Below are 112,958 nucleotides of genomic sequence, written 5' to 3' on the forward strand. Positions count from 1 at the left end.
GAGATCATCTCCCGCGTCTCGGAGTGGGCGCGGACCTACGACCCGGAGCTCGTCGCGGTCCTCACGACCGAGCGCGACGCCGCCCTCGCCGCCCTGCGGGTGGAGCGGGGCCCGGAGGTCGCGAACCCGCGCAAGGACCTCCGCAAGTGGTCCGACTTCCGCACGGCCTACGGCTTCTTCTTCCCGTCGCTCTTCCCGCTGGTCTCCGACCGCGCCGACGAGCGCCTCGGCGGCCTGTCCCCGGACCTGATCGCCGCTTTCGCCTCCGACTTCGCCGACGGCTACGCCGACCTCGAGGACGGCCAGGAGTGGTTCGGCCAGATCCGCGAACTCGCCACCAAGCACGGCTTCGCGCCGAACCCCAAGGAGTACAAGAAGAACCCGGACGCCTACCCGGGCTCCATCCGCGAGGCCGCACAGCTGATCCGCGTCGCCCTGACGGGCTCGAAGGCCAGCCCGGACCTGCACGCCGTGGCCCGCACCCTCGGTGCCGACGAGGTCCTGCGCCGAGTGCGCGCCCTCGCGGCCTGACCACGTCCGCGACGGCCCCCGGCTCCGCACGGAGCCGGGGGCCGTCGCTCATCCGCGCCACGTCTTCTCATCGGGCACGCATGTTTCCCGCCCTGACGGAGGAAACCCTGGACGGCGTCGCCGTTCGCATCGACGAACTGGGTGACGGGCGGAATGGTCTTCCGCCGAACCGACGAGCCGGTCTTCCCCGAGGCCGTCCGGCCACACGGCTCTGACCAGCGGCTGACCGTCCGCTGCGACAGGAACCGGCCGATGCGAGCCGATCCGCCCAGCCGCACACGTGCCCGCTCACCCCCACCCCGCACCCAGCCACCAAAACCGCACACGACCGAACAAGCCCGACAAGGGAACTTGCTCCTGAAGGGTTCCGGAACAAAGTCGTGAGAGCGTTCCCATTGACGCGGGCGTAACACGCCGTTGAGGATCGGCGGCATGCAATGGAGAAGCACTCTCGCCGCAGTGCTGGGGCTGACGCTCGCCGCCAGCGCGACCTCGGCCGCTGTCGCGCAGGAAGCGCAGCGGCACGGACCGAAGCAGACGGTCATCGGGCAGCCCAAGACCGAGCACGGGTGCGCCCGCATCGAGAAGTCCCTGCCCGCGCTGAAGGACTGGCCGAAGGTCGAGAGCCAGCTCAAGGGCGACCGCAAGGACGAGGCCCGCATCAAGGCGATCCTCAAAGACATGACGCTGGCCGAGAAGGTCGGCCAGATGACGCAGCCCGAGATCGCCGCGATCACCGCGGAGGACGTCAAGACCTACGGGTTCGGCTCCGTGCTCAACGGCGGCGGCAGCTTCCCCGGCGGCAACAAGCGCGCCACGCCGCAGGACTGGCTCGCGCTGGCCGACGCCTACTTCGAGGCCTCGAAGCAGTCGCGCACCAAGATCCCCGTCATCTGGGGCATCGACGCGGTGCACGGCAACAACAACGTCTTCGGCTCGACGGTGTTCCCGCACAACATCGGTCTCGGCGCGGCGCACGACCCGTGCCTGGTCCGCGACATCAGCGCCGCGACCGCCGAGCAGATCCGGGCCACGGGCCAGGACTGGGCGTTCGCGCCGACGCTCGCGGTCGTCGAGGACGACCGGTGGGGCCGCACCTACGAGGGCTTCTCCGAGGACCCGCGGATCACCCGCGCCTACGGCTACGAGGCCGTCAAGGGCCTGCAGGACAACGCGAAGAAGCGCATCGGCGAGGACGGCGTGATCGCCACCGCCAAGCACTTCCTCGGTGACGGCGGCACGATCGGTGGCAAGGACCAGGGCGTCAACCCGTCCAGCGAGCAGAAGATGATCAACGTGCACGGCCAGGGCTACTACGGTGCCCTCGCCGCCGGTGCGCAGACGGTGATGATCTCGTTCAACAGCTGGACGAACGACGTCATCAACGAGGGCAAGGTGCACGGCAGCAAGTACGTGCAGACCGGCATCCTCAAGGAGAAGATGGGCTTCGACGGCCTGCTCGTCTCCGACTGGAACGGCATCGGCCAGGTCACCGGCTGCACCAACTCCAGCTGTGCGCAGGCCATCAACGCCGGCATGGACATCATCATGGTGCCGAACGACTGGAAGGCGTTCATCAGCAACACGATCGCCCAGGTCGAGGCCGGCGAGATCTCGATGGCCCGCATCGACGACGCCGTCACCCGCATCCTGCGCGTCAAGCTGCGCGCCGGTGTGTTCGAGGCCCCCAAGCCCTCGCTGCGCGAGCACGCGGGTGAGCAGAAGGCGCTGCTGCACAAGGAACTCGCCCGCGAGGCCGTGCGCGAGTCCGCCGTGCTGCTGAAGAACAACAAGCGCGTGCTGCCGCTCTCCAAGCGCAGCAAGGTCCTCGTGGTCGGCAAGAGCGCCGACAACATCTCGAACCAGACGGGTGGCTGGACGCTGTCCTGGCAGGGCACCGGCAACACCAACGCCGACTTCCCGAACGCCACCAGCATCCTCAAGGGCATCCAGGACACCCTGGGCGCCGCCAACGTCACGTTCGCCGAGACCGCGGACGGCGTCGACCCGGCGCAGTTCGACGCCGTCATCGCCGTCATCGGTGAGACGCCGTACGCGGAGGGCGTGGGCGACCTCGGCAAGCGGTCGTTCGAGGCCGCCCGCCTGCAGCCGCAGGACCTCGCCGTGCTCGACAAGGTCTCGGGCAAGGGCAAGCCGGTCATCACCGTCTACGTCGGTGGCCGCGCGCTCCACATGAACAAGGAGCTCAACCGCTCCGACGCGTTCGTGGCCGCCTGGCTGCCGGGCACCGAGGGCCAGGGCATCGCGGACCTGCTGATCAAGGGCCGCCACAACGGCTTCAGCGGCAAGCTGTCCTACTCGTGGCCGGCCGAGGCCTGCCCGGCGCTGCCCGGTGAGCCCGCCAAGAAGCCGCTGTTCCAGCTCGGCTACGGCCTGCGCGACTGGCAGACCGGCAACGTCGGCACGCTCGACGAGACCAGCCCCGGTGCCCTGTGCTCCGGTGGTGGCGGCGGCACGGCGACCGACGACCTGGAGATCTTCAACCGCACCGACGTCGCGCCGTACCAGAGCATGATCGGTTCGGCGGAGAACTGGGGCGGCACCGCGGTCGGCCCCGACGGCCAGGCCTCGCACGCCGAGATCAACGTCGTGCAGTCCGACGTCAACGTCCAGCAGGACGCGCTCAAGACGACGTGGACCGGCACCGGCCCCGCCCAGGTGTACCTGCAGAGCCCCGCGCCCAGCGACCTGCGCGGCTACGGCAACGCCAACGCGGCCATCCAGTTCGACGTGATCGTGCACCAGGCACCGGCCAACCGCACGGTCATCAGCACGCACTGCGTGTACCCGTGCCTGGCGGAGATCGACGCCACGCAGGCGTTCCGCAACCTGCCGATCGGGCAGAAGGCGACCGTCAAGGTGCCGGTCTCCTGCTTCACCGACAAGGGGCTGGACCTGGAGCTCGTCAACACGCCGTTCCTCGTCTACACGGACGGCGCGTTCCAGGCCTCGTTCGCGAACGTGCGGTGGGTGCCCAAGGCGGGCGCTGATCCGGACGTCGTTCCCTGCGCGTGAGCACCACCCCGACGAGCCCCGCCGGCACCCAGCCGGCGGGGCTCGTTCTCATACGGGCTTCCAGCAGGCACTCCGGGCTTCCGGTGGCGCACGACCGGATGCGTCCGCCATCCGGTCGAGGACGGCCAGGACCCGGTTCTAGTCGGCGACGTCGAGGTCCACGGGCTCGCCCCTGATGGCGGTCACCGCACCGCCCGTCTGAGCGGCGAGCCAGACCTCGAAACCGTCCGGGTCCTTCGTGAGAACGGTGAAAGTGACGTCACGACCGTAGTCCGTGTCGGCGACGTGGTACCCGGCCGCGCGCAACGCGTTCTCCAGCTTTCCCGCCTGATCGTGCTCCACGGCCAGAAGGACGCTCTCGTGCCGTTCGCGGGTGAGCGTGCCCAACGAGTCGATGGCCTCCGACACGGCCCGTCCGTAGGCCCGGACCAGGCCACCGGCGCCCAGCTTGATCCCGCCGTAGTAGCGGGTGACGACGACCGCGGTGTCGACCAGGTCGCGCCGCGTCAGCACCTCCAGCATCGGCACACCGGCGGTCCCGGCGGGTTCGCCGTCGTCGGACGAGCGCTGCGTGTCCGCCGTCCGGAACGCCGTGCAGTTGTGCGTGGCCTGCCAGTGCTCCTTGCGCACGCGGGCGAAGAACTCCGAGGCCTCCGCGTCGGAGGTGACGCGGGCGACGTGGCACAGGAACCGCGACCGCTGGATCTCGATCTCGTGCGTGCCGTTCCGCCTGATCACCTTCACGACTCGATTGTCCGCCGCCTCTCCGCCTCGCCGAACAGGGCGTCCAGCTCAGCGGGCGGCACCTCCTCGAGCTGCTCGTACGTGCACTCGGCGGGCTCCTTGTCGGGGCGGAACCGCACCAGGCGCGCCGTGTGCCGGAACCGTCCGCCCTGCACGTGCTCGTACCGCACCTCGGCGACCCGGCTCGGTTCCAGGAGCACGACCTGGAGCTGCTTGCCGGGGTTCCACCGGCTGTTCATGCCGGGACCCTCGTACGTCGCCCACGTGCTCCACGGGTGCTCGGAGGGGTTGCGCAGCGGTGCGAGCTCCTCGACCAGCTCCCGCCGCCGGACCGCGGTGAAGCTGCTGGCCACGCCCACGTTGTGCAGCTCGCCGTCGCGGTAGAGCCCGAGCACCAGCGACCCGACCGACTCGCCGTCCTTGTGCAGCCGGTAGCCCGCGACCACGCAGTCGGCCGTCCGCTCGTGCTTCACCTTGAACATCACGCGCTTGTCGGGCTCGTAGACGCCGTCCAGGGCCTTGACCACCACCCCGTCGAACCCGGCGCCCTCGAACCGCGTGAACCAGTCCCGCGCCACGTCCGGGTCCGCCGTGGACGGTGTCAGGTAGAAGCCCGGGACCTCGGTGACGGCGTCCTCGAGCATCGTGCGGCGTTCGGCGAGCGGGAGCCCGCCGACGTCGGCGTCGCCCAGGGCCAGCAGGTCGAACGCCACGAAGCTCGCCGGCGTCTCCACGGACAGCTTCCGGACGCGCGAGGCCGCGGGGTGCAGCCGCAGCTGCAGCGTGTCGAACGACAGGCCGGACGGCGTGACCAGCACGATCTCGCCGTCGACCACGCACCGCGGCGGCAGCGCCCGCTTGAGCAGCTCGACGACCTCGGGGAAGTAGCGGGTGAGCGGCTTGTCGTTGCGCGAGCCCAGCTCGACCTCGTCACCGTCGCGGAACACGATGCAGCGGAAGCCGTCCCACTTGGGCTCGTAGGCGAGGCCGTCCCCGCGCGGCAGCTCGGGCACGGACTTCGCGAGCATCGGCTTCACCGGCGGCATCACGGGCAGGTCCACGGAGGGACCATAAGCTCAGCGCAGGGACACCGCGAGCTTTTCGAGCTCCCGCACGTCCGCGTCCATGCCGTCGTCCTCGGGGATCGCGAGCGCGATGGGCCGCCGCATGGTCACCGCACCCGTGCGGCGCGTCTCCAGCCCGGCCCGCAGCCGTTCGGACAACGGCAGCTCCTCCGGCGTCTCGGCGACGTACGGGCTGATCCGCACCAGGCCGTCGCGGCACTCGATCACGCGCCGGTAGTAGCGCCGGTGCACGCCCCGCAGCGAGAACGCGTCCCGCCGCGACGGCACGCGGTGCAGGGCGTCCTCGGGGAACGACTCGTGCAGCAGCCTCCACAGTGGAGCCAGGCGGTGATAGGCGCGCAGGTGGCGCAGCCACAGCCGCGTGGCGGCGATCCGCATCGCGACGATCGGGTAGATGACGCCGACGACGCAGAACAGCACACCCGGCAGCAGGAACCACACCGCGGTGGTCAGCAGCCAGCGGGGGAGCGGCTCGCCGAAGTAGCGGGAGACGTTCGACGCCACGAAGATCGCGTCGGCGGGCACCAGCAGCGCGAGGCCGGTCGAGGTGATCAGCAGGCCCCGGCGCAACCTCGGCTCGGCGCCGCGGGCGTAGCGCCGCGACCACACGAACATCGTGGCGAAGCCGTAGAGCAGGAACCCGTTGCCCAGCGCGTAGAACACCGTGATCGCGAGGACCCCGGTCGGTCCGCCGCCGAGCGAGTTCGGCACGCGGGCCGCCGCCACGCGCAGGTCGTCCGGGATCGCGAGCACCGCCCACGTCATCACGCTGATGCACAGCGCCAACGGCACGAGCTGCAGCAACGCCTGGCGCTTCGCCCTCGCGTCGTCGAGCGCGGAGAAGATGAAGAAGCAGATCAGGCCGTACACACCGATCTGCAGCATCGCGTGCTGGATGAGCTGGCAGACCATCGGGTCGAGCCCGAGGAACCACCGCCCGCTCGCCGCGGCTCGCCCGAACGGGTAGCCGACGGCCCACCCGGCGACCAGGCCCGTCACCGACCGCAGCCGGGGGTCGCGCGGGCGGCGGACCAGCAGGTACAGCGTCACCGCGAGCGCGGAGAACGCGACGATGCCCTGGGTCTCCTTCAGGTACTCCACGTCAGAGCCACCCCAGCCGGTCGGCGAGCGAGGACGACATGCGCCGGGCGGGGCCCTCCGAGGCCCGCGGCGCCACCTTGTCGAGCACCGACGCCCACTCCAGGATGATCGTCGCCACCGTCTCGGCTTCGCGTTCGTGCTCGGAGTCGTAGGAGGTGCGCCGCAACGCCCTGCGCACCGCGTCCGGCGCGAGGTCCGGGTAGAGGCCCGTGAGCAGGTCGTCGTCCTGCTCGTCGCTCGTGTGACCGGCCAGCAGGTGCCCCAGCTCGTGCAGGATGATGTGGTTCTGGTGCGCCTTCGACGTCTCCTGCTGGTACAGGATGTAGTCGGCCTTGGCGGTGGCGATCCACACGCCGTACGGGCCGGGCACCGGGATCGGGTGGGCGATCAGCCGGATCGGCCTGCCGCGCTGGTCACCGACCCGGCGGCAGAGCTCCGAGACGTCGAGCGGTGGCTGGATGTCGAGTTCGTTCAGCAGGCGGCGGCACCGCCTGCGCAGATCGCGTTCTGCCACGGGTCATCCCTCGCCGCGCTCGGCCTGTTCCTGTCGGTAGACGACGTCGAGCAGCTCCATGACGAGGCGGCGGCGGTCCGGTGACAGCTCGCCCGCCCGCATCGCCATGAGCTGTGCGTCGCTGCCCGAGGTGAGTTCGTTCAGACGAGACTGCTCGTCCTGCAACGACTTCAGCTGCTCGTCGACGCGGTCGGTGACCTCGTCGTCGAAGAAGTAGCTCACGGGCACACCGAAGAAGCCTGCCAGTGCCTGCAGGTGCTTGAACGTCGGGTTGTCCTTCTTGCCCTTGCGCAGCTGCCAGATGTAGCTCTGGGAGATGGTGACGCCGGTGCCGGCGATCGCGGCCGCGACCTGCTCGTTGCTGTACTCCTGGCCGGAGCGGGCGGTGTGACGTGCGAAGAGGTGGTTGAGCCTGTCCGCCAGGGACCGTTCCCCCGCCATCGCCTGGCCCTCCGTCGCGCTTGCCGTGGTCTCCACTCAAGAAAATGAAGACCTGGAATGTGGATTTTCGCCAGTTGAAACTCCGCTCCTGCCCAACATAGACTCCCATCCGTGCCCGTCTCAACCGCGGAGGGTCTCCGCGCGACCGGGCACAGTCATGGCAGTCCACCCGCTCACCAGGCCGCGGAGGGTTCGGGACATGGCACTGGCTGAACGACAGGAAGCCTTCCACCGGGCCGTGGTCGACGTCGTCTACGAGACCATGGACCAGCTCGCCCGGACGGAGTCGCCCCACGAGGTCTTCGAACTGCGCGAGCGCCTTCGTGACGCGCTGCCGTGGTGGCGGGGGCTGCTGCGGGTGCACGAGCCGAACGAGCGGCACCGCTGCAAGTCGTGCCGTGCCTGGTACGGGCGCCACCGCGCGTGGCCGTGCCCGGTGTGGCGGGACGCGGTGCAGGCGCTGCACCAGCTCAACGACATGTACGGCTTCCTGGGCGCGTCCGACCCGGCCTCCTGGACCGGGAGACCGGGCGAACGCGTGGTCGTGACCGGGCCTCAGGCCAGCCGGAACGACTGAGCCGCCGACCCGTCGCAGGTCGCCTGGACCAGCTGCACGCCGTCGGCGCCGCTCGCCGGGGCGGAGAGGCACTTGCCGGAGTGCCGTGCCGTCAGCGTCGAGTGGCCGTCGGCACCCGTGGTGACCCGCCACTGCTGGTTGGCTCCGCCGACGTAGTCCCACAGGTGGACGCCGGCACCGTCCGCGGTGGACACGTCGCTCACGTCGAGCACCTTGGCCGGGCTGTTGCGGTACTCGAGCCGGGAGTAGCCGTCGGTGGTCGCCACCGCGCGGAAGCTCTGCGCAGTGGTGCCGTTGCAGGTGTACTGCTGGACGACCGTGCCGTTGCCGGTGCCCGCCGCCCGCGCGTCGACGCACTTGCCGTTGCCGCGGTTGGTGGCGGTCTTCCACCCGTCCTGCGGCGGCGGGGTGCCGCCGCCCAGCCAGAGCAGGCTGTCGACCAGGAAGTCGTTCTGCGCGGGACTCGCGAACGTCGACGACTTCGGCACGTTGTTGACGTAGTCCATCGCGTTGTGGCCGAAGTTCGCGTAGATCATCTTGAAGTTCCGGTTGGCCCACATGATCGGGTAGTATCCGCTGCGCCACTGCTGGTCCGGGTCGGTGCCGAGCGGGAAGCTCGACGGGTCGACGCTCGCCAGGACCTGGATGTCCGGGTTCGTGCGCAGGTCACGCGACCAGCTGTACCACTCGCTGACCGACGAGGTGAAGCGCTCCGGCAGGCGCAGGGTCGAGGGGTGCGTCCGGTTCTCCACCTTCAGCACCGCGGTGGTCGGTTCCCAGGTGTTGCCGACGAAGTTCCCCTTGCCCAGCAGCGTGTTGTGGTACCAGGGCCACTCGTTCGCGTTCTGCGTGAACGCGCTCACGTGGAAGCCGAAGAACGCGCCGCCCTGCTCCACGTACCGCTGGAACCCGGCGCGTGCGGAGGCTCCGGTGGGCGCGTCGTCGAGGAAGACGACGACCTGCGCCTGGGCCGGGGTGAGGGTGCTCAGGCGGTTCCAGTCCCGTGTCGCCTCGTAGGTGAAGCCGTTCTCCTGACCGGCACGGGTGAGCCACGGGTTCGCCTCGTTCACGAACGCGACGTGCGCCGCGTCGAACGTGCCGTTGTAGAACGCCAGCACCTTGAACGGGGCCGCCTGAGCCGGTGCCGGGACGAGTGTCGCGGCGAGCATCGCCAGCGACACCAACAGTTTTCGAGCCATTCACGCACACCTTCGTCTCGCGGGTTGCGCGCCCGGAGATCAGCGTAGGCAAGGTCTGGACCTGTTGGGGACCGGGACGTTCACAGAATTCTTCTGCGCCACAACATGGTTCCGCCGAGCACCACGAGACCGCCCAGCGCGGCCACCACGGCCGAGAGACCGAGGCGCGTTGCGCTCGAGGGAGGGTGGCCGGCGCTCGACGCGACAGGAACGGGGCTCGGGATGCTCGACCGCGGTGCGGACGGCGTGGGGGACGCGCTCACCGGGGCCCGCGCCGTGGCCGGGGCACTGGTCGCCGGGGCGGGCTGGGCCACGGGAGCGGGAGCCACCTGCGCCGCCGGTGCGGCGATTTCCACGTCCGTGCACGAGTAGTAGGTGTCGGGCGTGTCCGTGTTCTGCCAGACCGTGTAGATCAGGTGGCGGCCGGTCCGGTTCTCCGGCAGCCGCACCCGGAACTCGTAGGAACCGTTCACGAGCGGGGGACCGGGCACGGTGAGGAACCGCTCCAGGTCCGCCCACCGCAGCGGCCGGGCGGGCGAGTACCCGTCGCGCGTGACGTAGAAGCGGAACGACCCCCGGTGGGGGATCGTCGCCCGGTAGGTGAAGGCGGTGCTCCCGAGCTTCGTCGCGGGCCAGGCGGCCGACGGCACGTCGAGCCCGGCGTACCTCGGCAGGCCCGCGCTGCACAGCTTGCCGTCGGGGACCATCGCCGCGTCACGCCCCCGGACGTCCGCCAGACGGATGTTGTCCCACTCCTCGGACGGCAACCCCGCCGCGACGGCGCCGCGGCAGAGCGGGGATGATGCTGTGGGCTGACCTGGCGAACACAGGAACGCCCTGCTCGCGGGATCGGTCGGCGCGCCATGAGCGTGCGCGGGCGCCCCGGAGACCAGCACGAGCAGCGTCAGCACGCCCACAAGGCGAAACACGGGCACCGCCCCCTTCCTTCCAGGAGTACGCGTGCCAGACCCGAGTCGTTCACGGAAGATGTGTTGTCATGTCCTTCGCTGATGAGGTGTCCGCGGCCGCAGCCCGGCTCGGTGGAGTCGCCCGCACCACGCCGCTCGAGGTGAACCAGCGCTTGTCCGAGCGCACCGGCGCGCGGGTGTGGTTCAAGCGCGAGGACCTCCAGGTCGGCCGCTCCTACAAGCTGCGCGGCGCGTTCAACCTGCTCTGCCAGACCGAGTTCGCGTTCGGCGGCGCCGTCTGCGCCTCCGCGGGCAACCACGGCCAGGGCATGGCCTACGCGTGCCGCCGCCTCGGCATCGAGGGCCGCGTGCACGTCCCGCGCACCACCCCGCGCCAGAAGCGCGACCGCATCGCCGCCCTCGGCCAGGGCATGGTCCAGCTGATCGTCGACGGCGACACCTACGACGACGCGGCGGCCCTCGCCAAGGAGTACGCGCAGGCCACGGGCGCGACCCTGGTCCCCGCCTTCGACGACCCGCGCACGGTCGCGGGCCAGGGCACCGTCGGCCTGGAGATCGTCCAGCAGCTCGGCGGCGCCCCCGACGTCGTCGTGGTGCCCGTCGGCGGTGGAGGCCTGCTCTCCGGCGTCGGCACCTGGTTCCGGGAGCGCTTCCCGCGCACCCGCATCATCGGCGTCGAACCGGCCGGCGCCGCGAGCATGATCGCCGCTGTCCACGCGGGCGGCCCCGTGACGCTGCCCGAGGTGGACTCGTTCGTCGACGGCGCCGCGGTCCGCCGCGCGGGCGACGTCACGTTCCCGATGGTGCGCGACAGCGGCGCCGAACTGCTCACCGTCACCGAGGGCGCCGTCTGCACCGAGATGCTCGAGCTGTACCAGATCGACGGCATCATCGCCGAGCCCGCGGGCGCCCTGGCCTCGGCCGCGCTGCTGGAGGAGATCTCCGTCGCGCCCGACTCGACCGTGGTGTGCCTGCTCTCCGGCGGCAACAACGACGTCTCCCGCTACGCCGAGATCGTCGAGCGCTCGATGATCCACCGGGGCCTCAAGCACTGGTTCCTCGTCGAGTTCCCGCAGGAGCCCGGCGCGCTGCGGCGGTTCCTCGACGACGTGCTCGGCAAGGACGACGACATCGTGCGGTTCGAGTACGTCAAGCGCGACAACCGGGAGACCGGCGCCGCGCTGGTGTGCATCGAGCTCGGCCGTCGCGAGGACTACGACCTGCTGTGGGGGCGGATGAAGGAGTCCCCGCTCAGGATCCAGCACGTGGAGCCGGGGTCGACGGCGTACCGCTTCCTGATCTAGGCGGTGTCGACGCGGTGCAGCACCGCGCCGGTCGCGACGTCGACGATCTCGACCAGATGAGCCGAGCGCTGCACCGCCACCCACGGCAGTTCGTGGTGGCGCAACACCAGGCCGCGTCCACGACGGGCTCGGAGCCGATCGTCCCAGGACGAGGGCGTGCCGGGCACCCCGTTCGCGGAATGCCCGGCACCTGGCGGGGTGACTACGGCCTCGCGGGGGGACAGACCTTCCAGGCGAAGTGGTAGGTCGTCTCGATCGACCCGTCCGTCGAGTCCATCGAGATGAAGCTGGTCAGCTTCTTGTCGGAGGTGCCGGCCATGACCCGCAGCTCCGTGTTGATGTTGAAGTTCCGCTTCTCGCCGCACGGGTGGTAGACGATGGCGGCCACGTCGGTCGTGTCCGTCGCCTGCCAGTCGTCGCTGAACGGGCCGCGGTAGTTGTGCTGCTTGTACTCGGTCTGCGACATGCCCTGGAAGTAGTAGTTCGCGCGTTCCAGGGCCGTGGCGCCGCGTTCGAGGTGCGCGAAGCCGCGGTAGTCGGTCGACGAGATGCCGTAGGTGAAGCCGGACGGCACGTTGACGCGCAGGTTCAGCTGGCAGTTCTTGCGGAAGTCGGTCGGCAGGGCCTGGGGTCCGACCTGCGCCATGAACTCGCTGTAGGTGACGGTGAACGCCTTGTTGTCCGGGCTGACGGCGACGGCGGCGGTTCCGGCCCGGCAGCCCGATCCGTTGATCGTCACGACGTCGATGGTGATGTGGTCCGGCGGCGGGGTGTCGCCGGGGGCGCCGCCGGGCGGGATGATGATCGTCGACATCGCGAGTGCGGCCGCGGCCAGTGTCGTGAGCATGGGGCACCTTTCCGTCTGGGGGTCAACGCTGAACGGGCGGCGGCGATCGGTGCCGGGGTCAGCAGCGCTTCCAGGAGAACTGGTACTTCGTGCTCACGCTGTTGTCGGTGGAATCCATCGTCATGAAGCTGTTCGCCTTCGACGCGGTTCCCGCATTCACGCGCAGTTCCGTGTTGATGTTCAGGTGGCGGACCTCACCGCACGGCGCGTAGACGATTTCCGACACCTGCGCGCGATCGGTGGCCTGCCAGTTGTCGCTCTTCGGGCCGTTGAACGTGTGGGTGCGGCTCGCGCCCTGCGACATGCCCTGGAAGTAGTAGTTGCCTCTTTCCGTCCCTGTGGCGCCCTGCTGCAGGTGGGCGAAACCGCGGTAGTCGGCCTGGGCGATGCCGAACGTGAAGCCCTGCGGGTAGCTCACCCTGATGTTGAGCTGGCAGTTCTTGCGGAAGTCGGTGGGGCCGGAGCCCTGTCCGGCCTGCGCGAGGTACTGGCTGTACGTGACCGTGAACGCCGTGCGGTCGTCCGCGGCCGCGACCGCCGCGGTGCCGGCGGGACAACCGGAACCGTTCACGGTGACGACGTCGATCGTCACGAAGTCGGGGACATCGGGTGCTGCGTGGGCGGCAGGCGCGGTCAGGACCGCGGACAGCGCGAGGGCAACAGCCGCCACCGTTTTCAGCATGGCCAGCCTTTCTTTTGTGCGGTGCGGTAGCGGCGGCGGAATGCAGACGATAGCGGAAACCCTTCGCGGTGACGGGCCGCCGAATGGGTGACCGAATTGTGTGGTGGTCACAACTCGAATGCACGGCGAAATGCGCGGCCGAAATTCTCGGACGCGCGGGAACCATGCTGGCCCGAGGCGCGCGGAATTGACCTGACGATTGCCTGACGATTGCCTGACGATCGGGGCTGGCGGGCCCCGGGAAGAACCGCGCGCGGCGGTGCGTTGACACCGGTGACACCGTCCGACCCCGACGAGGAGTGCGCCTGATGGCTCCCGACCAGCTGACCGTCTACTCGACCTCGTGGTGCGGCTACTGCCGCATCCTGAAGAGCTCGCTCGACCGGGAAGGCATCGAGTACGTCGAGATCAACATCGAGGAGACGCCGGGAGCGGCCGACTTCGTGATGAGCGTGAACGGCGGCAACCGCACGGTGCCGACCGTCCACTTCCCGAACGGCGCGGCGCTCACCAACCCGTCGCTGGCGCAGGTCAAGGAACAGCTCGCGGCCTAGGACTCGCGAAGGGACGCGGTCGTCGACTGACCGTCGAGCGTCTCCCGGATGATGTCCGCGTGGCCCGCGTGCTGCGCGGTCTCCCGGATCAGGTGCAGCACGACCATGCGGATCGACATGGGCTGCGGGTCCGCGTCCCACGGCGCGGACGGCAGCGGGACGAGCTTGTCGAGCGAGGCGGTGCGCACGGCCTCATCGGTCGCGCGCACCGCCTCGTCGTACGACGCGAGCAGTTCCTCGAAGTCCGTGCCCGTCCAGGTGTACTGGTCGGAGTCCAGCATCCCGGGCGGCGGGAGGGGCTGCTCGGTCAGGATGTGGGTCCAGCTGCGCTCACACCGGGTGAGGTGCTTGAGCAACCCACCCAGCGTGAGCTCGCTGGCCGTCGCGCGCTTCACCGCGTCGGCCGCGGTGAGCCCCCGCATCGTGATGCGGAAGGTCCGGCGCTGGTCGTTCAGTTCGTGCAGCAGGTCGTTGAGCTCCATGGTCATGCAGTGAAGCAATGACCGGACCAGGACCGCTCGAGTCCTGGTCCGGCCGACCACTAGCAGTAGAGGTTGCCGCCGGGGGTCACACCGATGATGCCCGCGATCTGCTGGTACTTCGAGACGCGGCTCTGGACCTGCGCCGGGTTGCGGCCGTCGCACTCCAGGGAACCGTTGATGCTGCGGATGGTCTGGCCGAAGCCGGCGCTGTTGACCATCGCGGCGTGTGCGGTCATCGAGCCGGGACCGTTCTGCGTGGTCCAGTACCAGAGGGCCGTCTGCCACGAGATCGAGGCGTTCTCCGCCACCCATTGCGGGTTCTCCAGCAGGTTGAGGCCGAGGGCGTTGCCCGCCGTGTAGTAGTTGAAGTTCCACGACAGCTGGATCGGGCCGCGACCGTAGTAGGCGTACGTGCCTCGGGGGCAGCCGTAGGGCTTGCTCTCGTCGCAGAGGTCGTTGTTCTTGTTGATCTCTTCGATGTGGACGAGGCCACCGGTCTCGTGGGAGGCGTTCGCGAGGAATGCGGCGGCTTCCTGCTTCTTCACCGTGTCGCTACCGGTCTTCGCGAAGGCCGGAAACTTCTTCATCGCGTCGACAAGGCCCTGGTAGGTGTAGAAGCTGTTGCGACCTGGGAACATCTGGTTGAACTGGGCTTCGCTGACGACGAAGTCGCCGCCACCGCCGCCTCCGCCACCGCCGCAGTTGTGCGGCTCCCAGAACCACGTGGAGACCGTCGGGTCGTAACCGGGGTTGTCGTGCTCGGCGATGTAGTGGGAACCGTTGTAGCGCACGATGTTGCCGGTGTAGTACTGCCGTCCGGCGACCCAGTCGGTGGCGCTGGTGCAGGTGCCGCCGCCGCCACCTCCGCCGCCGTCACAGCTCGTCGGCTCCCAGTACCAGGTCGAGACCGTCGGGCTGTAGCCCGGGTTGTCGTGCTCGGCGACGTAGTACCTGCCTTCGAACCTCACGATCGAGCCGGTGGTGTACCACTGACCCTGGACCCAGTCCGTGGAGGTGCAGGCCTGCGCGGACACTTCTGCCTGTGAGGACGCGGTCGGTGCGATGACGGCCAGGGAAGCCGCCATCACCCCTGCCGCGAGAGACGCCAAGATGCGTTTTTTCAGCAAGGTCACCCACTCCTGGAGTCTGTTGCATCCGAGGAATCAAGGATGTGAACAATGCTGAGGTTGGCAGCATTGGTTCAGACCAGTCAAGGGTCTAGACCTGTTTTGTCGCGTCGGCAGTACGGCCGCTGTGGAACCTGTTGCGGGACAGAACACGCGCTTCGCTGACGATGTACGGCGCCGTCGTCGTCGGCGGGACGAGCGTGACCACGTCGATCAACGCGCCGATCAGCGCGGCGGCGCGAGTTCCGGCCGCGGGGACCAGCTCCTCGGAGCCCCTGCATGCCACTGCGTGTTACCGCTCTCACGGTGGCAGGCAAGGGCTCCGAGCACAAGAACTGGTCCATACCTCCAGATGCGTGAACCGGTTCGTCAGGCGCCGGACCCGTACGGACGCGTGATGATCTCCAGGGCGTGACCGTCCGGGTCGTCCCAGTAGACGCCGCGGCCACCGTCGTTGCGGTTGATCTGCCCCGGCTGGCTGTGGAACGGATCGGCCCAGTAGTCGAGGCCGCGCTCCCGGATGCGTCCGAAGATCTCGTCGAACTCCTCCTCGGACACGAGGAACGCGTAGTGCTGCCCGGTGATGGGGCCGCGGCTGGTCGCGTAGTCGAGGGAGACGCCGTTCGCGACCTCGACGACGAGGAACGGGCCGTAGCGCACCGGGTCCGGCAGGCCGAGCAGTTCGGTCAGGAAGCGGGCGGAGCGGTTCTGGTCGCTGGCGTGGACGATGGTGTGGTTGAGCTGTGCGGGCATGACACCTGCTTACCGCAGGTGCCCTCGCTGCGGCCACGGTTGACAAAACAGGACAGGAACCGGCGGCACCGCGGCGAAAACACGCATCGCCGACCTCAGACGGTGTCGGCGCGGCGATGAACGGGCGATACTGCCCTTCATGCGGACACTGGTTGTAGTCGGGCTGTTACTAGGGTTGACGGTCCCCGCGCAGGCGGCTCAGGCGGACGAGGACCCCTCGTCCCTGGTGAACCCCTTCGTGGGGACGCAGAACTTCGGCAACACCTTCCCGGGCGCCTCGGTGCCGTTCGGAATGGTCCAGGTCAGTCCCGACACGGGTGGTCAGGGCGGGTACGACTACAAGGCCACCTCCCTCTACGGCTTCTCGCAGACCCACCTGTCGGGCGTGGGGTGCGGCGTCATGGGCGAGCTGCCGGTGATGCCCACTGTCGGGTCTGTTGACAACGTTGACATCAACGGCTACAAGTCCGACTTCAGCCATTCGGACGAAGCCGCGCAGCCCGGCTACTACCGCGTCGGGCTGTCCCGCTACGGCGTGAACGCCGAGCTCACGGCGACTCAGCGGACCGGCTGGCAGCGCTACACGTTCCCGGCGTCGGGGGCGGCCAACGTCCTGTTCAACACCGGCCGTTCCAACCAGACGGTGCTCGACTCGGAGATCCACGTCGTCGGCGACAGGACGATCGAGGGCCGGGTGCGCAACGGCCGGTTCTGCGCGGGCAAGGACGAGCACACCGTGTACTTCACGGCCTCGTTCGACCGCCCGTTCGCGTCCTTCGGTTCGTGGCGGGGCAACGTTCCCACTCCGGGGTCGCGGGACGCCGCCGGAACGGGCGGGAACGGTGCGTGGGTGACGTTCGACGCCACCGCAGACCGCGATGTCGTGCTGAAGCTCGGCCTGTCCTACACGGGCATCGAGGGCGCGCGGAAGAACCTCGCGGCCGAGGCGCCCTCCTACGACTTCGACGGCACGGTGGCCGCGGCGAAGGACGTCTGGAAGAAGCAGCTCGACGCCGTGCGGGTGTCCGGCGGGCCGCGGGACCGGCAGGTCGCGTTCTACACCGCGCTCTACCACTCGGTGCTGCACCCGAACCTCGCCGGTGACGTCGACGGCAGGTACACGGGCTTCGACGGCAAGGTGCGCACGGCGTCGGGCTACACGCCGTACCAGAACTTCTCGCTGTGGGACACTTACCGGCCGCAGAACCAGTTGCTGCAGATCCTCGAACCGCGTGTCGCGCGCGACGTCGCGCTGTCCGTCGTGGCCAGTGGCCGAGACGGCGGGTGGCTGCCGCGCTGGGCGCTCGCGTCGTCCGAGACGAACATCATGACCGGTGACCCGGTCACGCCGTTCCTCGTCGAGGCCTGGTCGAAGGGGCTGCTGAAGGGGTACGAGGAGGAGACCTACCAGCTCCTGCGCAGGAACGCGACGTCGTTGCCCCCCGCCGCATCCCCGTACAACGGCCGTTCCGGCGTCACCTACTACGCCGATCGCGGGTACATCCCGTCCGGTCTCGAACTGGGCGAGGACTGCGCGCACAAGGGCGGTGACAACGACTGCGTGCACCCGGCCTCCGCGACCCTCGAGTACTCGGCCGCCGACGCGTCGCTCGCGCTGATGGCCGAGGGGCTCGGCAAGAAGGCGGACGCGCGGATGTTCGCGGACCGCGGCCAGTGGTACCGCAACCTCTGGGACTCCTCGATCGGCCAGTTCCGCCCGCGCACGGCCGCCGGCACCTGGCTGGCGCCGTACAACCCGGTCGACGCCTCGCACCAGTTCCACGAGGGCGGCGCGTACCAGTACCAGTGGCTGGTGCCGCAGGACCCGGCCGGGCTGGTGTCGCTGATGGGCGGCCGAAAGGAGACCGAGAAGCGCCTCGACTCGTTCTTCGCCTACGACAAGCTGCTCGCCGACCCCGCCGGCACCGCGCGGCGTGACTGGATCACCGAGCCGTACGACTACTACGGCAAGCCGACCTACAACCCGAACAACGAACCCGACCTGCTCGCGCCGTACATGTACCTGTGGGCGGGCACGCCGTCGAAGACCGCGACGGTCGTGCGGGCGGCCATGACGCTGTTCACGACCGGCCCGGACGGCATGACCGGCAACGACGACCTGGGCACGATGTCGGCCTGGTACGTCTTCTCGTCGCTGGGGCTCTACCCGACGTTCAACGGCGCGGACTTCCTCGCCCTGTCGTCACCGCAGTTCGAGTCCGCGACCGTCCGAATCGGACAGCACGGCTCGCAGGGCGGCACGCTGAGCGTGACGGCGAAGGGCGTGTCGGACACCAACCGGTACATCAAGAGCGTGTCGTTCGGCGGCCGCGACGTCCGCAAGACCTACCTGACGTGGTCGTCGTTGCAGCGCGGCGGCAAGCTGACCCACGAGGTGTCGTCGAAGCCCTCGTCGTGGGGCACGGGACGCTCGGACGAGCCGCCGTCGCTCAACGACGGCAACCAGGACTCGCGCCGGGCCCTGTCCGCGTCGCTGCGCAACACCGAGATCGTGCTGCCGGCCTCGGACTCCCCGCAGTCGCTGACGGTGCAGCTCGACGTGCTGGCCCAGTCGCCGGGCGCCACCTCGGTGCGGCCCGCCGTGACGGCACCCGCCGGGTGGGAGGTGAACGGCGCCAAGCCGTTCGTCATCGTGTCGCGGCACCTGCCGGCGCAGAAGACGGTGCCGCTGACGTTCACGGTGCCCGCGGGCGTGGCGCCGGGGTCGTACGAGGTCTCGGTGCAGGTCGAGTCGATCGCGCTGAAGGCGGTGGTCGAGGTCAAACCGGCCGCCCTGTGCGCGCTCTCGACGTGCTCGGTGGACGTCACGCCGGAGCTCAACCACGACGGCACGGCCACGGTCGCGGACTCCGCCGCGGGCGACTTCGACGGCGGCGGCTGGAGCTACGACGCCGCCCTGCTGCCCCCGGCCGGCCCCGTGACGTGGGGCGGCATCACCTACCAGGCGCCGGACCCGACCGGTACGGCGCCGAACTTCGTGGAGGCGAGGGGCCAGGGGCTGCTGCTGCCCAGCGGACAGCACTCGTGGCTGCACGTCGTGGGCTCGTCGCACAACGGGCCGGTGTCCGCCGCGTTCACCGTCTGGTACACCGACGGCACCTCGGCCGAGGTCGCCGCGTCGGTGCCGGACTGGGCGGGCGGCGGCCCGGCGGTCCTGGAGATGCCGCACCGCATCAAGGCGGGACAGGGCGTCGACGGGCCACCGGTCCGGCTGTTCGGCCAGTCGCTGAGGCTGGACGCGTCGAAGACGGTCCGCTCGGTGACGCTGCCCGACGACCCGCGGGTGGAGCTGTACGCGCTGACGCTCGCCTGATCCGAGCCGGTCGGGGTGTCCCGCGGGTCCACCGTTCCGCGGGCACCTCGACCAGTCGGCGCAGCGCCATGCGGAGGACGACCTCGAGGGCGCGCACCGGCAGAAGAGGAAGAAGAAGCTTACCCCGGTGGTGTTGATGTGGAGCCCGAACACGACAAACGCGGCGATGAGTCTCGTGCTGGTCAGCGAAGACAATCGTCCCGCTTGCTCTCCATAGTTCTGCGTGACGGCGGATCCGCGTGGTGGACCTGTGGAATAGTTGTTCCGTGGAACGGCTTCCGAGCGGTGTGCGGTCGCGGGTGTGGGCGGACGGCGACCGGATCGTCAAGCAGGTGGTGGCGGACCAGGCCGCTTTCGAGCGCGAGCTGATCGCACTGCGACTGGCCGCGCACACGGGGGTGGTGCCGCGCGTCCTGTCCGCGGACCACGCCGAACGGACCCTGGTGCTGGAGAAGCTGCGCTCCGATCCGCCGCGCGAGGACTGGGTCGTCGACTACGCCCGCGGTCTCGCCCGGCTGCACGACGCCACCGGTCCCGAGCACGCCGGCCTGCTGCCGCGCCAGGTGGTCCCGGACCCGACGCCGTTCCTGCGGTTCGTGCGGGCGATGGAGGTCGAGATCGGCGGCGCCGAGGAGGAACTGGTCTTCGAGGACACCGGGAAGTTCGACCTCCTGCACGGCGACCCGTGCGCCGGCAACGACATGTACTCACCGCAGGGTGCGAGGTTCGTCGACCTCGAAAACGCCGCGCTGGGCGACGGCCTGACCGAGGTCGTCTACGTCCGCATCGGCTTCCCGACCTGCGCCACGGTCACCGAGACACCCCGTGAGCTGCGCGAAGCCGCCGAGCAGGCCTACTTCGAGGAGCGCGGCTTCACGGCCCCGCTCGAAGACGCGTGCCTGCGGTGGTTCGTGCAGGGCGACGCCCTGGTGCAGCGCGCCGAACGCGACGGCACCGACCACCTCGCCAGGGTCGTGGACGAGGACTGGTTCTGGTACAGCACAACGGCGCGCGGCCGGCTGATGTACCGCGCGCGGGTGGTCGCGACGTTCACCGAGACGCATCCGCGGGTGAGCGCGCTCGCGGCGCGGCTGCTCGAACGGATGGGGCAGGTCTGGGAACCGCGGCCGATCGGGACCGTGCGCACGCACGTCTCATGACCAGGCGGACAGCTCCAGCCGGGAGCGGAAGGACCGCCGCACCCCGGACACCGGGTCCACGAAGGACAGATCGCGAGCCAGCAGCTGCAACGGCGACGAGAAGTCGTCGAGCGGTCGTTCCCGCACCACCGGGTAGAAGTCGTCGTTCACGATCGGCACCCCGAGCCCGGACATGTGCAGCCGCAGCTGGTGGGTGCGTCCGGTCAACGGCTTCAACCGGTAGCGCCCCAGCCCGCCACGATGTTCCACAAGGGACACGTGCGTCTCGGCGTTCGGCTCGCCGTCGACCTCGAACGCGGTGATGATCCCGCGCTCCTTGACGATCCGCGAGCGCACCACGCGAGGCAACGACAACGCCGGGTCGTACGGCGCGATGGCCTCGTATTCCTTGTGCACCACCCGGTCGCGGAACATCGTCTGGTACTTGCCCCGCAGCTCGCGCCGCGCGACGAACAGCACGAGCCCGGCGGTGACGCGGTCCAGGCGGTGCGCGGGGGAGAGGTCCGGCAGGCCGAGCGAGTCGCGCAGCTTCACCAGTGCCGTCTGCATGATGTGCTGCCCGCGCGGGATCGTCGCGAGGAAGTGCGGTTTGTCCGCGACCACGATGTCGTCGTCCCGGTGCACGACCCCGATCTCGAACGGCACCGGCACCTCGACGGGCAGGTCGCGGTGGAACCAGATGTAGGAGTCGGGCACGAACGGCGCGTCGAGGCCGAGCGGTCCGCAGACGCCCCAGATCCGGTCCTCCGCCAGCATCTCGTCGATGCGCGAGGAGGCCACGCGCGGCAGGCGCTCCACCAGGTGGTCGCGCAACGACCGCCACGGGCCTTCCGAGGGCAGCTTCAGCCGCGCCGCGTCCAGGCCGTGGCGCTGCGGGAGGGGGGAGGAGGGTTTGCGTCTCATCGCCCGACCAGTCTAAATGGTCGGAAAAACCGAACGATACCGCTCGTTGACATTCGCTGTACTGAACAGAGGGCGGCACGAAGACTGGCGGCATGTCGGTCTTCCTCGTCCTCGGCTCGGTCATCTCACTGCAGTTCGGCGCGGCGTTCGCGAACCAGCTCTTCGGCCAGGTCGGCGCTCCGGGCGCCACGGCCCTGCGGCTCGGCATCGCGGCGCTGGTGCTGGCGGTGGTGGTGCGGCCGAAGTTCCGGCAGGAGACGCTCGTGCTCGGCATGACGATGGCCGGCATGAACGGCACGTTCTACCTCGCCCTCGACCGGATCCCGCTCGGCGTGGCCGTGACGATCGAGTTCCTCGGGCCGCTCGGGCTCGCCGCGGTGCTGAGCAGGCGGGCTCGGGACTTCGTGTGGGTCGGGCTGGCGCTCGTGGGGGTGCTGGTCCTCGGGTGGCGCGAGCACACGGGCTCGGAGCTCGACCTGGTCGGGGTGGCGCTCGCGCTGATCGCGGCCGCGTTCTGGGCCTGCTACGTGCTCGCGGGGCGCGAGGTCGCGATGGCGGGGCTCGGCACCGGCGGGCTGGCGGGCGCGAGTGTGATCGCGGCGGCGCTGACGTTGCCGTACGGGCTGTCGACGGCCGGCGCCGCGTTGTTCGAGCCGAAGGTGCTGCTGCTCGGCACGCTGGTGGCGCTGCTGGCGTCCGCGATCCCCTACACCCTGGAGATCAGGGCGCTCAAGACGTTGCAGCCCAGCACGTTCGGCGTCGTGCTCGCGCTCGAACCCGCCGCCGCCGCGCTCGCCGGGGCGTTGCTGCTCGGCCAGCACCTCGGTGTGGTCTCGTTGCTCGGCATCGCGCTCGTGGTCATGGCCGGGGTCGGAGCGGCGCTACGGAAAGCGCCAGGGTCTCGCGGAAAGCCCGCACGGCCGGATGCTGACCTCGTCCTGCACGTGCCGCAGTGAACAGCAGCCGGGACTTCGGTTCCGGCAGCTCGTGCAGGTCGACGGTGATCTCGCGGTCGTACCAGACCAGATCGGGCAGCAACGCGACCGCGAGACCCCGCTCCACGAACCGCAGCTTCACCAGCACATCGGTGGAGGAGAACCGCACGTCCGGTTCGAAACCGTTGTGGCGGCACCAGTTCACGTTGAAGATCCGCTGCGGGAAGCCCTCGGTCTCCATGATCCACGGGTGGGAGCCGATCTCGGAGACCGGGAGGCCGCGGGGGACGGCCAGCCGGATCGGGTCCCGGGTCAGTTCCCGGTACTCCAGACCGCTGAACCGCGCCTCCGGCTGGTCCGGCCACTCCTCCACGAAGACGAGGTCGAAGTCCCTGGCGTTCAAGGCGGACAGCGCTTCCGCGGGGTCGAGCACCTGGAACTCGATCCGCAACGACGGGTGCTCGTCCCGCATGCGCGCCAGCGTCGCCGGGATCAGCGCCAAGGCCGCCGTCTGGAACGTCGCGACGCGCAGCGTGCCGGTGATCTCGTGCAGCGAGGCGGCGACCTCCGACTCGGCCTGGTCCAGCCGGGTGAGCACCTCTTCGGTGTGCCGCACCAGGATTTCGGCCTGCGGGGTGAGCTTGACACGACGGCCGACGGGCTCCAGGAGCGGCACGCCGACCTCGTTCTCCAGCAACGACAGCTGCTGCGACACCGACGAGGGGCTGTAGTTCAACGCCTGCGCGACGGCCGCGAGCGTCCCCCTTCGGGAGAGCTCGCGCAGAAGTCGCAGGCGGTGGAGGTCGAACACCGGATCATTATCCGATACAGTCCGGCTACCGCCCCCTGAGAAGACGTGCTGGCCTCAGCACGTCTTGAGGAGGTATCGGTATGTCCGAACGACTCCGCACCGTCGCGGGGATCGCACTGGCAGCGGGTCTGCTCGTGCCGGTCTCCCCGGCACAGGCCCAGGTCGAAACCGGACCGTGGACGAGCTACTCACCGTCGTTCACCGTCCAGGAACGCGGCTGCGGCACGGTGAGCGACCTGACGTTCCGGCTCACGTGCTCCACCGCGAGCGGTGACCAGCGTGCCGAGCGGCGGTACGCGACCTACACCGGCGGCACCCGCCAGTTCGAGGGCAGCTTCCGGATCACGAGTCTCGGCGGCACCCGCGTCAGTCTCAAGCAGACGTTCCGGGAGGCCCCCACCGCGGGGCCGTTCTGGATGCTCGCCGTCGAACGCGGCGGCCGCTTGTACGCCGTGCACGGGGGCGCCACCATCTCCACCGGCGCGACCGTGGGCACGACCGTTCGCGTGAACACCGTGCACAACACGGCCACGGAACACCGCACGTACATCAACGGCTCGCGCGCGCACACCTATGCGAGCTCGGGTACGAGCTTCTACGACAAGTTCGGCGCCTACAGGACGTCCAGCGGCCAAGGACCTGCCACGGTCGTCTGGAGCAACGTGCGGTTCTGGCGCAAGTGATCGGGCGGGTGGCCCTGGCAGGACTGCTGCTCCTGGCCGCCTGCGGCCGGGAGCGGCAGGACCCCGTGCTGACGTCCGAGCTGACCTCGCCCGTCGACGTGACGCTGCACTGGCGTCCGGAGGCGGGGGCAGCCGGGCAGGTCGTCGAGTACGCGAACGCGGCGGACGGCGAGTACGCGGTCCTGGAGTTCAGCCCACCGGCGAAGAACTCCTACCGGCACCCGGACCTGATCCCGGAAACCCCGTTCTACTACCGGATCCGGCCGTACACGGGGACCGCTTCGGCCACCGTGGACGTGGCTCTGCCACCGGGGGACGACGTGCCGGAGATCGAGGGGCCGGACTGGACGGCGCCGCGCAGGGACGGCGGGGGCACGCACCCCGTGGCGTCACCCGAGTCGGCGGCGCGCGAGCTCGAGGCGGAGGTGAAGCACGCCAACGGGATCCTGTTCACCTGGCGGGACAGGGCGTCGGACGAGGACGGGTACCTGATCGAGGTCAGGCCCGCGGGTGCGGCGGACTACCGCGTCGCCGTGCAGCTCGACCCGGACACCACGTCGTACGGGGTGATCACGCTCCCAGACGAGAAAGCCGCGGCCTATCGGGTGCGGGCGTTCCGGTTCGGGGCGCCCTCGAACCTGACACACCAGAGGACGGGGAAGGTCTGAGGGCCTGTCTGCCACACCACGCGCTCGCGGCGAGGAGCATCGCCGCGAGCGGGTAGGGCCAGGTCGTGCTCTCGGTGACCGCGAGCAGGACGTCGACCGCGGACAGGAGTCCGAAGATGCCGCTCAGCAGCCACCAGATGAGTTGATCTTCGCGCGCGTGGGCAGTCATGGCGGCCGGGCTACCCGTTCTCGTCCTCCTTCACACCCTCTTCTTCCTCTTTTTTCTCCCCGCGGCGGCGCATGAACCCGAAACCGGGGATGCCGAGGATCGCCTGGCGCATGTCGCTCGTGACCTCGAGCAGCTGGTGCACCTCGGGGCCGACGCGGTCGAGGGTGGCGAGGATCGGCAGGATGTCGCTGGTCAGGTGCTCGGTCAGCACCGGCAGCTCGTCCACGAGCTTGATCGCCGCCTCGATCTCGTGCGGGGAGAGCTCCTCGACGAACCGCTTCGCGAGCGGCTGGGCCTGCTTGGCGATCGGTTCGTAGATGCCGATGAGCTCGTTGGCCGTGTCCGCGGTCCGGCCGGCCGCCGTGACGACCAGACCGGCGCGCTGGGCGACGTCGCCGGCGCTCGCCGTGATCGCGCGGACGTCGTCGACCGCCTTCTCCGCGTCCGCGACGACGTTCGCCGTGCGGTCGATGAGCTCGTCGGCCCTGCGCACGACGCCGTCGACGGCGTCGATCGTGCCGTTGACCTTGCGGACGAGCTGCTCGACCTCGCTGATGAGACCCAGCAGGCGGGTGGGGACGGCGGCGACGGCCGCTGTCGTGTCGAGGGCGGTGTCGAGCGCCTGCTTGGCAAGTCCCATGCCGGGGATTTCCATGCGTCCACTCTGCCTTAAGCGTTGGTCGGTTCGGGGTAACGCCATTCGGTTTTCAACACTGTCAGACCTCCGGATCACCGTTCCTGATGTCTGCCAGTCGGCTGACCGGGCGAACCGGGAACCATGCGCCGCCCGAACAGGTCAGAGCCGGGGGTTAGCATCCCGGCGGGCGAGGGAGGGCGCGTTATGTCTTGGTGGCACCGGATCAGACGCATTATCTCCGGTGGAGGGCGGGAATCGGCGAGTTTCGTCGCGGCGCTGCTGGGTGTCCTGGTGCTCGCGGGCGCCGCGCTCGGGCAGGGCATCTCCCGGACGTCGGTCGCGGTGTCGGACGGGCTCACCTGGCTGGGCGACGACCAGCGCGGTGAGGTCGTGCAGGTCAACCCCGTGTCGGGCAAGCCGCAGACGCGCCTGCAGATCAGCGGCCCCGACTCGCGGCTCGAGATCGCGCAGGAGGACGGGCGGCTCATCGTCCTCGACCGGCGCACCGGCGAGATCACCGTCATCGACCTGGCCACGCTGCTCGCCTCCGGCCGCCGGCAGGCGCCGCCCGGCGCGACGAGCAAGGTGCTCGTGTCGAACGGGATGGTGTTCGTCGTCGACCGCGCGAGCGGCACCGTGCACACCGCCGACCCGCTGACGCTGGCCGACGTCGGCCGGACGTGGGAGGCGGGTCAGCCCCTCGCCGACGCCGTGGTGGACGAGCGCGGTGTGCTGTGGCTGGTCGACCACGGCGGCACGCTGCGCTCGCTCGACTGGTCCTACGACGAGGAGCGGTTCGAGGAACGCACCCAGCGCCAGGTCGGCGGTGCCGGTCCGCGCACGGTTCTCGTGCCGCACGACCAGGGCGTCACGCTGATCGGCCTCGACGGCGGTGTCGTCGTGCGCGACGGCACGGGGGAGGACGTCGACTCGTCGACCGACCGCTCCGACGCCGAGGTGATCGCCGCCCAGTCCTCGCCGCTCGACCTGGTGCCCGCGTCGGTCCCGGCGTCCTCGGTCGTGGTGCTGGTCGTCGGCCGCGACGTCCTGCGCGTCGACGTCGGCGCGATGGGGTGCCCGAAGCCGGGCAGGCCCGCGGTGTTCCGCGACAAGGTCTACGTGCCCTGCAAGGGGTCCGGCAAGGTCGTCGTCCTCGACCGCGGGGGCCGGCGCGGCGGCGACGACGTGCGGACGTCCGGCGGGTCCGACCCCGAGCTCGTCTTCGACGACGGCCGGCTGTTCGTGAACGTGCCGGGCTCGTCCACGGGCGTGCTGGTCGACCCGGACGGCGCGACGCGCTCGCTGACGATCCGCAGCCCCGAGCTGCCGGTGAAGGACCCGGACCGCTCGCCGCCGCCGTCCGTGCCGCCGCCCCCGCCACCGAACCCGAACGAGCCGACGAAGCCGCCGCGCAACCCGGGCAACGGCAACAACGGCGACAACAACGGCACCGGGCCGACCACGGAGGTCTCCACCCCGCCGACGACGTCGTCGGTCCCGCCCTCCACGCCGGGCACGGCTCCCGCCGCGCCCGCCGGTGTGTCGGTGCGGGAGAAGTCGCGCGGCGCGTCCGCTCTCGTCGTCACGGTGAGCTGGAACGCGGTCGCGTCGGCCGATCCGGTCGTGGGCTACACGGTGTCCGGCTCCGGCTCGTTCTCCGGCGGATCGGTGTCGGCGCAGACGGCCGGGACGTCCACGGACCTGTCGGTGCCGTGCGCGGGTTCGACGTTCTGCACGAGCGGCAGGCTCGACGTGACGGTGCGGGCGTCCACGGCGTCGACCGCGGGTGCCGCGGGCATGGCGGCGTTCACGGTGACGCCGCCGAACAACCCGCCTCCTCCGCCACCACCACCGGTGACGACCACGACGACACCTCCGCCCCCGCCACCACCTCCGCCGCCCGTGACGACCACGACCACGCCCCCGCCTCCTCCGCCGCCGCCACCCCCGCCGTCGCTGCCGACCGCGGGTGCCACGGTGATCACCGGCGTCAGCAGTGGGCGGACGTTGCCCAGGCGCACGTTGACCTTGACGCCGCCCGCTGACTGGGCGAGCCACAACGGCCGCTGTGAGGTCGTGAACAGGACGTACGGCTACTCCGTCGGCATCCCGTGCAACGCGACGACGGCCGCGATCGACCTGGAGGAGGGCACCAACGCGATCGTGGTGCGCGCCTACGCGGCCACCGGCGCAGGCCAGGTCGACTCGGCGGTGAGGAACGTGCTGTTCACCTACGACGAGTGCCAGGGCAAGCCCGGCTGCATCCCCAGGATGGCGCCGGCCGGAGCGGGGACCGCGCCGATGGGCGCGGGGGGTCTCGGCCTGCTGGCGTGTGCGTTCCTGCTGCGCATCGGTGTTCGCAGAGAAGAGGAAAAGTGATCGACGCCGGTGAGGTTTCCGCCTTCCGCGACCTGCACACCCGGCTGGGTGACGCGGTCGAGGGCGCCGTGCGCGGCAAGCGCGACGTGGTCGACCTGGTCCTCGTGGCCATGTTCGCGGGCGGCCACGTGCTGCTCGAGGACGTTCCGGGCACGGGCAAGACGACGCTGGCCCGTGCCGTCGCGGGCGCGCTGGGCGGGGTGTCGCGGCGCGTGCAGTTCACGCCGGACCTGCTGCCGTCCGACGTCACGGGCACCTCGGTCTACGACCCGCAGACGGGCCAGATCCGGTTCCGGCCCGGCCCGGTGTTCGCGAACATCGTGCTGGCGGACGAGATCAACCGCGCGGCGGCCAAGACGCAGTCCGCGCTGCTCGAGGTGATGGAGGAGCGCACGGTCACGATCGACGGCGTCGGGCACGCGGTGCCCGACCCGTTCCTCGTCGTGGCCACGCAGAACCCGATCGACCTCGACGGCACGTACCGCCTGCCCGAGGCGCAGCTGGACAGGTTCATGCTGCGCACCTCGATCGGCTACCCGTCGGTCGAGGACGAGCTCGACGTGCTGCGCCCCGGCAGCGGCGCCGGCCGGATCGCCGACGTGCACACCGTGTCGTCGCCACGGGAGATCAGCGCGTTCAGCGGCCGTCTGTCGCTGCTGCACGTGGCCGACCCGATCCTGCAGTACATCTCGGGCCTGGGCACGGGCACGAGGTCCGACGAGCGCCTGCGCCTCGGCTCCTCGACCCGCGGCCTGCGGACCCTGGTCCGCTGCGCCCAGGTGTACGCGGCGTCGAAGGGCCGGCACTTCGTGGTGCCGCAGGACGTCCAGGACATCGCCGACCCGGTGCTGGCCCACCGCCTGGTGCTGACGCGGGAGAGCGTGCTGGCGGGCGTGACGACGTCCGAGGTGCTGGCCGACGTGCTGTCGCGCGTGCCGGTGCCCAAGCCCTCGGCCCAATGAGACTCACCGTGCGCGGCACCGGGACAGCGGTGCTGGGCGTGCTGATGCTGGGCGTCGGCCTGTGGTGGCGCTACCCGGGCATGGCGGCGTTCGGCCTGGCCCTGACCGCCCTGGTCGTCGCGTCCGTGATCTCGGTCCTGGTCGCGTCACCGCTGTCGGTGTCGCGCACGGTCCGTCCCCGCACCGTTCCGCGCCTGGCCCGCTGCAACGGCCGCCTGGAGCTGTCCGCGGTGGGGCGCTGGCCGGTCGCCCTGGACGCCGTCGACGTGGTGGCGGGAGTCCCGATCTCCGTGGACGTGCCGCTGCTGGAAGCGGGAGCGGTCGAGGCCGTCGACTACGCCATCCCGACCGAGCGCCGAGGCGTGTTCGACGTGGGTCCGCTGACGTTGCGCCGCAAGGGTCTGGCCGGCCTGGCGCAGGCGAGGACGGTGCTGGGCGAGGTCGTGCAGGTGCGCGTCGTCCCGCGCGTGCTCCCCGTCCGCGGCTTGCCGTCCGGCGCACGCCGTGGCCAGGTGGGCGCCGACGAACGGGTGGAACGCGGCGGCACCGACCTGGTGGGCCTGCGCGAGTACGTGCCGGGCGACGACCTCCGCCGCCTGCACTGGGCCACCTCGGCCCGCACCGGCACCCTGATGATCCGCGAGGACGCCGACCCGGCCCGCCCGCACCTGGCCGTGCTGCTCGACGACAGCACCACCTCCTACGCGGACCCCCAGCGCTTCGAGGAGGCCGTCGAGGTGGCCGCCTCCCTGATCACCTCGGCCCTGGAACAGGGCCACCCGGTCCGCCTGCTGACGTCCTCCGGCGGCACCGACCTGGAGGAGCAGCAGGACTCGGCCCGGATCCTCTCCGCCCTGGCGGACCTGGAACTGCGGGACGTCGACGGCCGCCCCACCGTGCCCGTGCGCGACCTGGACGTGGTGGCCGTGGTCAGCGGGACCTCCGTCCCGGCCCTGGTCCTGGAAGCGGGACGAGCGGCCTGCGGCGTCGTGCTCGTGGTGGACGAACAACGCCCGGTGAGCGCGGCCGGGTCGGTGCTGGTGATCAGCGGCGGCCGTGCGGAGGACCTGGTCGACTCGTGGAACGCGGTGGTGGCGCGGTGAAGCGCTGGACAGAGCGACGCGGCGCCGGCAACGGCGGTGGCCGCGTGAACAGCCCCCTCCTCAAGCACGGCTGGGTCGCCGCCCTCCTCCTGGTCGCCTCCCTCCAGCTGGCCCAGGCCTGGGACGGCGCCACCCCCTACTTCGGGCTGGCCGCGCTCGCCGGCTTCGCCGCCCTGCCGCTCAGGAAGCTCGTCCCCTCCGGCCTGGCCGCCCTCGCCGTCATGGTCGTGGCCATGACCGGCGGCTTCTTCGCCGCCAGGGGCGCCTCCCCGGACCGCGACCCCACGTGGGTCCTGCTGGACACCGTGCCGAGGCTCCTCACGGCCGCGCGTCCCGCCCCGGCGACCCCGGAGCTGCTGGTGCCGGGCCTTCTGCTGATCATCGGCGTCTCGACCGGCGCGGTGCTGTCGGTGAGCAAGCGCGGCACGGCGTTGTTCGTGCCGGCGCTCGGAGCGGCCACGCTGTACGTGTCGGCGGCGTTGCTCACCACGGGGCGTGCGGACAAGTACGGGCTCGTGGCGCTCACGTTGGTCGTGCTGCTGGCGTTGGGGTGGCTGATCATCGACCGGCGCGGGCCCGTGGTGCCGCCGGCGGTGCCGGCGACGGCGCTCGCGGCCTTGACGTTGGTGGCGTTCGTGTTGCCCGCCAACGGGTTCGAGCCGCGCAAGCTGGTCACGCCGCCGGTCACGGACATCGCCGTCTCCAACCCGCTGCCGCAGCTCGCGGCCTGGGCGGCGCAGGGGGAGGCGGAGCTGTTCCGGATGCGCGGGCCCGAGGTGCCGGTGCGGCTGGTGACGCTCAGCCGGTACACGGGGGCCTCGTGGGAGGCGGCGTCGACGTACGGGCCGTTGGGTGTCGTGGACCCGCCGGACCTGCCGGCCGGGGGCAAGTCCCAGGACGCGAGCGTCGACCTGCGGATCACCGGGTTGCAGGGGGAGTGGCTGCCCGGTGTCGGGAAGCCGCGGGCCGTGTCGCTGAGCAACGCCATGGTGGACCCGGACACGGGATCGCTGGTGGTGGCCGACGGGCTCAGGACGGGACTGAGCTACACGGTCCGGGGCGTGCTCGAGACCCCGGCCGACAGCGATCTCGCCGAGGCCCGGGTGCCTGCCGACGCGACGAAGTACACGGCGTTGCCGCGGCTGCCGTTCACGTTGGCGGACTACGCGCGGCAGGCCACGCAGAACGCGCGCACGCCGTACGAGAAGGCCGTTGCGCTGGAACAGGTCGTGCGGCTCAACCGGCGGCCGGACGCGGAGGCGCCGGTCGGGTCGTCGTACGCGCGGCTGGAGACGTTCCTGTTCGGGGCTCCCGGGGAGTCCGGTGCCGGAGCGGGGACGGCGGAGCAGTTCGCGTCGGCCTACGCGGTGCTGGCGCGGGCCGTCGGGTTGCCGACGCGGGTGGTGGTCGGGTTCCAGCCGGTGCCCGAGGAGAACGGTGAGCGGATCGTGCGGGCCGCGGACGCCACGGCGTGGCCGGAGGTGTACTTCAGCGGGTGGGGCTGGGTGGCGTTCGACCCCGTGTCCGGCAACGGGAGCGGCCCCAGCGCGGCCTCGAAGCGCGAGGTGCTGAACCGCCTCGCGTCGACGACCGCGAAGCCGACGCCGACGTCGCTGCCGTCGGTGCCACCGCTGGTGCAGCCGACGGCCGTGCAGGGCGACGAGGTGGCCGCGCCCCCGGCGGACAGCGTTTTCCCGTTCTGGGTGTTCACGCCGCTGCTGGTGCTCGTGGCGCTGTGCGCGGCACGGACTTCGCGGCGCCTGAGGCTCCGCGCGGCAGGGCCGGTGGGCGCGTGGAACGAAGTGCTCGACGCGCTGCAGCTCGCGGGCATGAGGCCGAATCCGAGTCGCACGGTGCCGGACGTCGGCCGCGAGTGGGGCGAGGCAGGTGCGCGGCTGGCGGTGATGGTCGACCAGGCCGCGTTCGCGCCACGACCGGTACCGGCGCAGGACAGCTGGCGGCTGGCGCGGCAGGTCGAGAAGGCGGTGCGGGGCAAGGCTTCCTGGTGGCGCAGGGTGCTGTGGGCGGTCGACCCGCGTCCGCTGTTCCGCCGCTGATCGACGCTTGCGGACGCTGTCGTGCCGGAACCGTCAGCGGACGACCTGCGCGGGGATGCAGTTCTTCCCGGTCACCTTGAGCAACGCCTCGCACAGCGACGGCGCGACGTCCGACTGGAACGGCCCGATCCACACGAACTGCGTGAACTTCGGGTCGTTCGGGACGATCGCGTCGCAGACGTCGTCCCGCCTGCTCAGCAACGCCGTCTGGTCGCGCAGGACGGGGTTCGCGTTCTCCCGGTACCGCACCCACAACGACTCGTAGTCCAGCAGCACCTTGACGTCCGCCGCCGGCATGGCGCCCTCCAGCGAGTGCAGGACGAGCACCGACGAGCCCGGGTCGCAGGGCATGTCGGTGTACTCCAGTTGCGGGGGCTCGTTCACCGGCGCGGTGGGGGTGGGGTTCACCGGAGCGGGGGTGAGGTCGCCCCCGATCAGCACGCCGATCCCGATGCCGACCACGAGCGGAACGGCCGCCCACGCCACGAGTGCGCGGCGCTTACTTCCACGGGCGAACATCGGTGGGCCGGCATAACGAGCGCTTTGCACCGGGGGACCGTACGCCAGCCCACGCACCCTCAACAACGCGGCCTCGGAACCGTCAGTTCCTGGTGGCGCAGACCTTCCCGGAGCTGCCGCGTTCGCCGCCGTAGCCGAAAGCCGCGATCTGGAAGCAACGCCGCGAACCGCCGCCGTCCTCGATCACGTACGTCGTGCCGCCGCCGGTCACCCTCGTCACGGCCGTCGGCTTCGCGCCCGTCACGTCGATCACCACGAACTCGGCCTGGCCGTCGCTCGGATCGCTCCACTCCAGCTCGATCGCCCCGCCCCGGTACTCGGCGCGCTTGAGGACCGGGACGAACCTGGGGTCGGCGTTCGGGGGCGGGCCCGCGTCGGCGGATTCCGACGTCGGCACGGGCAGTGCCGACGTCGTTGTTGTTGTCGTCACGAGAGGTTGTGCCTGCTGCCGGTCGTCGCCACCGCGGTTGAGCAGCATGCCCGCGACCACGCCGCCCGTCACCGCGATCACGGCCAGCAGTGCGAGCACGCCGCCGCGCCTGCTCTTGCGGACGGGCCCGGTCATCGGCTCGACCGGGGGCGGCAGGTCGACCGCGGGCAGCGCGGCGACCGGTTCCGGACGCGGAGCAGGTGGCGGGACGAAGTCGTGCCGCCGGTAGGTCAGGTCTTCGAGCCGCCCGCGCCACGAGTCGTCGCGCTCGGCTTCCGGTTCGGGTTCCGGCTCCGGTTCCGGGACGAAGCCGCGCGGACCGAAACCGGGGGCCTCGGTCGGGCCCTCCGGGAAGAACAGGGGACGTTCGCCCAGCACCGCCGTCGCATCGGCGTCCACAGTGGACAGCGCGGTGCCGAAGTTCGCCGCCATCAGCGCGTCCCGCAGCTCCAGCGCCGACCCGAACCGCTCGGCGCGGTCCTTGCGCAGGCAGCGGTTGATCACGGCGACGAGCGGCGCCGGCACGTCGAACCGGGTGAGCGACCGGGGTTCCCCGCTGCTGACGCGGCCGACGTAGGACAGCAGCGTGTCCTCGTCCGGGTTGTCCGACGCGAACGGCGGTTTGCCCTCCAGCAACGTGAACAGCGTCGAGCCGAGCGACCAGATGTCGTCGGCGAACGACGGCGTCGCGCCCTCCAGCATCTGCGGGGCGGCGTGCCGGTAGCTGACCATCTGCAGCGACGCGGAGTGGCCCGCGTCGGTCCCGCGCGCGATGCCGAAGTCGGCCAGCACGTACGAGGTCGGGAGCACCAGGACGTTCTGCGGCTTGACGTCGCGGTGCAGGATGCCCTGGCCGTGCGCGAACGCCAGCGCGTCCGCGACCGCGATGCCCGCCGCCACCACGTCGGCCACGGGCAACGGGCCCATGGCGCGCAAACGGTCGTGCAGCGAGCCGCGCTCGTAGAACTCCATGACGATGCACGGGCGGCCGTCGGGCAGCGTGCCCGTGTCGAGCACCGTGACGATGTGGGGGTGCTGGCGGCCGAGCTCGACGGTGATGGCGAGCTCGCGGCGGAAGCGGGCCACCGTCGCCGGGTCGGTCACCTGCAGCACCTTGACCGCGACGTCGCGGCCGAGACCGTCCTGGCGGGCGCGGTAGATCGTGCCTTCCCCGCCCTGCGCGATCACGCGGAAGCCGCTGTAGCCGGGCAACGCGATCTCGGGCGCCCGCGCAGCGCCCTGCGCGGGCGCCCAGGCCATCAGATCGTCGTCCACCGGCGGATCCTATCCCGGAGCGAGGGGGTCACCGCCGGAAGTTCGCACGGGAGAACCCGCTGGTCCGGATCGTCCGCGGCGCTAGTCCCCGACCACCTTCACCTGGAATCCCAACGACTGCAGCATTCCGGTGAGCATCACGCGGGTGTTGTCCTCGGCCCGCTTGAGCAGCTCCGACTGCTTCGCGGCCTCCGTCAGCTTCCCCTCGGCCGCGACGTAGAACCGCTGCTGGTCGGGAGGACCGGCCAGCGCCTGCAGGTCGTTGACGAGTCCGCGTTCCTGGCTGAAGACGTACGACCTGTCGTGGTGCAGGTTCGGCTTGTCGAGCTGGGGCTCCGGCAGCCGCAGCTCGACCGTCTTGCCGTCCGGCGACACCACCAGCCCGTCGTCCTTCAACGACCCCAGGTCCACGTACGCGTTGACCGACCCGGCCGCGACGAACAGCGTGCGCTGACCCGCCAGCGCGGCGGGCACCCACTTCACGTCGTCCTCGATGTCCAGCACGACCTGGAACTCGCCCGCCGCGGCGTGGTACTGGCTCAGGTCCCGCACCGACTTGAGCATCGCGGGCTGGCTGCGGTCGATCGACTCGCCGCCGAACGGCCGGACCAAGCCGAAGACGTACGCCGCCGCGCCGAGGAGAATGAGAACGGCCGCGACCAGAGCTCCACGCGTCACCCAGCGCTTGTACACCGCGTTCGGGTACCCGTGAGGTGATGCGGGTACACGGGCCGTATGGGCTAATCGACCCGAGCGGAATCAGTTCCGCGTCCGCGTGGTTGGCTTTGGGCGAGACGAAAGCGATTGTTCAGGAGGCGTTGCGGTGGACCCGGAGAACCTGTACGAGGTGGACTCGGAGGTGCCGGACCTCACGGGTGCGGTGCTGCTGCACCACTTCGAGGGCTTCATGGACGCCGGCGCCGCGGGCCGCCTGCTCGCCGAGCACCTGCTGGAGACCCTGGAGAGCCGCGTCGTGGCGCGGTTCGACGTCGACGGCCTGATCGACTACCGCTCGCGCCGCCCGCTGATGACCTACGCGACCGACCACTGGGAGGACTACGCCGCCCCGGAACTGGTCGTGCACCTGCTGTTCGACAGCGCGGGGCACCCGTTCCTGCTGCTCACGGGCCCGGAGCCGGACCGCGGCTGGGAGGCGTTCATCCAGGCCGTGAGGTCGTTGGTCGACCGTTGGGGCGTCCGCCTCACCATCGGCTTCCACGGCATCCCGATGGGCGTGCCGCACACCCGCCCGCTGAACGTCATCGGCCACGCCACGCGCCCCGAGCTCGTGTCGGAGTACCAGCCGTTCTTCAACCGCGTGCAGGTGCCGGGCAACGTCTCCGGCCTGCTGGAGTTCCGCCTGGGCCAGGCGGGCCACGACGCCATGGGCTTCGCCGCCCAGGTGCCGCACTACCTCGCTCAGTCGCAGTACCCGACCGCCGCCGTGACGCTGCTGGACGCCGTCGCCCGCGCCTCGGGCCTCGCCCTGCCGATCGGCTCGCTGATCGAGGCCGCCCAGACCGCCGACGCCGAGATCCACCGCCAGGTCGCGGAGTCCGAGGAGGTGGCGCAGGTGGTGGAAGCGCTTGAGCGGCAGTACGACGCGTTCGTCCAGACTGTCGGAGACACCGACATCCCCAGCGCGGACGAGCTGGGCGCCGAGTTCGAACGGTTCCTCGCCGAGCAGCAGCGTCCGCCGGACCACCTGTAGGAGCTCCGCATGGCCACCTGGGACGACGTGCGCAGGATCGCCACCTCCATGCCCGACGTGACGGAGGGGGTGCGGGAGGGCGTCGTCGACTGGAGGGTCAGGGAGAAGCTGTTCGTCTGGGAACGGCCGCTGCGGGGGACCGACCTGTCGGCCCTGGGCGCGGCGGCCCCCTCCGGGCCGATCCTGGCGGCGCGGGTGCCCGACCTCGGGGCCAAGGAGGCGCTGCTCGCGTCGGACCGGTCGGTCTACTTCACGACGCCGCACTTCCAGGGGTACCCGGCGGTCTTCGTGCGGCTGGAGCACATCGGGGTGGGGGAGCTGGAGGAGCTGATCGTGGAGGCGTGGCACGCGCGGGCGCGCAGGCGCTGATGGAATTCTTCTGATGGAATTCTTCTGCCACCACCGCGACCGGCCGGGCTCGATGCCGTTGCGCGAGAGGCTCGTCGAGCAGCACTGGTCCTACATGGACCGGTTCGAGCTGATCGCCCGCGGCCCGACGTTCACCGGCGGTCTGCTCACCGGCAGCGTGCACGTCGTCGACCTGCCGGACGCGGCCGCCGCACGGGCGTTCGCGTTCGACGAGCCGAACTACCGGGCCGGCGCGTACCGCGACGTGCTGCTGCGCAGGTGGCGCAACGTGCTCGGCCGCACGATGTGGGACTTCCCCGGTGGCCGCGAGGGCGGTGGCCACCTCGTGCTCGGGTTCGGGTCGGGTGAACCGGCCGACCTCGTCCCCGCACGCCCCGACGAGCTGATCGCGTACGGGCCGTTGCTGTCCGACGACGGCACGGCGTGGCTGGGAACGGCGGCGCTGGTCAGGTCGGCCGACCCGCGGTCCGTGCTGACCGCCGACCGGTACGACGCCGTCGAGGTGCACGAATGGGAGTTCGGCGGCCGGCGCTAGTAGCTGACGAACCGGTAGCGCAGGCCGCTGCTCGACTCCAGCCACTCCCCGACGCGCACCGGCTCGCGGTCCACGGCGGGCGCGTAGGTGTCGCCCTCGAACGTCGCCCGGATCTCGGTCACCTCGACGCGGTCCGCGAACGGCAGCGTGGCCGCGTACACCGCGGACCCGCCGATCACCCACAGGTCGCCGGTGACGTCCGCGAGCGCCTCCCGCAGCGAGGAGAACGTCTCCACCCCCTCCTGGGGCGTGCGCGACAGCACCAGGTTGCGGCGGCCTGGCAGCGGGCGGAAGCGCGGCGGCAGGGACTCCCAGGTGCGGCGTCCCATGAGGACCGCCGCTCCCGCGGTGGTCTCCCGGAAGTGCTTCATGTCCTCGGGGACGTGCCACGGGATGGCGTTGTCGCGGCCGATCACGCCGTTCGCGGCCTGCGCCCAGATCAGGCCGATCACACCGCCACCGGGGCCTTGATGCCGGGGTGCGGGTCGTAGCCCTCGATCGTGAAGTCCTCGTAGGAGTAGTCGAACAGCGACGGCGCGGGGGCCAGCCGGAGGGCGGGGAACTCGCGGGCCTCGCGGCTGAGCTGCAGTTCGACCTGTTCGACGTGGTTGTCGTAGATGTGGCAGTCGCCGCCGGTCCAGATGAAGTCGCCGACGCCGAGGCCGGTCTGCGCCGCGATCATGTGCGTGAGCAGCGCGTAGGAGGCGATGTTGAACGGCACGCCGAGGAACAGGTCCGCGCTGCGCTGGTAGAGCTGGCAGGACAGCCTGCCGTCGGCGACGTAGAACTGGAAGAACGCGTGGCAGGGCGGCAGCGCCATCTGCGGGATCTCGCCGACGTTCCAGGCGGAGACGATGATCCGGCGCGAGTCCGGGTTCTCCCGCAGGGTCTTCAGCACCTCGGCGATCTGGTCGACGTGCCCGCCGTCCGGGGTGGGCCACGAGCGCCACTGCACGCCGTAGACGGGACCGAGCTCGCCCTCCGGGGACGCCCACTCGTCCCAGATGGACACGCCGTGCTCCCGCAGCCAGCGGACGTTGCTGTCACCGCGCAGGAACCACAGCAGCTCGTACGCGATCGACTTGAAGTGGACCTTCTTCGTCGTGATCAGCGGGAAGCCCGCGGCGAGCGGGTAGCGCAGCTGGTGGCCGAAGATCGACCGCGTGCCGGTGCCGGTGCGGTCCTCCTTGCGCACGCCCTCCTTCAGGACGTGGCGGAGCAGGTCTTCGTACTGCGTGTCGGGCATGCACGCACCCTAACTCCAGGACCCCCGCCCGGCGTCAGAACCTCGACATGTCCGGCCCGAGGCCCAGCTTGAGCATCGAGTACGTCTCCAGCACCCGGCGCGACACCACGGTGTGCTGGGCGGCGACGTGCGCGTCGCGCAGGCACCGTTGCAGGGCGGACGCCTCGAACACCGAGCTGCCGCCGCCCGCCGCGAACGCCTTCTGCGTGACGTCGGTGGCCTCGCCCGAGGCGAACGAGCAGGCCAGCCGCAGGCGCGCCTTCAGGGCGTCCGGGGTCTGCGTGCCGTTCACGGCGTGCTCCCAGGCGGCGCTCAGGGCCTCGTGCAGGAACGCCGTCGCCGACGACAGCCGCGCCTCGGCCAGCGCGAGCTCGATCTGCACGCCGGTCTGCTCGGCGAGCCGGGTGGTCGCGTGCTGAGGGGTCTTCGCGACGGCCAGCGCCTCGATCTCGTCGATCGCGCGGCGGGCAACGCCCAGGCACACGGACGCGACGCCCACGGCCAGGAAGCTGAAGTACGGGAAGACGGTGATCGGACCCTCGATGCCGGGCGTGCCGCCGATCGGCCACACCGCACGACGTGACGGCAGGAAGGCGTCGTCGAGGGAGAACTCGTGCGAACCGGTGGCGCGCAGGCCGGCGGCGTTCCAGGTGTCGTGGATCGTCACGTCCGCACGGGGGTACACGGCCAGACGCGGGCCGACGGACGTGAGTGTGCCTGCGATGACCCAGTCGGAGTGGGTGACGGCGCTGCCCCAGCCCCAGCGGCCGGTGACGCGGTAGCCGCCGTCGGCCTCGACCGCCCTGCCGAGCGGTGCGGCCGTGCCCGCGATCAGCGCACGCGGGTCGCCGAAGATCTCGTCGGAGGCATCTCGGGGCAGGTGCCAGGCCAGTGACGCCGAGACCGCGGTCGTCATCGCGGTCCACCCGGTCGAGGCGTCGGCCCGCGACAGCTCCTGGACCTCCCGGCTCCACTCGGGCAGGCCGAGCTCGGCGCCGCCGTAGCGCTTCGGGGCGATCCGGCGGTGCACGCCGTGGTTGACGAGCGCGGTGAGCACCGGTTCGGTGAGGGCGCGCTGCTGCTCGGCCAACGGCGCCTCGGCGCGGATCAGAGCGTGGAGATCCATGCGCGTGATCTTGCCGAGCGGATCAGAGCTTGGCGAGCGCCTCAACGAGTGGCTTCAGCTCCGGAGTGGCCGAAGCCTCCTCCAGCGACGCGGAGAGGACGGCGTCGTGCGTGGGACGGGCCTGCGCGAGCAGCGCGTGGCCCTTGCCGGTGACCTCGGTGTAGATGCCGCGCCGGTCGGTGGGGCAGAGGTAGCGGGCCAGCAGGCCGCGGTCCTCCAGGCGCGTGACCAGGCGCGTCGTGGCCGACTGGCTGAGCACCACGGCGTTGGAGAGCTGGTTCATCCGGAGGTGGAAGCCGTCCTGGCGGTTGAGGACGTCCAGAACGGTGTACTCGCTGACGGAAAGTTCGTGGGCCTTCTGCAGCGCTCTTTCGAGACGGTCCTCGATCCGCGCGTGCAACGCCGCGAGCGTGCGCCACCCCTGAGCGCGCGCCTGGACGGCGTCGTCGTCCAGTGACATGGGTCAATCCCTCTCGAATAGACAGCGTGTGCAACTATTGCGTACGCTTGTAATCGTCTTCAGCAAGTCTACTGGGGAGAGACATGGATCTGTCGGGACGCACGGCACTTGTGACGGGCTCCACCGCCGGCATCGGGTACGCCACGGCGGAGGCGCTGCTCAGGGCGGGTGCCGCCGTCGTCGTCACCGGTCGCGGCCCCGACCGCGTCGCCGAGGCGGTCGGCGAGCTGAGCGCGAACGGTGACGTGCGCGGTGTCGCGGCGGACCTCGCGACCGCCGAGGGCGCGGCCGACCTCGTCAGCCAGGTGCCCGACGTCGACGTCCTGGTCAACAACCTCGGGATCTACGGCGCCAAGCCGGTCTTCGAGATCGACGACGCCGAGTGGCAGCGCTACTTCGACACCAACATCATGTCCGGCGTGCGCCTCGCCCGGCACTACACGCCCCGCATGGTCGAGCGCGGCTGGGGCCGGGTGATCTTCGTGAGCAGCGAGTCCTCCGTCTTCACCCCGACCGAGATGGTCCACTACGGCATGACGAAGACCGCGCAGCTCGCCCTCTCGCGCGGCATGGCCCAGGAGGTCAAGGGCACCGGCGTCACCGTCAACTCGGTGCTGCCCGGCCCGACGCTCACCCCCGGCGTCGAGGAGTTCATCCGCGACCGCGTCGGCGAGGGCGGCGAGGCGGAGTTCGTCCGCACCGAACGCCCCACGCTCCTGCTCGGCCGCCTGATCCGCCCCCACGAGGTCGCGAACCTCATCACCTACGTCGCGTCGGACCTGTCGTCCGCGACGACCGGGGCCGCGTTGCGCGTCGACGGCGGCACCGCTCCGACGCTCATCCCGTAACGAGGTAAGGATTTTCCCTTTGAACACCGTGAAGCTCAACAACGGCGTCGTCATGCCCCAGCTCGGCTTCGGCGTCTGGCAGGTGCCCGATGCGGAGGCCGCCCCGGCCGTCGCGGAAGCGCTGGAGGCCGGCTACCGCAGCATCGACACCGCGGCCGCCTACGGCAACGAGGCCGGCACCGGCCAGGCCATCGCCGAGTCCGGCCTGGCCCGCGACGACGTCTTCGTCACCACCAAGCTCTGGAACTCCGACCAGGGCTACGACTCCACGCTGCGCGCGTTCGACGACTCGATGCGCAAGCTCGGGCTCGACGTGCTCGACCTCTACCTGATCCACTGGCCGGCCCCGGGCCGCGACCTCTACGTCGACACGTGGAAGGCGTTCGCCGAGCTGCGGGAGCAGGGCCGCGTCCGCGCGATCGGCGTCTCCAACTTCCAGCCCGGGCACCTGCGCCGCCTGATCGACGAGACCGGCGTCACCCCGGCCGTGAACCAGATCGAGCTGCACCCGTACCTCCAGCAGGCCGAGCTGCGCGCGTTCCACGCCGAGCACGGCATCCAGACCGAGGCGTGGTCGCCGCTCGGCCAGGGCGGCGAGCTGCTGTCCGACCCGGTCGTGCAGAAGATCGCGCTGGCGCACGGCAAGTCCGCCGCCCAGGTCGTGCTGCGCTGGCACCTGCAGATCGGCAACGTCGTGATCCCGAAGTCCGTGACCCCGTCCCGGATCCGGGAGAACATCGACGTGTTCGACTTCGAGCTGCCGGAGGCCGAGCTGGAGGCGCTGTCCACCCTGGACCGGGGTGGCCGGATCGGGCCGCACCCGGACGAGCTCGACTAGTCCGGCAGAACACGAAACCCGCAGAACACGAAACCGGAGAACACGAAGCCCGGACCGCTCGATCGCGGTCCGGGCTTCGCCGGCAACGAGCCGCCTCAGGCTCGCATGACTGTGGCGATCGGGATCCGCGCCGCCCGGACGGCCGGGATCAACCCGCCCAGCACGCCCGCGACCAGACCCGCGACCACGCCCGCGACCCCCGCCTCCCAGGGGAAGGCGGTGCCCTGCAGCGACGGGAAGCGGCTGCCGAACATCATCAGGGCCACCTGCAGGCCCGCCGCACCCGCGCCGATCGCGAGCGCCGCGGTCAGCAGGCCCGTCAGCAGCGTCTCGGCCAGCACGATGCCGGCGAGCAGCATCCGGGACATGCCCACCGCGCGGCGCAGGGCGAACTCCTCGACCCGCTCGCCGACGGTGGCGAGGCCGACGTTCAGGATGCCTGCGACACCGATCAGCAACACCAGGAACGCCATGCCGAGGAAGATCAGGCGCATGATCTTCAGCTCGGACTCCATGCGCTCCTTGGAGTTCACGACCTGGAAGTGCATCTGGTCCTGCGGGATGCCGACGCCGGCGAGCTTCGCCTTGAGCAGCTGCTGGAGCTCGTCGGAACCCGGCTGCAGGTAGAGCTCGAGGTTGGTGCCGCCGCCGCGCATCCTGTCCACCTCGGTGGTCTCGGCGGCCGCGGGCATCCACGTGCGCAGTTCGTCGAGGCGCATGTAGATGCGCGGCTGGAAGTAGCCGTCCTGCACCACGCCCGTGATCTGCGGCGACACGTGGTGGGTGGCGCCTTCGATCATCATCTCGCCGGGGACGCGGTACTGCCGCAGGCCCTTGGCGGCCTCCTCGTTCAGCACGATCCTCGGTGCCAGGGAGGGCGCGGTGCCGAACTCGAGCCAGTTGCCGGAGACCGGGCGGAACGGCTTGAAGGGGCGGATGTCGCCGGTCAGCGCGACCATGCTGACCTCGATCGCCTGGCCGGCCGGCTTCTTCTCCTGCGCCTTCTGCTCGGTGCAGATGCCGTTCTTGTCGCAGTACACCTGCGGGCCGGAGTAGTCCCCGCCGCGGCCCGCGTACTCGAACGGCATGCCGCCCTCGTTGATCGGCCGCACGCCGGGTTCGCCGATGATCGCCTTCGAGCCGATCATCGCGACCGCGTCGGTGCGGCCCTTCATCATGCCCTCGACGATGCCCGGCGCGCCCTTCTCGCCGGGGACGTAGCCCATGACCGTGCCGTCCTTGCCGGACTGCAACTCGACGTCGACGAGCATCGCCCGTTCGGCGATCTCGGAGCCCGCCTGCACCGCCACGACCGCGAGGACGCCGAGGAACAGCGAGACCATCGAGAGGAACGTGCGCAGTTTTCGGGCGCGGATGCCCTGTCCGCCGATGACGAGGGCGGACCGCAGCTTGCCGGAGAACATCAGTTGAACCGCCCGTCGCGCAGCTCCAGCACGCGGCCCATCTTGCGCGCGTGGTCGTGGTCGTGCGTCACCAGCACGAGGCCACAGCCCTGCCTGGTCGTGTTGAGCAGCACCTCGACGACGAGGTTGCCGGTCTCGGTGTCGAGCGCGCCCGTGGGCTCGTCGGCGAGGATGATGCGCGGCTGCCGGACGAGTGCCCTGGCGATCGCGACGCGCTGCTGCTCACCGCCGGAGAGCCGGGAGGGCTTGGACTTCGCGAGGTGCCCGATGCCGACCTGCTCCAGCGCGTCCGCCACCTGCTGCCTGCGCTTGCGCCGCGCCGACCAGCCCTGGCCGTTGACGAGCGCCATCGCGACGTTCTGCGCCGCGGTGAGGTGCTTGAGCAGGAAGAAGCGCTGGAAGACGAACCCGAACTCCGCGCTGCGCAACGCCGCGGCCCTGCGTTCGGGGAGCTTGGTGATGTCGTCGCCGTGCAGGAGGTACTGGCCTTCGTCGGCACGGTCGAACAGTCCGATCAGCGACAGCAGGGTCGACTTGCCGGAGCCGGAACGGCCGAGGATCGCCACGCTCTGTCCCGGGTGGACGGTCAGGTCCACCCCCGACAGGATGGTGCGCGGTTCCTCCTGCCCCTTCAGCACTTTCGTGATCCCGTTGAGCTGCAACAGCGGTGCCTGCACCGCGGGCTGGGCGAAGGACTGCGTCATCACGGTCCCGTCGGCTTGCTCTGGTCGCCGCCCTGCTGCTGGCCCTCGGGCAGGTTCGGGCCGGGCACGGCGAGCTCCTCGTCGCCGGTGAGACCGGACTTCACCTCGATCACCTTGCCGTCGGTGAGGCCGAGCACCACGTCGGTGGTGCGGCGCCGGCCGTCGGCGCCGAGGACGTCGACCTTGCCCTTGCCCTGCTGGCCGGCGACGGCCTCGACCGGGACGACCAGCGCCTGCGTCGACTTGCCGGTGGTGACCTCGATCGACGCGGTGGCGCCGTTGATCATCTGCACGTCGGCGGGCGCGGTGCACACGATGCGCAGGCCCGTGGAGCCGCTCGGCTGCCGCGGCTGCTCCGGGGTCTTGGGCTGCTGCGGCTGCTGCTCCTTGGAGTCCTTGCCGTCGGGCGTGACCGGGGGCTTCTCCGGGATGGTGCCCTGCGGCAGCGCGGCGATCGTGCCGAGCACCGTGCACGGGAAGGGGCCGGGCCCGTTCTTGATCTGCACCGTCACGTCGGTGAGCGCGCCGCTGATCTTGTACGCCTGCTGGCCGTCGATGTCGCCGACGATCGCGTAGCCGACGTGCTTCGCGGACGCGATCGGCATGCCCGCCGTCACCGTGGCCTTGTCGTCGACCAGCCTGCCGCTGAACGTGGACCCCGCCGGGGCCTCGACGTAGTTCGGCGTCTGGCCGCTCCACACCGTCGCGACCCGGATCGGTTTCGTGGGGGTGCCGTTCGGAGCCGCGACGTCGAAGTACCGCACCTGGCCCGCGACCGGCGCGACCAGCCCGAACGTGGGGTTCATCTCGACCTTGCCCGCGATGCTGAGCTTGGTGGTCAGGTCCTGCCTCGCCGGCTTGACCTTCGTCATCGTCGTGCCCCGCGGCGCCAGCTCCGGGTCGGTCTGGTCGGGACCTGACGGACTGCACGCAGCCACGCCCACCGTGACCAGCGCGCACAGCGGCGCGAGAACAATTTTCCGCACGAACGTCCCCCATGTCGTTTCGACCAACCTATGGATAAGGACACCCCACCGGCCGTCGAGGTTGCATCGGACTTTCGGCCGATGTCGCATCGACCTGGTGGCCACGGGTATCCGGGCGTTGACCGGAAGGAGAAAGCTTGTGAATGCGCTTGCCGTGGTAACCGGCGCGTCCGGTGGGATCGGTTACGAACTCGCCAAAGTCTTCGCGGACAACGGCTTCGACGTGGTGGTCGTGGCGGAGGACGACAGGATCGAGGAGGCCGCCGCGCAGCTGAGGCTGCGCAGTGGCGGTGTGCGGGTCGAACCGGTGCTCGCCGACCTGCGCCTGTTCGAGGGCGTCGAGTCCCTCGTGACACGGGTGCGCGCGATGGGCCGCCCGGTCGACGCGCTCGCGATCAACGCGGGCGTCGGCGTCGGCGACTTCGTGCGCGACACCGCGCTCGGCGACAACCTGGAGGTCGTCGACCTCAACGTCCGCTCCGCGGTGCACCTCGCGCACCGCCTGATCGGCGACATGGTGGACCGCAAGGAGGGCAGGGTGCTCTTCACGTCGTCCATCGCCGCCACCGCGCCCGGCCCGTTCCACTCCGTCTACGCGGCCTCGAAGGCGTTCCTGGCGTCGTTCGCCCAAAGCCTGCGGGAGGAGCTGCGCGACACCGGCGTCAGCGTCACGAGCCTGATGCCCGGCCCGACCGACACCGAGTTCTTCGACCGCGCCGGCATGCAGGACACCAAGGTCGCGACGGGGGACAAGGACGACCCGGCGCAGGTCGCGCAGCAGGGGTTCGAGGCGCTGATGAAGGGCGACGACCACGTGGTCGCCGGGTCGCTCAGGAACAAGGTGCAGGCGATCGCGGGCAGGGTCGCCCCGGACCCGGTGAAGGCCAAGGTGATGCGTTCGATGACGGAGCCCGGTTCAGCCGACTCCTGACGGGTATTCGCGCCCCATGGACCAACCGAACCCCGGAGAGATCCGGAAGTACCCGTCCGGCGTCGGCCACCCCGTGGACGAGGGGCACCCGCTCGACGCCGCACAGGGGGAACGGGTCGGCGAAGACGTCCTGGCAGTGCTGGAAAAGCTGTGCGAACACGACTACAACGGCTCGAACGCCGTCAGTGCGGAGGTCTCGAACGCGTGAACCGGATCCAGCAGGCGTACGGCGAGGACAGGCCGCTTCCCGGCTACCTGCTCGCCATCGGTACGTACACCGCACTCGTCGGCGCCGTCGCGGCGGTCGGGCGCTTCACCGGCGTCCGGCTTCCCGAGAAGTTCTCACTCGGCGACACCGCGCTCGTGGCCGTGGCGACGCACAAGGCGAGCCGGCTGCTCACCAAGGAGGCGGTGACGAGCCCGCTCAGGGCGCCGTTCACCCGTTACGAGGAGCCGGCGGGGCACGCGGAGCTCAAGGAGTCGGTGCGGTCGGACCACCCGGCGCGGCACGCGATCGGCGAGCTGCTGACGTGCCCGTTCTGCGCGGGCGTGTGGATCGCGAGCGGGCTCACCGCCGGCTTGGTGTTCGCACCGCGGTTCACCCGCCTGGTGTCGACGGCCCTCACCGCCGTGGCGGCCTCGGACACCCTGAACCTCGTCTACGACAAGTTGAAGTCATGACCCGCGGCGGCCGCGCCGGCTCCCCTCGTAGGCCTGCCGGCGGACCGCGGCGAGCCAGCGCGGCGCCAGTTCCAGCTCCGGCGGCAGGTTGAGCACCGGGTCGAACGCCACCGGTCGCGCGTCCTCGCGCGGCCGCAGCGTCAGCTCGGCGACCTGGCGCCACCGCGCGTCCTTGCCCGACGCGTGCAGCGTGAACCTCCCCGGCGGCTCGCCCTCGCCGGGAACGGCCATGAACCACAGCAGCTCGCCGCGGTACCGGTAGGGCGCGAGCGTGCCGAGCCGGGCGTCCTGCCAGCGGCGCACGAACTTCGGCAGCATCCGCGTCCGCGCACCCTTGCCGGTGCTCGACAGCAGCAGGTCCCAGTCGCCGGACGGGGTGGGCACGCGCAGGGCGAGGCCGAGCACGTCGGGCTTGCCGGGACCGGTGCCCGCGCCTTTGGACAGTCGCACGACGACCTCGGCACCTCGGGGGAAGGGGTCGGATCCCGTCAGCTCCCCGGTCAGCAGCAGGCCGCGCGGGTGGAAGGCCCGGGCGTGCCGCGCCTTCGCGAGCAGCCGGAAGACAGTCGTCAGCACATCCTCGTGTACCCGCGGAAAATGCGGGAAAACGCGGTGTTTCAAGGCATTCCGGCGGGGGATTCCAGCGTGGTGAGGCTGCTCAGAGCACCAGGCGTCTACACGCCCCAGGACGACACCGCGCTTCTGGTCGAAGCGCTGCACACGGCGGCGGTTCTGCCCGGTGGCCGTGTGCTCGACATCGGAACGGGCACCGGCGCGCTCGCCATCGCGGCGATCCGCGCGGGAGCCGCCGAGGTGACCGGCGTGGACGTCTCCCGGCGGGCGGTGTGGACCGCGCGCCTCAACGCCGCGCTGAACCGGGTTCCGCTGCGCGTCCGGCTCGGCAACGCGCTGGAGGTGGTCGCCGGCGAGAGCTTCGACCTGGTGCTATCGAACCCTCCGTACGTGCCCGCGTCGAACCCGTGCGCGGCGCAGGGGCCGGCCAGGGCGTGGGACGCGGGGCTCGACGGGCGCCAGCTGCTCAACCCGTTGTGCGCCAAGATGTACGAGCTCCTGAACCCCGGCGGCGTCCTGTTGATGGTCCACTCGGCACTGTGCGGGGTGGAGGCGACGCTCGCGCAGTTGCGCGACTGCGGTCTCAAGGCGGCTGTCGTGCAGCGGCGCTGGGTGCCGTTCGGTCCCGTCATGAACGGCAGGACGAGCTTCCTGGAACGACACGGTCTGATCGAACCCGGTCAGCGGCACGAGGAACTGGTGGTGATCCGAGGTGACCGGCCAGAACGCCCGCAGGGTGACGGTGGTGCCGAACGGGCCGGTGCTCGTTGAGGGCCCCGTCGAGCTGGTGACCGACGACGGCAAGACGCACTCCAGCGACCGTTTCGTGGTCGCGGTGTGCGCCTGCCGTCGCAGCAAGCGTTTTCCGTTCTGCGACACCAGCCACCGCAAGCGTGTGCGGACCGATGTCGCGGAGCACCAGGACGACGGCGGCTGATCCTCCCGCAAGTGCGTGCGAAGAGGTCTGGCCCCGAGAACGCGGTGTTCTCGGGGCCAGACCTCTTCGTCAGGTCACTGCAGGCGCCGGTGCAGCGACGTCTCGCCCGCACGCCAGGACGACAGCAGGTGGTTCGCGAGGCGTTCCTCCAGCAGTTCCGTCGCCTGGATGCCGAACACCACGTCCGGCTTGAGCTCGGGCTCCTGCTCCAGCAACGAGTCGATGACGTCGCGGCGCATGATCTGCTCGTGCACGGCGTCGGCCTCGATGTGCTCGGTGAAGAACTCGATGCAGCGGGGGTCGGCCTCCAGGCGGGCCAGCGCCTGCGCCATCCGGTGCGCACTGGGCGCCGTGGTGATCTCGGCGGCGGCGAAGTGCCCGACCAGGGCGCCCCGCAGTGAGCGGTGCAGCCCGAACAGCGACATCATGTTCACGATCGCGATGGCCGGAGCCGGCACGTCGTCGAGGTAGGACAGGTACTCCGACGACATCCCGGCGCCCTCGAGCAGGTCCGCGTAGAGGCGGGAGTGCATCCGGTCGGCCTTGCCGCCGCCGAACTCGTCGAACTCGACCGCGACCAGTGCCGCCTTCGCCTTGCCGCGCAGCCGGGGGATCACCCACGCGTGCGGGTCGGCCTCCTTGTGGTGGTAGACCGACCTGTGCGCGAAGTACTCGCGCATCTCCTCCCAGGTGCCGTCGTCGCGCAGGTGGTGCGACACGCCGGTGCCGGGGACGTGCTCCACCAGCAACGCCTCCAGCGCCGTGTCGAGGTCGCCGCCGCCCTCCACCTCGGCCCGCAGCACGCCCAGGAACGCGTGCTCGACCTGCGCTCGCAGCCTCAGCAGGTCCGGGTCCCACTCCCAGTCCGGGTCCACGCCGTCGAAGCCGCCGTAGTGCAGCTCGTAGAGGACGTGCAGCGCGATGGTCAGGTCCTCGCCGAACGGGTCGGCGGCGGCGAAGGGGATCGGCCTGCCGCGTTCGCCGTTCAGGGCGTCGATCACGGCCTCGGACAGTTGCCCGCGGGGCGAGGGAAGTTTCACCTGGGTGTCATACCCGCCGTCCGACGAGGTCATGCACGAGCCGGAGCTCACCACGGGCCTCCAGCGCCGGCGTCACGTGCTCGACCAGCGCCTCGAGCAACGCGGTCGCGGGCACCCTGCGCTCGCGCCACGGGTCGACCGCCACGCCGTCCAGGCCGTACCGGGAAGCCGTCCAGACGGCCGCCGCGCACACGTCGTCACGCACCGGCGTCGGTTCCCCTCCCTGGGACGCCACCTGGACGAGAGCACGCGACAGGGCCGCGAGCAGCACCGCGTCCTCGACGGTCGGCGCCGCGTCCGCGACCCGGAACTCCACGGTCGGCAGCTTCGGCGACAGCCTGATGAGCCAGAACGACTGGGCCTCGTCCACCAGGGTCCCGCACGCGACCATCCGCGCGACCTGCGCGTCGTAGTCCGCCGCACCGGTGAAGACCGGCGGCACGCCCGAGCCGGGGAAGCGCGACTGCTGCACCATCCGCCAGCTCGCGTAGCCGTTGTCCGGGGAGTTCGCCGACAGCGCGAGCAGCGTGGGCAGCCAGGGGCGGACGTGGTTCAGCACCCGCACGGCCGTCTCCCGGTCGGGGACGCCGACGTGGACGTGGCACCCGCAGGCCTCGTAGTCCTCGACGACGCCCGCGTAGGTGTCCAGGACCCGGCCGAAGCGGGGGTTCTCGCGGCTCACGACCTGCTGCTCCGACGGTTCCGGCGGGGTGCCGCGGGAGAGCAGCGCGAGGCCTTCCTCGCCGGCCGCCTTCGCGAGCGCCTCGCGGGCCTGCCGCAACGCGTCACCCAGATCGGTGACAGAGGTGCACGGACCCGTCGCCGCCTCGACCTGCGTGCCGGCCAGCTCGGCGTGGAACTTGGTCAGTTCCGTGTCCTGCACACGCGCCAGCACGGCGCCGGCACGCACCGAGGTGCGTCCGGACGCCGTGTCGACGAGCAGGAACTCTTCTTCGACACCAATGGTGTCAGCGCACTGCGGCACGCTTGCCAAGCGCCACTCCCAGTCCGATCATGCCGACGCCGAGCACGAAGTGCAGCCAGTCGTCAGCGGTGTTGAGGGGGACGAAGTTGGCGTCGCTCGTCTTGTCGATCACCAGGCCGTACAGCCACAGCACGAGGTAGATCGCACCGCCGCCGATCAGGTACGCCCGCGCGCCCGCAGCCGTGCGCGCCATCAGGAAACCCGCGACACCGAACAGCAGGTGCACGATGTTGTGCAGGATCGACACCATGAAAACGCCGAGCAGCATCGCGCCGGACTCGTGACCCGCGAAGGTCATCCGGTCGTAGCCGGTCGTGACGCCGGGGATGAAGCCCAGCACACCGACCAGCGCGAACACCGCGGCCACGGCTAACGCGGCCTGTTGGACCTTCGTGCGGGTAGCGACATCGACCATCGGACTCACCTCGAGGTTTGGTCGTGAACGTGGTCGACCTGCGGCTACCCGGCGAAGGTAGGCGCAAACTCCCGCGGGGTATTCGTTCCGGCATGGACGACAAGACGATCCAGGCGCTCGGCAAGCTCAGCGAGGCGCTGGAGACCACCGAACGGGCCCGCGGCCACCTCTACTCGTTCCACCAGCTCACCGGCCACGCCGACCTGATGCTCGACGAGGTGGTCTCGTTGTTGCGCGAGGCGGGCCACCACGAGCACGCCGACCGGGTCCAGCGGGACGTGCTCGGCCGCAACGTGCTGCCGGGCAAGTGGACCTTCGAGGTCGTCGAGCAGTACGAGGACACCTACTACGAGGTGTTCCGCGAGGCCGAGCGCGCCGCGCGCACCGACCTGGCGGGCGGGAAGCGCCACGAGTTCGAGGCGCGGATGAAGCGCGAACGTCAGCGGCTCAGCGCGGCGGCGTACGCGGACAGGGACTCCCGGTCGGGCTGACCCGTCTTCGCGATGAGCGAGGCGACGTGCTTCTCCACCGTGCGCGGCGAGATGTGCAGGCGCGTGCCGATGGCCTTGTTGCCCATCCGGTCGGCCAGCAGCACGAACACCTCGAACTCGCGCACCGTCACACCGTGCCCGCGCAGCTGCCGCGGGACCTGGTCCGTGCCCGTGCGGCGTTGCTGCACGGGCGCCCCGGCCTGCCTGAGCAGGCCGCGGCACGCCGACGCCACGGCGGTGTTGCCGGCCTGGTGGAAGTACTCCTCCGCCGACCGCAGCCACGTCACCGGATCGCCCCACCCGGCCGCCTCCGGTGCCACCAGCCGCAGGCCCAGGTGCCGGGCCATCGGGTAGATCGCCGCGGCCTCCTGGGCACACCGGAACGCCTCCGCGGCCTCGGCGTGCCTGCCGTCGCGGCCGAGGAGCACGGCGCGCGCCAGCGAGGTGAACTGCCGGTTCCACCGCATCCCGGCGGCCGAGGCCGTGGTCTGCGCCTCGAAGTCGGGCCAGGAGAACCGGCCGTCCAGCACGCCGAGGAGCACGCGCATGCCGTGCGTGCCGGAGAGGTGGAACGTCGTGGGGTTCTGCGACTCCACGTCGAGCGCGCGGTCGAGCTCCGCCGCCGCCAGCGGGTGGTTCTCCTCGAGCAGCGCGCAGAACGCGCGGGCGAGCCCGAAGCAGAGCGAGTGCTCCTGCGCGCCGTTCTTCGCGACCGACTCGAACCTCCCGACGGCGTCGTCGGTCGCACCGCGGTCACCGCGGTGCGCGGCCAGCGTCGCCTTCGCCATCAGCAGGTAGCGGGTCAGCGCGTGGAAGCGCAGGCGGGTCGTGGTCCGCAGGCACCGGTCGATCTGCTCGGCCGCCACCGCGTAGTCGCCGGTCAGCACGTGCTGCAACGCGAGGATCGCGTCCACGTTGTGCGCCACCGTGATCGCGCCCGCCCGGCAGGCCTCGGCGTGCGTGCGGTCCAGGGAGGCCGTGGTGCCGTGCTGCAACCAGTCGTTGCCCGCCATGCGCACCAACGCGTAGACGTGCTGGATCGGCATCCGGTGCGCATCCGCGAGTGACAGCGCCTTGCCGAAGCACGCGTTCGCCTCGTCCAGGTCCTGTTCGCGCGCGATGATGCCGAGCAGCTGCCACGCCTCGCACGCCACCGTCGGCAGTCGCGCGCGATCCGCCGCCAGCGCCGCCTCCCTGGCGAGTCCCGCCGCGGACGAGATCCGGTCCGGGCTCGGGATGTTCAGCGTCAGGTAGGCCGAGTTCACGTCCAGCTGCGCGGTCAGCTCGTCGGGGGCGTCCGGGCCGAGCAACGTCCGCGCGATGCGCACCTGCTCGACGCCCTCGGTGAACCAGCCCGCGGTGTAGGCCACCCTGGACAGTCGCGTGTGGAGCTTCGCGCGCCGCGAGGCGTCCAGGCCCTGCAGGCCCGCGACGTCCAGCGCGAAGGCCCGTTCGAAGTCACCGGTCTCGGCCAGCGCGGGGAGCAGCGTGTCGAGCACTTCGGCGCGCGCGGTGACGTCGTGCTCCAGCAACTGCTGCGCGCGGTCCAGCAAGGTGACGGCGGATCCCGCCGCGCCACCGGCCAGCGCGCGTCTGCCCGCCTCGGCGAACAGCAGCCCCGCCTGCGTCTGCGCTCCCGCGTCGAACCGCAGCTTCGCGACGAGCGGGCACCAGTCGCCGGGCAGTCCGGGGTGCAGCTCCTCGACCGCGTCGGCCGCGCGTTCCGACAGGTCCGCGCGTTCGGCAGGGGTGAGCTGGGCGAGCAACGCGTCCGCGGTGAGCGGGTGGCGGAACGCGTACCAGTCCGGCGCGGGCTCGTCCGGCGTCACGAGCTGCGCGGCCACGCCCGCGTGCAGGTGGCTGAGCAGCTCGCGGTCGTCCGTGCGGGTGACCTTCTGCACCACCGAGAGCGGGAACCTGTGCCCGAGCACCGCCGCGATGGACAGCACCTCACGGCCCTGCGGCCCCAGCCTGTCCGTGCGGTGCGCGACGCTGCGCACGAACGCCGCCGGCACCGGCAGCTTCAACTCTCCCAGCACCTGCCAGCCGTGCGCCCCGGAGACGAGCAGGCCGCCGCTCACCATGCCGTGCAGCAGTTCCTCGACGACGAAGGGGTTTCCGGCGCTGTCCGTCCACAGTCGATCGACGAGCTCCGCCGGGACGGCGGCGCTCTCCAGGCAGGCGGCCGTCATCTGCTCGACCTCGTCCTGCGACAACCGGTGCAGCTCCACGAGGCCACCGGAGCCGCGCTGCACCATCCGGCGCACGAGCTCCAGCGCGCTGCCGGGTTCGGTGCGGATCGTGGCGAGCAGCAGTACCGGCTGGTCTTCCAGGTTGTCCGCCAGGTACTCGATGACCGCGAGCGTCTCGGCGTCCGCCTCGTGCAGGTCCTCGAGGACGAGCAGGCACGGCGTCTTGCGCGCGACGGACGCCAGAAGCCTGAGCACCGCCTCGGCCAGCACGACGACCGACTCCGTCGTGGACGACGGGTCGTGCCACTCGGGGATCAGCGCGCCCAGCACGGGTTTGTACGGGCCCAGGGCGGAGTCGTCCGGCGGATCTCCGCGGAAGAGGCCGAGAAGTGCCTCCGCGATCGGGCGGAACGGCACCATCGGCCCGATCGTCGTGCCACGGCCCTTGATCACGCGCATGCCGTCGTCGTAGGCGAGGCCCGCCGCGTACCGCGCGAGCCTGGACTTGCCGATGCCCGCCTCACCGGTGAGGAAGAGGGCACCGCCGCGGGACTCGCGCGTCCGGGAAAGTGCCCCGGTGACGGCCGCGATCTCGCGATCGCGGCCGACCACGTGGGACGCGCGGGTCTGCATGTCTGGACCCTAACGGTCCCGTGACGGTCTCCCTATCGGCTGCCCAGGCGTATTCGGGGGGAATAAGGCTGCTACACGACGCTCACGGTCGTGTCCGAGAGCGCCGGGGTGAGCGCCGTGAACGCGCCCACCGCGAGGGTCAGTCCCATCATCGCGCGCGCCCGTGCCCCCGCGGAGGTCTTCGGTTCGAGCTCCATCTCCCCGATCGCGTGCTCGGCCGCCTCGGGCTGGTCGGCCGTGCGGTGCAGGGACTCGTTCATCGGGTGGACTCCTCTTCATCGGGGGGTGCTTGCAACAGCAGGGCTGACGGCACCGCGAAACCTCGGCGCAGCAGGCCGTGGCCGATGCCGGCCAGGCCCGTGAGCAGTCCGGGCGACGGGACGCCGCCCGGGGTGGCGCACCGGGCGCCGTGCTCGTCCAGTGCCCCCAGCAGCAGCGCCGTGCGACGGGTCGCGGCGCTGGGGTGGTGCGCGGCCAGTGCCTCGACCACGCCGAGCTCGCCGTGGCAGAGACTCATGTCCCGCAACGGTTCCCTCGACGCCAGCAGACCGGCCAGGCGCTCGTCGTCGCGGGCGAGCGACACCCCGGCCAGACCCGTGCACCAGCCGGTGTCGGTCGGGTCGAGGGCGTCGCTCTCCAGGAACGTCTGTGCGGCCACATGTGCATTCTCGTCGCCGGTCGCCGCCGCGTAACGCCGAAGCGCCCATCCGATTCCCGCATGGCCCCGGGCGAACCCATTCGTCCGGCAAATAGCGCCACGCAGGAGCGATGCGTAGTGGTCCGCCAGTTCCCGCGCCTCGGGCGTGCCCACGGCGAGCATCGCGGCCAGCGAGCCCGCTACACCGTCCACGAAGGTGAGCGACGTGTCCTCACGGGGCATCAGCGACACCGCTCGCGCCAGCAGCGAGGGGTCGAGGCCGAGCAGGGGCGTGAGGCGGGCCAGGCCGTAGCAGATGCCGCCGAGTCCGTGCACCCCGCCGCCCGCGGCCGACACCAGTTCCGGCTCGGCGGCGAAGACCTCCAGCAGAGCGGGCAACGGCCGCACCGCGTCCCGGGCGAAGTCGACGTACCGCGCGGCACCCGTCAGCGCTCCCAGCTCCGCCAGGAACAGCGCCACACCCGTGTACCCGTTCGACAACCCGGCGCCGAGCGGCTGCACCGTCCAGTGCCGGTCGTCGACCAGTTCGAGCCCGAGCCAGTTGACGCGGTCCTCGCCCGTGACGGCGTGGGCGAGGATCTGGTCCGCGATCCCGCACGCCGCCACCAGCACCCGCGCCGGGTCCGGGTCGACCAGGGCGACGTGGCCTGGCACCGGGACGCCGCTGCGGTGCGACACCGGCTTCGACCGCGACGCCAGCAGCGCCCTGATCACCCACTGCTGGTCGTGCCGGTCCACCTCGTTCATCGCGAGGACCTTGCGCGTCACCGCGTGCAGCCCGGGCTCCGGCAGCATCCCCGGCAGCCGGAGCCCGGACGCGGTCCACAGGTCGGTCGAGCCGGGCCTGCAGGTGAAGAGCGGCACGTCACCGCGCCACAGGTCCGAGACCTCGAACGGTACGAGCCGGTCGAGCAGCGGGTCGTCGACCACCAGCACGGCGAACGCCAGGTCGCGGTCCAGGGCGTCGGCCAGCACGGACGGGTGCGTCGACTCGTCCAGCAACCGCGCGTACTGGCGCGTCGCGCGCGCCACGAACCGCACCTCTTCGTCGGCGCACGCCCTGAAAAGCCGCAGCAGCTCGTCGCGATGGTCGACTATCGCGTCGTAGCCCGAGCGGAACCCTGCGAGCAGCGAGTCCTGGTAGTCGGCGGGCTCGGCCGGGATGCCGCCGAGCAGCGGCCTGTTCCTCGCCCCGGTGGAGGCGCGGGGTCGCCGGACGAGCCGCATCCGGTCGGTGCCGGCGTCGGCCCAGTCGACGACGTCCAACGGCGACAGCACGCCGTGGTCACCGCCGACGCCGGACACGTCCGCGACCCCGTTGTCGCCCAGCAGCACGTGGGGGAGCAGGGCCGTGCGGTGCACCGACCGCACGAGCGCGAGGACCGCGGGGTCGGTGTCCGGGCTCAGCGTCGGGTGGAACAGCGTCTCCACGTCCACCAGCACCGGCTGGTCGCCGCACGCGATCAGGTTCTCGTAGTGCATGTCCGTGCCGTCGGCCGCGTAGAGCAGCGCCAGCAGGGCGCCGAGCCTGCGGTAGAACTCGGCGACCCCGGCGACGCCCGCGCACGGTTCGTGCTCGACGTGCTCGATCCAGCCGTAGCCGTCGCGGGCGAGCAGGCGCGGTGCCCGGAACGTGATTCCAGTCCGCTGGGAAAGCCAGGCCAGCTGCTCGGTGAACCGCACGTGCAGGCCGATCGGGCGCGGCCGGTAGACGAGCTTCCGCCCGCGGTCGAAGGTCAGGACCGCCACGGTCCGCCCCTGCTGGTGGGCGTCGCCCTGACCGGTCTCGATCGACACGAGGGCACCGGGGTCGTGACCGTCGAAGAGGGTGCGGACGATGTCCCCGCGGTCGCGCGTGTACCGCGACGACAGCTCGTGGTGGGTGGAAACGGCCTGCTCACAGGCCTGTGCGAGCAGCCGCGCCAGCACCGGGTAGCGGGTGAAGAGGCGGGAGAGGTCGAGCGTCCGGGTGAACTCGGTGAACCGCTCGGCGCTCGTCGCGGCGGTCAGGGTGCCGCGGACGGTGTGCAGCTCGAGCACGAGCGTGCGCGCCGCGATGGCCACGAGCCGCCGTCCGAGCTGCTCGGCGAACGCCGCGTCGAACGGCGGCGCCACCTCCGTGCGGGAGGCGTCTATGAGCGGGCGCAACGCGTGGGCGAAGGCCGCTGTCCAGCTCTCACTGGTGCTGGTGTCGGCCGCTGAGGTCACGAGGGCCAACCTCGCACGCGCGGGCGCGGCGGCACATGGGGACCAACCCCCCACATTTGCACCCGGACGCGAATATGGGGGAGCGCCACCCATGTCCCCCCGCCCGGTTCGTCCGAGACTCGGTGTCCAAGGGAGGGAAAGGGCATGAAGGAGTTCGGGGAACTACTGCGCACGCACCGCATCGGTGCCGGCCTCACCCAGCAGCAACTGGCCGACTTCGCGATGGTGAGCGTGCGGGCGATCCGCGACCTGGAGTGCGGCCGGACGCGCTCGCCGCGCGCGGAGACCGTGCGGCTGCTCGCGGACGGCCTGCGCCTCGACGACCGCAGCCGGGCGGAACTGCAGCAGGCGGGAGGACGCGGTGCCGGCCGGGCGGCGGTGGCACCGCCGGCACCCGCGGGACCCGCCGGCGTCCTCGTCGGACGTGAGGCGGAGGCGGCGGCCCTGACGGCGCTGCTGACCGACTCGTCCTGCCTGCCGGACGAGTCGCGCCTGGTCACCATCACCGGCGTCAGCGGCGCCGGCAAGACGAGACTCGCCCTGGAGGTCGCGGGAGACCTGCACTTCCGCCAGGGCTGGTCCGTGCTGTGGCAGCCGTCGTCGGCGACCCCGCCGATCGACGACGACCAGGACACCGTCCTCGTCACCGACCGGCGCCCGGACGAGGGCCTGCTGGACGCCCACCCGCGCCTGCGGGTCGTCGTCACGGCACTGGCCCCCACCGGAGTGCCCGGTGAACACGTCTTCCCGCTGGGACCGCTGGCCGACGACGCGGCGGTGCGGCTGCTGCTGCGGCACGTGCACCGGGTGCGCCCCGCCTTCCGGGCCGAACCGGCGAACCAGGCCGCCCTGGTCGGCCTGGTCCACGAGCTGGACGGCCTGCCGTCGGCGCTGGAGTTCGCCGCGGGGTGGTTCATGGTCTACTCGCCGCAGCACCTGCTGGAACGGCTGCGCGGCAACCCGCTCGACCCGACCTCGGCCCACCTGCGCGACTCGCTGCGCCGCTCGTTGTCCACTTTGGACGAAGAAGGCCGCGCGCTGCTGGTGCGGATGGCGGAGGGGGACGAAGACCCCGGACCGGCGAGGCTCGTGAGGGAGCTGGGCGTGCGCGGACTGGTGCGCCGCGCGGGACCCCGGCACGAGGTGCTCAACCTGGTGCGGGCCGCGGTGCTGGAACCGGTGGCCGGGCCGCACCTCGGTGCGGGGGTGGCTCTGAGCTGGCCGGTGTAGCCCGCGGGGCGGTGGCACCCCACCGGTGAGGTGCCACCTCGAGCTCGCGGCACGCGTCCGCCACGGCACTACCGGAACGCGGCCGTCAGGCACGCGAGCCGGTCACCCGCCGTGCCCGCCTTGCCGTGCTCGGTGCTGGTGTGCGCGGCGTGCACCACGACCGAGTTCGCCTCGCCCTTGCGGAACTCCCACTCCACCGTAGCCGCGCCCTTCGCGGCGCCCCGCGCGTCGGTGGTGAAGTCCAGCCAGACCTCGTTGCGCGCGTTGGCGAACGCCGGGTCGACGCTCGGCGACACCGGGTCCTTCTCGTGCTGGTAGTGCGGGCCCGAGTCGGCGGGCTTGGCGCCGCACGGCTTGGTGTGCACGTGCGAGCCGTACTTCGTGTTCGGCAGCAGGCCGGACACCTCCAACTCGACCGTCGTCCGTCCATTCGCGACGGACGAACCGGTGGAGAGCCGCGCGCCCACCGGGATCCGCGCCACGTCGTAGGTGATGCCCTTCGGCTGGTCCCCGGACGCCACCGGCGCCACCACGTCGGTCTCCGCCACCGGCTGCACGGCAGGAGCCCCGGACGACGCCGGAGCCCCCGGCGACGGGGCGGTGGAGGGGGCTTCGGACGAGCCCGAGCAGGCGGCCAGCCCTCCGGTGAGCAGTACGGCTCCCACGAGGGTCGCCACAGTCGCGCGCATGTTTCTCCTTGGGTCAACGGCGTTCCAGGTTCCCATCCCCTCCACGTCCACGATCGGGTGACTGGTTCAGATCGGCCGGGACACGAGGTCCGCGAACGCGTCTCGATAGGCGGAGCACAGGTGGTAGTCGCTGTGCGTCTCCACCCCGTCCGGTGAGCCGTCCGTCTCGCCGGCGCGGCGGTCGAGGTCGTTGGGCTGCCAGCCGTGCACGGGGAACCCGAGGTAGTCGGTGCGCCGCCACAGGTTGATCCAGTTGGCGCCCAGCAGCGAGTAGAGCCCGCGGTCCTGTGCCGCACCGGGGTCCCGGCGCCACGGGTCGCACGAGAACATCGCGCCCGCGCGCACCTCCGGCGTGCCGAGGACGGCCGGGCCGAGCAGTTCGGGGAAGATCCGGCCGAAGTACGGCCGCAGCTGCACGCCGTACGTCAGCAGCTGCACGCGCCGCAGGTACCCGTCCGGCAGCGCGTACAGCGCCGCGACGGCCAGCACCGCGCCCAGGCTGTGGGCGGACAGCACCACGCGGTGCCGCGGCGAGGCGTCCAGGAACTCGCGGGCCCGGTCGGCGATCTCCGGCACCGCGCGTTCGGCGTAGCAGGGCGGCGCGAAGGGGTGCGCCGTGCGCGGCAGGAAGCACATCAGGTCCCACAGCAGCCCGAGCGGCCTGCGGTTGGTGAGCATCCCGGCGCCGACGAACGACCCGATCACCGCGACCCCGGCGAGGCCCGTCACCCAGTCGCCCCTGCCCACCACCCACGCGACGCCGGACGACCCGGCCCAGCCCGGCGAGGCGAACGCCAGGTAGCACGTCAGCAGCACCGCGAGCACGCCCAGCGTCGACAGCGCGCCGGCCACGTTCTCGGCCCGGTGCGTCACCGCGACGACGTGCCGCACCCGCACGACGAGCACCTCGGCCTCGTCGTCGAGCACGGACGGCTTCGTCAGCCGGGACAGCAGGACGAGGGCCTGCACCAGGAGCAGCACCACCAGCGGCACCAGCGCCGCCGCGAACGCCGCGCTGAACCACGAGTAGAACGACGGCACGCGCAGGCCCGTGCCGGCCCAGCCGCGGAACGTCAGCACCAGCACCGTCGACAGCATCACCGACGCCGTCAGCGACAGGCCCAGCAGCACACCGGGCCCGGCACCGTGCCAGGCCTGCCACTCGTCACCGCGCCGCGGCCTCGCCCGCCACGCCAGCGCCCCGCCGGCCACCGCCGCACCGGTCCACGCGAGCGGGAACCAGTACGTGGCAACCATGAACGCCACGAACAGCACGAGCAGGACCAGCGGGCCCTTGGCGTCGTCGCGCCGCCACGACCACGCCGCCAGCACCGACCCGAGCAGCGCCACCGCGACCACCGGCGGCCCCCACGACGTCAGCCACAACGGCCCGTCGAAGACCGGCTCGACCGCGTGCAGCGCGAACCCGTGCGCCAGCAGCACCACGACCGCCGAAATCATCAGCAGCCACGACCACAGGCCGCCCTTCTCGGTAGACGGCACGTCCGGGCAGTCGGCCGCCGTCACCACGACCCGGCCCACCACGACGGCGAGCACACCACCCGCGGCCACGCTCAGCACCAGGAAGACCACGTTCTGCCACACCTGCGTGCTCGTCACCAGCACCACGACGCAGCACCCGGCGGCGATGTGCAGCCGGGTGAGCCGGCGGATCCGCGGGCTGCCCTCCCACATCGACGCCCGGCTGAGCATCACGCCGGGCCGCCGCACCGGCACGCGGCGCATCGTCGTCATCTCGTACCTGCTGCGCGACAACGAGGTCAGCGCCAGCAACCCGAGCAGCAGCAACACCGGTACGGCGGACGCGGCGAGCACCCGGACGTGCCGCGCGGGATCGCCGAGCACGTCCAGGAACTCCGGCAGGCGCTTGCACGTGGTGCCGGGCAACGAGCACTGGACCGCGTAGAGGTCGATCGCGACCTCGCACACCGCGAGCACCAGCAGGACCGTCAGCCCCAAGCCGAAGAGCCGCGTGCTGGCCGCGCCGCGCCCGGCGTTCCACCACACCATCCGCTTCGTCGTCGGCGCCGAGTCGTCGGGGAGCCTGCGGGCCCAGTAGGCGACGTTCGCGAGCCCGAACGGCAGCAGCAACGCCCACCCGATGCGCCCCAGCACGTTCGCGAGCACCGAGGGCACCCCGCTGCCGGGAACCCCGGGGCTGCTGCGCGCCATGCCGCCCCACGAGTACGCCTCGCGCCGCACAGCCCGCGGCACCTGCCCGGCGTGGTCGGCGGGAAGGTCGGCGAGGGTGTCCGCCCTCGGCCGCCAGAAGCTGCCGAACCGGTCGCCGCGGAACTGCTCGACGGCGTGGTCGGGGAGGGCCAGCATGGCGTTCGGAGGCGTGTTGTTGACCCCGTGGATGCGCAGCTCCAGGACGCGTGGGTTCATCGCGTGCCTCCCCTTTACTCCGTTTGTCGTCGCGGAAACTGTTCCGGTTAACGGCCGAACGGGTGAAAATGGTGTATCCGAACGCTTGCGCAAGCCTCTACTTGGCAAGGAGGCCCCACCATGACCGCAACCGCTCACCCGAACGTCGCAAACTCCGTCGGACTCGCCGAGTTCCTGGCCACCGCGGGCACGCTCACCCTGGCGCAGCGCAAGCTCATCGTCGACCAGGCGCTGATCATGCTGGAGCAGAACTACGCGCACCTGCCGCTGAAAGTCGCCATGCACGCGGTGAATCCCGTGCAAAGACTCAGTGTCCTCCGAGCCAGGCTCGAACGGCAGACCGACGCCACGGCCGAGCCCGAGTGGCAGTTCCACCGCGAGCTGTCGAGCACCTTCCACTCGGTGCGCGACCTGCACACCAACTACCTCCTGCCCGCGCCGTTCGCGGGCAAGATCGCCTTCCTGCCGTTCCAGCTGGAGCGCTGCTTCGCGCCCGACGGCACCGAGCAGTACCTCGTCGCCCGCACGGTCGAGGGCTTCACCGGCATCGAGGCCGGCACCGAGGTGACGCACTGGAACGGCACGCCGATCGCCCGCGCGGTCGCGGTGAACGGAGCGATCTTCGCGGGCAGCAACGCCGCCGCGAACCTCGCCCGCGGCCTGGAGTCGCTCACGTTGCGGCCCCTGGTGATCCAGCTCCCGCCCGACGAGGACTGGGTGGTCGTCACCTACCGCGGCGCGACCGGTCCCGAGGACCTCCGCGTCGACTGGCAGGTGACGGAGAACCTGCCGCCGATGACCGACGTCGACGCGCTCTCACCCGCCGCGGCCGCGCAGGGCGTGGACCTGGACTCCGACGAGAAGGCACGTGCCAAGAAGTTGCTGCACGCGCCCAAGGTCGTGCAGGCCGAGGCCGCCGGCGGTGCCGTCGCGATGGGCTCGCAGGACGTCGCGACGACGATGCCCGGCGTGTTCCGGGCCCGCCCGGTCACGACGCCGTCCGGCACGTTCGGGCACCTGCGGATCTTCACGTTCAGCGTCGACGACCCCGACGCGTTCCTCGCGGAGTTCGTGCGGCTCGCGGCTTTGTTGCCGCAGAACGGACTCATCGTCGACGTGCGCGACAACGGCGGCGGCCACATCTTCGCGGCGGAGTTCCTGCTGCAGACGATGACACCCCGGCGCGTCGAACCGGAACCCGTGCAGTTCCTCAGCACCCCGCTGAACCTGCGCATCTGCCGCCGCCACGCGGACGACCCGACGGGCCGGATCAACCTGGGCCCGTGGTTCCCCTCGCTCGACTCGTCGACCGAGACGGGCCAGGCGTTCTCCTGCTCGCACACCATCACGCCGGTCGAGGGCGCGAACGCCGTGGGCCAGACCTACCACGGCCCGGTCGTGCTGATCACCGACGCGCGCTGCTACTCCGCGACCGACATCTTCGCCGCGGGCTGGGCCGACCACGACCTGGGCCCGATCCTCGGTGTGGACGACAACACCGGCGCCGGCGGCGCGAACGTGTGGACGCACGGACTCCTGGCGACACTGCTGAAGATCCCCGCGCCGGCCGACGCCGAGTCGCCGTACAAGCCGTTGCCCAACAAGGCGAACATGCGCGTCTCGATCCGCCGCACCCTGCGCGTCGGCAAGCTCGCCGGCACACCCGTGGAGGACCTCGGCGTGCGCCCGACGCACCAGCACAAGGTCACGCGCGCGGACCTGCTGGAGGGCAACGTGGACCTGCTCGCCCGCGCGGGGGAGCTGCTGGCGGAACAGCCCGTGCGCAGGCTGGGAGTGGCGGTCGCGGGAACGACCGTCTCACTGGACACCGTGAACCTCGACCGGGTGGACGTTTACGTCGACGGCCGACCCGCCACCTCGCTGGACGTGACCGACGGCGCGCACACCGCGACGTTGACCGCGACCGGCGGGGAGGTGCGCGTCGAGGGCTTCGCGGACGGGCAGCTGGTGGCCGCGCGCAAGGTGGCCAGCTGATGGAGCGGGCACTTCCGGTGACTCCATGACCGGAAGCGCCCGCTCTCCACTTCTCCCTAGCGCGTGAACGTGTACGCGCGGTCCGACGCCACCACGGCCAGCTGCGCCTCGGTGCCCGGCGTCCAGCTCTGCGCCCAGACGACCTCACCGCTGCGGCGGAAGTTCCACGCGACCGTGATGCCGTGCACCTCGTCCTTGGTGAAGACCGTCACGCCACCGCGGTGGTCGCTGACCTCACCGGTGCACTTGTCGCGCTCGCAGAGCTGCTTCGGCGAGGTCTGGAAGAAGCCCGGAGCGTTGACCTGCATGAACACCGTGCTGGCCTGGTCGCGGACGTCGAACGTCGTCCAGTTGGTCATGTACTGCATGTCGTCGAACAGCCCCTCGGCCTCGCCACCCCAGTTGCCGGGCGAGACGTTCCGGGCACCGGCGAAGATCCTCGGGAAGGTCTTCTGCTGGCGGGCGGTGAACCCGGCGGCCTGCTTCTCGAGCTCCGCCTTGGTCTTGTGGACCGGCGTGACGTCCTTCGGCGGCCACACGACGTCCGTCGACGGCGAGGCCGTCGCCGTGCCCGCGAGACCGATCAGGGCGAGGCCCGTCAGGGCAGCCGCCATCACCTTGCGCATGCGCATCGTTGAATCCCCCTGGTGAGTGTTCGCTTGCTGTGGGTGAAGACGCCGCAAGATCACCGGAGGTTGCACGCGAGATCCACTTGCTAGAGCCAGCCGCGCCGCATCGCCTGCACCCCGGCCTGGAACCGCGTCTGCGCCCCGCACCGATCCATCAGCTGCCGCACCCGCCGCTGCACCGTGCGCGGTGCCAGCCCCAGCTGCCGCGCGATCGACTCGTCGGTCAGCCCGGCGGCGAGCAGCCCGAGCAGGTTCGGGTCGACGTCGGCCGCCGCCGCGTAGATCCCGCCGGGGCTGAACGGGATTCCCTTGTCCCAGTACAGCTCGAACGTCGAGCGCAGCACGTCGAGCAGTGCCGACGGGCGGATCAGCAGCACCTTGTCGACCACGTCGCCGTTCACGACGGGGAGCACGGCGGCGTGCGCGTCGATCACCGCGAGCTTGAACGGCAGCGTCGGCGTGACGCGGGCCCGTTCGCCGGCGGCGACCAGTTCGATGATCTCCACGACACGGCCGGGGATGTCCACGGCGGACCTGTCGTAGACGACCCGCCTCCGCACGTCCCGTTCGCGCGTCTCGTCCTCCAGGGCGACGTGCTGGCCGAGCGGCGTCACGTACGGCGGCTGGTCGAGGACGCAGACCTCCTCGCGGGCGCCGCGCAGCAGCGTGTGCCACAGGTCGCGGACCGGGGCCACGCCGGAGACCACCTCGACGAACGCGTTGTCCGCCAGCTCCTCGTCGCGGTTGCGCAGGTAGAGCTCCATCAGCGGGCCGACGTCCGCGCGTGCCCGGCGGTGGGCTTCTTCGCGTGCGGCGATCAGCGCCTCCACCGCGAGGTCCGGCGCGACGGCCTGCCACACGTCCCCCGGCAGGTGCCGGACCAGGCCTAGCTCGCGCATCTCCTCCAGCACCCCGGCGGTGACGCCGATCTCCTCCGTCGTGCGGCTACCCCCTGTGACCAGGAGTTCGTAGACCGCCGACAGCTCCGGCGAGACGCCCAGATGTCCGAACACGGCCACATTGTGCGCCATTCAGCCCAACACCCCTGTCGTGAACACGCCAGTGTCGTTATTCGGACTCCGCTGGACCTGTTTTCGCAGGGTGACGCGACTTACGGTCCTCCCCACCTCCGCAGCCGGTTCAGAACCCTGACGCCCTCAACGGCACGCGGAAGGTCATGCGTGGAAGGACCTCACGTGAACGGATTGCGACGCACGAGTGTGTGCGCCGCGGCAGTTTCCGCCGCTGTGCTCAGCGTTGTCGCCCCTGTCAGCGCCGCACCGTCCCAGATCCAGTCCCAGCCGGACTCGACGCAGGTCAACCGTCCTTTCGAGCGGTTGATCGTCGGTTACCGGCCGGGCACCGCCGAGGCCTCGTCCGACTCCGCTGCCGCGGATGACGCCCGCAGCAAGGGCAAGTCCGTGCACCGCCGCATGGCGAGTGGCGCGGTCGTCGTGGACCTGGGGTCGAAGACCTCGAACGCCGACTCGGTCATCCAGGCGTTCGAGAACGACCCCGATGTCGCCTACGTCGAGCCGGACCTGCTGATGCAGCCGTTCGCCGACCCGAACGACACCGAGTACTCCCGGCAGTGGGACCTCTTCGAGGCGACCGCCGGCATGAACGTCCCCGGCGCGTGGTCCAGCACGACCGGCGCGGGCGTGACCGTCGCGGTCATCGACACCGGCTACGTCGCGCACAGCGACCTGGCGAGCAAGGTCGTCGCGGGCTACGACTTCGTCTCGGACGCGGCGCGCGCCCGGGACAACAGCGGCCGCGACTCCAACCCGGCCGACGAGGGCGACTGGGTCGCCCGCGGCGAGTGCGGCACCGACGCGAACGGCAACCCGGTGCCCGCCGCCGACCAGAGCTCGTCCTGGCACGGCACCCACGTGGCCGGCACGATCGCCGCGTCCACGAACAACACCAGGGGCATCGCCGGCATCGCCTACGACGCCAAGATCCAGCCCCTGCGCGTCCTCGCGAAGTGCGGTGGCGCCACCTCGGACATCGCCGACGCGATCACCTGGGCGTCGGGCGGCACGGTGAGCGGCGTCCCCGCCAACGCCACGCCCGCCAAGGTCATCAACATGTCGCTGGGCGGCCAGTCCTCCTGCTCGACGACCTACCAGAACGCGATCAACGGCGCCATCAACCGCGGCACCACGGTCGTCGTCGCGGCCGGCAACTCGAACATGAACGTCTCGAACTTCACCCCGGCGAACTGCGCCGGCGTCATCACCGTCGCGGCCTCCTCGCGCGAGGGCAACAAGGCGTACTACTCGAACTACGGCACCCGCATCGACATCGCGGCCCCCGGTGGCGAGACCCGCCGCGGCACCGACACCCCCGGCACCACCACCACGCCGGAGAACGGCATCTGGTCGACGCTGAACGCGGGCACCACCGTCCCCGGCGCCGAGAACTACAAGCCGTACCAGGGCACCTCGATGGCGGCCCCGCACATCGCGGGTCTCGCGGCACTGCTCGTGGCGAAGAAGCCGTCCCTGACCCCGGCCCAGGTCAAGGACCTCGTCAAGACGAACTCCCGCGCCCTGCCCGGCACCTGCTCGGGCGGCTGCGGCGCCGGCCTCGCCGACGCCACCAAGACCGTGAACGCCCTGGACACCACGCCGCCCAGCGGCGGCCTGGAGAACACCGCGGACGTCGCCATCCCGGACCGCGGCACCGCGGTCACCTCGTCCATCACCTCCACGGTGACGGGCAACGCCGGCAGCACCACCAAGGTCGGCGTGGACATCGTCCACACCTACCGCGGCGACCTGGTGATCGACCTGGTCGCGCCGGACGGCACCGCCTACCGGCTGAAGAACTCGTCCTCTTCGGACAGCGCCGACAACGTGGTGGCGACCTACACGGTCAACGCCTCGTCCGAGGTCGCGGCGGGCACGTGGAAGCTGCGGGTCCAGGACCTGTACTCCGGTGACACCGGGTACATCAACGCCTGGAACCTGACCCTGCGATAGCTCCACGAGTTCGCCGAGGGGCGGCGCCTCCCAGCCTGCACCGGGGGAGCGCCGCCCTTTCACATGTCCGCCCGGGAGCGGGCGGCAGGTGCAGGTCGGTGTGGCAGGGCTCGCAGCCGCCGGCCACCCCGAGCCGAACCCCGCCACCGGGTAGCGTCGCGGCCATGGCAACCCTGGTGACGTTCCACGCCCACCCCGACGACGAGTGCATCGTGACCGGCGGCGTCATGCGCAAAGCGTTCGAAGAGGGGCACCGCGTGGTGCTGGTGGTGGCCACCAGGGGCGAGGCGGGCGAGGTCCCCGACTTCCTCGAGGAGAACGAGGAACTGTGGCAACGCCGTGTCCAGGAAACCCATGCGGCAGCGGACGTCCTCGGCGTGGCGCGAGTGGAGTTCCTGGGTTACCGGGACTCCGGCATGATGGGTGACGCCCTCAACGCCGAACCGGGCTCCTTCTGGACCGCGGACGTGGAGGAGGCAGCCCGGAAACTGGCGAAGATCCTCGAGGAGGAGGACGCGAAGGTCTTCACCACGTACGACAGCTTCGGCGGCTACGGCCACCCCGACCACATCCAGGTCCACCGCGTCGGCATGCGCGCGGCCGAGATCGCCGGCACCCCGAACGTCTACCAGGCGATGGTGCGGGAGTCGGAGTTCCGCGAGGCCTTCCGCCGCTCCGGCATCGCGGAGCCGTCGCCCCTGGGGGAGGGCGCCGTCCCGGAGTCGGAGATCAACGTGGGCGTCGACGTCACCGAGTACCTGGATTTCAAGCGCAAGGCCATGCGCGCGCACGCCTCGCAGATCACCGAGGACTCGTTCTTCCTGGCGCTGGACGAACCGACGTTCGCCCACGCGTTCGGCACGGAGTGGTTCATCCGCGAGGGCCACGGCCCGGCCACGGCACTGGATCTCTAGAAGAGCAGAAAAGCGGCGGTGGCCGGATGGTGGCCGCCGCCGCTCCTCGTTCAGCTACTTCACGCGCTGCGGCGGCGGCGCAGGAACAGCAGGGTGCCGGCACCGGCGCCCACCAGGCCCAGACCCGAGAGCAGCAGCCACATCGGGGACGCACCGGTCGCGGCGAGCGGCGGTTCCGGAGCGCTGCCGCCGGGGGCGGCCGGGGTGGTCGACGGCGGGGCCTCGGCGGAGGTCGAGGGCACCTCCGGAGCCGTGGTGGCCGGCGTCGCGGTCGTCGTGGTCGTCGTCACGGGCTTGGTCGTCGTGGTGGGCGGCGTCTTCTTCGCGCACGGCTCGACCGTCTTGGTGTCGGTCTTGTTGAAGCCGTCCCAGGCCGTCACGACGATCTTGAACTCGTGCTTGACGCCGGCGTCGAGGTCGTTCTTCTTCCAGTGGAACGACTCCGGGAACTCGGTCGTCTTGAGGAGTTCCTTGCCGTTGTCCGTGAGCGTGACGGTGTTCTTGCCCTTGCTCGCGTACTGGGTGAGGTCGATCGACACCTTGGTGACCTTGGCGTCCTCGTCGCAACGCGCAGACCAGTTGGGGTTGTGCGCGCTTGCGGGGGTGGCCATCACGATCGTGGCCAGCGCGGCGGTGGCGGTCACCGCAACCGCGCCGAGAACTCTCCGTGCCAACGAATCTCTCCTGCTCTGCATTGATGCGTGGCGGATCGAGCGAACGTTCATGGTCTGAACCACCCGATCGGGTGAACCGCGTCACGCTAACAACCCGGAGCAGTCGAAAGGTCACCGTATGACAACGCTACGGTGTCACCACGGAAAGATTCTCATGTTTTCTGTTAGCCCGATCGTGCCTGCTACCAGCCGCATCTGCTCCACTCCGCGCACGTCGGCGTCCAGCAGCCGGGGCGAGCAGATCATCACGGCCAGCACTTGAGCCCGCGACAGCGCCACGTTCAACCGGTTGCGTGACAGGAGGAAGTCCAGGCCACGGGGCAGGTCCACGGTGGACGAGGACGTCATGGACATGATGACGGCCGGCGCCTCCTGTCCCTGGAACCGGTCCACGGTGCCCACTCGCGTGCCCTCGAACCCCGCCTCGGCCAGCCGTCGGCGGATCACCCGCACCTGCAGGTTGTATGGCGCCACGACCAGGATGTCCGCATCGGTCAGTTCGCGCGTTTTGCCGTTGTCCGTCCATTCCCGACCGACGATCGCGCGGACCGTGCCGACCACGGCATCGGCCTCCTCGACCGACGACGTGATGTTGTGCCGGTGGTCGACCTCGCGCAGGTAGATCCCGGGTTCGATGCCGGAGATCGACCGCAGGGCAGCGGTTTCGTGCGAATGGAGCAGTCCGGCGTAGGACAGTTCGGACACGGGACGGCACACCGCAGGGTGCATCCGCCGCGTCTCGGCGAGGAAGTAGCCCAGGTGCGGGGGGATCACGTCCGAGTCGCCGAGCAGGTGGCCGAGCGCCGAGGCGTCCGAGCCGGGCGGGTGCACGCCCTGCACGACCTGCGGCAGCTGCTGCGGATCGCCGAGCAGCACGAGGTTGCGCGCCGCCGTCGCCACGGCCACCGCGTCGGCCAGCGCGAACTGGCCGGCCTCGTCGATGATCATCACGTCGAACGGGTTCGCCTTGATCACGGCGTTCGAGAACGTCCAGGCGGTGCCGCCGACCAGGTGGCCCTGCGGGTGCTCCTCACGCCACTGGGCCAGCGCGCCGTTGGTCTTCGGCTGGTCCCACGGCAGGCCCTCCTCGGGCTTCTTCTCCTTGGGGCGCTTGGCCATCGGGATGTCCGGGTCGACGCTCGACAGCACGTTCTCCACGGCCTTGTGCGACGTCGAGGTGACCGCGACGGTCTTGCCCTGGTCGATCAGGTGCCGCACCAGCTTGGTCGCGAGGTACGTCTTGCCGGCGCCGGGCGGTCCCTGCACGGCCAGCGTCCCGCCGTCGAGCTGGTCGACGGCCTTGATCACGGCCTGCACCACGTCGTCGTGCTGCGGCAACGGTTGCGCGGGCGGCGTGCGCAGCAGCAGGTCGATGCCGGGGCTTCTCGGGAGCAGCGGCAGCAGGCCCACCGCCTGCTCGGCCAGCTCCGCGACGGCCTCGTCCTTCGGCGACGCCGGCACCGGACTGCCCGGCAGCACCGCGATCGGCATCTCGCCGTGCACGACGGCGTTGCTCTCGGTCAGCACCAGCTCGTACGGGTTGTCGTCGGCCACCACGGCGTTGCGCGTCACAGTGCCGGGGTAGAGGAGCCGGACCTGCTCGCCGGAGCCGAACGGGTGCGGGCGCTCCGGGTCGATCCGCGCGTGCACCTGCCGCTTGTGCGTCCGGACCCGCCCGCTCGGCGGCACCCAGTCCTCGGCCCGCAGCGTGATCGGCACCGCGCAGTTCGAGTCCGTCTCCAGGTCGGAGATCGGCGCGGTGGCCTGCCGGAAGAAGTCGCCCCACGCCGGACTCGCCTCGCGCCGGTGGTAGCCGACCGTCGCCGCGAAGAGGTCGTGCCCTTCCGCCACCAGCGGTTCGGTCAGCGCCGCCATCCGGCGCGCCCGCTCGGCCGCCTTCTCCAGCGCCGCCTCGTCGCGTTCCGGCGGGGCGGCGGTCTCGATCTCGTGCTCCACCTTGATGCGGTGCAACAGGTCCCGCAGACCACGCGTCGGGACCTCGTCGTCCAGCAACGGCTTCAACGCGGGCAGCGTGTACTCCCTTGTGGACACCCGCAACACCCGCCGCGTCAACGCGCCCAGGTCGACGCACCGCCGCACCAGATCGTCCACTTCGGACTCCAGCGTCGCCGACCGCGCGGCCCGGCCGGCGAGGTCGTGCGGCGTGAAGTGGTAGACCGTCCCGGACGGCGTGCGCTCGACGAACTCCGCGAACGTCCCCTGCCAGCCCGGCGTTCGGAACGTGTCGCCGTCGACCTCCAGGAACACGTCGTCCTCGGCGGGCTCCGGCAGGTGTGCCAGCGCCTCGGGCGCCACGACCTCGTAGGTGGTCTCGCCGGTGCGTTCCTGCCGCACCTGCAGCCGCGCCTGGGCGGCCAGCGCCGTGAAGCTGGCGGGCGACAACGTGGCCGGCCGTTCCTCGGTCTGCGCAAGCGCGTCGATCGTGTCAATGCCGGCTGAAACCAGCTTCCGCCGCTGGTCCGCGCGCAACCCGGCCACCAGCGAGAGGTCACGCGCCTCCTCGCGGCCGGAAGCGCAGTGACGGGCGAACCGGCACCCGGTGCACGCCGCCCGCACCTCACCCCACGACCGAACAGGCGCGGGACCGGGTTTCGCGAGCCGCGTCCGCAGCCGCCCGAGCAGGGGCGTGAAGTCGGCAACGCGGAACGCCGTCCGCCGCCCGTCCACGACCAGGTGCGCCCGCTCGGCCCCCACCGCCTGCGCGGCGGCGACCAGCGACAACACGGCCAGCGGCGTGGCTTCGGGGACTTCGTCGCACGGCTCGTAGCCGTCGGCCGTGCGCAGGAGGGTCTGCGCCGAGCAGTGGAACACCCCGTCGAAGAAGACCGCGTTCTCGACCACATCCGTGCCGGACCGCATGTCCCGCGCCGTTCGGGCGGCGAGCCGGTGCAGCTCGGCGGGGTCGCCGCGCCGTTCGTCACGAGCCAGGTGGCTGCGGTGCTCGCACTCGAGCAGGTCGACGAGATCGGACGGGCTGGCGAGCATGGGCAGTGATGCTAGTGAGCCGCACCGACAGCGGTGGGACCTCACCCCGGCGTGGCAGCCCTGGAAGTGCTCCAAACGGCGCAGGCGCGCTCCCCGCGTTCATCCCCGATACGCGGGGAGCGCGCCCGGTCCCACCTGGAGCGGTGGCCTAGACGTTCGCCTCCACGAGGTGCAGCAGCGCCTCGTGGTGCGTGTTCGGGTAGTCGTGCGGCTTGAACGGACGGGTCTGCGCGCGGACCAGCGCCGCCGCGGCGGCCAGTTCGCCGGTCCGCACCTCGGTGTCGCGGTGCAGGAACGCGAAGTGCGGCTCCCGCACCTCGTCCGGCCACAGCAGCGTGTGCAGGACGAGGACGCCGTGCTGCGGCCGGATCGCGGCCAGTGCCTCCTTGCCCCGCAGGGCGAACTTCACGATGGCCGCGGCCTTGGTGCGCTCCAGCGTCTCGCGCAGCAGCACGTAGGACCGCACGGCCAGGTCGTCGGGCTCCAGGTAGTAGCTGCGGTGCAACGCCACCGGGTCGAGGTCGACCTGCGGTGCGAACTGCTGCACGTCGATCACGCCGTCCTCGGGCGCCGGCAGGTCCGCCGGGTCGATCTGCACGATGCGCCCGTCGTCGAGCTCGTAGCCCCGCCCGATGTCGTCCGGTGTCAGCCTCAGCGAGCATTCCCCGCACACCTGCTGGTGCCGCACGCGGCCGCTGTCCTCGCGGTGCACGAGGTGCACCTTGCTGCGGTGCTCGGTCGCCGCCGACACCAGCCGCACCGTCATGGTCGTCATCCCGAACCGGAGTGCTCCCCGCCACACAGTTCTCATGACAAAGGAGTACTCGAACAGGTGTTCAAATAGGCGTTCGACGTGACGAAAGGGCTCGTTCGGGTGCGTCCGACCGGTACCTCGGACGCGTGTTTCCCGACGGAAGTCGTTCGCCGGTCACCAGGGGGAGGGCGCGTAGTCCTTCAGGAAGCAGCCGTACAGGTCCTCGCCGGCCTCGCCGCGCACGATCGGGTCGTACACCCGCGCCGCGCCGTCGACCAGGTCCAGCGGGGCGTGGAAGCCCTCCTCGGCCAGCCGCAGCTTCATCGGGTGCGGCCGTTCGTCGGTGATCCAGCCGGTGTCGACGGCCGTCATCAGGATCCCGTCGGACTGCAGCATCTCCTCGGCGCTGGTGCGCGTCAACATGTTGAGCGCGGCCTTGGCCATGTTGGTGTGCGGGTGCCCGGAACCCTTGTAGGCGCGGGAGAACTGGCCCTCCATCGCCGACACGTTCACCACGTACTTGCGGCGGTGCGACGACTTCGCCATCGAGGCGCGCAGCCGCGAGATCAGCAGGAACGGCGCCGTCGAGTTGCAGAGCTGCACCTCCAGCAGCTCCACCGGGTCGACCTCGTCGACGTTCTGGATCCACGAGTTCGTCGCCGCCGTGTCCGGCACCAGGCCGCCCGCGTCGATGTCCTTGGACCCCGCCATCAACGCCAGCGTCGTCACCGAGTGCGCCTCGGGAACCGCGGTGCCCGGCAGCGCGAGCTGGCCGTGGCCGCCGAACGAGATCAGCTCCGGACGGCGGGCGTCCCCGGTCAGCGCCTCGTGCTCGGCGTGGGCCAGCGGCGCGTACGCGCCGGGGGAGCGGCGCACGGTCTGGGCGGCGTTGTTGATCAGGACGTCCAGCGGGCCGTGCGAGGCGACCTCGTCCGCCAGCGCCAGCACCTGGGCCGGGTCGCGCAGGTCGATGCCCACGATCTTGAGGCGGTCGATCCAGTCGGCCGCGTCGGGCATCGAGGCGAACCGGCGGGCCGCGTCCTTGGGGAAGCGGGTGGTGATCGTGGTGTGCGCGCCGTCGCGCAGCAGCCGCAGAGCGATGTACATGCCGATCTTCGCCCTGCCGCCGGTCAGCAGCGCGTTGCGGCCGGTCAGGTCGGTGCGGGCGTCGCGCTTGCCGTGGTTGAACGCGGCGCAGGCGGGGCAGAGGTTGTGGTAGAAGGCGTCGACCTCGACGAACCTCGAACGGCACGTGTAGCAGGACCTGGCGCGCAGCAGCGTCCCGGCGGTGGCGCCGGCGGCGTTCGACACCAGGGGGAGGCCCTGCGTCTCGTCGTCGATGCGGTCCGGCGACCCGGTGGCCGTGAGCGCGGTCACAGCGCGGTCGTTGGCCACGATGGCGGCCTTGCGCTCGGACTTCCGGAACTTCTTCGCGGCCTTGAAGATCTTCGCGGTGGCCCGGCGGACGCGCACGGCGTCGTCGTGTTCGGCCGGCAGGTCCTCGACCTGGGCGAGCACGCGCAGGCAGACTTCCAGCTCTGCGGGGTCGATCGAGGTCATGATCAGGCATTTTACGGGGAGTGGGAGGTGGTCCGGTGACCGGGGCCGAGCTGCTGGTGCTGTGGGACGTCGACAACACGCTGATCTCGGCGCGCGGGTTCGGCGGGCTGATGTACAGCCAGGCGTTCCACGCGGCGTTCGGCCGGGAGCTCACCGGTCCCGTCGACCTCGGCGGGCGCACCGAGGTCGACGTCATCGGCGAGGTGCTGCGGCAGCACGACATCGAGGGCACCGAGGAGGCCGCGCGCCTGCTGTCCGACGCGCTGGCGCACTCCTTCGAGACGCGCCGCGCCGAGCTCTCCGGCCACGGCGAGGTCCTTCCGGGTGCGCTCCAGGCGCTCGAACACTTCGCGAACGATCCGCGCGTGCACCAGGGCGTGCTGACCGCCAACCTCAGGAGCGTGGCGCTCATCAAGCTGGAGGAGTTCGGCCTCGCGCACCTCGTCGACTGGGACGTGAGCGCGTTCGGCGACGAGCACGCGGACCGCGCCGAACTGGTGACCTTCGCCCGCGAACGCGCACAGCGCATCCGGCCCTTCACCTCTGACCAGGTCGTCGTCATCGGCGACACCCCGCACGACGTGCACGCGGCCATGAAGGCGGGCGTGCGCCTGGTCGCGGTGGCCACGGGGCGCAGCTCGCGGCAGGACCTCCACCGGGCAGGAGCCCAGATCGTGATCGACGACCTGAGCGACCTGGAAGAGCTGATCAGGAGCGTGTGGGCGAGGTGAGACGGGTCTGAACGGCTCTGGCCTCCGGACGATCACGACGTTATCGTGCGCGGCATGCCCACAGCAGGCGGCCCGACAGTCAAACGGCTGTCCCAGCCGGACGCCGAGATCAAACCGAAGGCCCTCGGCCTGCCCCGAGGACGCACGGTCATCTCGGTCTTCGGCTCCACGCAGGACATCGAGACGGATCTCGCCGCGAAGTTGTTGCCGGTGCTCAGATCCGTGGTCGTGACCGCGGCGCGCCACGGCGCCGTGTTCGTCACCGAAGGCACCGACAGAGGCGTTGTCCACTTGCTGGGCCTGGCTTTGCGGGCGTGCGAGCAGCAGTGGCCCGTCGTCGTCGGTGTCGCACCGAGCAGCAAGGTGCACGACCTCACCGAGACCTCCACCAACGGTCAGGTCCCGCTGGAACCCCACCACAGCGTCACCGTGATCGTCCCCGGTTCGGAGTGGACGGACGCGACACCTGTGCTGTTCCGCACGGTCGACGCGGTGCGCCACAAGAAGCCCGTGGTCGCTCTCGTCGTCGGAGGCGAGAACGACGAGGAGGTCGTCGACCACCTCGGCGGGAACAACCCGTTGCTGGTGCTCGCCGGCACCGGCGGTCTCGCGGACCGCATCGCGACCGGTGACCTCAGCGGCGACCTCGCGGTGCTCGTGCGCAGCGGCAGGATCTCCATCCTCCACGTGGACGAGGGACCGGCGAAGGCCGTGGCCGCTCTGGAACGGTTGCTGGGCAAGGAGAAGCCCGTCAAGCCGCCGAAGCTGCTGCCCCAGGTCCGCTACCGGGCGCCGCAACCGCGCCCGCTCGTCGACCCCGGCTTCGTCGTGGCGTACCCGGCGCTCGCCGACGCGATCCACGACGCCAACCGAGTCGTCGCGCCCGCCTTCCAGGAGCTCGACGCGCAGGCGGAGGTGGAGCAGAACCGCTACCGCCTCACCGCGGTGCTCGCGATCGCCGGTGGTCTCACGACGACGGTGTTCGCCGCGCTGCAGACGTGGCTCAGGGACACGCCGTGGCCCGGCGTCCTGGTCGTGGCGGGCGGGGCGTTCGCCGCGGCCATCACGATCGTGGCGCGCAAGAGGGAGTCGCTCGACAAGTACCTCACCGCGCGGTCGAGGGCGGAACGCCTGCGGGCGCTGTACTTCGCGCACCTCGCCGCACCCGCGCCGGCGACGGAGGAGGAACGGCAGGACCGGGTGGCGGACCTGGAGGCCGCGGTCAGCGACCGCAAGCACGAGGTGGTCAGGACATGAGCGACAAGCAGCGGCAGGCCCAGTTCGTCGAAGCCTATCTGCGGCACCGGTTCTCCGACCGCCTCGACCACTTCGAACGCAGCCGCAAGCGGTACTCCGCCGCCCGCACGTGGACGGTCGCGCTCGCGGCGGCGCTGTTCATCGCCGCCGCGGCGGCCGCGGCGATCGGCATGGCAGACGGGCCACGCCGGGCCATGTGGGGTTTCGTGGCGACGACTCTCGCCGCGCTCGGCACGGCGATGTCGCTCTACGAGGCGACGTTCGGTTTCCGCCGTCTCGCCCGGGAAAGCGCCACCACTTCCGTCGCACTGCAACGGCTCGCTGTGGACGGTCCTACTCCGGACGATGTGGACGACGAACGCCTGGTTGCATTTGTGACCGAAGTGGAGTCGGTCCTGAGGTACGGCAGGTAAAGCCGAAACGCGGCTGGAGAATCGTTTGGAGCGTTTGTAAGAAAGCGCTCCCACGGTTGGCACGCAGCGTGGGTGGTCGATTACGGTCAGCTCAGGTCCTGGTGTTTCCGTCACTTACTTGTCATGATGGCCACATCCCCCGATGCGGAAGCAGGCACGACATGACTTGGGCGCGTCCCGCGATCGCCGAGCCCGAAACAGGCACCTTTGCCGAGGCCAAGGCCTTGGAAAAGGAGCACAGCACGATCCAGAACAGCAAGGCGGCCCGCACCGTGGCCGGTCACGCCACGGACGCGCTCGACTGCGCCGACCTGCTCGAGATGCTGGGCCTCAGTGCCACGGAGGGCAAGGTCCGGGTGTAACCCCGCGACTGGACCCACCACTCGGCTACCAGCAGGTTCACCACGAACGACAGCCAGTTCGCGGTGGCGAAGACCAGCAGCCCGTCCGCTTCTGGCATCAGCGAGCCGAGCAGCAGTGCCCACAGCCGGCCGGTCACGGCGGCGGCGGTCAGCGCGAACCCGCGGATCATCCAGATGCGGTGCGCGCCGAACTGCCGCCGCCGTGCCGTTCGCAGGCCTTGCACGGCGGTGACGAACCACAGCACCGACAGCACGGTCAGCGGCCCGGAGGACGGCAGCCCGACGACGGCGAGCTGGGCACACACCAAGCCGAGCAGGGATGACGGCAGGACCGCAGCGAAGTAGACGCGGCCCATCACCCGGTGCATCTGCGGGTGCCTGCCACGCAGCCCCGGCCAGAACTGCGACACACCCGCCAGGACCGCGACCGATCCGGTGAATATGTGCGCGACGAGCAGCCCGTAGTGGACCGCTCCGCGCAGCGGCGGTCTGGCCTCGCCCATGTCCAGCGTCACGTACGCGCTCGCCGCGAAGATCGTTATCGCGACGCAGACGATTCCCGACACCGCCAACCAGGCGACGTACCCTCTCGAACTCTTCATGGCCCAAGCCTGTCAACGCCTTCACTCGAACGCGCTGGGGTCGGCCCCCGAGCGAGCGGTGGGGTGCGCCCTACTGGGATGATGGGACTCATGCGGACGGTGGAGATCTCCGAAGAGCCGATCAGGCTAGGGCAGTTCCTCAAGCTGGCTCAGCTGGCGGAGGACGGTGGGCACGCGAAGGAGCTCATCGAGGACGGAGAAGTCCACGTCAACGGCTCTGTGGAGCTGCGGCGGGGAGCACAGCTGCGTCACGGTGACGTAGTGGTGGTCGAGGGTGACGAAGTACGCGTTTCCATTCGGCCGTAACGCATTGCTCCGTTCAGCGGTAAGAGCATGCACAATCGCAGTCGATCGGACAAGGGTCTGAAGACCTGATCTGAACGATTACCTCGCGGCATACGTAACCTCTATGTCCCTTTTGGACATCCGGAAACGTCTTGCGTCTCCACGGTTTCCAAGTGGTGAGACGCGCGTCACGTCCGATATTCGGTCGCCGGGATAATTTTTTCCAGGGTCTGTAACGCGGATGCCAGAACGTGCGAATCACCGGTTGCGAGCTCCGGCAGCCGAGCCCGAATGTGGCATGGCCGGAGAACGCGTGAGATCCGTGAATCAAGGTCCTCGGGGTGACCTGCGCACGTGCACGTCCGAATCGCCGCTGAGCCGGGGAGACCAGAACGATGAGTGAGCAGGTCCGCGCTGCCCGTGACGTCGACGGGCAGCGCTCCACGCTCAATCCGCTGTCGGAACGCAGACAGACCCACCCACCTGTTGCCCGTTGGGAAAGTCGCTACCGCTACGCCGTGATCACCGCCGACGTGCTGACCGTTGCCCTCGTCGTCATCGCCGTCGGTGCGGTCATGAGCATGCGTCACACGGCCTTCGGCCCGCTTTCCCTTGCCCTGCTGGACATGCTCACAGTAGTCCTCGTCGTCGGCTCCCTCGCGATCAACCGCGTGTGGCAGCCGGCCGTCCTCGGCCAGGGTGCCGAGGAGTTCCGAAGACTCGGCCGGGGGTTGTTCGGTGCCGTCGTGGCGCTCGGTCTCGGAGCGCTCGCCGTCGACATCCCCGGCGCCCGCCTGTGGATCTTCGTCGTCGTACCCGCGATCGCCCTGGTCGCGTTTCCCTTGCGCTACCTCCTGCGCCGCCCCCTGCACCGCGGCCGCGGTGAGGGGCGGTTCCTGCTCCCGGTCCTCGCCGCCGGCAACCTCGACACCGTCGAGGACCTGATCCACCGCACCAAGCGCGTCGCCCACCTGGGCTGGCGCGTCGACGCCATCTGCACCATCGACGGCCGCGGCCGCGCCGGTACCGACGTCGACGGCGTGCCCGTCGTCGGCCAGTTGCGCGAGCTCGCCGAGCACGTCCGCCGCGGCGGGTACCGCATCGTCGCCGTGACACCCGACGCCTACTGGACACCTCGCCGTCTCCAGCAGCTCGCGTGGGCCCTCGAAGGCACCGGTGCAGAGATGGTCGTCTCACCCGGTCTCATGGAGGTCGCCGGCCCGCGCCTGCACATGAGCGCCGTGCTCGGCATGCCGCTGCTGCGGGTGAGCGAACCGGCCCTGAGCGGGTTCCGCCGTCTGGTCAAGGAGGTCGTCGACCGCGTCGGCGCGTTCGTGCTCCTGGTCCTGTTGGCGCCGCTCATGTTCGCCGTCGCCGCGTTCGTGATGATCGACAGCCGCGGCCCCGTCTTCTACCGCCAGAAGCGGGTCGGCAAGACCGGCGTGCCGTTCACGATCATCAAGTTCCGCACGATGGTCACCAACGCGGACGTGCTGCGCGCCAGGCTCGCCGCTGTCGACGAGGGCAACGGCGTGCTGTTCAAGGTGAAGAAGGACCCGCGCATCACCAAGGTCGGCACGGTCCTGCGCCGCTACTCGATCGACGAGCTGCCCCAGCTGTTCAACGTCCTCGCGGGCAGCATGTCGCTCGTCGGTCCCCGCCCGCCGCTGCCGGAGGAGACCGCGAAGTACTCCTCGGACGTGCGGCGCCGCCTGCTGGTGAAGCCCGGCCTGACCGGCCTCTGGCAGGTGAGCGGGCGCAGCGACCTCTCGTGGGAGGAGTCGGTGCGCCTCGACCTGCGCTACGTCGAGGACTGGTCGCTCGCCCTCGACCTCGTGATCATGTGGAAGACCTTCCGCGCCGTCTTCGGCGGCCAGGGGGCTTACTGATGGGGGACCAAGACGTGATCGGCCTCGCTGTCATCGGCGCCGGGTACTGGGGGCCGAACCTCGTCCGCAACGCCCAGGCCACACCCGAGCTGCACCTGCGCCACCTCTGCGACCTCGACGTGGACAAGGCCCGGCGCGTGCTCGGCCAGTACTCGACCGTGCGCGCCACCGCTTCCCTCGACGAGGTCCTCGCCGACCCCGAGGTGCACGCCGTCGCCATCGCGACACCCGCCGCCACGCACCTGCCCGTCGCGCTCGCGGCGCTGGAGGCCGGCAAGCACGTCCTCGTGGAGAAGCCGCTCGCGGCCACCTTCGAGGACGGCCTGAAGCTCGTCGAGACCGCGGAACAGCGCGGCCTCACGCTGATGCTCGACCACACCTTCGCGTACACGTCGTCGGTGCAGCACCTGCGCGAGATCATCCGTGGCGGCGAGCTCGGCGACATCCAGTACATCGACTCGGTGCGCATCAACCTCGGTCTGGTGCAGCCGGACGTGGACGTGCTGTGGGACCTCGCCCCGCACGACCTCTCGATCTTCGAGGCGATCCTGCCCGACGACGTGGTGCCGGTGGAGGTCGCCGCACACGGGTCGGACCCGATCGGCGCGGGCGTCGTGTGCGTCGGCCACCTCACGGTCCGGTTGTCGAACGGCGCCATCACGCACGTGCACGTGAACTGGCTGTCTCCCACCAAGATCCGCACGATGGTCATCGGCGGCTCGCAGCGCACGGTCGTGTGGGACGACAACAACCCGGCGCAGCGACTGTCCATCTACGACCGCGGCGTCGAGCGCTCCGTGGAGCAGCAGAAGATCTCCTACCGCACCGGCGACATGGTCGCGCCGGCGCTGGTGGAACGCGAGGCGCTGCGCACGATGATGGCCGAGTTCGCCGCGTCCATCACCGAGAAGCGCGCGCCGCTCACCGACGGACGCGCAGGCCTGCGCGTGCTGGCGGTGCTGGAGGCGGCGTCGGAGTCGCTGCGCTCCGGCGGTCTGTTCGTTCCCGTTCACCAAGTCGAAGGCAGGGTTTCTCCATGACCGCCCAGAACGAATCGGGCCAGCCGATCACCGGACAGCGCGCCCTCGTCACCGGTGGTGCGGGCACGATCGGCTCCTCGGTGGTGGACCAGCTCGTCGAGGCCGGCGCCGCCGAGGTCGTCGTGCTGGACAACTTCGTGCGCGGCCGCCGGGAGAACCTGGCCTCCGCGCTCGAATCCGGTGTCGTCCGCATCGTCGAGGGCGACATCAACGACAAGGCCCTGGTGCGGGAGCTGACCGAGGGGATGGACCTCGTGTTCCACCTCGCCGCCATCCGCATCACCCAGTGCGCCGAGGAACCGCGCCTCGCGCTGGAATGCCTGGTCGACGGCACGTTCACGATCCTGGAGGCCGCCGCGGCCGCCGGGGTGAAGAAGGTCATCGCGTCGTCGTCGGCCTCGGTCTACGGCCTCGCGGAGTCGTTCCCCACCGACGAACGGCACCACCCGTACAACAACGACACCTTCTACGGCGCTGCGAAAGCGTTCAACGAAGGCATGCTGCGCAGCTTCAAGGCCATGTACGACCTCGACTACGTGGCGCTGCGCTACTTCAACGTGTACGGACCGCGGATGGACGTCCACGGCCTGTACACCGAGGTGCTCATCCGCTGGATGGAGCGCATCGTCGAGGGCAAGTCGCCGCTCATCTTCGGCGACGGCGCCCAGACGATGGACTTCGTGCACGTGCACGACATCGCACGCGCCAACATCCTCGCGGCCAAGGCGCCGGTCACGGACACGGTGTACAACATCGCGTCTTCGAAGGAGACCTCGCTCAAGGAGCTCGCCCTCGCGCTGCTCGCCGCGATGGACTCCGACCTGCCGCTGGAGCACGGTCCCGAGCGCAAGGTGAACGGCGTGACGCGCCGGCTGGCCGACATCAGCCTCGCGGCCCGCGAGCTCGGGTGGAAGCCCGAGGTCGAGATGGACGGCGGGCTGCGGGACCTCGTCGCGTGGTGGCGTGCCGAGAAGGCCGCCGCCGAGCAGAACGCCTGACAGACCGACCGCGGCCGCGGGCGCCTGATGCCCGTGGCCGCACCTCGCGGAGCCGTGAGCCAAGCCCCGTGGCCGCACCCCTTTCCCCACGAACGTTCGTCCGCCAGCGAAGGGCAGTACCAGTGATCCCGGTTATGCGGCCGTTGCTCGGTGAAGAAGAGGCGCTCGCCGCCGCCGAGGCCGTCCGGTCCGGCTGGGTGGCGCAGGGCCCCCGAGTCCGCGAGTTCGAGGAGGCGTTCGCCGCGTCCGTCGGCGCGAGCCACGGTGTCGCCGTGTCCTCCTGCACCACCGGCCTGCACCTCGCCGTGCACGTGCTCGGCATCGGGCCCGGCGACGAGGTCGTCGTGCCGTCGCTGTCGTTCATCGCCACCGCCAACTCGGTCCGCTACACGGGCGCGACGCCGGTGTTCGCCGACGTCGAGCCAGGTACCGGCAACCTGAGCGCGTCCACTGTGGAACCCGTGCTCACCGGGCGCACCCGTGCGGTCATGGTCGTGCACCAGGCCGGCGTGCCCGCGGACGTCGACGCGATCAAGGCGCTCTGCGCACCGCGGGGCATCGCCGTGATCGAGGACGCGGCCTGCGCGGCGGGCTCCACGTACAAGGGTGCGCCGGTCGGCACGAACGCGGTGCTCGCCGCCTGGTCGTTCCACCCGCGCAAGCTCCTCACCACCGGTGAGGGCGGCATGGTCACCACCGACGACCCGGAGTGGGCCGCGCGGCTCAGGCGCCTGCGCGAGCACGGCATGAACTTCTCGGCGGCGGACCGCCACAACGGCGGCAGCGCCGTGATCGAGCAGTACCTGGAGACGGCGTTCAACTACCGGATGACCGACATCCAGGCCGCGGTCGGCCTGGTGCAGCTGTCCAAACTGGACGCGATCATCGCTCGCCGCCGTGAGCTGGCCGCCCGCTACCACGAGGTGCTGGCGGGCCTCGGCCTCGAGACCGTGCGCGACCCGGAGCACGGGACGACGAACTACCAGTCGTTCTGGGTGTGGCTGCCCGAGGGTGCGCCCGACCGCCGGGAAGTCCTCGCCGGGCTCGCCGAGCGCGGCGTGAGCGCGCGGCGCGGGATCATGGCGTCGCACCTCGAGCCCGCCTACTCCGGCCACGGGAGCGCGGAGCTGCCGGTGACGGAGGCCTTCACGGCCAGGACGCTGATCCTCCCGCTGTTCCACGACATGACGGAGTCCGAACAGGACCAGGTCGTGTCAGCGTTGTCGGCAACTCTGCACACATCCCGTCTGACCGTGCGTGGTTGAAAGACGGGGATTCAGGCCCTGCCTGACCATTTTTGTGTTGACACGTAACAGTTATGACGAGATCGCCGACGTTCGGAGTAGCAGCCCTGTGCTGTCCAGCGTAGTGCGCGGATCACACACGGTAACTCCGTTCGAGAGGTGAACCCAATGGTGGCTCAGCAGTCGCGTCTCGTGCGGATGCTCGTGATCATGGCGTTGATGGCATCGACGATGTTCGTGCTCGGCGTCTTCAACGCCCCCAACGCCCACGCTGCTCCGTGTGACTTCCCGGTCACCAACAAGGTCGCGTGCGAGAACACGCAACCCGGCGCGGACAACTGGCAGGCCCAGTACCGCGACGACACGATCCTCGGGTACACCACGGACATCAGCTACAACGTCGGCCAGACCGTCAGCTTCAAGATGCTGACGTCGGCCTCGTCGTACAAGCTCGACATCTACCGGATGGGCTGGTACGGCGGCAAAGGCGCCCGGTACATGGGCACGGTCCAGCGCAACACGCCGCAGAACCAGCCACCCTGTCTGCGGGACGCGCCGACCGCGCTCATCGACTGCGGCAACTGGGCCGTCTCGCTCACCTGGAACATCCCCGCCACCGCCACCTCGGGCATCTACTACGTGCGCATGACGCGCAACGACACCGGTGCCGAGAACGAGATGGCGTTCGTCGTCCGCGACGACAGCTCCCAGTCGAAGATCTTCTTCCAGACCTCCGACGCCACCTGGGTCGCCTACAACCGCTACGGCGGCAACAGCCTCTACTTCGGTGACGGTCCCGGCCAGGGCGGCAGCTCGTACAAGGTCAGCTACAACCGCCCCTACACCGGCGGCGACGGCGACGAGAACTTCATCTTCAACGCCGAGTACCCGATGCTCAGGTTCCTGGAGCGCAACGGGTACGACATGAGCTACACGACCGACGTCGACTCCGCGCGCCGCGGGCACCTGATCAAGAACCACAAGGTGTTCATGGCCGTCGGCCACGACGAGTACTGGTCGAACGAGCAGTGGAACAACGTGATGGCCGCCCGCGACGCCGGCGTGCACATGGCGTTCCTCACCGGCAACGAGATCTTCTGGAAGACCCGCTACGAGAAGAGCATCGACTCCTCGCAGACGGACTGGCGCACCATCGCCTGCTTCAAGGAGACCAAGGGCACCCAGAACGACGGCCTGAACGACTGGACCGGCACGTGGCGCGACCCGCGCTACAGCCCTCCGCAGGACGGCGGCAGGCCGGAGAACGCGTTGCTCGGCAACATGTTCACCGTCAACGGCCGGCGGGACGACGCGCTCCAGGTCCCGGCCGCCTACGGCAAGATGCGGCTCTGGCGCAACACCGACCTGCAGAACATGACCGCGGGCACCACGTACACCTTCGAGCCCGGCACGCTCGGCTACGAGTGGAACACCGTGTACGACAACGGCTCCCAGCCCGCCGGTGTCGCGCAGATGTCGCGCACGACCGTGCAGCTCGACGGCTACTACGCGCTGAAGAACTACGGCGACGAGTACGGCTCGGGCACCGAGACCCACGCGATCACGTATTACCGCGCGCCTTCCGGTGCGCTGGTGTTCGGCGCGGGCACGGTGCAGTGGGCATGGGGCGTGGACGACGAGCACGCGTTCCCGACCAACACCCCGACCTCGGACAAGCGGATCAAGCAGGCGACGGTCAACTTCCTCGCGGACATGGGCGTGCAGCCCTACCAGCTGTGGGCGGCCGACCAGCTCTCCGTCTCCGGCGCCATCAGCGACAACGCCGCACCGGGCGTGCAGATCACGACCCTGCCGCCGCAGGCGGCCGTCGGCCAGCCCTACACCTTCGGCGGCACCGTGATCGACGCGGCCGGCCGGGTCGCGGGCGTCGAGGTCTCCACCGAAGGCGGCACCCGCTGGCACTACGCGAACTGGCAGGCGGGCCAGACGACGTGGAGCTACACCTACACGCCGTCGCAGTCCGGCACGGCCCAGCTGCGGGTCCGCGCGGTCGACGACTCGCTGAACCTCTCCACCCCCGTCTCGGCCACGCCGAACGTGACCGCGAAGACCTGCCCCTGCGGCATGTTCTCCGGCACGGAGGTCCCGAAGGTCGCCTCCGCCGACGACGCCTCCCAGCTCGAGCTCGGCGTGAAGTGGCGGGCCGCGGGCAACGGCTACGTCCGCGGCGTCAAGTTCTACAAGGGCACCGGCAACACCGGCACGCACACCGGTTCGCTGTGGTCGTCGAACGGCGACCTGCTGGCCACCGGCACGTTCGCCAACGAGAGCCCGACGGGCTGGCAGACGCTGCTCTTCCCGCAACCCGTGGCGGTGAACGGGAACACGACCTACGTCGTGTCGTACTTCACCCCGACGGGCCACTTCGCGTACGACACGGGCGGGTTCCACCAGCAGCAGGCGTACATGGAACCCATCACCGGCCTGAAGTCCGGTGTGGACGGACCGAACGGCGTCTTCCGCTTCGGCGCCGGCTTCCCGAACCAGACGTTCGACCACACCAACTACTGGGTCGACGTGGTGTGGGCGGCGGACCCCGGTCCCGACACCCGCGCGCCGCTGCAGTCCGCGACGTCCCCGGTGGCCAACGCGGGCTCCGTCGCGCTCGGCACCACGGTGTCCGGCACGTTCGACGAGAACGTGGCGCTCAGCTCGGCGCAGGTCACGGTGACCGGCCCGGCCGGCGCCGTCACGGGCACCAAGTCGATCTCCGACGACGCCCGCACGATCACGTTCACACCCTCGGCACCCCTGGCGGCGGCCACGGCCTACACCGTCACGATGAGGGCGGCGGACGCGGCCGGAAACCTCTCTACGCAGGCGAACTGGACGTTCACGACAGGCTCGCCGCGCCCGGCGACCTGCCCGTGCACCGTCTGGGACGACTTCGCGGCACCGGCCGCGGTCGACTCCGGTGACACCACCGCGGTCGAACTCGGCACCAAGGTCCGCTTCGACGGCAAGGGCGAGGTGCTCGGCGTCCGCTTCTACAAGGGCACCGGCAACACCGGCACGCACACCGGCTCGCTGTGGACCTCCACGGGTCTGCTGCTCGCGACCGGCACGTTCAGCGGCGAGACCACGTCCGGCTGGCAGAAGCTGATGTTCACCTCCCCGGTCCAGGTGCAGGCGAACACGACCTACGTCGTGTCCTACAACGCCCCGAACGGCCGGTACTCGGTCTCCTCCGGCTACTTCAACGGCCAGGAGGCGAGCTACCAGTCGCTGCACGCGCTGCAGAACGGTGCCGACGGCGGCAACGGCGTCTACAAGTACGGCAGCGGCTTCCCGAACAGCTCCTACAACGCCACGAACTACTGGGTCGACGTCATCTACCGCAACGGGCTCAACGGTGACACCACGCCGCCGGCGATCACGAACCGCACGCCGGCCGTGAACGCGACGAACGCGGGCCTGCAGAGCACGCTGACGGCGACGTTCAGCGAGGCGGTCGACCCGGCGTCGGCGCAGATCTGGCTGGAGGACCCGAAGGGCGCCAAGCTGTCCGGCTCGGTGTCGCTGTCCGGTGACCAGAAGACGGTCACCTGGACACCGTCCGGCAAGCTCGTGTCCGGCACGCCGTACAAGGCGCACGTGGGCATCGCGGACGCCAACGGCATCGCGATGCCGAACGCCGCGGAGTGGACCTTCACCACCACGACGACGGCCACCTGCCCGTGCTCGCTGTTCAGCACGGCGACGGTTCCGGCGGTGACCTCGGCCGAGGACAACGGCGCGTACGAACTGGGTGTCAGGTTCAGTCCGACGCAGTCCGGCCAGATCACCGGTGTCCGCTTCTACAAGGGCGCGGGCAACACCGGCACGCACACGGGATCGCTGTGGAACGCCAACGGCTCGCGCCTCGCGACCGGCACGTTCACCGGTGAGACCGCGACGGGCTGGCAGACGCTCACGTTCTCGCAGCCGGTGGTCGTCAGCGCGGGTCAGACCTACACGGCCTCGTACACGACCACCACCGGCAACTACGCGGTGAACGCCGGCTACTTCGGCACCGGCCCGGTCGGTTCCGGTCCGCTGTCGGCACCGCAGGAGACGAACGGCGTGTTCGTCCCCGGCTCGGGCTTCCCGACGATGACGTACGGCTCCGGCAACTACTGGGTCGACGTCGTCTACCAGCCCAACGCCGACAACGACGCGCCCGTCCTGCAGTCCCGCACCCCGTTGCCCGGCGCGTCCGAGGTGGAGCTGGACTCGGCCGTCACCGCGTCGTTCGACGAGGCCGTCGACCTGAGCTCCGCGCAGTTCACCGTCACCGACCCCGGTGGCGCGAAGATCGCCGGCACGCTGGCGCTCTCGGCGGACTCGCGGATGGTCACGTTCACCCCGGCCGCCAGGCTCGCGGCGTCCACCGCGTACTCGGTGAGCGTCAAGATCGCCGACGCGTTCGGCAACCCGATGCCCAACGCGCAGACGTGGTCGTTCACGTCGGCGACGACGCAGACCTGCCCGTGCTCGCTGTTCAGCGCGGCCACGGTCCCGTCCGTCACCTCCGCCGACGACAACGGCGCCTACGAACTGGGCGTGAAGTTCACGTCGAGCGCCAACGGCCAGATCACCGGCGTGAAGTTCTACAAGGGCGCGGGCAACACCGGCACCCACACCGGGTCGCTCTGGTCGGCGGACGAGCAGCGCCTCGCGACCGGCACGTTCTCGAACGAGACCGGGTCGGGCTGGCAGACGCTGACGTTCTCGCAGCCGGTGCAGATCACGGCCGGAACCGAGTACACGGCCTCGTACACGACCACCACGGGTCACTACGCCGTCAACGCCGGCTACTTCGGCTCGGTGACCTCGCCGCCGCTGGGCGCCACGCCGAACGCCGGTGTGTTCACGGCCGGGTCGGGCTTCCCGGCCACGACCTACAACGGCGGCAACTACTGGGTGGACGTGGTCTTCCAGTGACGAATCCGTTGCTGCTGATCGGAGCAGGAGGACTCGCCCGCGAGGTGCTCGCGGCGGTCCGCCTCCTCCCGGACGTCTGGAACCCGATCGGGGCTCTCGACGACTCCGCCGCCCTGCACGGCACCCTGGTCGACGGGGTGCCCGTGCTGGGCGGGCTCGACAGCCTCGATGACCACCCGGACGCGGCCGTCGTGGCGTGCATCGCCAACGCGCGGCGGCCGTTGTCCCGCTTGACCCTCGTGAAGAGGCTCGGGCTGCCGGACGAGCGGTGGGCGACCGTCGTGCACCCGGCGGCCGTCACCTCCGGCGCCACCATCGGAGCCGGGACGGTGCTGCTCGCCGGTGTCGTGATCACGACACCGCTGGAGATCGGCCGGCACGTCGTGGCGATGCCCCACGTGCTGATCACCCACGACGACGAGGTGTCGGACGGCGTCACGTTCGCCGGCCGCGCCTCGCTCGGCGGGGGAGTGTTCGTGGGGGAGTCCGCGTACCTGGGGCAGGGAGCCCTGGTGCGCGAGGGTGTGAAGATCGGCGCCGGTGCCGTCGTCGGCATGGGAGCCGTTGTCCTGCGGGACGTCCCGGCAGGCCAGACGTGGGCCGGGGTGCCGGCCCGCCCGTTGCGTGGGGAGAGCGCGTGATCGAGATTCCGCTGGTGGACCTGCGTGCCCAGCACGAGCAGGTGGCCGACGAGGTGGCCGACGGCTGGGCAGAGGTGCTCAAGACGACAGCCTTCATCGGTGGCCCCCAGGTCGCCCGGTTCGAGTCGGAGTTCGCTGCCTACCAGGAAGTTCCGCACGCCATCGGCGTCGGCAACGGCACCGACGCCATCGAGCTGGCGTTGCGCGCGCTGGGCGTCGGCCACGGCGACGAGGTCGTGCTGCCCGCCAACACCTTCATCGCCACGGCCGAGGCCGTCGCCCGCTGCGGCGCGACGCCCGTGCTCGTGGACTGCGTCGACGACACGCTGCTGATCGACGTCACCCAGGTGTCCTCCGCGGTCACCTCGCGCACCAAGGCGATCGTGCCGGTGCACCTCTACGGCCAGGCCGCCCCGGTCGAGCTGCTGCCGCACGGCCTGCCGGTCGTCGAGGACGCCGCCCAGGCCCAGGGCGCCCGCCGCAACGGCGTCGCCGTCGGTGGTCTCGGCGTCGCCGCCGCCACCTCCTTCTACCCCGGCAAGAATCTCGGCGCGTACGGCGACGGAGGCGCGGTGCTGACGACGTCCGACGCGGTCGCCGAGTCGGTGAAGCTGTTGCGCGAGCACGGTTCGCCCCGCAAGTACGAGCACCCGGTGCTCGGCTTCAACAGCCGCCTCGACACGCTCCAGGCCGTGGTGCTGTCCGCGAAGCTGCGCCGCCTCGAGGGCTGGAACCAGGCCCGCCGCGCCGCCGCGCAGCGCTACACCGAGATGCTCGCCGATGTTGATGGCGTGCGGACGCCTGTGGTGCTCGACGGCAATTTGCCCGTGTGGCACCTCTACGTCGTGCGCGTCGCCGAGCGCGACCGCGTGCTCTCCGCACTGCACGCGGCCGGTGTCGGCGCGGGAATCCACTACCCGACACCGCTGCACAGGACCGGCGCCTTCGCCGAGTTGGCAGGCTCGTTCCCGGTGGCGGAGACCTCGGCTGCGGAGATCCTGTCGCTGCCGCTGTTCCCGGAGATCACCGAGGCGCAGCAGACCCGCGTGGTCGAGGCGCTCGCGGAGGCGCTGCGATGACCGGGGTCCGCGTCCACCCCCACGGCCTGTGCGAGTCCGACGACGTGGGCGACGGCACGCGCGTCTGGGCGTTCGCGCACGTGCTGCCCGGCGCCCGCATCGGCCGCGACTGCAACATCTGCGACGGCGCGTTCGTCGAGTCGCGCGCGGTGCTCGGCGACAACGTGACGGTCAAGAACGGGACTCTGGTCTTCGACGGCGTCACGTGCGAGGACGACGTGTTCCTCGGCCCGAACGTGCTCTTCACCAACGACCTCCGCCCCCGCGCGCACGTGAAGAAGACCGGTGACGCACTGGAGACGACTCTCGTGCGCCGAGGGGCGACTCTCGGTGCTGGTGCTGTGGTGGTGTGCGGCACGGAGATCGGTGAGCACGCGTTCGCCGCCGCCGGTGCGGTCGTCACGAAGTCGGTGCCCGCGCACGCGTTCGTGGCGGGCAACCCGGCGGTCGTGAAGGGCTGGGTCTGCGCGTGCGGCCTGCGGCTCTCAGCGGACCTGTCGTGCCCGGAGTGCGGCATCCGGCACGAGCAGACGCCGGACGGCTTGAAAGCCGTCTGAGAGGCGCTGAGCCGGTCGGCCGGTGTCCTCGACGGGCACCGGCCGGTACAGTGGCGGCATGATCGAGCGAATCGAGTTCCACCCCGCCCGGTGAGGCGCGAATGGCCGGACCTCCTCGAGAAGGGGGCCGAAGAACGCCGGCAGGCGTTGACCGCATTCCTGCGGGAAGTCACCACCGGCACGGCGACCTCAGCCGACATCCTGCACGACAGGTGCACGGAAATCGCGTTCTACGACTACGACGTGCGAGCCGTGCTGCGCGAACTGGCCCCAGAACCCTCGCCGCGCCTGGTGAACGCCGCCAGGCAGCTGCTCACGAGCGAGAACCGGCGCGCGGTCCTCATCGGACTCGCGCTCCTGACCGGTCAGGCCCGCGAGAGCGACATCCCGCTCCTCAGAACCGTCGGACAGCACGAGTTCGCGGCGCCCCAGGCCGTTCGAGCGCTGCTGGCGATCCCCGGCGCGCAGACCGACGCCATCTGGATCGCCGACCGGGTGCCGGGCGTCCGCGGCGAGGTGGGCGGAGCCCTGAGCGGGCACCCGGACCCGGACGTCTGCCGCTGGGCCTGCCGGAACTCGTCGGGGTACATGAGACACGTGCGTGAAAGGGCGGGCAAACACGACTTGCGCGTGCAGTTGCTCGACCGAGCGCACGTGGACGACGAGTCGTGGGACCGCATGGGCAAACGCTTGTACGACATGTGCCACAACGACCTGTCGTCCGAGTTCGGCTACTACCAGCACGACACGACGGCGTTGAGGCGGTGGGTGGCGCTCGCCTCGACCCGACCGGCCACAGTGGACCGCGCCGTGCTGCTCTGCTCCCTGGCGGAGGAGCTGGTGTCCGGACACGCGGCCGTGGTGGTGCGCGACCTGCGCGACGGTCTCCTGGGCGAGATCAGGAGGGTGCTGTCGCGCTGGAGCAGCGTGCTGGAGGACCAGGCGGCGGACGACGGCCGTGCGGCGTGGGTGCTTCGCGAGAGTCCAGGCCTGCGCGTGCCGTCGAAGCGGTTCGCGGTGCGGATCGCGACGCGCGCGCCGGAACCCACCGGTGGAGTGGAAGCCAGGATCCTCCTCGACCGCGAGCCGATCTGCGCGGCGTTGTTCGGGGGAGGCTTCTCCGGGTGGCCGGAGTGGGTCGTCGACGGCGGCCGCCTACTGGCCACCGACGAGCCGCGGGAGGTGCTCCTCGACGATCACGACGGCACCGACCTGTACGTCACGATCGTGCGAGAGGGCGCGGAGGTCGTGTGGAAGGACTGGCGGTGGACCAGGCACAGCGACCGGCTGCCGGGCGAGTTCCGCTTCGACGCCGAGGAGTACGACCGGGAGGTGGCGCTGGCGGAGGCGGACCGCTCCTGGGAGTGGCCCGCCCGCACGGTGGCCCGGCTGGTCGAGCAACGGCTGAGGGCTGATCCCTCGATCCTCGGCCGCTGGGACTGCGGACCTGGCCACTGCCACAGCTCGCGGGACGTCCACGACGCCGCCGTCCTGGACTTCCGGTACCCGGCCGGCGCGTCGTGGGACGAACCGGCGGTGACGTTCCGGCACGGCATCGACGTCGCCGGCCGCGATCCGGTCGAGGTGGCGGACGACGTCATCGCGATGTTGTGCGCCTCCGACCCGAAGAAGACGGTGGGCATGGTCGGCGTCGACAGCGCGGCCACGGCCGAGCGGCTGGGGCTGCTGCACCGCCGCTCGACCGTCACCTACCGCTGACCCGGGTACTGCTGACCCGGGCACTGCTGCCTCAGGCCGGCACCCAGGCCCCGAGCTGGTCGAGCACGTGCACGGCGCCGTCCAACTTCAACGGCTCCAACGAACCCCGCCCGTAGAACACCATCAGGAAGTCGTGGGCCGATCCCTCGGCCGAGGCGTCGGCCGCGCCGTCCCCGGGCTCGACGACGCGGGCGCCGTCCGCGGACATCGAGATCCGCCACAACCCGCCTTCGGTGACGTGGTAGTCGACGATGGCGGGTTCGTGCGGCCACGGGCTGGAAGTCGAGAAGCAGGTCATCAGGAACTCGTCCACGCCGTCAACCGCGATCTCCGCCGGGATGGGTTCAGGCGCACCTGCCGCGAGTTGTGCGTCGTAGGTGTGGGCGGCGATCTCGTGGAGCTGGCGACGGGCCGCGGTGGCGACGGTCGGGGGCGACTGCGAGTCGCCCCACCAGTTCCAGCACCCCTGGTCCGGGCCGGCCGCTTCGAGTGCCGCGATCAGCAGCCGGGTGGACTCGGCCATCCACTCCGCCAGGCCCTCTCGCGGGGCCTGCGCGGGCGTGCGGGCCGGGGGAGTGTCGGACGGTCCCGCGGCCACGATCTCCGCCCACTTGCGGCGGCCGTCGCCCAGGTGCTGCACGAGGTCGAAGACCGTCCAGCCCGGGCAGGTGGGCACCGGTGCGTCGAGGTCGCCCACCGCCGCGATGAACGCGGTGGTCCGCTCGTCGATCAGGCGCAGCAGGTCCGGGAAGCTGAGAGGGGTGTGCACGGGCGCTGTCTACCATCGTGGCTCCATTCCGGAACAGTGATTATCGGTCGGCAGTGATCATCGGTGGGCAGCAGTCATCGGCGGGTGGCGCCGGATGGTCAGGCGACGACGTTGACGCGGTTCCGGCGTGGTCTTCGGTCGGGGTCGACGAAAACCGGTGGACGGAAGACCGGTCTGCCCCCGGCCATCTCGGGTTCCCAGTCCGAGTGGTGGACCAGGTCGTGGTGCCGGCGGCAGAGCAGGGTGAGGTTGTCCAGGTTGGTCTCACCGCCGTTGGCCCAGTGCCGGACGTGGTGGGCCTCGCAGTGGCTGGGCGGGCGGGTACAGCCCGGGAAGGTGCAGCCCCTGTCCCTCGCGACGAGAACGCGGCGCAGCCCCGCGTTGATGGTCCTGGTCCTGCGACCCACGTCGTGGACCTGGGAGCGGGTTCCCAGCACCATCGGGATGACGGCGCAGTCACAAGCGATCTTGCGGACCTGGTCCATCGGGATCCGCTCGCCGTTGTCGAGCCGGGCGGCGCCGACGCCCGTGCGCAGCTTCTCGTAGTCGAGCGTGACGGTGAGCTGCACGCGCTCGCCGCCACGGATGTGGTGGCGACTCGCGCGCAGGGCCAAGCCGACGACTTCGCAGAACGCGTCGCCTTCTCGTTCCGGCGCGTGGCGGAGGTCGGAGGGTTCCGGCTTCGCGAGCGGATCGATCAGCGCGTCGAGCTTGGCGCCGGTCTCGGCGTCGACGTCGGCGAAGAGGTGGTACCGGCCGCTCTTCCACTGACGCCGCACCACGTTCCGCGGGCGCACGGGCTCGGGGCCGGCCGGTGCCGGACCGTCCTGGTCCAGGCGGTAGGCGAGTTCCTTGCAGAACGCCTTGGCCGAGCGGGGTTCGTGGTGCTGGGCGTACTGGACCAGGTGGACCTCGGCCACGGCGGGCAGTTCCGCCATCGCTTCGGCCACGACCTCGACGTGCTCCTCGGACAGCGTGCCCGCCGCCATCGCCGCGGCCGTCAGCGGCAGCACGGGATCCACCGTCGCCCCGCTCGGGGTCACGGTGGGGCACAGAGCCCTGGCCTGGGCGAGTTTGCGGCGCGAGACCTTCGGGTCCCAGTGCAGAACATGCTTGAAGACCTCGACGAGATCCTTGTACCCCAACGTTTCGGCGGCTCCCTGCTGATCGAGCACACCGACGACCTCCACCACCTGGAACTGGAGCCGCTGCAGCGCGCGGACCCTCCGCTTGAGCTCCTCCAGGAGCTCGAGCGGGGAGGCGAGGCCGAGTGCTGTCATGCGTTCATCGTGGCATGAACACGTGTTCGAAAACCATTCCACGATGGGGTGAAGGTGCAGGTCAGACCTATGGCGCCGTATGTATCGCCTCTCTCTCGCGGAGGCTGGAGCCATCGACTGTTTTCACCCGAACGAGCCGTTCATTGGAGCAATTTCACCGCATATGGTCCAAGAGCATGACCGCGATCACTTCCACCGCCTACAGCAGGGATCTGGGCGATGAATTGCGCAGGCTGCGCGAGAACTGCACCAGTTTCGGGGGCCGCGCGATGGCCGCCCAGCTGGGGTGGGACCCCAGCAAGGTCTCGAACATCGAGACGGGCAAAGCCCGCGCGTCCGAGATCGACCTGGCCCAGTACCTCGCGACGTGCGGCAAGGACCTCGACTACCTGCAGGACTTCGCCAACCGGTACCGGCACGCGTTCGACCTGTACTTCGCGCAGGTGCCGGACAACCTGCGCACCCTGGCGATGGTCGAGGCGATGGCCACGAAAATCTTCGCTTACGAGATCCTGTCGATACCCGGCCTGCTGCAAACGGAGGCCTATGCGCGAGCGCTGTTCGTCGAGACCGGCAATGTGCCCGAGGACGTGGAGAAGGGCGTCAAGCTCCGCATGGAGCGCCAATGCATCTGGCAGCGGCCTTACCGCCCGAGCTGTGAGTTCTTCGTGCACGAACTGGCCCTGCGGATGCGGATCGGGGACGCGAAGGTCATGGAGGACCAATACCTGCGGCTCCTGTTCAACGCTCACATCCTCCGCGTGGTGCCGGTGAACGTCGTCGGTCTCGCGTTCAAGTCGCCACTCACCCTGTTCGAGTTCGGCAAGGCGTCGCCTCTGGCGTACACGGAGTCCGACCTGGCCAAGGTGTTCGCGCAGGACAGCTCGGCCGTGGTGGTGAGCAGGAAGCTCTTCGAACGGCTCGATGCGGTCGCGTTGGATGAGGAACAATCTCGGAGCAAGCTGGCGGAGTACGTCAGCGGACTGCGAGAGGACCTTCATGACCAGCGAACGGAACTGGCGTAAGAGCTCTTACAGCGGCGGCTCGATCGACAGCAACTGCGTCGAGGTATCCCTGAACCGCGAAACCCTGGTGCGGGACTCGAAGAACGCGAGCGGTGACGTCCTCGCGTTCTCCGCCACCGCCTGGCGCAGCCTGCTCAGCTGGCTGGACTGATCTCGGCCGCCTTGCGTTCGGCGGCCTCCGTCCGGCCATCCGCTGGACATCGGGCAGCGGAGGCCCCGATTCGTGGGTGACGGGTGCGCGTGGCGATGTTCGAAGAGATCGCCGACGGGCTTGATCGCGTCTTGAGCAAGGCTGATGAGACGAACGCCGCCTTGCTGCGGGCGGGAGGTCTTGCCGACGAGGCGGCGAAGCTGCTGACCGAGGTCATGCGGGGGTCGGACCACCTCGAGGAAGAGTTCACCCTCGCGGTTCAGGCGTGGTCGGAGGTTGTCAACCGGGTTGCGGAACTGTCAGAGATCATCGCTAGGGGGTGTCGACGGGTCGAGTCGTACCGCGAGACTCTTCGGGGTGTCGGCTCCACGCTGCAACCGGCGCTTCCCGGACAGGCGGCGCCTCCATCAGCGACCACGGTACCGACCGTGGCGGCACGTACGCCCCTGGAGCCGACGTGGGCCGAACGGCAGAGAGAACAGCTTCCCACCTACGTCACCAGCGGGTTTTACCGCGACCCTGATGGCAACTCCGACGTGGTTCAAAGCGGTCAGGATGCATGGGGGGAGCACCACGCGATCGCTGAACACCTGCGTGCCGAGGGCTTCCCACCAACCGGGCCAGGCAGGGTCACCATCGGCGAGCACGTGGAAGGCAAGGTGGCATGGCGCCTGCGCACCAGTGGCGACACGCACGTCGACCTGGTCGTCAACTTCCCGATGTGCGCTGGTCCCTACTCCTGCAGGAACCTCCTACCCTTCATTCTGAAGCCCGGACAGTCCATGACGGTGCATGATCCGATGAAGACCCGTACGTTCCACGGCAGGAGCACAAGGTGAAGCACGCTCTCGACTTCTGGTACTTCACCGAAACGAGCGATGCGGGCGATCCCGTCGCCGTGGAGTCGAGCGCCGATCTTGAACGCGTCCTCGGCGAGGTGTTCGCGTACAAGCAGTTCCATCCGACGGTGGTCTGCGTGAAGGACCGCCCCGCTCTCGGTGGCCCCCTGAATCTGCCGGACCATCAGCTCAAGTTCGACCTCGACGTGCCTCGCCGTGTTGCCGCGATCCACGCGATGGGCGTGCCCGATTTCTTGCCGGCTGACGATCGGGCCAAGGTGAACGCCGAGGGGCACGGCACAGCCGAGGAAACACCCGGAGGCGTGATGCGGGCCTGGGTCACGAAGGGCTCGCGAGCACGGCCTGCGACTGTTCGGCAGGCAGACGATCACGAGGTTGACCTGTTCGTGGACTTCGACACCCGTACGCGATTCCCGGCTGATGCTGCCATCTCGTGGGAGGAACTGCGCGAGGCGCTGAAGGAGTTGGCCGAAACAGGCATGCGCCCCACCTGTGTGGACTGGCAGGAGTCAGACGTCTTCTGAACCGCCCCTGCTTGGCAGAACCTGCTCAGCTGGCTGGACTGACCTCGGCCGCCTTCCTGGCGGCGGCCTCCTGTCTGGCGATGCGCAGCAACGCCCCGGACACGCCGATCAGCATGAACGTCATGCCGGTGGCCACGCTGAACGCGAGCTCGTCGAACGTCGCGGCGCCCAGCGCGGACGTCAGCAGCGAGGCGACGAGGCACATGGCGATCCCGCGCACGTTCTCGTCGCGTGAGAGCGCGCGGGCCCGCAGTGCCGCGAAGATGCCGCCCAGGAACAGCAGCACGAAACCGACCAGGCCGAGGTAGCCGTTCTCGATCATCGTCAGCAGGTACTGGTTGTCGAGGATCGTGTACTTCGAGGGCAGGAACGTGCCGAACCCGCGGCCGAGCCACGGGTGCTTGGCGATCTCCAGCCAGGCGCCGTCGTAGTCCTTGGTGCGGCCCTGGAACGACGGGTCGTCCTCGATGTTGGAGAACATCGAGGTCACCGTGCCGAACAGGCCCGGGACGACGATCGAGGCGCCGCCGAGGAACACCGCGCCGACGCCGAGCAGGGGCAGGCCGCGTTCGCGGGGGAGCAGGACCGCCATCACGACGCCGGTGATGACCAGGCCGAGGATCGCGGTGCGCGAGAGCGACAGGATCGACATCAGCGCGAGCAGCGACAGGGCGAGCCACCAGCGGCCGGCGGGTTCGCCGCGGTCCTTCGCCCGGAACACGAAGTGCGCGGCGAACGGCACGCCGAGCACGCAGACCAGGCCGAACTCGATCGGGTGGTTCACCGTGCCGGCGGGGCGGAAGAAGATCGACCGCGACTCGAGCGCCGAATAGCCGTTGTCCTGCACGCGCAGGCCCGGCAGCGAGATGTACGACGCGAGGTCGAGTCCCAGGCCGAACTGGAACAGGCCGACGAACGCGCTGACCGTCAGGCACGCGACCATGACGCGCAGGGCGCGGCTCAGCCTCTCCCCGGTGCGCACCGCGTCGCACACGAAGACCGCGAGCGCCGCCAGCGACACGATCCTGATCAGCGCCGAGTCCGACACCGACAGCTCGTCGGCCGGCAGGTAGCGCCGGGTCGCGAGGGCGTACGTCATCAGGTGCAGGACCACGTAGATCGCGAGGACCGTGCGGACGGCGTTGCGGCCCTTGGCCATCGACAGGTGGTCGACGAGGTGCGCGGCGAACCACAGGACCGCGAGGCACATCGCCACGAACAGCGCGGGCGGCAGCGTGATCGGGACGAAGGCGATCGTGAACCGGGCCGGGACGACGAGCAGCGCCACCATGTAGAAGATCAGCAGAGTGGCGCCGTCGGCACGTTGGGCGGTCAGTCTTCTTTCGGCCATGCCGGGTCTGCGGGAGGCTTGGGAGCGGCGATGATGACGGTCTTCTGGTGCGCGTTCGGCACGCCCTGCGGCGCGGGGCGCTGCGGCGGGCCGCCCTTGCCGTTGCTCTGGGGCTGCGGCCGGACCGGGGGCGTCGGGTGCGGCGTGGTGTCCTTCTCGGACGGTGGCGCGGCGCCGGACTCCCTGCCGTCTTTGCCGTCCTTGCGGCGCCGGGCGCGCAGCAGGACCGAGTCGGCGGCGAACGTGGTGGCGATCGTCAGCAACAGCAGCACGACCGAGGCCGCGCCGACGTAGCGGACCTTGCCACCGATCTTGGCCGACGCGGTCGTCGGCTTCACCAGGACCTGCGCGGTGATGAACGTCTGTTCGGGCGCGCTCAACGCCTTCTGCTGCGCCGCCAGCTCGGCGACGGTCTTCTCGAGCACCTTGCCGACGAGGCCCTCGGCGTCCTGCGCCGAGTCGGCCTCGGTCGAGATGAACAGCAGGGGACCGCCGACGGGACCGGTGTTCGCGGTGTAGACGGCCGTGGAGTCCTTGCCCGCCAGCTCTTCCGCGGTCTTCGGGTCGCCGAGGATCTGCGTGAGGATCTGCGCGGTGGTCGTGAGGCTGCCGTCGAACTGCAGCAGCGGGTTGACCCGCACCACGTCCTCGGGCTTGGTCTTCTCCGAGTACCGGCCGCCGGCCGCGGGGGAGGTGAGGACCAGCACGCCGCTCGACTCGTACCGCGTGGGCACCGTGACGTAGACGTACAGCGCGAGGATGCCCGTGATCAGCACTGCGGGCACGGCGATGTACCACCGCCGCCGCAGCACTCGTACGGTTCCCCAGAAGTCCATCAAAGTCCCCGATCCGCGGCTCGGTCTTGCGATCGCACTGCTCGTAGGGTATCGCCCACCAGGAAAATCGGGGTGAGCTGCCAACTGTTACAGGCCGTAGCTGTCAGGCGATGGAGGAGGGGAACCCAGGAGGCAGCATGCGCGCAGGGCGACTGACCGTGACCGTCGCGGCCATTCTCGTGGTCATCGGCGGAACAACGGCTTACGTCGTCTCGTCGGCCGGTGAGGCGAACGACCCGGCGGGCACCGAGCAGGTGTCGCGGGCGGAGGCCGGCGACCTGTTGTTCGTCGACCTCGCCGGTGGGCAGAACCGGGTCGAGAAGCTCGCCGGCAGCGGTTCCCGCACCCCGACGGAGCTCGTCTGCCAGCGGTTCTACTCCGCCGCCGGCACCAGCGTGTGCCTCAAGCTCTCCGGTCCCGGCCCGTCCTACACCGCCGAGGTGAGCCGCGACGGCAAGCCGGTGAAGTCGATCCCGCTGCCCGGCATCCCGAGCCGCGCGAAGGTCTCGCACTCCGGCAACGTGGTGTCGTGGACCAGTTTCGTCACGGGTGACTCGTACTCGGTGCCGGGCGGCTTCTCCACCCGCACCGGTTTCCACGACCTGCGCACGGGCGAGACGGCCGAGTCGCTGGAGCACTTCGCCGCCACTGTGGAGGGTGCTCCGCTCACCGCGAGTGACGTCAACTACTGGGGCCTGACAGTGGCTTCCGACGACAGGACCTTCTACGCCACCCTGGCGAGCGGCGGGTTCACCTGGCTGGTCAAGGGTGATCTCGGCACGAAGTCCGTGACGTCGCTGCGCCGCGATGCCGAGTGCCCCTCGCTGTCCCCGGACGGCACCAAGGTCGCGTACAAGAAGCGCATCGGCCGTCTCGGCCCGTGGGACCTCGCGGTGCTCGACCTGGCCTCCGGCACGGAGAAGCGGCTGCCCGGCACCGCCGGCATCGACGACCAGACGACGTGGCTGAGCGAGACCGAGGTCGCGTTCGCCGCCGTGCCCAGGGACGCCAGGCTGCCCGCGGTTCACGTCGCCCCCGCCGACGGCTCGCAGCCCGCGCGGGTGCTGATCCCGGACGCCACCTCGCCGTCGCCGGTTACGTAGCGAGCTCGCGGCGGAGCACCTTCTCGAGCTCGTGTCCCGCCGCATCCCAGGAGCGTCCCTCCACACTGGACGCGGCCGCACGGGCGACCGCGTCGAAGTCCGGCGTTGTGACCACTTCGGACAAAGCGCGCGCCAGTGAGTGCGGGGTGGGCGTCGCGTACCGGACGTGGTCGTTGTCCAGGACCACGCGGTTGAAGTGCGCGTCGTTCACCACCGGGATGCATCCGGCGGCGAGCATCTCGTGCGGCACGAGGGAGACGTTGGTCATCGACAGCGACAACCCGGCGAAGCAGCGGTTGTAGATGGCGTTGAGCTCGTCGGGCGTGACGAGGCCGTGGTCGACGAACTGCGGCCCGAGCTGCCCGATCTTCTCGCCGTAGACGTGGATCTTCAGGTCGGGGTGCTTCTCGGCGAAGACCTCCAGCGCGAGCACGCCGAGCTCGAACGCCCTGCGCGGTGCCTTGCGCCGCGCGTAGAAGACGATGCCGTCGCGCTTCTCGCCGCCGAGCCGGTACCGGTCGGCGTCGCAGCCGAAGTCGAAGTGGTCGGCCGGCATGCCGTGGTCGTCGAGGACCTTGTCCGCGAGGAACCGCCCGGCGGTGAAGCCGTGCATGCCCATCCGGTACGTGTTCTCCGCCAGCGTGTACAGGCCGCCCTGCGGGTAGAACCACGGTTCGTAGTCCTGCACGAGGTAGAACCTCTTGCCCTTGCAGGGGTCGTTGAACGCCGGGTACGCGGTGATCCACGCCGTCGCGAACACCGCGTGCGCGTCCGCCATCCCGTCCGTCACGTCGTGGATCTGGCCCCGGAAGAACGGGAACGCGGCACGGATGCCGGGTTCGAGGTCCGCGACCGTGTTGCCGAACGTGTCGTACAGGTAGAGCTCGCACGTGTGGCCGAGCGACTCCAGGTGCCGGATGAGCCGGAACAGGGTGGTGTGGCCGCCGGAGCCCTGCGACGGGGGAGTGGTGACCCAGTTGATCGTCAGCCTGCCGTCCGCGGGGATCGGCGGGACGACCACGGGCTTGCGCACCTCGACGTCGGCCCTGCGGACGTCCTCCACGCGCACGGGCATTTCCTCGCCCTCGGCACCGAGCCGGCGGGTCGCCGCGGTCAGCAGCCGCACGCCGAGCCGCCTCGGCCCCTGCTCGCGGACGATCTTCATGACCTGCCTCAGACGTCTCACGCGCCGGCCCTCTTCCGCAGCACCGCAATGATTTCGTGTCGCATCGGGAACACCACGAGCGCATAGGCGAGGCACGACAGCACACCGCCGAGGAGGATCTGCAGCAGCTGGCTGTCGACCACGTTCCGGACCGCGATCACGACCGCGACCATCAGCACGCCGCCGAGGAACGGCCGCAGCAGCCGCGCGCCGAGCGCCCCGGCGCGGACGCCGTAGGGCTTGAAGGTGATCAGGTACGCGGGCGTGATGACCAGGACGGCGACCACGACGTGCGCCGCCGCGACCCCGCGGATGCCGTCGAGGTGCGCTCCCAGTGCCAGCAACGGCACGAGCGCGCCCAGCCACACCAGGTGGATGACGAGGATCGCTCGCGACCGCCCGGCGGACGCGAGGAAGTCGTAGCCCAGCTCCAGCGCGACCCGGACCGCGCCGAGCAGCACCAGCAACGCGAGCGCGGCCGCGGCCGGAGCCCAGCGCTCGCCGTAGACGACCCGGACGAGCGGCTCGGCCAGGGCGGCCAGCAGCACGCACGCCGGCACCGTGACGAGCGCCAGGAGGCCCAGTGCGCGCCCGAACGACCGCTGGAACAGGTCCGGGTCCTCGCGGACCTTCGAGAACGCGGCCAGCGAGACGCTGCGGACCGGCGCGGAGAAGGCCGCCACCGGCCAGCTCGCGAGGTTGAAGGCCAGCAGGTAGAAGCCGAGCGGCACGGTGCCGAGCAGCGCGCCGACGACGATGTAGTCGACGTTCATCACGCCGAAGATCAGCAGGCTCGACCCGGCGAGCGGCAGCCCGAACGCCAGCAGCTCCTTCGCCCGGGCGGAGTTCCACCCCGGCCGGAAGCGGTCGTCGGTGAGCCAGAACATGATGACCGCGGCGGAGAGGTTCTGCGCGATCCGCTGCCACGCGAGGCTCCACGCGCCGAAGCCCATGATCGCCAGTACGACCGCGACGGCCGTGCCCACGACGAAGGCGGCCGTGTCGGCGTAGAACTTGTGGTCCTGCCGGAAGTTGCGCTGCATCATCGCGCCCGGCACCGCGGTGGCGCCGGCGATGACGAGTGCGACCGACATGAGCTGGATGACGCCTGTGGCCTCCGGCGCGTCCATGGCGCCCGAGAACCACGGCGCGCCGAGGAAGCAGATCAGCGCCAGCAGCGTGCCGGACGCGAGCGACAGCGTCGTGACGGTCGGCGCCATCTCCTCGACCGGCCCGTTGTGGCGGACCAGGGCGGCGCTCACGCCGAGCTCGGACACGCTCAGCACGATGTTGAGCACGACCAGGGCGACGGCGAAGACGCCGAACTGCTCGGGGGCGATCAGGCGGGCCAGCAGGACGCTGATGCCGACGGCGGCGAGGCGTTGCAGGAGCGAGTTGACCGCGCTCCACCGGATCGCCGAGGAGACCTCGTTCTCCAGCTTGCCGGTGTCCTGCTCCGCCGTCACCACTCGCCCCGCCACTTCCACTTTTGCGTCCCGATCCACAGCTTCGCCCTCTTGCCGGCGTGCGGCGCGAGGAAGAGCTGCGTGCGGTTCAGGAAACGCGCGCTGAACCTCTTGCGCCGTCGCAGCGCCCGGTACTCCGGCAGCTCCTCGAGCGCCGGGTAGGTCTCGCGCGCGAAGCGGAGCAGCTCCTCCTCGGTGCCGTCGAGCTGGTCGCGGTCGTGCAGCCGCACCGCGCGCCAGAGCGCGTCGCCCGCGATCGCCCTGTGCGCCAGCGTCCTCAGCCGCGCCGGGAGACCGGGGTTCTGCTCCAGCACCAGTTCGAACACGTCCCGGCGCTGCTCCAGGTCGGCGAACACCGACTTGAACGTCGTGCGCATCATGGAGTTCTCGTGCACGCGGTAGTACGCGCCGGGCTTGCCGCTCACGTAGCCGATGTCCGACACGGCCGCGATGCGCAGCCACATCTCCAGGTCACCCGCGTGGGGGAGGTCCGAGCGGTAGCCGCCGACCTTCTGCTGGACCTTCGTCCGCACCACGACCTCCGGCGAGGAGATCACGTTGCGGCTGCTGCGGAACCGGTTCTCGATCCACTCCTCGCCGCGCCACACCTTCGACGTGGTCGGGAGCTGCGTCACCTTCGGCAACGCGTTGTGGTCGCTGTAGTACACGACGCGGCCGTAGACCATACCCACCTCGGGGTTCTGCTCGAAGACCTCGGCCGCGCGGTGCAACGCTCCCGGCGCCAGCAGGTCGTCCGCGGACAGCAGCACCGTGTAGTCGGCGCTCGCCCAGTCCAGCAGCCCTTCGTTGTAGGTGGCGATGTGCCCCTTGTTGACTTCGTGCCGGTACCCCTCGACGCGCTTGTCGGCGGCCATCAGCTCGGCCATCACCTCGGGCGTGTTGTCCGACGACGTGTCGTCGATCACGAGCACGCGCACGTCGACGCCAGGCTGGTCCAGGACGCTGCGGACGCAGGCCGGCAGGAAGTGCGCGTAGTTGTAGCAGGGGATCACGACGTCCACTGTGGGAAGCGTTGGCACAACCTGAGTATCGGTACCGCCGGGCATTCGTTAGCGCCGCAACGTTTCGGGCGCGCCGGGCGATGAAGGGGTGACCGGAGTAAGGGGAGTCATGGCCGACCACGTCATCCTGACGCGCTTCAACCTGCCTTCGAAGGGCGCCGAGAGCTACGTCCGGGCGAAGGAAGGGTGGCTCACCGAGCGCGTCGCCCTGTTCGAGCGCTACTGCCTGCCTTCGGTGCTGGCGCAGACGGACGAACGGACGCGGTGGCTCGTCTACTTCGACCCCGAATCACCGCAATGGCTCAAGGACAAGATCGCCTCACACGGTGACGCGTACACGCCCGTCTACCGCGCGGAGGTCTCGCGGGAGGAGTTGAGGTCGGACGTCCGGTCGCTCTTCTCCCGGACGAGCTCCGAGCTCATCACCACGAACCTCGACAACGACGACGGCCTCGCCGTCGACTTCGTCGAACGCCTCCGCGCCGCACCCCGCCCGACGACCACGGCGGCGTACTACCTGGTGAACGGCCTGATCAAGTCGCCGGGCGGCCTCTACCACCGCGTCGACCGGCACAACGCGTTCGTGTCGGTCCGCGAGTCGTGGGACGAGCCGGTGACGTGCTGGGCGCACTGGCACAACCGGATGCACCTGCACTTCCCCGTCGTCGAACTGGGCGGCGCCCCCGGCTGGCTGCAGGTCGTGCACGGCGGCAACGTCTCGAACCGCACCCGCGGCCGTCTCGTCTCGCCCGGGCCCTACCGCGCTGGCTTCGGCGCGTCGCTGGACGACGTGCCGGAGCCGGGCTCGCTGGCCGTCGCGCAGGACCGGCTCGTCGACCAGCCGCTGCGGTTCGTGCGCGACTCCGGGCGCGTGGCCGCGAAGAACGCGGCGATGAAGGTGCTGGGCAAGGGCGGCTTCGAGAAGATCAAGCAGAAGCTGGCTGCTCGCGGTTAGTCCCGCAAGCGATGATCAGCGTCACGGTGAGTGCGACGAGCGCCACCGTGACGCCGATGCCGATGCCGGAGTACTGCAGAAGTAGTCCAAAAGCGACGGACGAGACGAGACGGCCCAGCGCCTGTCCCGTCTGCACGACGGACAGGCCGCTCGCCCGCAGCGACTCCGGCGCCGTCTCGCTCACCTTGGCCGACAGCACCCCGTCGGTGGCGGCGTAGAACAGGCCGTGCAGCAGCAGCGCGGCGATCGCCACGCCCTTGCCGCCCTCGGGGATGAACAGCAGCGCGTACACGCCCAGCAGCAACCCGTGCCCGACGAGGAACATCCGCCACCGGCCGAGCTTGTCCGAAAGCTTCCCGAGGGGCGCGGCGGCCGCGAGGAAGACGACCGCCGTGCCGAGCGGGAGCAGGGGCAGGTAGCCCAGCGAGATGCCGGTGGCCTTCTGCACCAGCACGTAGACGAACGCGTCCGAGATCGTCGCGAGCCCGAGCAGCCCGGCCGAGATCGTGGTGCGGCGGAAACTCCGGTCGGTGAGCAGGTCCAGCCCCGCCTTGAACGACGGCCGCGGCCCCTTCGGCTGCTCGGTCTTCGGCTCCCGCACGAACGAGATCAGCACGATCAACCCGATGACCGCGAACGCCGCCGACACGGCGAAGATCGGCCCCGGCACCATCCCGATCTGCGCGAGCAGCAGGAAGGTGATCAGGGGTCCGAGCAGCGCGCCGAACGTGTCCATGCTCCGGTGCACCCCGAACGCCGCGCCCAGCCGGTCCTCGGGCGTGGCGAGCGAGATCATCGCGTCCCTGGGGGCGGTCCGGATGCCCTTGCCCGCGCGGTCGGCGGCCATCAGCGCGCCGATGCCGAACGCCGACGCGCCGGCCAGCGGGAAGAACAGCTTGGTGGCCGCAGACAGCCCGTACCCCGCCGCCGCGACGGCCTTGGGCTTGCGGAACTTGTCCGCGACGCCGCCGCCGACCAGCCGGAGCACCGCCGTGGCACCCGTGTAGATGCCGTCCAGCAGGCCGAACTGCGCGTAGCCCAGCTGGAGCGTGAAGAGCAGGTAGACGGGCAGGAACGCCGTGATCATCTCGGCGGAGACGTCGGTCAGCAGGCTGACCGTGCCGAGGGCGAAGACCGTGCTCGGCAACCGCTTGCGGAAGTCCGCCTTGCCGGGACGGGAGGAGGCGACGTACATGGGTGACCTACCTGCCCTGGGTGTCGGTGGTGCGCGGAGCGGGGTGCGCCGGCGCGCGGCCGGGACGTGGCTCCGCCACCGCGAAGTCCCGGTTGCCCCGGCGCGGCGGAGTGGCGTTCGCGGCCACCGTCCGCCTCGCGGCCGCCCCCACGCCGCTCACCACGCCAGCGTCTGGTGCCACACCTCGAGCGACAACAGCGTCCAGATGCGCGGCTGCTCGTTGCGGTCACCGGAGTCGTGGTCGTCGAGCAGCGCACGCACCGCCGCCCGGTCGAAGGTCTTGCCCACAAACGACGTGGGCCCGGTCAGCAGGTCGTAGGCCATGTCCCGCAGGCCGTCGCGGAACCACGCGTCGAGCGGCACCTTGAAGCCGGACTTGGGGCGGTCGACGACGTCGGCCGGCAGGTGCCGGCGCGCCACCTCCTTCACGACCCACTTGGTCGTGCCGCCGCGCACCTTGACGTTGCTCGGCAGCGAGAACGCGAGCTCGGCGACGCGGTGGTCCAGGAACGGCGGGCGCAGCTCCAGGGACGCGGCCATCGACATGCGGTCGCCGCGCTCCAGCAGGTTGTCAGCGAGCCAGGTGTGCGAGTCCGCGTAGAGCATGCGCCGCAACGCGTCCCCGCGGCCGTCGACGTACGGCGCCAGCACCGAACGCGTGGCCGGGCCGCCCAGCAGCGCTGCCCGTTCGGACACCGTGAAGGGCGCGAACCAGCCGCGCATGCGTTCGGCGTAGGAGGGCTCGGCCAGCGCGCGCAAGGCGATGCCCATGCGTGCCTTCGACGCCGGCAGCGCCTTCTCCAGGCGTCTCAGGGCGAACGAGGGCGCGGCGCCGGCCAGGCGGGTCGGCAGCGCGAAGCGGTACTTCGGGTAGCCGCCGAACAGCTCGTCGCTGCCTTCGCCGGACAGCACGACCTTCACGTCGCGGCGGGCCAGTTCGGCCAGGCGGAAGACGGCCACGTCGGCCGGTTCGGACAGGGGCGCGTCGCGGTGCCAGGAGAGCTTGGCCCAGCTGTCGCGGAAGTCGTCGGCCGTCACGACCACGTTGTGGTGCACGCTGCCGACGAGGCCGGCGACCTTCTCGGCCCAGTGCAGCTCGTCGACGCGCGGGTCGCCGAAGCCCGCGGAGAACGTGTGCAGCTCCGCGTCGCCCCGCTCGCGCGCGACCAGGGCCGTGATCAGCGACGAGTCCACGCCACCGGACAGGTACGCGCCGACCGGCACGTCCGCGACCAGCGCGTCGCGCACCGACGCCGTGAGGGCCTCCTCGACCAGGCGGACGGCCTCGGCGGGCGGCACCGAGCGGATCTCGGACTCGCGCGGCAGCTCCCAGTACGGCTCGACGCGCACGTCGCCCGAGGCCGTCACGACCAGGTGGTGGCCCTGCGGCACCTTCCGGACGCCGCGCACGAGCGTGTACGGCGCGGGCACGCTGCGGTGCGCCAGGTAGTCGTGCAGCGACTCGTGGTCGACCTCGGCGGCGCCGATCGCGGGCAGCAGCGCCTTGATCTCCGACGCGAACGCGAACATCGACGAGTCCGCGTAGTAGTAGAGCGGCAGGATGCCAAGCCGGTCCCGGAACAGGTGCGTCTCACCGGTGGCCGCGTCGTGGATCGCGTACGCGAACTGGCCGCGCAGCCGCGAGACACCGGCGGCGCCGTGCTGTTCGTACAGCGCGAGCAGCACTTCGGTGTCGCCGTTCGTGCGGAACGGGTAGCCGAGCTGGGTCCGCAGCTGCCGGTAGTTCAGGATCTCGCCGTTGAACGCGATCTGCGTCGTGCCGGACGCACCCGCCATCGGCTGCGGCGATCCGGCCAGGTCGATGATCGAGAGCCGGGTGTGCGCGAAGCCGATGGAGCCGTCGAAGAAGAAACCGCTGTCGTCGGGACCGCGGTGGTGCAGCCGCTTCGCCATCTCGGCGAGCAGCTCGCGGGAGACGGGCGCGCCGTCGAACCGCCTGATTCCTGCGATGCCGCACATGGTCAGCGGTCCTCCGCGATCTGCATGAGCTCACGGGCGCGGGAGTCCCAGGAAGCGGTCAGCACGGCCGCGCGGCGCTCGGCGGGGGTCTTGAGGCCGCCGTCCTTGAGCGTCAGGCGGACCTGGTCGATGAAGTCCGCCTCGCCGGACGCGATCCGGATGACGTCGGAGTAGCGCTCCACCTCGGGGAAGTCCGTGGACACCACGGCGAGCCCGAGGGCCAGGTACTCCTTCATCTTGATCGGGTTCGCGTGCTTGATCCAGTCGTTGTCGAGCCACGGCATGAGGGCCACGTCGAAGGCCGAGCCGTAGCCGGGGATCTGCTCGTAGGACCGGAAGTCCAGCCAGTGCACGTTCGGGTACCCGGCGTAGCGCTCCATCGAGCACGTGGCGTCACCGATCAGCACGACGGAGGCCTCGGGGAACTCCCGCGCCACCTTCTCGACCAGGTCGAAGTCGACGAGGTAGTCGTCGAGACTGCCGAAGAACCCGATGCGCGGTCCCGGGATCGAGGCGATGTCCGCCGGCAGCTCGGCGCGGCGGGTGAAGTGGTCGACGTCCACGCCGTGGTCGAGGAAGTGCGCGCGATTCCCCGTCAGCGCGGATTCCTCCTCCTGCAGGGCGCGCGAGACGTAGAGGACGGTGTCCGAATTGGACAGCAGCTGGTCCTCCAGCGCGGCGATCGTGCCCTGGTCGGCCTCGGGGAACGCCGAGTGCCGGTCGGAGCGGTTGAACACCAGGCCCTTGTGCCTCATCGGCTTCACGACGTCCCACGCCGTGGGGATCGTGGCGACTACCACAGGCGTGCCCATCCGCAGGAAGAAGCACACCGCGCGGACCTGCGTGCGCACCAGCACCGAGTTGAGCTTCCGCAGCCACGGCTTGCCGTAGAACGGCAGGGGAGCGGGGGTCATCACGTAGAAGTTCGGCGTCTCGGGGATCGGCTGCCGCACGAGCATCGCAACGCTCTTGGCCTTGCGGAGGATCCGGCGCAGGAACTGCGTGCTCCTGCCGGGCGACGGCATCCGCAGGCCGATGCTGTTGACCAGCAGCACCTTGCGGTGCCTGGCGACGCGGCGCAGCAGCTGGAAGTCCGAGTGCGCCCGGTTGTGGTACCACCAGTCCTGCGCCGAGAAGCACAGGTAGCTCGGCCCTTCGGACGCGACCTCCTCCGGCCACCGGCGCATTCCGAAAAGCCCTCTCAACGCGGCGCGGTGCTTCGGCGAACGCGCGCGAAGTCCTTCGTTCACGATCATCGCGAGCCACAGGAGGAATGCGGCGAACCGCCCGTGCAGCTCTCGGTGCAGGCGCACCTTGTTCGCGGTCAGCATCGACCACAGCCGGGCGTTCGTGGACACCTCGCCGCCGATGTGCGTGACCACCGCGCGCGGCTCGAACCAGACACCGCCCGCGCGCAGCATGTACTCGGTTTCCTCCGAATAGAGGAAATAGCGCTCGTCCAAAAGGCCGTGCTTCTCGATGGTCTCGCGCTTGACCAGCCACGCGCAGCCCGTCGCCCAGTCGGCGGCGTGCGCGCCCTGGTAGGCCTTGTCGTCGGTGACCGTCTCACCCAGACCGAGCGCGCCGGCGCGGCGACCGCCGATCACGGCCTCCGCGAAAGCGCCCAGGACGCTCGGCTTGCGGCGCAGCGAATGCGACAGCGCGCCGTTCTCGTCGACCAGGCGGGGCGCGACGATCGGCTTGTCCGCGGCGCGCAGCGATTCCACGGCTCCGGGGTGCAACCGGATGTCGGCGTTGAGCACGAGGACGTCGTGCCCTTCCGCCGCTTTGATCCCGAGGTTCACACCCGCGGCGTAGCCACCGTTCACCGGACTGCGCAGGATTTCCACGCCGGGGCGGGTGGCGGCCGCCACGGTGCCGTCGGTGGAAGCGTTGTCGACGACGATCACCCTCACACCGCCGGGCAGCGAGTCCAGGCACCCCGCGATGACCTGTTCGCTCTGGTAAGTGACGATGACCACCGCGACAGGTGACCGCTCCACAACCGCTCCTCGCTTTTCGGGCCTCTGCGCCTACATCGAGCGTTGTGCAACCTCCGTTACGAGAGTCGCGGGAGCTGTAACCGTTTCGCCCTCCGGAACGAGAACCAGAACGTGACGTCATCGCCGCACGTGTTGATCATCGTGCAGAACCTCCCCGTGCCTCTGGACCGCCGGGTGTGGCTGGAGTGCCGTGCCCTGACCGACGCCGGGTACGAGGTTTCGGTGATCTGCCCGAAGGGGCCGGGTGATCCCGCCTACCAGCTCCTCGACGGAGTGCACCTCCACAAGTACGCTCCGCCGCCCCAGGCCGAGGGCGCGCTGGGCTACGCGTGGGAGTTCCTGTACTGCTGGGTGCGCACGGCGTTGCTGAGTGTGAAGGTCCGCGCCCGCAGGCGGTTCGACGTCATGCAGGCCTGCAACCCGCCGGACACCTACTGGGCGCTGGCGCTGCTCTGGCGGCTCGGTGGCGTGAAGTTCGTCTTCGACCACCACGACCTCAACCCCGAGGTGTTCCTCTCCCGCTTCGGCGAGCCCCGGGGGATCGCGGGCAAGCTGCAGTACCGGATCTTGAAGTGGCTGGAGCGCAGGACGTTCCGCACGGCCGACAGGGTGACGTCGACCAACACCTCGTACCAGGAGATCGCGTGGACGCGCGGCTCCGTGCCGCCCGAGCACACCACCGTCGTGCGCTCCGGTCCCGACACCACCGTGATGCGGCCTGTCGAGGGCGTGGACGAACTGCGACGCGGCGGCAAACACTTGGTGGCGTATCTGGGAATCATGGGACCGCAGGACGGCGTCGACGGTGTCCTGGAGGTTGCGCGGAGGGTGGTTTTCGACCACGGCCGGACCGACGTCCGCTTCGCGCTGCTGGGCTTCGGCGACTGCCTCGAGGACCTGAAGAAGCAGGCCACGGCCTGGGAGCTCGATCCCTACGTCGAGTTCACCGGACGGGTCGGGCCCGAACAGATCACCCGCTACCTGTCCACGTCGTCGGCCGGACTGGGCCCGGATCCGTTGTCGCCTTTGAACGACGTGTCCACTATGAACAAGACCATGGAGTACATGGCCTACGCGCTGCCGGTCGTCACGTACCGGCTGCGGGAGACCGTGGTGTCCGCCGGCGAGTGCGCCGTGCTGGTCGAGCCGGGTGACGTGGAGGGGTTCACCACGGCGCTGCTCGACCTGCTCGACGACGCGGAACGGCGCGGCCGCCTCGGCTTCGAGGGGCGCCGCCGCTGCGAGGCGGTGCTCGACTGGCGTCCGCAGGCCGAGAACTACGTGGCGGTGTTCGACGGGCTCACCGGCTTCGTCTCGCGCGGCCCGTTCCCCGACGGCAGGCCCGAGCTCGGCGCGGGAACCGACCGGTGGGGCAACAAGATGATCGACGTGAGCGACGACGCCGCGCTCCGCGCGTTCGCCGTGAACCGAACGGGAGAATGATGTTCGTCAGAAGGATCGCTGTCGTCGGCACCGGCTACGTCGGTCTGACCACGGGCGCCTGCCTCGCGTCGCTCGGTCACCGCGTGGTGTGCGCAGACGTCGACGCGGGCAAGGTCGAGCGCCTGTCGCGGGGCGAGGTCGACATCCTCGAACCGCGTCTCGCCGAACTGGTCGCCGAGGGTTTGGCCTCCGGTCGCCTGTCGTTCGTCCTCGGGGCCTCTGCCGCCGTGGCCGACGCCGAGGTCGTCTTCCTCTGCGTGCCCACGCCGATGGGCGTCGGCGGCATCGCGGACCTGAAGGCCGTCGAGTCCGTTGTGGACGAGACGCGGGACCTGCTGCCGTCCGGCTGCGTGATCGTCAACAAGTCCACCGTGCCCGTCGGCACCTCGCTGCGCACCGCGGAGCTGCTGCGCCGCGACGACGTGGCCGTCGTCTCGAACCCCGAGTTCCTGCGCGAGGGCTCGGCCGTGCACGACTTCCTGAACCCGGACCGCATCGTCGTCGGCTGCGACCAGCAGGACGCCGCCGAGCGCGTCGCCGCCCTGTACGCCCGCCTCGGCGCGCCGACGGTGCTGACCGACGCCGCCTCCGCCGAGATGGTCAAGTACGCGGCCAACTGCTTCCTCGCGATGAAGCTCTCGTACGTCAACGCGGTCGCGGAGCTGTGCGAGCGGCTCGGTGCGAACATCACCGACGTCACCGAGGGCATGGGCTACGACAAGCGCATCGGTCAGGCCTTCCTCAACCCCGGTCCCGGCTGGGGCGGTTCCTGCCTGCCCAAGGACACGCACGCCATGCTCCAGGTCGCGGACGCCGCCGACTTCGAGTTCCGCCTCCTGCGCGCCACGATCGACACCAACGAGCGCCAGCGGCAGCGGATGGTCGAGAAGGTGCGCCTGGCCGTCACCGGCAAGCGCGGCGGCTCGCTGTCCCACGTCCGCCTCGGCCTGCTGGGCCTCACGTTCAAGGCGGGCACGGACGACCTGCGCGACTCGCCCGCCCTGGCCGTGGCCGCTCTGCTGAAGCAGGCCGGCGCGGAGCTCGTCGGCTACGACCCGGCCCTGACCGGCGGCACCGACCTCGGCGCGGTGTCCGTTGTGGACGATCCGTACCAGGCCGCGAAGGACGTCGACGCACTCGTCGTGCTGACCGAGTGGCCGGAGTTCCGCTCGCTGGACTGGGCGCGGCTGGCCGAGGCCGTGAAGCAGCCCGTCGTCGTCGACACCCGCAACATCCTGGACCCGGACGTCCTCGGACGCGCGGGCTTCCGGTGCACCTCGCTCGGCCGTCGAGTGTCCGTTTAGGACTGTGGCGGCCCGGCGAGCAGTTCCGCCCCGGTAGCGGGGCGTTCGTGCGGTCCAGGTCCCGGCTGCCGGACGTCCCGTTGCCGCGTGGTCGCAGGCCACGTCCTGCGGCTCGTCACCACCGCGGCAGATCCGGTCCGTGGTGCCTGATGCCGGCGAAGAGGTCCGTCTCCGGCAGGGGAGCGTTCGTCGTGTCGATCGCGCGGATGTAGGACTCGGTCGAGGACCGCTGCCGCGCCGTCAGCTTCCCGATGAGCGACTGGCTCTCGTAGCAGTACATCGCCTTGCGCTTGAGCTCCGCCACCGACGACGTGTCGATCGTCGTCGTGGCCAGGCTTTCGTGCGCCTCGAGGTACAGCTTGGCCGGAATGCCCGTTTCCTTGGCCGCGAGGTGGGCCACCCGAGCCGCGTGCACGTGGTCGCGGTGCTGGTGCGGGTTGTGGTGGTCGTGCGTGACGACCACCTGCGGCCGGTAGTGCTCGATGAGCGCGGCGACCCGCCCCGCCGCCGTCTCGACGGGGATGGAGCAGAACGCCCCCGGCGGCACCTGCCCGGTCTCCCCGGAGTCGTGGTACCCCAACAGTTCCAGATCCGTGACGCCGAGCACGTCGCACGCCGCGAACAGCTGCGCCCTGCGCCTGGTCGCCACCGCCTGCGGGTGGTGGTCGAGATCGCCCGGCTTGATCCCGCCGGGCATGTCACCCAGCTCACCGCTGGTGCACATGACGAGGACGACGCGAACGCCCTGCTGGGCGTAGAAGGCCAGGACGCCTCCCGTCGACCGCGACTCGTCGTCGGGGTGGGCGTGGACGGCCAGCAAGGTTCTCGGTCCATCGAACTGCACGCGGGAAAGCTACCCGGAAACTATTGTGCGGCGCGTGACCGACTTGCCGTCCGGCCTGAAGCCGCTGGAACTCGCCAACCACCTTCTTGGACAGATCACCCGCGGGCACGAGTACGCCCGTTCGCGCAAGCACCGGTTCCGGTGGAAGTCCGTAACTGTCCGACTGACCACTTTGGTGCTTTCGGCGGTGTCGACGATCATCCTCGGACTGCAGAACCTGGACCCGTGGACCGGGACGGCGTTCGCGCTCGTCGCGGTGGTGACCGTGGTGTCCGCCTTGGAGCCGTTCTTCGCTTGGCGGTCTTTGTGGGTGTTGATGGAGGACGCGTCCCACCGGTTCCACCGGCTCGAGGATGATCTTTCGTACTACATCGCGTCCACGCCCACAGGAGAGGTGGACGCCGAACGGGTGCGGGAGATGTTCGAGCAGTACCAGGCCATTTGGGACTCGCTCAGTTCCCGGTGGTCGAGGTCCCGGGACAACGGGTGAGACTGCGGGAGGCCGGCCGTCAGGGGGTGGCCGCCGGCTTCCCCTTGGCGTCCGGAGCGTTCGGGTCGTGCAGGTGGTTCTCCTGCCACACCGCCCACTTGTGGGCGGTGCCGTTCTGGCTCACGTAGGCCGCGCCCCAGCCCGTGCCGGTGAAGCGGTTGTTGATGGACTTCATGTTGCGGCCGTAGCTGTTGCCGAAGCCCGACTCGAGGCCCAGTTGGTAGCCGCCGCCCTCGAGCAGGTTGCCTTCCACGGTGACGTTGTCGATGTCGTTGCCGTAGGTCTGGATGAACAGCGCGCCGGTGTCGTTGCCGGTGGAGCAGTCGATGCGGTTGTTGCGGAACGCCAGGGTGCGGCCCGGGTTCTTGTCCAGCGGGAAGTCGCGGACGGTGGCGCCGTCGTTGTGGGACTCGCCCTCCGAGCGGAGGCCTCGGACGTAGTTGCCTTCGGCCAGGGCGTTCAGGGAGTGGCCGGTGTTGTAGAAGCAGATGCCGGAGCCCATGCCGCTGATGTGGTTGCGTTGCAGCGTGCCGACTCCCAGGAACGCGCAGGAGGCCGCGATGGTCTTGGCAGGGAGGGCCGAGCCGTCGATGTCCGAGTCGCGGATGGTGACCGGGGCACCGGTCACCTGGCACGAGTTGCTGCCGCAGGGGCCATTCGTG

106 protein-coding genes (2 of these 106 cut by a window edge) are annotated in these 112,958 nt (G+C 70.4%); 51 read left to right on the forward strand and 55 right to left on the reverse strand.

Annotated features, from left to right (window positions below; genetic code table 11):
• Together BLQ91_RS16980 and BLQ91_RS16985 are read left to right on the forward strand one after the other, a co-directional pair.
• On the forward strand, positions 1–531 hold the final stretch of the coding sequence (locus BLQ91_RS16980) for a glutamate--tRNA ligase (protein WP_090097844.1). It extends 1,116 nt beyond the left edge of the window; only the last 531 of its 1,647 coding nucleotides appear in the window; its start codon lies off the left edge, out of view; the stop codon is at positions 529–531.
• Between the two features lie 432 nt (positions 532–963).
• Positions 964–3,567, forward strand: coding sequence for a glycoside hydrolase family 3 protein (locus tag BLQ91_RS16985; RefSeq protein WP_090097845.1), 2,604 nt, complete (start codon positions 964–966; stop codon positions 3,565–3,567).
• Between the two features lie 138 nt (positions 3,568–3,705).
• Here the strand turns inward: BLQ91_RS16985 and BLQ91_RS16990 are convergent, their stop codons facing one another.
• The 5 genes from BLQ91_RS16990 to BLQ91_RS17010 are packed head-to-tail and all read right to left on the reverse strand — an operon-like array spanning position 3,706 to position 7,488.
• Positions 3,706–4,311, reverse strand: coding sequence for a YigZ family protein (locus BLQ91_RS16990; protein WP_090097846.1), 606 nt, complete (start codon positions 4,309–4,311; stop codon positions 3,706–3,708).
• A complete protein-coding gene (locus tag BLQ91_RS16995) occupies positions 4,308–5,372 on the reverse strand; it encodes an ATP-dependent DNA ligase (RefSeq protein ID WP_090097847.1) in 1,065 nt (354 codons plus the stop codon). The genes BLQ91_RS16990 and BLQ91_RS16995 overlap by 4 nt, the downstream gene beginning before the upstream one ends.
• 15 nt (positions 5,373–5,387) lie before the next feature.
• Entirely contained in the window at positions 5,388–6,497 is a 1,110-nt protein-coding gene (locus tag BLQ91_RS17000; RefSeq protein ID WP_090097848.1) for an MAB_1171c family putative transporter, read from the reverse strand.
• Between the two features lies 1 nt (position 6,498).
• Positions 6,499–7,011: an ImmA/IrrE family metallo-endopeptidase gene (locus tag BLQ91_RS17005; protein ID WP_090097849.1), complete on the reverse strand. Its 513-nt coding sequence runs from the start codon at positions 7,009–7,011 to the stop codon at positions 6,499–6,501.
• Between the two features lie 3 nt (positions 7,012–7,014).
• A complete protein-coding gene (locus BLQ91_RS17010; protein WP_236219790.1) occupies positions 7,015–7,488 on the reverse strand; it encodes a helix-turn-helix domain-containing protein in 474 nt (157 codons plus the stop codon).
• Positions 7,489–7,651: 163 nt separating this feature from the next.
• On the opposite strand from BLQ91_RS17010, the gene BLQ91_RS17015 reads away from it, so the two are divergent.
• A complete protein-coding gene (locus tag BLQ91_RS17015; RefSeq protein ID WP_090097850.1) occupies positions 7,652–8,029 on the forward strand; it encodes a hypothetical protein in 378 nt (125 codons plus the stop codon).
• On the opposite strand, the gene BLQ91_RS17020 is transcribed toward BLQ91_RS17015, so the two are convergent.
• Entirely contained in the window at positions 8,008–9,228 is a 1,221-nt protein-coding gene (locus tag BLQ91_RS17020; protein ID WP_090097851.1) for a ThuA domain-containing protein, read from the reverse strand. The genes BLQ91_RS17015 and BLQ91_RS17020 overlap by 22 nt on opposite strands.
• 80 nt (positions 9,229–9,308) lie before the next feature.
• Positions 9,309–10,163: a lytic polysaccharide monooxygenase auxiliary activity family 9 protein gene (locus tag BLQ91_RS17025; protein WP_090097852.1), complete on the reverse strand. Its 855-nt coding sequence runs from the start codon at positions 10,161–10,163 to the stop codon at positions 9,309–9,311.
• Between the two features lie 62 nt (positions 10,164–10,225).
• On the opposite strand from BLQ91_RS17025, the gene ilvA reads away from it, so the two are divergent.
• Positions 10,226–11,461: a threonine ammonia-lyase IlvA gene (ilvA, locus tag BLQ91_RS17030; RefSeq protein ID WP_090097853.1), complete on the forward strand. Its 1,236-nt coding sequence runs from the start codon at positions 10,226–10,228 to the stop codon at positions 11,459–11,461.
• Positions 11,462–11,663: 202 nt separating this feature from the next.
• Here the strand turns inward: ilvA and BLQ91_RS17035 are convergent, their stop codons facing one another.
• Positions 11,664–12,308, reverse strand: a complete 645-nt coding sequence (locus BLQ91_RS17035; RefSeq protein WP_090097854.1) for a DUF4360 domain-containing protein — start codon at positions 12,306–12,308, stop codon at positions 11,664–11,666.
• Positions 12,309–12,366: 58 nt separating this feature from the next.
• The gene (locus BLQ91_RS17040; RefSeq protein WP_090097855.1) at positions 12,367–12,990 is read right to left on the reverse strand and encodes a DUF4360 domain-containing protein; all 624 of its coding nucleotides are present in this window, start codon (positions 12,988–12,990) and stop codon (positions 12,367–12,369) included.
• 308 nt (positions 12,991–13,298) lie between these two features.
• On the opposite strand from BLQ91_RS17040, the gene BLQ91_RS17045 reads away from it, so the two are divergent.
• The gene (locus BLQ91_RS17045; protein ID WP_089919660.1) at positions 13,299–13,544 is read left to right on the forward strand and encodes a mycoredoxin; all 246 of its coding nucleotides are present in this window, start codon (positions 13,299–13,301) and stop codon (positions 13,542–13,544) included.
• Here BLQ91_RS17045 and BLQ91_RS17050 read toward each other — a convergent pair.
• The 4 genes from BLQ91_RS17050 to BLQ91_RS17065 form a co-directional block, all read right to left on the reverse strand.
• Complete coding sequence (locus BLQ91_RS17050) at positions 13,541–14,032, reverse strand: DinB family protein (RefSeq protein WP_090097856.1); 492 nt, start codon at positions 14,030–14,032, stop codon at positions 13,541–13,543. The two genes, BLQ91_RS17045 and BLQ91_RS17050, sit on opposite strands and share 4 nt — an antisense overlap.
• A gap of 53 nt (positions 14,033–14,085) precedes the next feature.
• Positions 14,086–15,111, reverse strand: coding sequence for a glycoside hydrolase family 19 protein (locus BLQ91_RS17055; RefSeq protein ID WP_090097857.1), 1,026 nt, complete (start codon positions 15,109–15,111; stop codon positions 14,086–14,088).
• Positions 15,112–15,244: 133 nt separating this feature from the next.
• Positions 15,245–15,439, reverse strand: a complete 195-nt coding sequence (locus BLQ91_RS17060) for a hypothetical protein (RefSeq protein ID WP_090097858.1) — start codon at positions 15,437–15,439, stop codon at positions 15,245–15,247.
• 83 nt (positions 15,440–15,522) lie between these two features.
• Positions 15,523–15,906, reverse strand: coding sequence for a VOC family protein (locus BLQ91_RS17065; protein ID WP_090097859.1), 384 nt, complete (start codon positions 15,904–15,906; stop codon positions 15,523–15,525).
• Between the two features lie 139 nt (positions 15,907–16,045).
• Between BLQ91_RS17065 and BLQ91_RS17070 the strand changes: the two genes are divergently transcribed.
• Positions 16,046–19,240, forward strand: a complete 3,195-nt coding sequence (locus BLQ91_RS17070) for a GH92 family glycosyl hydrolase (protein WP_090097860.1) — start codon at positions 16,046–16,048, stop codon at positions 19,238–19,240.
• Positions 19,241–19,506: 266 nt separating this feature from the next.
• Positions 19,507–20,400 (forward strand): aminoglycoside phosphotransferase family protein, encoded by an 894-nt coding sequence (locus BLQ91_RS17075; RefSeq protein ID WP_143022684.1) that lies wholly within the window; start codon positions 19,507–19,509, stop codon positions 20,398–20,400.
• Here the strand turns inward: BLQ91_RS17075 and BLQ91_RS17080 are convergent.
• Positions 20,395–21,303: an RluA family pseudouridine synthase gene (locus tag BLQ91_RS17080; protein ID WP_090097862.1), complete on the reverse strand. Its 909-nt coding sequence runs from the start codon at positions 21,301–21,303 to the stop codon at positions 20,395–20,397. The genes BLQ91_RS17075 and BLQ91_RS17080 overlap by 6 nt on opposite strands.
• 92 nt (positions 21,304–21,395) lie before the next feature.
• Between BLQ91_RS17080 and BLQ91_RS17085 the strand changes: the two genes are divergently transcribed.
• A complete protein-coding gene (locus BLQ91_RS17085; protein ID WP_090097863.1) occupies positions 21,396–22,259 on the forward strand; it encodes an EamA family transporter in 864 nt (287 codons plus the stop codon).
• Here the strand turns inward: BLQ91_RS17085 and BLQ91_RS17090 are convergent.
• Positions 22,162–23,049: a LysR family transcriptional regulator gene (locus BLQ91_RS17090; protein WP_090097864.1), complete on the reverse strand. Its 888-nt coding sequence runs from the start codon at positions 23,047–23,049 to the stop codon at positions 22,162–22,164. The genes BLQ91_RS17085 and BLQ91_RS17090 overlap by 98 nt on opposite strands.
• A gap of 80 nt (positions 23,050–23,129) precedes the next feature.
• Here BLQ91_RS17090 and BLQ91_RS17095 point away from each other — a divergent pair, with 80 nt between their 5' ends.
• Positions 23,130–23,732, forward strand: coding sequence for a hypothetical protein (locus BLQ91_RS17095; RefSeq protein ID WP_090097865.1), 603 nt, complete (start codon positions 23,130–23,132; stop codon positions 23,730–23,732).
• A complete protein-coding gene (locus BLQ91_RS17100; protein ID WP_245733544.1) occupies positions 23,729–24,400 on the forward strand; it encodes a fibronectin type III domain-containing protein in 672 nt (223 codons plus the stop codon). Before BLQ91_RS17095 ends, BLQ91_RS17100 begins: the two co-directional genes overlap by 4 nt.
• A gap of 179 nt (positions 24,401–24,579) precedes the next feature.
• Here BLQ91_RS17100 and BLQ91_RS17105 read toward each other — a convergent pair whose 3' ends face one another.
• The gene (locus BLQ91_RS17105) at positions 24,580–25,224 is read right to left on the reverse strand and encodes a hypothetical protein (RefSeq protein ID WP_090097866.1); all 645 of its coding nucleotides are present in this window, start codon (positions 25,222–25,224) and stop codon (positions 24,580–24,582) included.
• Between the two features lie 186 nt (positions 25,225–25,410).
• Here BLQ91_RS17105 and BLQ91_RS41365 point away from each other — a divergent pair, with 186 nt between their 5' ends.
• The 4 genes from BLQ91_RS41365 to BLQ91_RS17125 are packed head-to-tail and all read left to right on the forward strand — an operon-like array spanning position 25,411 to position 31,707.
• Complete coding sequence (locus tag BLQ91_RS41365; protein ID WP_176959794.1) at positions 25,411–27,585, forward strand: NHL repeat-containing protein; 2,175 nt, start codon at positions 25,411–25,413, stop codon at positions 27,583–27,585.
• Positions 27,582–28,547, forward strand: a complete 966-nt coding sequence (locus BLQ91_RS17115; protein ID WP_090097868.1) for an AAA family ATPase — start codon at positions 27,582–27,584, stop codon at positions 28,545–28,547. Before BLQ91_RS41365 ends, BLQ91_RS17115 begins: the two co-directional genes overlap by 4 nt.
• A complete protein-coding gene (locus BLQ91_RS17120) occupies positions 28,544–29,650 on the forward strand; it encodes a DUF58 domain-containing protein (protein ID WP_245733545.1) in 1,107 nt (368 codons plus the stop codon). Before BLQ91_RS17115 ends, BLQ91_RS17120 begins: the two co-directional genes overlap by 4 nt.
• Positions 29,647–31,707: a transglutaminase TgpA family protein gene (locus tag BLQ91_RS17125; RefSeq protein WP_143022685.1), complete on the forward strand. Its 2,061-nt coding sequence runs from the start codon at positions 29,647–29,649 to the stop codon at positions 31,705–31,707. Before BLQ91_RS17120 ends, BLQ91_RS17125 begins: the two co-directional genes overlap by 4 nt.
• A gap of 33 nt (positions 31,708–31,740) precedes the next feature.
• Here the strand turns inward: BLQ91_RS17125 and BLQ91_RS17130 are convergent, their stop codons facing one another.
• The 3 genes from BLQ91_RS17130 to BLQ91_RS17140 form a co-directional block, all read right to left on the reverse strand.
• Positions 31,741–32,256 carry a hypothetical protein gene (locus BLQ91_RS17130; protein WP_143022686.1) on the reverse strand — a complete coding sequence of 172 codons (516 nt, stop codon included), beginning with the start codon at positions 32,254–32,256 and terminating at the stop codon, positions 31,741–31,743.
• Positions 32,257–32,308: 52 nt separating this feature from the next.
• Positions 32,309–33,931: a serine/threonine-protein kinase gene (locus BLQ91_RS17135; RefSeq protein WP_090097871.1), complete on the reverse strand. Its 1,623-nt coding sequence runs from the start codon at positions 33,929–33,931 to the stop codon at positions 32,309–32,311.
• A gap of 81 nt (positions 33,932–34,012) precedes the next feature.
• Positions 34,013–34,609 carry a DUF4230 domain-containing protein gene (locus tag BLQ91_RS17140; protein WP_245733546.1) on the reverse strand — a complete coding sequence of 199 codons (597 nt, stop codon included), beginning with the start codon at positions 34,607–34,609 and terminating at the stop codon, positions 34,013–34,015.
• A gap of 145 nt (positions 34,610–34,754) precedes the next feature.
• Between BLQ91_RS17140 and BLQ91_RS17145 the strand changes: the two genes are divergently transcribed.
• Genes BLQ91_RS17145 through BLQ91_RS17155 form a run of 3 tightly spaced genes read left to right on the forward strand, consistent with a single transcriptional unit; the run spans position 34,755 to position 36,546 of the window.
• On the forward strand, positions 34,755–35,642 hold the full coding sequence (locus BLQ91_RS17145; RefSeq protein ID WP_245733547.1) for a proteasome assembly chaperone family protein: 888 nt from the start codon (positions 34,755–34,757) through the stop codon (positions 35,640–35,642).
• A gap of 9 nt (positions 35,643–35,651) precedes the next feature.
• Positions 35,652–36,011, forward strand: coding sequence for an MmcQ/YjbR family DNA-binding protein (locus BLQ91_RS17150; RefSeq protein WP_090097873.1), 360 nt, complete (start codon positions 35,652–35,654; stop codon positions 36,009–36,011).
• A 13-nt stretch (positions 36,012–36,024) separates the two neighbouring features.
• Positions 36,025–36,546: a YciI family protein gene (locus BLQ91_RS17155; protein WP_090097874.1), complete on the forward strand. Its 522-nt coding sequence runs from the start codon at positions 36,025–36,027 to the stop codon at positions 36,544–36,546.
• Here BLQ91_RS17155 and BLQ91_RS17160 read toward each other — a convergent pair.
• From BLQ91_RS17160 to BLQ91_RS17175, 4 genes are read right to left on the reverse strand one after another with little or no spacing between them, the layout of a single operon-like run.
• The gene (locus BLQ91_RS17160; protein ID WP_090097875.1) at positions 36,543–36,998 is read right to left on the reverse strand and encodes a dihydrofolate reductase; all 456 of its coding nucleotides are present in this window, start codon (positions 36,996–36,998) and stop codon (positions 36,543–36,545) included. The genes BLQ91_RS17155 and BLQ91_RS17160 overlap by 4 nt on opposite strands.
• On the reverse strand, positions 36,995–37,792 hold the full coding sequence (locus BLQ91_RS17165) for a thymidylate synthase (RefSeq protein WP_090097876.1): 798 nt from the start codon (positions 37,790–37,792) through the stop codon (positions 36,995–36,997). The genes BLQ91_RS17160 and BLQ91_RS17165 overlap by 4 nt, the downstream gene beginning before the upstream one ends.
• Before the next feature lie 34 nt (positions 37,793–37,826).
• Positions 37,827–38,918 (reverse strand): acyl-CoA dehydrogenase family protein, encoded by a 1,092-nt coding sequence (locus BLQ91_RS17170; RefSeq protein WP_090097877.1) that lies wholly within the window; start codon positions 38,916–38,918, stop codon positions 37,827–37,829.
• A gap of 22 nt (positions 38,919–38,940) precedes the next feature.
• On the reverse strand, positions 38,941–39,378 hold the full coding sequence (locus tag BLQ91_RS17175) for a MarR family winged helix-turn-helix transcriptional regulator (RefSeq protein ID WP_090097878.1): 438 nt from the start codon (positions 39,376–39,378) through the stop codon (positions 38,941–38,943).
• Between the two features lie 83 nt (positions 39,379–39,461).
• On the opposite strand from BLQ91_RS17175, the gene BLQ91_RS17180 reads away from it, so the two are divergent.
• Positions 39,462–40,226, forward strand: coding sequence for an SDR family NAD(P)-dependent oxidoreductase (locus BLQ91_RS17180; protein WP_090097879.1), 765 nt, complete (start codon positions 39,462–39,464; stop codon positions 40,224–40,226).
• 52 nt (positions 40,227–40,278) lie between these two features.
• Positions 40,279–41,064 carry an aldo/keto reductase gene (locus BLQ91_RS17185; RefSeq protein ID WP_090098206.1) on the forward strand — a complete coding sequence of 262 codons (786 nt, stop codon included), beginning with the start codon at positions 40,279–40,281 and terminating at the stop codon, positions 41,062–41,064.
• 95 nt (positions 41,065–41,159) lie between these two features.
• Here BLQ91_RS17185 and BLQ91_RS17190 read toward each other — a convergent pair whose 3' ends face one another.
• Genes BLQ91_RS17190 through BLQ91_RS17200 form a run of 3 tightly spaced genes read right to left on the reverse strand, consistent with a single transcriptional unit; the run spans position 41,160 to position 44,178 of the window.
• Positions 41,160–42,488, reverse strand: coding sequence for an ABC transporter permease (locus BLQ91_RS17190; RefSeq protein ID WP_176959795.1), 1,329 nt, complete (start codon positions 42,486–42,488; stop codon positions 41,160–41,162).
• Positions 42,488–43,192, reverse strand: a complete 705-nt coding sequence (locus tag BLQ91_RS17195) for an ABC transporter ATP-binding protein (protein WP_090098207.1) — start codon at positions 43,190–43,192, stop codon at positions 42,488–42,490. Before BLQ91_RS17195 ends, BLQ91_RS17190 begins: the two co-directional genes overlap by 1 nt.
• Positions 43,192–44,178, reverse strand: a complete 987-nt coding sequence (locus tag BLQ91_RS17200; RefSeq protein WP_090097881.1) for an efflux RND transporter periplasmic adaptor subunit — start codon at positions 44,176–44,178, stop codon at positions 43,192–43,194. The genes BLQ91_RS17195 and BLQ91_RS17200 overlap by 1 nt, the downstream gene beginning before the upstream one ends.
• 139 nt (positions 44,179–44,317) lie before the next feature.
• Here BLQ91_RS17200 and BLQ91_RS17205 point away from each other — a divergent pair, with 139 nt between their 5' ends.
• Genes BLQ91_RS17205 through BLQ91_RS17215 form a run of 3 tightly spaced genes read left to right on the forward strand, consistent with a single transcriptional unit; the run spans position 44,318 to position 45,790 of the window.
• The gene (locus tag BLQ91_RS17205) at positions 44,318–45,109 is read left to right on the forward strand and encodes an SDR family NAD(P)-dependent oxidoreductase (RefSeq protein WP_245733549.1); all 792 of its coding nucleotides are present in this window, start codon (positions 44,318–44,320) and stop codon (positions 45,107–45,109) included.
• A gap of 16 nt (positions 45,110–45,125) precedes the next feature.
• On the forward strand, positions 45,126–45,317 hold the full coding sequence (locus BLQ91_RS17210) for a hypothetical protein (protein WP_090097883.1): 192 nt from the start codon (positions 45,126–45,128) through the stop codon (positions 45,315–45,317).
• Positions 45,314–45,790, forward strand: a complete 477-nt coding sequence (locus BLQ91_RS17215) for a DUF1360 domain-containing protein (protein WP_090097884.1) — start codon at positions 45,314–45,316, stop codon at positions 45,788–45,790. The genes BLQ91_RS17210 and BLQ91_RS17215 overlap by 4 nt, the downstream gene beginning before the upstream one ends.
• Here BLQ91_RS17215 and BLQ91_RS17220 read toward each other — a convergent pair.
• Positions 45,785–46,366, reverse strand: coding sequence for a hypothetical protein (locus BLQ91_RS17220; protein ID WP_090097885.1), 582 nt, complete (start codon positions 46,364–46,366; stop codon positions 45,785–45,787). The genes BLQ91_RS17215 and BLQ91_RS17220 overlap by 6 nt on opposite strands.
• Before the next feature lie 72 nt (positions 46,367–46,438).
• On the opposite strand from BLQ91_RS17220, the gene BLQ91_RS17225 reads away from it, so the two are divergent.
• Together BLQ91_RS17225 and BLQ91_RS17230 are read left to right on the forward strand one after the other, a co-directional pair.
• Positions 46,439–47,134, forward strand: a complete 696-nt coding sequence (locus BLQ91_RS17225) for a HemK2/MTQ2 family protein methyltransferase (protein ID WP_090097886.1) — start codon at positions 46,439–46,441, stop codon at positions 47,132–47,134.
• The gene (locus BLQ91_RS17230) at positions 47,076–47,300 is read left to right on the forward strand and encodes a CDGSH iron-sulfur domain-containing protein (RefSeq protein ID WP_090097887.1); all 225 of its coding nucleotides are present in this window, start codon (positions 47,076–47,078) and stop codon (positions 47,298–47,300) included. The genes BLQ91_RS17225 and BLQ91_RS17230 overlap by 59 nt, the downstream gene beginning before the upstream one ends.
• A 74-nt stretch (positions 47,301–47,374) precedes the next feature.
• On the opposite strand, the gene BLQ91_RS17235 is transcribed toward BLQ91_RS17230, so the two are convergent.
• From BLQ91_RS17235 to BLQ91_RS17245, 3 genes are read right to left on the reverse strand one after another with little or no spacing between them, the layout of a single operon-like run.
• Positions 47,375–48,373: an iron-containing redox enzyme family protein gene (locus BLQ91_RS17235; RefSeq protein WP_090097888.1), complete on the reverse strand. Its 999-nt coding sequence runs from the start codon at positions 48,371–48,373 to the stop codon at positions 47,375–47,377.
• Positions 48,348–49,325 (reverse strand): carboxylate-amine ligase, encoded by a 978-nt coding sequence (locus BLQ91_RS17240; RefSeq protein ID WP_245733623.1) that lies wholly within the window; start codon positions 49,323–49,325, stop codon positions 48,348–48,350. Before BLQ91_RS17240 ends, BLQ91_RS17235 begins: the two co-directional genes overlap by 26 nt.
• Positions 49,309–49,740: a DUF4383 domain-containing protein gene (locus BLQ91_RS17245; RefSeq protein WP_090097890.1), complete on the reverse strand. Its 432-nt coding sequence runs from the start codon at positions 49,738–49,740 to the stop codon at positions 49,309–49,311. The genes BLQ91_RS17240 and BLQ91_RS17245 overlap by 17 nt, the downstream gene beginning before the upstream one ends.
• Positions 49,741–49,832: 92 nt before the next feature.
• Between BLQ91_RS17245 and BLQ91_RS17250 the strand changes: the two genes are divergently transcribed.
• On the forward strand, positions 49,833–50,231 hold the full coding sequence (locus tag BLQ91_RS17250) for a hypothetical protein (RefSeq protein WP_090097891.1): 399 nt from the start codon (positions 49,833–49,835) through the stop codon (positions 50,229–50,231).
• Here BLQ91_RS17250 and BLQ91_RS17255 read toward each other — a convergent pair.
• The 3 genes from BLQ91_RS17255 to BLQ91_RS17265 all read right to left on the reverse strand — a co-directional run bounded on the left by BLQ91_RS17255 (position 50,180) and on the right by BLQ91_RS17265 (position 55,922).
• Positions 50,180–53,056 (reverse strand): helix-turn-helix transcriptional regulator, encoded by a 2,877-nt coding sequence (locus BLQ91_RS17255; RefSeq protein WP_090097892.1) that lies wholly within the window; start codon positions 53,054–53,056, stop codon positions 50,180–50,182. The genes BLQ91_RS17250 and BLQ91_RS17255 overlap by 52 nt on opposite strands.
• Positions 53,057–53,127: 71 nt before the next feature.
• Positions 53,128–53,316, reverse strand: coding sequence for a hypothetical protein (locus BLQ91_RS17260; protein WP_090097893.1), 189 nt, complete (start codon positions 53,314–53,316; stop codon positions 53,128–53,130).
• The gene (locus BLQ91_RS17265; RefSeq protein WP_245733551.1) at positions 53,313–55,922 is read right to left on the reverse strand and encodes a type 2 lanthipeptide synthetase LanM family protein; all 2,610 of its coding nucleotides are present in this window, start codon (positions 55,920–55,922) and stop codon (positions 53,313–53,315) included. Before BLQ91_RS17265 ends, BLQ91_RS17260 begins: the two co-directional genes overlap by 4 nt.
• Positions 55,923–56,066: 144 nt before the next feature.
• Here BLQ91_RS17265 and BLQ91_RS43355 point away from each other — a divergent pair, with 144 nt between their 5' ends.
• Positions 56,067–57,152, forward strand: a complete 1,086-nt coding sequence (locus BLQ91_RS43355; protein ID WP_090097895.1) for a helix-turn-helix domain-containing protein — start codon at positions 56,067–56,069, stop codon at positions 57,150–57,152.
• Positions 57,153–57,220: 68 nt separating this feature from the next.
• On the opposite strand, the gene BLQ91_RS17275 is transcribed toward BLQ91_RS43355, so the two are convergent.
• Both BLQ91_RS17275 and BLQ91_RS17280 read right to left on the reverse strand, forming a co-directional pair.
• On the reverse strand, positions 57,221–57,841 hold the full coding sequence (locus tag BLQ91_RS17275; RefSeq protein WP_090097896.1) for a superoxide dismutase family protein: 621 nt from the start codon (positions 57,839–57,841) through the stop codon (positions 57,221–57,223).
• Between the two features lie 66 nt (positions 57,842–57,907).
• A complete protein-coding gene (locus BLQ91_RS17280) occupies positions 57,908–60,250 on the reverse strand; it encodes a hypothetical protein (RefSeq protein ID WP_090097897.1) in 2,343 nt (780 codons plus the stop codon).
• 120 nt (positions 60,251–60,370) lie between these two features.
• On the opposite strand from BLQ91_RS17280, the gene BLQ91_RS17285 reads away from it, so the two are divergent.
• A complete protein-coding gene (locus BLQ91_RS17285) occupies positions 60,371–62,245 on the forward strand; it encodes a S41 family peptidase (RefSeq protein WP_090097898.1) in 1,875 nt (624 codons plus the stop codon).
• A 56-nt stretch (positions 62,246–62,301) separates the two neighbouring features.
• On the opposite strand, the gene BLQ91_RS17290 is transcribed toward BLQ91_RS17285, so the two are convergent.
• Complete coding sequence (locus BLQ91_RS17290) at positions 62,302–62,877, reverse strand: hypothetical protein (protein ID WP_090097899.1); 576 nt, start codon at positions 62,875–62,877, stop codon at positions 62,302–62,304.
• Positions 62,878–62,960: 83 nt separating this feature from the next.
• Positions 62,961–63,887, reverse strand: coding sequence for a LuxR C-terminal-related transcriptional regulator (locus BLQ91_RS17295; RefSeq protein ID WP_090097900.1), 927 nt, complete (start codon positions 63,885–63,887; stop codon positions 62,961–62,963).
• A 183-nt stretch (positions 63,888–64,070) separates the two neighbouring features.
• On the opposite strand from BLQ91_RS17295, the gene BLQ91_RS17300 reads away from it, so the two are divergent.
• Entirely contained in the window at positions 64,071–65,861 is a 1,791-nt protein-coding gene (locus BLQ91_RS17300; protein WP_218130297.1) for a S8 family peptidase, read from the forward strand.
• Positions 65,862–66,025: 164 nt separating this feature from the next.
• Positions 66,026–66,775, forward strand: a complete 750-nt coding sequence (locus BLQ91_RS17305) for a PIG-L family deacetylase (protein ID WP_090097902.1) — start codon at positions 66,026–66,028, stop codon at positions 66,773–66,775.
• A gap of 59 nt (positions 66,776–66,834) precedes the next feature.
• On the opposite strand, the gene BLQ91_RS17310 is transcribed toward BLQ91_RS17305, so the two are convergent.
• From BLQ91_RS17310 to BLQ91_RS17325, 4 genes are all read right to left on the reverse strand, one after another.
• Positions 66,835–67,449: an LPXTG cell wall anchor domain-containing protein gene (locus BLQ91_RS17310; protein ID WP_143022688.1), complete on the reverse strand. Its 615-nt coding sequence runs from the start codon at positions 67,447–67,449 to the stop codon at positions 66,835–66,837.
• Positions 67,450–67,584: 135 nt separating this feature from the next.
• Positions 67,585–70,455 (reverse strand): bifunctional RecB family nuclease/DEAD/DEAH box helicase, encoded by a 2,871-nt coding sequence (locus tag BLQ91_RS17315; protein WP_090097904.1) that lies wholly within the window; start codon positions 70,453–70,455, stop codon positions 67,585–67,587.
• Positions 70,456–70,603: 148 nt separating this feature from the next.
• Complete coding sequence (gene ku / locus BLQ91_RS17320) at positions 70,604–71,266, reverse strand: non-homologous end joining protein Ku (protein ID WP_090097905.1); 663 nt, start codon at positions 71,264–71,266, stop codon at positions 70,604–70,606.
• Between the two features lie 117 nt (positions 71,267–71,383).
• A complete protein-coding gene (locus tag BLQ91_RS17325) occupies positions 71,384–72,769 on the reverse strand; it encodes an SDR family oxidoreductase (protein ID WP_090097906.1) in 1,386 nt (461 codons plus the stop codon).
• A 35-nt stretch (positions 72,770–72,804) separates the two neighbouring features.
• Here BLQ91_RS17325 and BLQ91_RS17330 point away from each other — a divergent pair, with 35 nt between their 5' ends.
• From BLQ91_RS17330 to BLQ91_RS17340, 3 genes are read left to right on the forward strand one after another with little or no spacing between them, the layout of a single operon-like run.
• Positions 72,805–73,500, forward strand: coding sequence for an HAD family hydrolase (locus tag BLQ91_RS17330; RefSeq protein ID WP_090097907.1), 696 nt, complete (start codon positions 72,805–72,807; stop codon positions 73,498–73,500).
• Positions 73,501–73,554: 54 nt separating this feature from the next.
• Positions 73,555–74,757 carry a DUF4231 domain-containing protein gene (locus BLQ91_RS17335; RefSeq protein WP_090097908.1) on the forward strand — a complete coding sequence of 401 codons (1,203 nt, stop codon included), beginning with the start codon at positions 73,555–73,557 and terminating at the stop codon, positions 74,755–74,757.
• Positions 74,754–75,170, forward strand: coding sequence for an SLATT domain-containing protein (locus BLQ91_RS17340; RefSeq protein WP_090097909.1), 417 nt, complete (start codon positions 74,754–74,756; stop codon positions 75,168–75,170). The genes BLQ91_RS17335 and BLQ91_RS17340 overlap by 4 nt, the downstream gene beginning before the upstream one ends.
• 280 nt (positions 75,171–75,450) lie before the next feature.
• Here BLQ91_RS17340 and BLQ91_RS17350 read toward each other — a convergent pair whose 3' ends face one another.
• A complete protein-coding gene (locus BLQ91_RS17350; RefSeq protein WP_090097911.1) occupies positions 75,451–76,134 on the reverse strand; it encodes a DUF2306 domain-containing protein in 684 nt (227 codons plus the stop codon).
• Positions 76,135–76,224: 90 nt separating this feature from the next.
• On the opposite strand from BLQ91_RS17350, the gene BLQ91_RS17355 reads away from it, so the two are divergent.
• From BLQ91_RS17355 to BLQ91_RS17400, 10 genes are all read left to right on the forward strand, one after another.
• Positions 76,225–76,440: an RNA-binding S4 domain-containing protein gene (locus tag BLQ91_RS17355; protein ID WP_090098208.1), complete on the forward strand. Its 216-nt coding sequence runs from the start codon at positions 76,225–76,227 to the stop codon at positions 76,438–76,440.
• Between the two features lie 374 nt (positions 76,441–76,814).
• Complete coding sequence (locus tag BLQ91_RS17360; protein ID WP_090097912.1) at positions 76,815–78,308, forward strand: sugar transferase; 1,494 nt, start codon at positions 76,815–76,817, stop codon at positions 78,306–78,308.
• Entirely contained in the window at positions 78,308–79,348 is a 1,041-nt protein-coding gene (locus tag BLQ91_RS17365) for a Gfo/Idh/MocA family protein (protein WP_090097913.1), read from the forward strand. The genes BLQ91_RS17360 and BLQ91_RS17365 overlap by 1 nt, the downstream gene beginning before the upstream one ends.
• Positions 79,345–80,346, forward strand: a complete 1,002-nt coding sequence (locus BLQ91_RS17370) for an NAD-dependent epimerase/dehydratase family protein (protein WP_090097914.1) — start codon at positions 79,345–79,347, stop codon at positions 80,344–80,346. Before BLQ91_RS17365 ends, BLQ91_RS17370 begins: the two co-directional genes overlap by 4 nt.
• Positions 80,347–80,468: 122 nt before the next feature.
• Positions 80,469–81,611, forward strand: a complete 1,143-nt coding sequence (locus BLQ91_RS17375; protein ID WP_245733553.1) for a DegT/DnrJ/EryC1/StrS family aminotransferase — start codon at positions 80,469–80,471, stop codon at positions 81,609–81,611.
• Between the two features lie 147 nt (positions 81,612–81,758).
• The gene (locus BLQ91_RS17380) at positions 81,759–86,534 is read left to right on the forward strand and encodes a DUF4082 domain-containing protein (protein ID WP_090097916.1); all 4,776 of its coding nucleotides are present in this window, start codon (positions 81,759–81,761) and stop codon (positions 86,532–86,534) included.
• The gene (locus BLQ91_RS17385) at positions 86,531–87,175 is read left to right on the forward strand and encodes an acetyltransferase (RefSeq protein ID WP_090097917.1); all 645 of its coding nucleotides are present in this window, start codon (positions 86,531–86,533) and stop codon (positions 87,173–87,175) included. Before BLQ91_RS17380 ends, BLQ91_RS17385 begins: the two co-directional genes overlap by 4 nt.
• The gene (locus BLQ91_RS17390) at positions 87,172–88,254 is read left to right on the forward strand and encodes a DegT/DnrJ/EryC1/StrS family aminotransferase (RefSeq protein ID WP_090098209.1); all 1,083 of its coding nucleotides are present in this window, start codon (positions 87,172–87,174) and stop codon (positions 88,252–88,254) included. Before BLQ91_RS17385 ends, BLQ91_RS17390 begins: the two co-directional genes overlap by 4 nt.
• A complete protein-coding gene (locus BLQ91_RS17395) occupies positions 88,251–88,811 on the forward strand; it encodes an acyltransferase (RefSeq protein WP_090097918.1) in 561 nt (186 codons plus the stop codon). Before BLQ91_RS17390 ends, BLQ91_RS17395 begins: the two co-directional genes overlap by 4 nt.
• A 90-nt stretch (positions 88,812–88,901) precedes the next feature.
• Positions 88,902–90,530, forward strand: coding sequence for a hypothetical protein (locus tag BLQ91_RS17400; protein WP_090097919.1), 1,629 nt, complete (start codon positions 88,902–88,904; stop codon positions 90,528–90,530).
• A 31-nt stretch (positions 90,531–90,561) separates the two neighbouring features.
• On the opposite strand, the gene BLQ91_RS17405 is transcribed toward BLQ91_RS17400, so the two are convergent.
• Together BLQ91_RS17405 and BLQ91_RS17410 are read right to left on the reverse strand one after the other, a co-directional pair.
• Positions 90,562–91,299 (reverse strand): maleylpyruvate isomerase family mycothiol-dependent enzyme, encoded by a 738-nt coding sequence (locus BLQ91_RS17405; RefSeq protein ID WP_090097920.1) that lies wholly within the window; start codon positions 91,297–91,299, stop codon positions 90,562–90,564.
• 98 nt (positions 91,300–91,397) lie between these two features.
• On the reverse strand, positions 91,398–92,579 hold the full coding sequence (locus tag BLQ91_RS17410) for an HNH endonuclease signature motif containing protein (protein ID WP_176959797.1): 1,182 nt from the start codon (positions 92,577–92,579) through the stop codon (positions 91,398–91,400).
• Between the two features lie 176 nt (positions 92,580–92,755).
• Here BLQ91_RS17410 and BLQ91_RS17415 point away from each other — a divergent pair, with 176 nt between their 5' ends.
• From BLQ91_RS17415 to BLQ91_RS17430, 4 genes are all read left to right on the forward strand, one after another.
• Positions 92,756–93,604, forward strand: coding sequence for a helix-turn-helix domain-containing protein (locus BLQ91_RS17415; RefSeq protein ID WP_176959798.1), 849 nt, complete (start codon positions 92,756–92,758; stop codon positions 93,602–93,604).
• Positions 93,579–93,755: a DUF397 domain-containing protein gene (locus BLQ91_RS17420; RefSeq protein WP_090097922.1), complete on the forward strand. Its 177-nt coding sequence runs from the start codon at positions 93,579–93,581 to the stop codon at positions 93,753–93,755. Before BLQ91_RS17415 ends, BLQ91_RS17420 begins: the two co-directional genes overlap by 26 nt.
• A 95-nt stretch (positions 93,756–93,850) precedes the next feature.
• Positions 93,851–94,594: a DddA-like double-stranded DNA deaminase toxin gene (locus tag BLQ91_RS17425; protein WP_143022689.1), complete on the forward strand. Its 744-nt coding sequence runs from the start codon at positions 93,851–93,853 to the stop codon at positions 94,592–94,594.
• Complete coding sequence (locus tag BLQ91_RS17430) at positions 94,591–95,139, forward strand: Imm1 family immunity protein (RefSeq protein ID WP_090097924.1); 549 nt, start codon at positions 94,591–94,593, stop codon at positions 95,137–95,139. The genes BLQ91_RS17425 and BLQ91_RS17430 overlap by 4 nt, the downstream gene beginning before the upstream one ends.
• Before the next feature lie 25 nt (positions 95,140–95,164).
• Here BLQ91_RS17430 and BLQ91_RS17435 read toward each other — a convergent pair whose 3' ends face one another.
• Both BLQ91_RS17435 and BLQ91_RS17440 read right to left on the reverse strand, forming a co-directional pair.
• Positions 95,165–96,490 carry an O-antigen ligase family protein gene (locus BLQ91_RS17435; protein ID WP_090097925.1) on the reverse strand — a complete coding sequence of 442 codons (1,326 nt, stop codon included), beginning with the start codon at positions 96,488–96,490 and terminating at the stop codon, positions 95,165–95,167.
• Positions 96,472–97,326: a YveK family protein gene (locus BLQ91_RS17440; protein ID WP_143022690.1), complete on the reverse strand. Its 855-nt coding sequence runs from the start codon at positions 97,324–97,326 to the stop codon at positions 96,472–96,474. The genes BLQ91_RS17435 and BLQ91_RS17440 overlap by 19 nt, the downstream gene beginning before the upstream one ends.
• A gap of 137 nt (positions 97,327–97,463) precedes the next feature.
• Between BLQ91_RS17440 and BLQ91_RS17445 the strand changes: the two genes are divergently transcribed.
• Positions 97,464–98,429 (forward strand): TolB-like translocation protein, encoded by a 966-nt coding sequence (locus BLQ91_RS17445; protein ID WP_090097927.1) that lies wholly within the window; start codon positions 97,464–97,466, stop codon positions 98,427–98,429.
• Here BLQ91_RS17445 and BLQ91_RS17450 read toward each other — a convergent pair.
• From BLQ91_RS17450 to BLQ91_RS17460, 3 genes are read right to left on the reverse strand one after another with little or no spacing between them, the layout of a single operon-like run.
• Positions 98,422–99,615, reverse strand: coding sequence for a rhamnosyltransferase WsaF family glycosyltransferase (locus tag BLQ91_RS17450; RefSeq protein WP_245733558.1), 1,194 nt, complete (start codon positions 99,613–99,615; stop codon positions 98,422–98,424). The two genes, BLQ91_RS17445 and BLQ91_RS17450, sit on opposite strands and share 8 nt — an antisense overlap.
• Complete coding sequence (locus BLQ91_RS17455) at positions 99,612–101,075, reverse strand: lipopolysaccharide biosynthesis protein (protein WP_245733560.1); 1,464 nt, start codon at positions 101,073–101,075, stop codon at positions 99,612–99,614. The genes BLQ91_RS17450 and BLQ91_RS17455 overlap by 4 nt, the downstream gene beginning before the upstream one ends.
• The gene (locus tag BLQ91_RS17460; RefSeq protein ID WP_245733561.1) at positions 101,057–102,082 is read right to left on the reverse strand and encodes a glycosyltransferase; all 1,026 of its coding nucleotides are present in this window, start codon (positions 102,080–102,082) and stop codon (positions 101,057–101,059) included. Before BLQ91_RS17460 ends, BLQ91_RS17455 begins: the two co-directional genes overlap by 19 nt.
• Positions 102,083–102,191: 109 nt before the next feature.
• On the opposite strand from BLQ91_RS17460, the gene BLQ91_RS17465 reads away from it, so the two are divergent.
• Positions 102,192–103,037 (forward strand): glycosyltransferase, encoded by an 846-nt coding sequence (locus BLQ91_RS17465; protein ID WP_090097930.1) that lies wholly within the window; start codon positions 102,192–102,194, stop codon positions 103,035–103,037.
• On the opposite strand, the gene BLQ91_RS17470 is transcribed toward BLQ91_RS17465, so the two are convergent.
• From BLQ91_RS17470 to BLQ91_RS17480, 4 genes are read right to left on the reverse strand one after another with little or no spacing between them, the layout of a single operon-like run.
• Positions 103,009–104,232 (reverse strand): MFS transporter, encoded by a 1,224-nt coding sequence (locus tag BLQ91_RS17470; protein WP_090097931.1) that lies wholly within the window; start codon positions 104,230–104,232, stop codon positions 103,009–103,011. The genes BLQ91_RS17465 and BLQ91_RS17470 overlap by 29 nt on opposite strands.
• A 7-nt stretch (positions 104,233–104,239) precedes the next feature.
• A complete protein-coding gene (locus BLQ91_RS41370; RefSeq protein ID WP_176959799.1) occupies positions 104,240–104,392 on the reverse strand; it encodes a hypothetical protein in 153 nt (50 codons plus the stop codon).
• A complete protein-coding gene (gene asnB / locus BLQ91_RS17475; RefSeq protein ID WP_090097932.1) occupies positions 104,389–106,212 on the reverse strand; it encodes an asparagine synthase (glutamine-hydrolyzing) in 1,824 nt (607 codons plus the stop codon). Before asnB ends, BLQ91_RS41370 begins: the two co-directional genes overlap by 4 nt.
• A gap of 2 nt (positions 106,213–106,214) precedes the next feature.
• Positions 106,215–108,215 (reverse strand): glycosyltransferase, encoded by a 2,001-nt coding sequence (locus BLQ91_RS17480; RefSeq protein WP_090097933.1) that lies wholly within the window; start codon positions 108,213–108,215, stop codon positions 106,215–106,217.
• 111 nt (positions 108,216–108,326) lie between these two features.
• On the opposite strand from BLQ91_RS17480, the gene BLQ91_RS17485 reads away from it, so the two are divergent.
• Positions 108,327–109,658, forward strand: a complete 1,332-nt coding sequence (locus BLQ91_RS17485) for a glycosyltransferase family 4 protein (protein WP_090097934.1) — start codon at positions 108,327–108,329, stop codon at positions 109,656–109,658.
• Positions 109,658–110,962 (forward strand): UDP-glucose dehydrogenase family protein, encoded by a 1,305-nt coding sequence (locus tag BLQ91_RS17490; protein ID WP_090097935.1) that lies wholly within the window; start codon positions 109,658–109,660, stop codon positions 110,960–110,962. Before BLQ91_RS17485 ends, BLQ91_RS17490 begins: the two co-directional genes overlap by 1 nt.
• Before the next feature lie 115 nt (positions 110,963–111,077).
• Here BLQ91_RS17490 and BLQ91_RS17495 read toward each other — a convergent pair whose 3' ends face one another.
• Positions 111,078–111,806, reverse strand: a complete 729-nt coding sequence (locus BLQ91_RS17495; protein ID WP_090097936.1) for a PIG-L deacetylase family protein — start codon at positions 111,804–111,806, stop codon at positions 111,078–111,080.
• Between the two features lie 34 nt (positions 111,807–111,840).
• Between BLQ91_RS17495 and BLQ91_RS17500 the strand changes: the two genes are divergently transcribed.
• Positions 111,841–112,296, forward strand: coding sequence for a DUF4231 domain-containing protein (locus BLQ91_RS17500; RefSeq protein ID WP_245733563.1), 456 nt, complete (start codon positions 111,841–111,843; stop codon positions 112,294–112,296).
• 19 nt (positions 112,297–112,315) lie between these two features.
• Here the strand turns inward: BLQ91_RS17500 and BLQ91_RS17505 are convergent, their stop codons facing one another.
• A protein-coding gene (locus BLQ91_RS17505) for a right-handed parallel beta-helix repeat-containing protein (RefSeq protein WP_143022691.1) crosses the window boundary here: on the reverse strand, positions 112,316–112,958 show its 3' portion. It continues 461 nt past the right edge of the window; the window shows 643 of its 1,104 coding nt (coding positions 462–1,104); its start codon lies beyond the right edge, outside the window — the gene reads right to left on this strand; it ends in the stop codon at positions 112,316–112,318.

The organism is Lentzea jiangxiensis, assembly GCF_900104175.1.
GTDB classification, from domain to species: Bacteria; Actinomycetota; Actinomycetes; order Mycobacteriales; family Pseudonocardiaceae; genus Lentzea; species Lentzea jiangxiensis.

What these genes read in the sequence shown, in the direction of transcription:
- BLQ91_RS17285 (WP_090097898.1), top strand. Translation starts at nt 60,371, where the DNA reads ATGACCGCAACCGCTCACCCGAACGTCGCAAACTCCGTCGGACTCGCC.
- BLQ91_RS17065 (WP_090097859.1), bottom strand. Translation starts at nt 15,906, where the DNA reads ATGCCCGCACAGCTCAACCACACCATCGTCCACGCCAGCGACCAGAAC.
- BLQ91_RS17355 (WP_090098208.1), top strand. Translation starts at nt 76,225, where the DNA reads ATGCGGACGGTGGAGATCTCCGAAGAGCCGATCAGGCTAGGGCAGTTC.
- BLQ91_RS17080 (WP_090097862.1), bottom strand. Translation starts at nt 21,303, where the DNA reads ATGAGACGCAAACCCTCCTCCCCCCTCCCGCAGCGCCACGGCCTGGAC.
- BLQ91_RS17360 (WP_090097912.1), top strand. Translation starts at nt 76,815, where the DNA reads ATGAGTGAGCAGGTCCGCGCTGCCCGTGACGTCGACGGGCAGCGCTCC.
- BLQ91_RS17445 (WP_090097927.1), top strand. Translation starts at nt 97,464, where the DNA reads ATGCGCGCAGGGCGACTGACCGTGACCGTCGCGGCCATTCTCGTGGTC.
- BLQ91_RS17435 (WP_090097925.1), bottom strand. Translation starts at nt 96,490, where the DNA reads ATGGCCGAAAGAAGACTGACCGCCCAACGTGCCGACGGCGCCACTCTG.
- BLQ91_RS17370 (WP_090097914.1), top strand. Translation starts at nt 79,345, where the DNA reads ATGACCGCCCAGAACGAATCGGGCCAGCCGATCACCGGACAGCGCGCC.
- BLQ91_RS41365 (WP_176959794.1), top strand. Translation starts at nt 25,411, where the DNA reads ATGTCTTGGTGGCACCGGATCAGACGCATTATCTCCGGTGGAGGGCGG.
- BLQ91_RS17095 (WP_090097865.1), top strand. Translation starts at nt 23,130, where the DNA reads ATGTCCGAACGACTCCGCACCGTCGCGGGGATCGCACTGGCAGCGGGT.
- BLQ91_RS17155 (WP_090097874.1), top strand. Translation starts at nt 36,025, where the DNA reads ATGGAATTCTTCTGCCACCACCGCGACCGGCCGGGCTCGATGCCGTTG.
- BLQ91_RS17175 (WP_090097878.1), bottom strand. Translation starts at nt 39,378, where the DNA reads ATGTCACTGGACGACGACGCCGTCCAGGCGCGCGCTCAGGGGTGGCGC.
- BLQ91_RS17040 (WP_090097855.1), bottom strand. Translation starts at nt 12,990, where the DNA reads ATGCTGAAAACGGTGGCGGCTGTTGCCCTCGCGCTGTCCGCGGTCCTG.
- BLQ91_RS17350 (WP_090097911.1), bottom strand. Translation starts at nt 76,134, where the DNA reads ATGAAGAGTTCGAGAGGGTACGTCGCCTGGTTGGCGGTGTCGGGAATC.
- BLQ91_RS17425 (WP_143022689.1), top strand. Translation starts at nt 93,851, where the DNA reads ATGTTCGAAGAGATCGCCGACGGGCTTGATCGCGTCTTGAGCAAGGCT.
- BLQ91_RS17235 (WP_090097888.1), bottom strand. Translation starts at nt 48,373, where the DNA reads ATGACCTCGTCGGACGGCGGGTATGACACCCAGGTGAAACTTCCCTCG.
- ilvA (WP_090097853.1), top strand. Translation starts at nt 10,226, where the DNA reads ATGTCCTTCGCTGATGAGGTGTCCGCGGCCGCAGCCCGGCTCGGTGGA.
- BLQ91_RS17245 (WP_090097890.1), bottom strand. Translation starts at nt 49,740, where the DNA reads ATGGTCGATGTCGCTACCCGCACGAAGGTCCAACAGGCCGCGTTAGCC.
- BLQ91_RS43355 (WP_090097895.1), top strand. Translation starts at nt 56,067, where the DNA reads ATGAAGGAGTTCGGGGAACTACTGCGCACGCACCGCATCGGTGCCGGC.
- BLQ91_RS17165 (WP_090097876.1), bottom strand. Translation starts at nt 37,792, where the DNA reads ATGCCCGACACGCAGTACGAAGACCTGCTCCGCCACGTCCTGAAGGAG.
- BLQ91_RS17440 (WP_143022690.1), bottom strand. Translation starts at nt 97,326, where the DNA reads ATGGACTTCTGGGGAACCGTACGAGTGCTGCGGCGGCGGTGGTACATC.
- BLQ91_RS17185 (WP_090098206.1), top strand. Translation starts at nt 40,279, where the DNA reads ATGCCCCAGCTCGGCTTCGGCGTCTGGCAGGTGCCCGATGCGGAGGCC.
- BLQ91_RS17120 (WP_245733545.1), top strand. Translation starts at nt 28,544, where the DNA reads ATGAGACTCACCGTGCGCGGCACCGGGACAGCGGTGCTGGGCGTGCTG.
- BLQ91_RS17305 (WP_090097902.1), top strand. Translation starts at nt 66,026, where the DNA reads ATGGCAACCCTGGTGACGTTCCACGCCCACCCCGACGACGAGTGCATC.
- BLQ91_RS17015 (WP_090097850.1), top strand. Translation starts at nt 7,652, where the DNA reads ATGGCACTGGCTGAACGACAGGAAGCCTTCCACCGGGCCGTGGTCGAC.
- BLQ91_RS17315 (WP_090097904.1), bottom strand. Translation starts at nt 70,455, where the DNA reads ATGCTCGCCAGCCCGTCCGATCTCGTCGACCTGCTCGAGTGCGAGCAC.
- BLQ91_RS17420 (WP_090097922.1), top strand. Translation starts at nt 93,579, where the DNA reads ATGACCAGCGAACGGAACTGGCGTAAGAGCTCTTACAGCGGCGGCTCG.
- BLQ91_RS17045 (WP_089919660.1), top strand. Translation starts at nt 13,299, where the DNA reads ATGGCTCCCGACCAGCTGACCGTCTACTCGACCTCGTGGTGCGGCTAC.
- BLQ91_RS17290 (WP_090097899.1), bottom strand. Translation starts at nt 62,877, where the DNA reads ATGCGCATGCGCAAGGTGATGGCGGCTGCCCTGACGGGCCTCGCCCTG.
- asnB (WP_090097932.1), bottom strand. Translation starts at nt 106,212, where the DNA reads ATGTGCGGCATCGCAGGAATCAGGCGGTTCGACGGCGCGCCCGTCTCC.
- BLQ91_RS17465 (WP_090097930.1), top strand. Translation starts at nt 102,192, where the DNA reads ATGGCCGACCACGTCATCCTGACGCGCTTCAACCTGCCTTCGAAGGGC.
- BLQ91_RS17170 (WP_090097877.1), bottom strand. Translation starts at nt 38,918, where the DNA reads ATGGATCTCCACGCTCTGATCCGCGCCGAGGCGCCGTTGGCCGAGCAG.
- BLQ91_RS17260 (WP_090097893.1), bottom strand. Translation starts at nt 53,316, where the DNA reads ATGAACGAGTCCCTGCACCGCACGGCCGACCAGCCCGAGGCGGCCGAG.
- BLQ91_RS17050 (WP_090097856.1), bottom strand. Translation starts at nt 14,032, where the DNA reads ATGACCATGGAGCTCAACGACCTGCTGCACGAACTGAACGACCAGCGC.
- BLQ91_RS17275 (WP_090097896.1), bottom strand. Translation starts at nt 57,841, where the DNA reads ATGCGCGCGACTGTGGCGACCCTCGTGGGAGCCGTACTGCTCACCGGA.
- BLQ91_RS17340 (WP_090097909.1), top strand. Translation starts at nt 74,754, where the DNA reads ATGAGCGACAAGCAGCGGCAGGCCCAGTTCGTCGAAGCCTATCTGCGG.
- BLQ91_RS17335 (WP_090097908.1), top strand. Translation starts at nt 73,555, where the DNA reads ATGCCCACAGCAGGCGGCCCGACAGTCAAACGGCTGTCCCAGCCGGAC.
- BLQ91_RS17055 (WP_090097857.1), bottom strand. Translation starts at nt 15,111, where the DNA reads ATGGCGGCTTCCCTGGCCGTCATCGCACCGACCGCGTCCTCACAGGCA.
- BLQ91_RS17490 (WP_090097935.1), top strand. Translation starts at nt 109,658, where the DNA reads ATGTTCGTCAGAAGGATCGCTGTCGTCGGCACCGGCTACGTCGGTCTG.
- BLQ91_RS17365 (WP_090097913.1), top strand. Translation starts at nt 78,308, where the DNA reads ATGGGGGACCAAGACGTGATCGGCCTCGCTGTCATCGGCGCCGGGTAC.
- BLQ91_RS17105 (WP_090097866.1), bottom strand. Translation starts at nt 25,224, where the DNA reads ATGGAAATCCCCGGCATGGGACTTGCCAAGCAGGCGCTCGACACCGCC.
- BLQ91_RS17035 (WP_090097854.1), bottom strand. Translation starts at nt 12,308, where the DNA reads ATGCTCACGACACTGGCCGCGGCCGCACTCGCGATGTCGACGATCATC.
- BLQ91_RS17210 (WP_090097883.1), top strand. Translation starts at nt 45,126, where the DNA reads ATGGACCAACCGAACCCCGGAGAGATCCGGAAGTACCCGTCCGGCGTC.
- BLQ91_RS17085 (WP_090097863.1), top strand. Translation starts at nt 21,396, where the DNA reads ATGTCGGTCTTCCTCGTCCTCGGCTCGGTCATCTCACTGCAGTTCGGC.
- ku (WP_090097905.1), bottom strand. Translation starts at nt 71,266, where the DNA reads ATGAGAACTGTGTGGCGGGGAGCACTCCGGTTCGGGATGACGACCATG.
- BLQ91_RS17255 (WP_090097892.1), bottom strand. Translation starts at nt 53,056, where the DNA reads ATGCAGACCCGCGCGTCCCACGTGGTCGGCCGCGATCGCGAGATCGCG.
- BLQ91_RS17070 (WP_090097860.1), top strand. Translation starts at nt 16,046, where the DNA reads ATGCGGACACTGGTTGTAGTCGGGCTGTTACTAGGGTTGACGGTCCCC.
- BLQ91_RS17395 (WP_090097918.1), top strand. Translation starts at nt 88,251, where the DNA reads ATGACCGGGGTCCGCGTCCACCCCCACGGCCTGTGCGAGTCCGACGAC.
- BLQ91_RS17020 (WP_090097851.1), bottom strand. Translation starts at nt 9,228, where the DNA reads ATGGCTCGAAAACTGTTGGTGTCGCTGGCGATGCTCGCCGCGACACTC.
- BLQ91_RS17380 (WP_090097916.1), top strand. Translation starts at nt 81,759, where the DNA reads ATGGTGGCTCAGCAGTCGCGTCTCGTGCGGATGCTCGTGATCATGGCG.
- BLQ91_RS17195 (WP_090098207.1), bottom strand. Translation starts at nt 43,192, where the DNA reads ATGACGCAGTCCTTCGCCCAGCCCGCGGTGCAGGCACCGCTGTTGCAG.
- BLQ91_RS17415 (WP_176959798.1), top strand. Translation starts at nt 92,756, where the DNA reads ATGACCGCGATCACTTCCACCGCCTACAGCAGGGATCTGGGCGATGAA.
- BLQ91_RS17325 (WP_090097906.1), bottom strand. Translation starts at nt 72,769, where the DNA reads ATGACCTCGATCGACCCCGCAGAGCTGGAAGTCTGCCTGCGCGTGCTC.
- BLQ91_RS17180 (WP_090097879.1), top strand. Translation starts at nt 39,462, where the DNA reads ATGGATCTGTCGGGACGCACGGCACTTGTGACGGGCTCCACCGCCGGC.
- BLQ91_RS17470 (WP_090097931.1), bottom strand. Translation starts at nt 104,232, where the DNA reads ATGTACGTCGCCTCCTCCCGTCCCGGCAAGGCGGACTTCCGCAAGCGG.
- BLQ91_RS17150 (WP_090097873.1), top strand. Translation starts at nt 35,652, where the DNA reads ATGGCCACCTGGGACGACGTGCGCAGGATCGCCACCTCCATGCCCGAC.
- BLQ91_RS17190 (WP_176959795.1), bottom strand. Translation starts at nt 42,488, where the DNA reads ATGTTCTCCGGCAAGCTGCGGTCCGCCCTCGTCATCGGCGGACAGGGC.
- BLQ91_RS17410 (WP_176959797.1), bottom strand. Translation starts at nt 92,579, where the DNA reads ATGACAGCACTCGGCCTCGCCTCCCCGCTCGAGCTCCTGGAGGAGCTC.
- BLQ91_RS16985 (WP_090097845.1), top strand. Translation starts at nt 964, where the DNA reads ATGCAATGGAGAAGCACTCTCGCCGCAGTGCTGGGGCTGACGCTCGCC.
- BLQ91_RS17280 (WP_090097897.1), bottom strand. Translation starts at nt 60,250, where the DNA reads ATGAACCCACGCGTCCTGGAGCTGCGCATCCACGGGGTCAACAACACG.
- BLQ91_RS17250 (WP_090097891.1), top strand. Translation starts at nt 49,833, where the DNA reads ATGGACGACAAGACGATCCAGGCGCTCGGCAAGCTCAGCGAGGCGCTG.